Genomic DNA, 115,343 nt, shown 5'->3' on the forward strand with positions numbered 1-115,343 from the left:
TTTCGATACGAAGTCTAACCCTAACTTATGTTGTATTGCCGTAAATGATCCTGTTTATTGTACTGCAAACTATTCTAGTTTTAAAGACCCAACAACTATATTTGGTTCTGATTGTGCTATGACATTAATACCAGATCCAAACTTTGAACAAGCACTAATAGACTTAAACATTGATAGCGATAACACTATAAATGGCAAGGTTTTAACTAGTGATATTGATTGGATATCTATATTAGATGTTAGTAACAAAAATATTTCGGACTTAACTGGTATTGAAGATTTTGCTAGTTTAATATTACTATCATGTGCTAATAACAATTTAACAAGTATAGACGTCAGCAATAATTCTCTCCAGGGTATTTATTGTGATTTCAATTCGCTATCAGTACTAGATTTATCTAATCAAAACGGTATAGAATATATTGATTGTAGTAACAATCAACTAACATCACTTCTTTTAGGGAATTCTGGAGAAGATGTTAGATTACGATGTAATAATAATATGCTTAGTACTTTAAATGTTACAGGTTACTATTTAATGGACGTATTAGAATGTTCTAATAACCAAATTCAAAGTTTAGACCTTTCCAATAATGTTGATATTACAAGAATAATAGCCAACAACAATAATTTATCAGAATTACTACTTTATAATAATAATTTTGATAATATGAGTATTGGCACTGTTGATTTCAATACCACATCTAACCCTAACCTATTTTGTATTGAAGTGGAAAATGCTGCTTGGAGTACAACCAATTGGATCAATGTAGATTCTCAAACTAGTTTTTCTGAGAATTGTACACTTGATGTAATTGCAGATAATGACCCAGATGAAAACATCAACTTAGCACTTTTAGAGGATGCTACTTTATCAGGTTCTGTTTCTAACGGTCGTGGTACACCACAGGCTATACTTTATGATCCATTAATAGAAGATTACAGCACAAGAACCAATTGGAATGAATATGGTGTTGGTTTCGGAGACAATTTAGGGCGTCCAGACGCAGATAATGGTTTTAAATGGCAAGTAGATTGGCCTACAACAAAGGCTATTAATTACGTAACGTTTGGTGGTGTTTATTACAACCAACCACAACCAAATGCCTTATGGAGAATTAGCTATCTTAACAATGACCAATGGATGACATTAGACGAAGGCCAAGGAGGCTGGGTAGATAGTGGTATATATGAATGGGATGGTACAGCTGCTCAAGCAATAACAGCAGATGCATTACGTGTGCAGATTTATAGCGATGGAGAAACCGATTTGGTAAGTATTCATCTTAGAGGTCGTGGTGGCATTTCAAATAGAATAAATGATAGTGGTACCGAAACCAAAGCTACACTTATTCAGTATCTGCCACCAGTTGGATCACCTATTGCAGATTTTAATGCTGTAACTAATGTTCTTAATGTAGATTTTGATGCGAGCAATTCTTCAGATAATAATACTATAGTTGATTACCAATGGAATTTTGGCGATGGTTATGCAACTAATTCTACTTCAGTTGTAACAACACATACATATTTGCAATCTGGAACTTACTTAGTAACATTAAAAATAATTGATAATGATGGATTAACAGATATTGTTTCTAAAACAGTAACTGTAAGTGATGGCACAGCAATTAATGAACCAGACGAAAATATTAATTTAGCACTTCTTGAAGATGCCAATTTATCTGGATCTGTAGGATCAGGTAGAGGAACACTAGAAGCTATTCTATATGATCCATCTATAGATGATTATTTTGTAAGAACAGATTATAATGAATACGGAGTTGGTTTTGGTGAGAATCTAGGTCGCCCAGAGGCAGACAATGGTTTCTTTTGGCAAGTAGATTGGTCAGTACCAAAATCTATTAATTACATTACGTTTGGAGGTACATACAACAACCAACCACAACCAAATGCGATGTGGAGAATAAGTTACCTCAATAATGAGGATTGGATAACGTTAGACGAAGGCCAAGGAGGCTGGATAGATAGTGGTATTTATGAATGGGATGGTACAGCATCACCAGCAATAACAGCAGAGGCATTACGTGTGCAGATCTATAGTGATGGTAACACAGACTTAAAAAGTATTCACCTTAGAGGTCGTGGAGGTCTTTCATATAGAATTAATGATACTAATACAGCAACAAAAGCAACACTTATTCAGTATTTGCCAGCTTCAACTAATGTTACAGTTCTTAGAAATGAGAAACCTGTAGATATTATGAAGTTATCTCCAAATCCTGCAACAAGTAATGTGACACTTAGCTTTACTGTTACAACCGAAGTCGAAGTTATTGAAGTTTCCGATTTAACAGGTCGCTTAGTAAGTCGCTTTAAAGGTGGTAAAATTGATAAAGAAGGAATACAGATTTCTGTTAAAGGCTTACCAATTGGTGTTTATAACGTTAAGGCAACCTCAACTACTGGAGAGATCTACCCAGTGAAATTGATTAAAATATAACATTACGTAAAACTAAGGATAATAAAACCTAATAAATGAGATATATTACTGTCTTATTTGTTAGGTTTTTTTTTATTAAGTTGTATTTTGAAGTTTAAACTTTAGTTCTATCATTTCAGTTTATATTATCTTAAAGCTTAACCTTTAAGATTCTAATTAAGTAAATTTTAATCATGATAAACTGATTTCTAATCTATAATCAAATCTAACAGAAAGCAACCTCAATTCACCAACTCTCTCTTTTGCGTCCCTATTCTATAGCAACGTTCTTCACCAAGATACAACGGATTGCCATGTTTCTCTGACCAAAAGCCATCTAATACATCTTTAGTGATGCATTTATACACCACAACTCCTTTATAAATAATGGCATCATTGCCTTTATAATTAAAATTAATCACCAAGATATTATCTTTAAAAAAACCTGTGCCTAATTGCTCTTGACTATTATTAATCAGCCAGGTTGCTTTAATTCTGTTGTTCTCATCTAGGGCTAATTCTAACATCCCTTTGTAAGCTATACCTTCCTCATCTTGATTGCTTCCTATGATGTTGTAGGTTCCTGGTAGTTGATCTATGGTCATTTTGTATTTTGTGTAGTTTGTTAGGATTTTAACAGATATGCCCTTATGTAGTTTACTGTACTAAAAATAGTATTTACTCTATTTCAGTTATACTAAAATCAGCAAATAACACCTCTTCATCTCTAAGGTCTTGCGCATTTATTAAACTCCTATAGATTCCCCATTTAGGTCTTACAAAACTGGCGTCTGCCCTCCAGTTTACAATTGAAGCATTTGAATAGGTAAATAAAACAGTACCGTCACTTACTTTTTTTATCTCAATGTCATAAGTTCCCGATGTGCCATATTTTATGGTTTCAGTAACTTCTAACCAAGTATCTATAAAATTAGCTAGATTAGCTTCTGCGATGTTAATTTGGGTATCCGTTTCAGCATATCGTAATTGCAATTTATCAGGACTCCCTTTCTTGGCAGATAACGTATACATTGGCATGCTTGCTAATGATCCACCTACTGACTTGAGTTGATGTAAATGTGTGAAATTTGTAGAGGATTGAAATCCTGCTTTTAATTTAAATTTCCATTTGTAAACCACTTTCTCATTCTCTATGCCTAATAAATTATCGGGTGATTGGTCATACGTTTTTATCTCATTTCGTTGTCTATCAAAATTGATACAGCGATCATTGTCTGGTGACGTATGAATGAAAAATCGAAAAACATTTGTATTCAATTCACTATCAAATAACTCATCGATATGATCACCAAATTCGGGATGATTACAGTCTGGCGCTTCTATAGGGTCGTAACCTGGAGCCAACACTGAGGTAATTAAGCCATAAGTATTTCCTGGTCCATCAGCACTTAGAACAACTCCTTGCGGAATTGGATTTTCTATGTTTTTTACAAGCGCAATAGTGACTGAATTATTAGTTGAGTTTGGATCGTTGTATACACTCTGATTTTCTATTTTAAAAGCTATTGTTGCAATCACTTGAGTTGTATCTGTATTGAAACTTAGCTGTTTTTCGGTTTCACTCTCTAAAGCCATTCCGTAATTATAACTTATTGCATTTTCTAATTTTTGCATTAAATCTGCCCCATCACCCCAAGAAATTAAGCTTTCTGATGATAAAATAGAAATGTCTGTTGTCACTGGCTCTATAGTTTCATCATTTTCATTGTCATTGCAACTACTTAAAATGATTACTAACATTAAAAAGCATACTCTTATACTATTTAAAGGGTGTCTTATCATATGCTATTCATTTTTAAAATTACGCGCAACCTGTTTATGCCCAATTAGTCGTGTGGTTGGCTACTAATTTAGCAAATAAATCACAGATGGTATATGTAGTAGTAATGTTTGCAAGTTGGCCAAGACCTAGCAAAATAATTAATATGAGTTTGGCAAATTGTTTTAATCCTTAATTAACGAAAAACTTAATTTGCTATTTATAGTATTAGCTATTTGGCTTTGATTTTTTTTAAAGTAATTCAGTTTTTATTAATTGAAACGTGAATTCTTTTCCTTCTCTCGTGACTGTAATAGAAACTGTGTCTGTTCCATTATCATAACCATCACGATAGAAACCACAATAGTCCTCTTCTGTAATGTTAGCATAACTTGTATCATCTATACGCACTATTTTATCCTCTTGCTTTAAAAATTGAGATGCACTCGACATTTCTACAATTCTATTTACGTAAATACCTTCATTTTCAAAAAGTGTAGAAAACCCATAACTTTTATAAGAATCGTTACCTGCTTTGGTAATTTCTATCAGTCTCAGCTTTTTCTTATTCCAGTTTAAGATGACTCTATAGTTTTTAAAGAATGCTAAACCTAAATTATTACCAGCTCCACTTTTTACCCTTGCATGTATATTATTAACCGTATGATTTCCAATTTTCAATTCATCAATATTTGTTTGGTAAAACGTTTTGTCCTGAGTACGTCCAAAGCCACCAAACGCTTTTTGAGTACCTCTTACATACCTTGTAATTAGATTGGCATCCCTTTGTTTTACAAAATAGTCTCCTCTTAATAGATTAGTTCCACCATTTCCAAAATCTACTGTATTATTTAGCACTTTCTGACCATTAATTTTTACTGTGACAGCTGGTATACCTGCTGTTCCTATATACATTTTAGAATCTATCGTTTCTGAAGGAATATCTAATTTACTTTCGTCATTAGCGATTGTAATTAACTGATTTTGAAAATCGAAATCCCAAACGGCTCTTCTCATTAAATTCGACCCAATAAATCCATCAATTTTAACACAACCTATTTCGGTTATTTTATTGAGATCAACGATACCAGCAATCGTATTTTTAAAATCAACATTTCCTATTTTAATATTACTAAGTCTTGTATATTCAGTTGAATTTGCAGTATCATTAATATCTTCTATGTCCTCTGCACCAAGCACTTTACTATTTAACTCCTCTGCAAATTCTTTTGTGATTAAGTTTGAAGACCCTGTATCTAAAATAAAATTATGAGCTTTACCTTGGATTTCTACTTCTAAAACAATCCAGCCACTAACATATGTAAAAGGAATGGTAGTTTTAAAGTTTTCTTGAAGCACATTACCTTGTTCTAATACTTTGTCAATTTTGGAACCTGCACAACTCATCAGCAATACTAGTAATGTAATAATTGAATAAAATAGTTGGTTTAATTTCATGATTAACGTTTTTTGATTGATCTTTAAATAGCATAAACAGTCGTTCATCCCTTCTTAATAATAGACGTTAATTTTTATGATATGGTTGCCTGAGTTGTTTTTTAATAATTCATATTTTAAAGCGAATTGACATAAAAAAACCTAACAAATAAGACAATAATACGTCTTACTTGTTAGGTTTTAACACTTTAAAGGTGCTTAATAGAATTATATTTTAATCAACTTCTTTTGATATAATTCACCTTTACTTGTACTAGCTTTAACGGTATAAACACCATTTGGTAAGCCTTGCACAGAAATTTGCTTGCCTTTTTTATCTATTTCACCTCCATTGAAACGTTTTACCATGCGTCCGGTTAAATCGTAAATCTCAATAGACTCAATCTCTGTCACCTCCTCAAAACTAAGCCATGCATATCCTGACGTAGGATTAGGCGAGAGCTTCATTAAATCAGACATGTTTTCTGGTCTTAATGGAACTTGTGGTGCCTCTGGTAAATACTGTATTAGTGTGGCTTTAGTTTCGGTACCACTATCATTTCTATAATTAGATATACCTCCACGACCTCTAAGATGAATACTTACCAAATCGGTTTCTCCATCGCTATACACTTGTACTCGTAATGCAGCAGCAGTTATTGTTGACTCATATCTGCCATCCCATTCGTAGATACCACTATCAATCCAGCCTCCTTGGCCTTCTTCTATAGTGATCCATTCGTCATTGTTTAAATAACTCACTCTCCACATCGCATTAGGTTGTGGTTGATTAGCATAAGTACCTCCAAAAGTAACATAGTTAATGGCTTTTGGTACTGTCCAATCTACTTGCCATACAAAACCATTATCTGCCTCTGGACGTCCTAAATTCTGCCCAAATGCTACACCATACTCATTCCAATCTGTTCTTATAAAATAATCATCTATAGACGGATCATATAAAATAGCTTGTGGTCTGCCACGGCCTTCAGATGTTGATCCTGTTACGGTTGCATCTTCCAAGAGTGCTAAGTTGATACTCTCATCTGGTTCATTTACTGCGGTACCATCACTTACCGTGACTTCCTTAGAAATTGTACCTACTAAACCATCGTTATCTGTAACTTGTAACGTTACTACATAAATCCCTGGAGATGCATAATTATGCACTACTATTGGTCCAGAATTAGAAGTATTACCATCACCAAAATTCCATTGGTAATTTACTATACTACCATCTTCTATAGTAGTACTACTATCAAAAGTAACATTAAGTGCATCTGTAGCAGCCGTAAAATTGGCTATTGGTGTACCTACAGGAGCCAAATACTGAATAAGTGTTGCCTTTGTAGCTGTATTACTATCATTTGTTCTATTAGAAATACCTCCACGGCCTCTAAGATGAATACTTACTAAATCGGTTTCTCCATCGCTATATACTTGTACACGTAATGCCTCTGCTGTTATTGCTGGTGATGCTGTACCATCCCATTCATAAATACCACTATCTATCCAGCCGCCTTGGCCTTCGTCTAACGTTATCCATTCCTCATTATTGAGGTAACTTATTCTCCACATCGCATTGGGTTGTGGCTGATTATAATACGCGCCACCAAAAGTAACATAATTAATCGCTTTTGGAGTAGACCAATCTACTTGCCATTTAAAACCATTATCTGCATCTGGACGCCCTAGATTCTCACCAAAACCAACTCCGTATTCATTGTAATCGGTTATTATATGGTAATCATTAATTAAAGGATCATAAAGTATAGCCTGTGGTGTACCACGACCGTTAGAAACAGAACCTGATAAAATAGCTTCATCTAAAAGTGCTAAGTTGCTGTTTTCATCTGGGTCGTTGTCTGTAATTGCACTTGGTGCATTTACATTCACTATTCTAATAACTTCAGTGGCAGCATTACCAGCAGCATCAGAAACATTATAAGTTACGGTATAATTACCTGCAGTGCTTGTATCTATTGCTGAGGCATCTATAATAATAGTATCCGTAAGATCTCCATCTACGTCATCTAGTGCTGTAGCGCCAAACTCTTCGTAAGTATCGCCTACATTGAGTTCTATAGGGTTATCGCCAAGTAAAGTGATTATTGGTGCTGTCTCATCAATTATATCAGGTCCACACTTATAAATTGAAAAAGTGATATCAGCATTAGCGTCGTGGTGATAAAAGGTACCATCATCGTTTAATTGAAAGGAAGCTCCATCAGGGTAAGGGTTTGCCCATGGTGTAGAATTTAATGCATATCCGCCATATCCATGATAATCATCATACGTTTCTGGAGTAAGTATAAAATAATAATTATCTCCTGGTATAAGACTTAAAGTGTTAGCAAATTGAAACTGCACTTCATAACCACTATTTGATTCCTCACTTGAAGCTTGTGCATAAATAGAAGAAGAAGCAATAACTGGATCTAGTCCATCCGTAGTTAATCCTTTATAAAGTTTTAAAGTGAATTTATAATCTGCTCTCAAATCGAAAAATGCTAAAGTAATGCCATCTATTTCGTTAACACCTATAGGTACAACAAAAGATTGACCAAAGCTCATACGTTCCCAAGGAACCGAGGCAATACCACCGGTCCAAACGTTATTTTCAATTTGAGGAATTCTATTTATACAAGGTTCAATAAATACTAATGTATCATTTACATTTACCATTCTAGTCACTTCTGTAGCTGCATTAGCAGCAGCATCAGATACATTATAGGTTACCATGTAATTACCTGCAGTACTTGTATCTACTGCTGAGGCATCTATAACAATAGTATCCGTAAGATCGCCATCTACGTCATCTAGTGCTGTAGCGCCAAACTCTTGGTAAGTATCGCCTACATTGAGTTCTATAGGGTTATCGCCAAGTAAAGTGATTATTGGTGCTGTTTCGTCTATTTCAACCATCAACACCTCAACATTATCGGATGCTGAACCTGTACAACCACTTGCGTTTGTAAAAGTATATGTTAGCGTATGCGTATCAACTCCTGCTACTGCTGGGTCAAAACTATAGGTAAGTCCATTACCATCATCCGTAACACCAGGTCCAGAATATATACCACCTGTTGGCAATCCGCCACCAAGACCTGTCTGTACTCCTGCATCTTCATCTAGGTCTGCTGGTGCTGTAAAAGTTACTGTTGGTGAAGGTGAAATTGCTATAGTTGCAGCTGCACTAGATACCGCAGTACAGTCATCAGATAAATTATCTGGGGTTGTATTGTCTGATTTCACAACTATTCTGTAGAAATAAGCGTCTGGTACGGTTGGTGTCACTGTTACAGTAGAGCCTGTTGCACCTACTATGTCTTGCCATGGCGTACTAAAATCTGATGGTAAGAATTGCCATTGAAAACTTAGGCTACCATTACCTGTAAACTCAGATTCTAATAGAAAACTATCCGTACTGCCTTCACAAACCTGTAAATAAGATTCTCCATTTACTGTAGTGGTTTGTATAGCTACTTCGCATATAGGAGTTTCATCTACATCTGTAACATTAATTGATAAATTCTGGAGGGTCTGTGCACCTTGAGAATCTGTGATTAGAACTCTTATATTATAGCCATTATTTCCACCATAATCCTGTGGGTTTTCAAAATCAGGAGCTACAGTAAAAGTAACCACGCCTGTATTAGCTTCAATATCAAACAAATTACGATCAATTCCATCAATAGTCGATATTGCATATGTTAAATCTAAGCCTGCAAGATCATCTTCCACATCTGTAGCATCAACATTATAAGCAAATGTTTGATTTTCTTCTACAGATACGGTAATATTATTTCCACCTACTGCCACTGGTGGTGTATTACTCGCAACCGCAAACACCTCAACATCATCTGATGCTGAACCTGTGCAGCTACTTGCATTTGTAAAAGTATATGTTAGTGTATGCGTATCAACTCCTGCTGCTGTTGGGTCGAAGCTATAAGTTAGGCCGTTACCATCGTCTGTGACACCAGAGCCACTATAAATACCACCTGTTGGTAATCCGCCACCAAGGTTTGTCTGTACTCCTGCATCTTCATCTAGGTCTGCTGGTGCTGTGAATGTTACCGTGGGATTTGGGTTCTCTACAGTTGTAACAGAACCTGTACCTATACATCCATTTTCATCAGTAACTGTAACTGTAAATGTTTCGGCTGTATTTACAGAAATGGTTTGCGTAGTTTCACCAGTTGACCAAAGGTAATTTGTATATGCTCCAGCGTCTAAAACGGTTGAGCTGCCTGTACAAAAATTAGTTGCACCGCTTATTGTGGGTGTTGGTAATGCATTTACCGTTATTTCCACATATGTTTGGTTACTATATGAGCTTGCACAACCATTATAAACATTTAGACTTGATAAAGCATATGTAGTGTCACTTGTTGGATTTACGTCTATACTCCAAGATCCATTTCCTGAGCTATCCACAAAAATATAATCAAAATTACCGTTAACATCTTCTGACGATATTGTTAGACTCCAACCCTCATCATCACCTGATTGAAGACCGATTAACGTTACAGTACCGCCTATTGTTGTACCGTTTCCGTTGCAAATATTACTACTACCAATAACCTCTAGTGTTGCTATTGAAGGATTAGAAACAGTAAAGGAAGGGGAAAAAGCACTTTCGCTATTGCCGTCGTAGGCTGTTGCTTGCACAACATCTCCTGGTGAAAAACTAGGGTTAAGAGGGGCAAGCCAATAATTTTCATTACTATTGTTAAGATTGTAAACCGTAGCTGTAGAAGCTATACTGCCATTTTTATATATTCTAATAATAGTGCCAACTGGATTAGATGTAAATCCATTTAAATATACACTACTAGCGCATATAGGACTATTAAGAATTGTTGGGACTTCTAGTGTGTTGCTCACAGCCATAATATCCACGTTAATATTATGGAACCCAAAATTATTTAAATCAGAAACTCCTGTTGGAGTAATTTTTACCTGAGAAATATCTAGAGCATTAACCGGATTAGAGGTCACCAAAGTTCCACTACCTACACCATAGGTAGTAGGATTAGAAATAACATCACCATCTTGATTTGTAACTGATATAGTGCCTTGTCCAAGTGTATCATAATCAATACTATTAAGACTGAAGTTTGTAGGGCTTCCATTCTTCGTAATAGATAACGTGTAAGGCGTCAATGGATCTATAGCACTTAAGTAAAATATAAGATCTCCTCCTCCAAGATGATCGAGCTCTTCATTACCGGAATGAAAAACAGTTAATACATAAGTATCGCCTCCACTAACAATCGTTTCTGTAATACTTGTACCATTATCAACAGCTGTATCAATCGTAAAATTCAAGTTTTGAGCATTACTTTGCCAACTAAAGGCAAGCATTACCAACAGTAAAAACTTTGTTATGCCGTTACGAGCGAGATGAATTGCATCTTTATCGAAAATTGAAAAAGAGAATTTCTTGTTTTGAAATTGGAATGTTGTTTTTGTTTTCATACTAAGATAATTGTTTTAGTTCAACAGAAAACACTTCTAAATACTGAAAATGCACAAAAGACCACACCAGTTTATGGTGCAGCCTAAATGCAATTTCTCTATGTAAATTGTGTTGTAATGTTGAGGGTTGATTAATTAATAGCTTGTTAAAATTAAGCATTAAAAATCAGTAAATCAGACCCTTATAATAAAAAATCGACGAATTGTATTAGAAATCGGTTTTGTAGGAATTGTTTTCTGTAAAAAGTAAATAAATGCGTTTAAATAAGGTCCAAAATACTCTTAAAAGCCACCAAAACACCCCTTAAAACACTGAAAACAAATGCTCTATTTTAAAATAAATGCTTAAACTAAAATTTACCGACTAATGCATTAACGCTTTCGATTGCGATTAGTAGGACAACTACGACAACGCGACATGTAGGTAAGCGAAAACTCGTACACTCCATTGGTATTCCCAATTTTTGAAATATTGGCATCATATGACAACCCGAATCTAAAATTGGTGTATTCTAATCCTAGAAATCCATTTAATGAGGTGACCAAATGGCTGTTATTATCATTACGGGCTGGATTTGTAGCTGCTGTAAGACCTAATAAAAATTGATTCACCTGAAACAAAGTACCAACATCTAAACGGTTATACTGACCTTGTTGCATGTAGTTCACTGTCATCATTATATTATAATCTATCATAAACGGAAAACGATAATTACCATGTATAGAATAAAAGATGTCTAAGGGTACATTTTCATCTCTTAGGAACGAAATATTTGGTCGGTTTAAGTGTTTTGCCGAAATCCCAAACCAGTATGTGGTACCGTTGTAGCCCTGTTTCTCGAAAACAAAACCAGAAGACACATCGAAAAAGAATACATTTTCTGTATTACCACTAAATGGATCTACAGAGACAGAAGCAATTTCTCCTGTATTAATATTAATTTGATCGGCAAGCGTTAAACTTTTAAACCCAATATCTTTAAATCCAAAACCAACTTCTATCGCTGGTCTAAAATACCAACCACCATTAAGATTTACACGATGCATATAATTTACATTCGCTTGATAATAATTATAATTGCTAAACGATTCATTTTGCCATAATGCACTAAACCCTATTCCTGAACCTGAGGCATTTTTGTTTTCGTAAGATTTATTGATATAAAAATATTGTGTTCGCACTTTTAAACCTAAGTTAGGCCATTGCGTTCTGCTTAGCAGACCTGCACTAATTCTGTCATTATCCTCAAAACCAGAAAATCCTGGATTTATGGTTTCTTGTATATAGTTAGACTGTGTAAATATTGGGTCTTGAGCATTAGAATTAAAACCTAATAAAACCGCTATAATGATTGTAATTTGTGTTCTTAGTGTCATTCTGGTTTTATTTGATAAATATAAAAGCTCCTTGTTTTTTAATCTCATTTCCGTAGAAGGTCTTAGCTGTAAACGTGTAATAATAATTACCATTTTCGGCTTCTTCATCTTTTACTTTTCCGTCCCAACCTCTAATAGCATCTCCTGTTTCATTATAAATTAGACTTCCCCAAGTATCGTAAACATTCATTTCTAAACTATTAAGTCCAATAAAAACAGGACCGAAGAAATCATTAATGCCATCGTCGTTTGGTGTAAAAGCATCTGGCATTACCAATTTGTAGCCTTCTTCAATGATTAGAGTAATTGTTTTTTGGTACACACAACCATAAGGATAAGTAACCGTTTGTATTACCACATAACTGCCTGGAGTAAAATACGTGTGAACAGGGTTTTCTTCCCCTGAAAAACTACCATCTCCAAAGTCCCAGAGAATGGTTTCGTATTGTCCTGTAGCTGTATTTATAAATTCAATAGGATCTTGAATAGCATAAAGGCCGTAGTTTAAAAAGCCGTAAGACGTGGTATCAAAACCTGCATCTCCTAAGACCGTTAATTCTACATTAAATGTGTAATTAATTGAACAACCGAAACTGTCCGTGACTTCTAAAATGACTAATCCATTTTCGTCTGTAGTCATCAATTCATTATTAGGACCACTAACAGTGCCATCAGACCAATTGTATTGAAATGGAGGTACTCCTCCACTTGCCACAGCTACAAAAGTTTGATCTATAGTTTTGGTATCGCAATTGACCTCAACTTGTTCTTCAACATTTAAAACCAATGGCTCAAAACGTGTGACCTCCCAACTGCCATCTACCATACAACCATTAGCATCCGTAACCGTAGCTGTATATGTATTTGGTGGTACGTCACTTAAATCTTCTGTAATTGCACCATTAGACCAAGCTACATCAAAAGGAGGTGTTCCTCCTTGTATAAGCAAATTAACAGCTCCGCTATTGGTATCTTCACAATCTAAAGCATTAACAATTGTCGCAGAAAGCTCTAATGGTAAAATATTAAATATGGTAAAGCTCTCTTGAATAACACAAGGTATACCATCCGTAATGGTTACCGTATATGTACCAGGACCTAAATTATTACGCTCTGTACCAGCTGTAGCATCATCATCCCAAACCAAATTGATAGGGTCAATGCCACCGACAAAATTCAGCGTTATGCTTGCGTCATTTTCACCAGCACAAGTCATTTGTGTGATTTCAGGATCTATTAAAAAAACAGGTGGTTCATCTAAAACCACAGGAAACTGACGTTCGCAATTTTCCGCATCTGTTATGGTTATTGTATATGTTCCTCCAGATAAATTGGTTTGACTATTTCCGGTGCCTAAATTACTCCAAGCGATTGTGTAAGGAGCTACTCCACCCGAAATAGAATTAATTGTTATAGAACCATCATTATCTCCATAACACACTATTTGTGTGACACTGAGATCTATTTCAATTTGGTCATTTTGAAGAATTTCTACTTCTAAAGTTTCCACACAACCAGAATTATCTGTAACCGTGAGGTTGTAAATTCCTGCAAATAATGTATCTATGTTCTGATTTGTACTCGAAAAACCATCTGGTCCAGACCAGTTATAACTATAATCTGTACGACCACCAATAACGTTTACCGAAATTGCGCCTGTAGCATCACCAAAACATAAGACATCTGTTTTAGCATCTAATGTTACTTCTAATTCATCTGGTTCTTCTACGCTAAAACTAAGTGCTATTGGTCCACAAGAATTAAAATCTGTAACAGAAATAACATAATCTCCTGGCCCAAGATTAGATATATCCTCGTCTGTAGAAAATGGATTTCCATCTAAAGTCCAAGTGTAAGCATAAGGTGGCGTACCGCCTGAAACATCTATTCCTATTTCACCATCATTTGCAGCGAAGCATGAAATGGTTTCTACATCGAAATCTACCGTACTAAAAACCAATTCATCTGGCTCAGTAATTGTTATAATTTCTGTGTACGGACAACCACCATCATCTTGAATATCTAAAGTATATGTACCAGCTTCAAGATTAAAAATATCTTCGTCTGTGCTTGAAAAACCGTTGAGTCCTGTCCAAGTGATGTTATAGGCATTGCCTGTTGTAAAAGGCACACCTCCAACTATGGCAATTTCTATGGCTGCTGTATTAACTTGAAAACATAAATTGTGAGTGACTGTGGATGTTACGGAAATTGAAGGATTAACTGTAACCACGACTTCAAAATCCATACCTGGACAATTTCCTGAAACTGGTGTTACAGTATATGTTACTGTAGCAGGAGTTAATGTTGCGTTTTCTAATAATTGAGATACCGTTGCTATTGGCACCAATTGCTCAGTTGCTCCTGTAATACTTCCTGCAGGACTAACCACTGGAGTCGTCCATGTGTATAATGTATTTAATGGCACAATATCACCCGTATTGGTTGTGTCTGGAATAAATTCAAATGTGTTACCACTACAAATTAATATAGCTGCATCATCTATAATTGGTGTTTCATTGACTATGATTTCTGCCGTGTTAGATATTATCTCTGTACAACCACCAGAACTAAACGTGATTATGGCATAATAATACGTTGTTCCTATTGACGTTACATCAGGATTATATGTCGCTGAATTTGCGCCTGTAATAGCTGTTCCTGTTGTGGTATCATCTACAGGGTTTAAATACCACTGATATGTTGCTGTTCCTGTTCCATTAGTATAAGCTACAGTTAATGCAGACGTGGTTTCACCCAAACATAATTCATCTGAAATAGGTTGAGTACTAAACTGTGCTCCAGCACTAATTTCAACCTCAGCTATAGCACTTGTAACTTCACAGCCTGAAACATCTTGAGTTACTATACAGTAATAATAAAGCGTCCCAACAGCAGTTGTTGGAGCTGTATAAATGCTGGAGGTTGCTCCTGCTATTAATGTCCCAGAAGTCGTATTGTTTACCGTATTTACATACCATTGGTAAGATAAACTTCCTAAGCCTCCAGAAACAATAACTTCTAAATCTTGAACAGGAGAATTTTGACATAAACTTTGAAAACCAAATGGTTCTGTAGTTACCACAGGATCGGTAACCACCTCAATTTCTGAAATATCACTTATGAGCATTGAACAACCATTAGATACAAATGAGACTTCAACATAATAATAAAACGTCCCAACCGTATTGAACACTGGAGGTGTATAATTTGAAGCTGTTGCACCAGAAATTAATGCGCCACCAGTATTACTATTTGTACTATTACTAAACCATTGATAGGTCGCAATACCTGAACCTCCAGAAATAACCACTGACAGTTCTTCTGAAGTACCTCCAACACATATAGACTGAGTTACCAAAGGTTGCGTGTCTATTTGTGGAGCATTAGCGACTTCAATTTCTGCAGTGTCGGAAATAATTTCGTTACAGCCACCAGAAGAAAACGTAATAATAACGTAATAATAAGTAATGCCTACTGTATCTGTTGGCGGAGAAAATGTTGCTGATGTAGCGCCTGCAATAGCAGTACCTGATGTGGTATTATTAGCTGTATTTTCATACCATTGGTAAACAGGAGTGCCTATGCCTTGGTATGCAACGGATAAATCTGCGGTTGTACCATTTTGGCATACTCCATTAGATATCGGCTGCACCGTAACTAATGGTGCAGGTTCTACAGTAATCACAAAATCTAAAGTCGCTCCTTCACAACCATCAATATCTGGTGTCACAGTATATTCTAAGTTAATTGGATTGGTTGTTGTATTGATTATGGTTTGTACCGGAATTGTATTAGACGTTCCACTTGGTATATAACCTGTAAGTCCTGCAGGACTATTAGAAACCCAATTGAATGTTGTACTCGCATCATCTGAGGTTAAATTAATAGCAGCAGTTGATGCACCAGAACATATAGTTTGTAAAGTATCTGTATTAGTAATTGTAGGAGATTCGTTAATAGAGAACATTTCTGTTTCTGTGGTTGTTCCACAACTATTAGTCACACTAAATGTAATGGTATAATCCCCTACCGTTGTATAAGTTATAGTCCCAGGATCTAACTGATCTGAAGTTGCTGGTGTACCTCCTGGAAACAGCCAACTATAGATTATAGTGTCTGATGCTGGTGCACAAGTATCAACAACAGCCACAGGAATAAAAGTCAATGAACCACAGGCATCTTCAATTGGATCTAAGGTTGCAGTTGGTGGTTGTTTGACTTCAATAAATTGAGAGGTTATAAAATCTCCACAAGAATTTGTAGCAGTCATCACTAGCTCATACGTTCCTGCTGTATCAAATTGAAACGATGGATTTTTAGAATTTTCATCTGTGCCATTTGTAAAACTCCAAGATTCTGAAGTGCCACAAAATTCAGAAGTATAAATAACTTCCCATGCATATGTTGGAATAATACAACTCACAGATTCATCAGTAGAATTTGTTACCGTTACAGCTAATGGTGAACAACCTTCATCAACATCTGTAGTAAAAACAGGATTCAATGGAGCTTCAATGCAAATTTCTTGGGTAATAGGCGCTGTTATACCACAATAATTCTCAGCATATAACGAAATCGTAAAAGTGCCAAACGTGGTATAAGAATGCACAGGTTCAAAATCCGTATAGGTTGTACCATCTCCCATATCCCAATACCAATTGGCATTTGTTGTACAATTAATATTGAAACCGCCTATAGACGTATTAGTAATTGGTACATTTACATTAATACAAGCACTCTCTTCTATTTCAAAACTAACTTCAGGTTTTTTATAAACCGTAATAGGACCTGCTGTTAAATTAGATGTTCCACAAGATGTAATAATATCTAAAAGAATTGTATAACTAGAATTTGGACAGTTAGATTCGGTATAAGTATGCGGAATAGGAAAATTGTCAGATGCAGCCGGATTAGCACTGTTGTAATATGTTGAAGCTTCTAAGTCTCCTTGAGTTAGAATAAACGTTGTGCCATCACCAAAATCAATATCATATAATGTATCAGGAGGATTCTCTCCCCAATTACTGATTTTAAACTCTAATGGACTTACAGGTAAGCATAAATCTACAGTGCCTCCAGGTGTTACTATACCACCAGTAGGATTGCTAGAATTACTAACTAGATACGATTTATTTGTAACACAACCGTTAGTACCTGTCGCGCTAATTACCATATTAAATGAGCCCAAAGTTAAATAGGTATGTGCAATAGGAAACGTTATATCACTTTCTGAATTTCCGTCACCCCAATTTATCGAATATGATGTCACACAACTATCTGAAACCGAATCATTCTCAACCGTAATACTATATTCTATTGTAGTAGCATTACAATTTTCAAAAGGAGTTCCAAAATTAGCGTCTGGGTCAATAAAATTAATATTTGGTCTTTGCTTAACCGTTATCGATTGAGAGGTGGTACTAGCCTCTCCATTATCGTCTGTTACTGTAAGGGTAACATTAAAGTTTTGTGTGCCACATCCAAGTGCAATAAAGGAATGATTAGGATTAGCTTGCGTCGAAGTGCCACCATCACCAAAATTCCAAGCATAATCAAAAGGACCGTTACCCGTTACTGTAGAAGTAAAGGATACACTTTGACCAGAACATACATTATTATTGTTAAAAACAAAACTGACAGTTGGAGGAGCTACATCGTAAGCTCCAACTCTCTTATTATCACTAGTGTTATTCAGAGCAATTGCTGAACTAACGATAATAAAAAAAATTAGAAAAAAATTAATATACTTTTTATTCTTCATACCTCAATAATTAATTTATTATCATTTCTGAATGACTACTTTGAAACAGAATAAATTTTAATAACTATTATATTATTGAGCATAGAACTATAGCAAAGACCAATGCTTAAAAGCAAGTAATCTTATTTTCCCCCATAAATATGTAATAGCTAATTACTTAAAGGTTTTCAAAGTAGTTAAATTCATTTTAATCCTAACTTAAAAATTTTAACTTTTCGATAAGATTAAACTTTTAATCTTTGAACAACACAATACAAATAAAAATAGAAGTATAATTCTAAATTACATATTTTCAATTAGTTAATAAAACAATTATAACTTGTTAATTTATGCAATCACAAATAGTTCTAATTCATATTTTAAATTATCTAAAATATATAACCAGAAATTGCTAAAGTTGATGATCTCAAATAGAAGAAAGGCCTCCGTATAAAACCAGCTCATAAAAATATTATAACCTCAAAAGCATACCACAAGTTTTCTATTTATAATTTACGAATTCGAAATTCCTCCATTTATTGATAAAATAAACGTTTGACAATTCAAAAAACAAGTAAACATACCCACCAAAAACAATTGATTTACAGTTTTTTAGACTCAATATTAAAAATTTTTAACATTAAAAAACGCTGTGTTCATCTGAGTTTTAAGACATAAATTCGTGGTAATTCTTATAAAGAATTACATTTCAACGGATTTATTTGCGTTTTAAGGATAAAAAATGTATGTTTGTCGAATAATTTAGTCCCAAACTAAAATTTAACCGCTTATGATCAGTATTAATATTTTACTGAAACGTTTTACACTATGCTCTATACTTATGTATAGTCTTAACGTTATTGCACAGACTACTGCAACAGATAGTTTCAGTTCCGGTTGGAACAACAGGTATGCTATAGATTCTAATTCAATAATTCCGAATCTTAACATTTCTAGTTCTGATAGCAATGGAATTCAAAATGTCCCTGAAACCGAGAATTCCACGTTTAGTTTACCTAGTAGTATAGATGGAAAACTACAACTCTATTTTGACGGCATAGATGATTATGTAGAAGACGCCACTTTAATAAGCGAATGGTCTGAAATTACACTCATGGGATGGATAAAAACTGACTCTTCGGGATCAATGGTCCAAACTATTTGTGGTCAAGATAATTTTTCTTTATTTCTAGTATTTAATCGTTTAGTCGTTAAAGCTAACAACACCACATTAACTTATACTACAGCACTACCAAACAATCAATGGATTCATGTTGGTGCGACATACAGTGATACTGAAAATAGATTAAAACTTTATATCAATGGAAAAGAAGTAGGTCATAAATCTCTTAATGGACCACTTAATACAGATACGACCCCATTTTACATTGGTAGAAGGCATAACGGATCCGATAAATGGTTCTATAATGGTAACGCAGATGAAATTAGACTTTTTAACAAAGCACTTTCAGATGATGAAATTCAAAAACTAGTTTACCAAGAGATTGAAGATAATGGGAAAGTTCGTGGTACGGAAATATCCAGAGATATCAGTAGTCTTTCTTGGTCTAACCTTATAAAATATTATCGTTTTGATAGCTTTAGAGGTAACATTACAGATAATTTAACGACACCTGGTATTGATGTTGGTACAGGTGCTTCGCTTCACAATATTTCTTCCTCTCAAATTCAAGCGCAAACGGCACCAATGCCATTTGTTACTCAGTCTAGTGGAGACCTTGTTTCGTCTTTAACTAACACTTCTGCTGGAATTAACGGCTCTGATGCTATAAATTATGATTGGTCTATTGTTAAGATTGCTCACAATGGAGTAAACTACAATCACAGCCAAAAACATTTGGGCTTAATTGTAAATGAAAATGATGCGAGCTCTAATCCAATAAAATATGATATCACCAACGACTCTGAACTTAACGTGTCTTGGTATTTAAAACTAGACGGAACTATTGACTTAGAAGGAGAATCTCAATTAGTTCAAGGCGATGAAAGTATATTAGAACCAACGAGCAAAGGTAAAATTGAACGCGACCAACAAGGCACTGCAGACATGTATACTTATAATTATTGGTCTTCACCTGTAAAAATCCAAAACTCAGCCTCAAACAATTTTAGGATTTCAGATGTTATGAACGACGGTTCTGATGCTAACAATCCATCGCAAATTAATTTTTCATCATCAGGTTATGATGGTGCGGCAACTAGCCCTATCAAAATAGCAGATTATTGGATTTGGAAATATGCCAACCTACCCACAGGAACATATTCTGCGTGGCAACACGTTAGACGAACTGGTACCATATTTCCTGGAGAAGGATATACTATGAAAGGACCTGGAACAGGTTCTGTTTCAACACCTCAAAACTATGTGTTTTCTGGAAAACCTAATAATGGTGATATTAACCTAACTTTGGCTGCAAATAATGACTACTTAGTAGGTAATCCCTACCCTTCTGCTATAGATGCTAATCTATTTATTTTAGATAATGGTCCCGAGTTAGACTATGATAATATGCCAGTTACAGATGCAACACCTTTAATTAGTGGTACACTTTATTTCTGGGAACATTGGGGAGGAGGCTCACATTACCTGCAAGATTATCAAGGTGGTTATGCTACATACAACTTCTCTGGAGCTGTTGCTGCAGCTTATAAAGGTGATAACTACCCAGAATTAGCTGCTGGAGGTATCCCTACAAAAAAACCAGGACGTTATATTCCGGTTGGACAAGGTTTCTTTGTTACTGGTGAAAACTCCGGAACTATCAACTTTAACAACGCACAACGTGTTTTTAGAAAAGAAAATACCTCTTCTGTATTTATGAGAAGTGCAAATACTCAAACTTCTGAAAATGATGAGGCTACTGAAGAAGAAGATCTTAGAATGAAATTTAGAATTGGCTTTAATTCTATTAACACCATACGTAGACAATTACTATTGACCATTGACGACAACGCCACACCAAATGAAGATTGGGCTTATGATGGTAAATTAAATGAAACTCAAATAGATGATATGTATTGGCTTATTAATGACAATGCTTACATCATACAAGGTAGTAACGAAGCTGAGATTTCTACAGTATATCCATTAGGAATTAAAACAAATACTGATGGATTAAATGCCATAATGATTGACGATTTAGAACATGTGCCTGATGCCATGAATATATATCTACACGACATTGCACTAGATCTTTATCACGATTTAAGAGTCTCTGATTACGAAATTTTCTTGAATGCAGGAGAATATCTTAACCGTTTTGAAATTACATTTAGCACGCCTGAACAACTTTTAGGTATAGACGACCAAGTAGCCAACCAAATTGATGTTGTTTACTCAAATGACATTAAAAAAGTTGTGATTATTAACCCAAGTCAATTAGAAGTAAAATCTATTACGCTTTATAATATGTTAGGGCAATCCGTTTATTATAATGCTAACATAGTGCAAAGTAATTATTCGGAATACAACATTGAGAACTTAAGTGTTGGCACTTACATTATTAAGTTGCAAACCCAAACAGGCTCGCTAGTAACCAAGAAAGTTTTAATAAAATAATGGATTGTTTTTTGTTAGTGATAAGAAAGTCTCAGCCTTAATAAAAGCTGAGGCTTTCTTTATTTTAATACGTTTAGAAGCGCATTAAACTCTAATTTCTGCTGCTCACCAGAAACCATATTTTTTAATGTAAAAACTTCCGATTTTAATTCTTCCTCACCCATTATAACCACAAACGGAATGTTACGACGATTTGCATAATTCATTTGCTTTTTCATCTGTTTGCCAGAAACTGCTGCATCTGGAAACAACTCGGCTTTTACATTAGCTTGTCTTAATTTAGTTACGGCTCCCAAACTAAATAGGGCTTCTTTATCTCCAAAATTAATGAAAAGTACTTTTGTAGATTCTGCAATAGTAGATGGAAATAAATTTAATTCCTCTAAGACCAAGTAAATTCGATCTAAACCAAAGCTAATACCAACACCACTTGTATCTGGTTTTCCAAAAATACTAGTAAGATCATCGTAACGACCACCTCCACCGATAGAGCCCATTTTTACACCTTCAGGTACAGACACTTCAAAAATGGCTCCTGTATAATAATTTAAGCCTCTTGCTAACGTTACATCTAATTGTAGAGTTGCTGTTTTTAGTTTTAAGTTTGAAATGGCTGTGTTTATAAATTCGAGTTCTTCTATGCCTTTTAATCCAATTTCAGAAGTACTTAAAATAGATTTTAAACTTTCAATCTGATCACCAAAATCTCCTTTTAAAGTAAATAAAGGTTGAAGCTTAGTAATACCATCTTCAGAAATGCCTTTACCACGCATTTCTTCTTTTACTTTCTCCTCACCTATTTTATCTAACTTATCTAAAGCCACTGTAAAATCGATGAGCTTATCTTGTGCTCCAATGACTTCTGCAATACCAGATAAGATTTTACGATTGTTGATTTTAATAGTTACGCCTTCTAATTTTAAAGCTGAAAATACCGCATCATACAACTGTACAAATTCTACTTCTTGAAACAAGGATTTAGAACCTACTACATCTGCATCACATTGATAGAATTCTCTAAAACGTCCTTTTTGCGGACGGTCTGCACGCCAAACCGGTTGCATTTGGTAGCGTTTAAATGGGAATTCTATGTCGTTTTGGTGTTGTACGACGTAGCGCGCGAAAGGTACTGTGAGGTCGTAACGAAGGGCTTTTTCTGAAATTAAAGATGATGCCTTCTTAGAATCCAAAATATCTGAATCCATTAAATATGCTGTATAATAAAAAACAAATAGAGTTTCTCTAACTTTATTTTCATTATTCTGTAATATATTTATAATATCATCTTTGTAATCAATAAAAAAACTTAAAATTCTATCACTACTCCTATTGTTATCGATATTAGATTCTAATATGAATTGTTTTATTCTCGTATTATAATTTTCACTATTTATATCAGCAAGTTTATTTATAATTACATCCATTGCTTTGTAAAAATCAACAACAATAACACCTGCTTCACTTAATTTATGTTTGATTTCTTTAAAATAATCACCCGAATTCAAAATCTTAAAAATCAAGCGATCTCCTTCATCTCCATATTTACCCATTAAGGTTTCCGAGTTTTCAAAACTTGGCGTTTCAATAGGTTGAAATCCAAAAATTTGAAACTGTTCTTTTATCGTTTCCATGATATAAGAACGCTTCGCTACTTCTTCTGCGTTAAAATCTCTTGTGCCTTTTGGTATGCTTGGTTTTTGTGCCATAGTACGTCCTGCAAAAACAGGAATCTCTTTTAATGAAACTTATTTTAAAATTGAAATCTAATGCGCTCAATGAAGCATTTCAATTAACTTGATGTTGATTCAATTCGTCACAAAAATATTATAATTTTTAAAGGTCTTACTAAGATAATTGGTTTTTATAGTAACTTTATAGTGTTTAAGTCGTCTTATTGATTAAATAACCCAACAAACGCCACAAAAACTATGTTTTCATTAGCTAGAGAGAATATTAGAATTGCTTTCGATTCTATTAAAAGTCAACTGCTGCGTACCATTTTAACGGTATTAATTATCGCTATTGGAATTATGGCTTTGGTTGGTATATTAAGTGGTGTGTCTGCATTAGAAAATACTATTTCTAGCAATTTCTCTTCCATGGGTTCAAATACCTTTAATTTTCAGCGTTACGAGTTTACAGCAAGACGTCAAAGTAGTAGAGAACGTCAGAAAATAAATCCGGTAATTGACTATAGAAATGTGAAGGATTTTGAAGATAATTACAACTTTCCGTTTACCAAAGTGGCAGTTTCATTCTTTGGCACCTCTACGGCTGAGGTAAAATACGACAATAAAAAAACAGATCCAGAAGTTGGTGTGCTTGGTGCAAATGAATTTTATATTGAAAATGCAGGACTAGAGATTGAAAACGGTAGGTCTTTAAATGTTTTTGATGTAAAAAACAGTAATGCTGTTTGTGTTATTGGAAGTGATATACAAAAGGCTTTATTTCCTGTTGAAAATCCGGTTGGAAAAACCATAAGCATCAGAGGTTCTAAATTTAAAGTGGCTGGTGTACTAAAAGAAAAAGGCTCAACGTTTGGTAACAATCAAGATTTAAGAGTGATTTTACCCATACAAAAAGCACGTTCTATTTTTACCAATGCCAATATCGATTATAGCTTAAGTGTAAAAGTAGATAAAGCCGATATGCTTGATGCTGCACAAGAAGATGCCGTTTTAACCTTTAGAAATATTAGAGGATTGAACCCAATAGAAAAGGATGATTTTGGTATAGTACGTAGTGATGATTTACTAAATCAGGCCACACAAAACATCGATGCACTTTATGTCGCTGCATGGATCATTAGTATTATTACCATTTTTGGTTCTACAATTGCCTTAATGAATATTATGCTCGTTTCAGTAAGTGAACGTACCCGAGAAATTGGAGTAAGAAAAGCGCTTGGTGCTAAGAGTAAAACCATCGCATTTCAGTTTTTTATGGAAACTGTAATTATTGGCCAGTTTGGCGGAATTTTAGGAATTATACTCGGCATTTTAATAGGTATGGCTGTTGCAAAAGGTTTTGAACTTGAATTTTCCACACCTTGGGTTGCCATGATTTGGGCAACAAGTATTGCTTTTATTGTAGCTGTTGTTTCTGGTTTATATCCTGCAACGAAAGCAGCGAAGTTAGATCCTATAGAATCCCTTCGCTACGAATAAGAAACCTATTGGTATTTATGAAAGATTTCTTTATAAAACTCAATACCTTTTTTCGAAATATTCTTTTAGATGATGTTGATAAACCATACGGAAAACCACTACCGTATCACAGAAAATTTAATTCAAAAGAACGACAGAAAAAGGACATTAAGCACAAAAGAGCTAATGAACATAAACAGCAAACAAAAGGTTTTTAAGCTCCCTTAACCAAATTAGCAAAATAGGTAAACAATTCTCCTTTTGTAATATTTGCACCAGACTGAATCATTTTAAAAATATCTAAATGCTTATCTTCTGAATACTCTTTTTTCGCATTAAAAAACTCAACAGAATCAGACAATAAATTATCACGTAACCAATTAAAACCTTCTTTGGTTGTAAAATCTACTGCTTTGTTATCAATTCTTAAAGCAATTAAACGCATGCTCTTTTCATTACATTGAAACAAGTGAATTTGTTGCGGAGAAATATGCTCTAAAAATTCTACTTTACCTAAAACACCAAGCCAAACTAAATCACTAAAAACATCTAGTTCTTGCTCTGCTGTTTCTGGTTTGTTCTTTTTTATATCTTCCCACTCGTCTGCAGTAATAGATTGAGTGGCTAAAAAGTTGATGAATTCTTGGTGTAATTCTTCAAATTGTTCTTTTGTTAATCTTGAATATTTCATGTTCCGAAAATTATTCGTTTTAAAAATTAATTAATCGCATTAAAGGCTTCAAAAGGTCTATCAGTTGCCATAATATCAACTCCATCTTCTTTCCATTTCAAATATAATTTGTCTCCTTTTGCTTCTGCACTTTTATCTAAGTTCCCTAAAGTTCCCAGCATACAAAGGATATTATTATCGTGTAATCTTTTATATAGTGAGACATCTGATAAACGCGTACCTGTGAAGGCTAACATATTTTTAGTCGGAATATTTGCGTCTAACAAACGATCAAACTCTTCATTATTTCTGGCAGAAACAGACAACAATAAATCTGGAGCCAATTTGTAAGCTGATATTGCTTGTTCTACATTGTAAGTGATAATAATGCTGGTATCTTCAGCTTTTGCCTTTCTAATGGCCTTGATAACCGTTTCTTGGCCTACAGATCTTTTAATATCAATTGTTAAAATCACTTTATTCTTTACACACCAAGCTAATACTTCGGAAAATAATGGAATTTTAAAGGTTGTTTCATTGCCGTGATCATCTACTAAATTAAATTGCTTTAATTCATTGTAGGTTAATTCACTTACTTTTCCAGTTCCTGTTGTGGTTCTATCAATTGAATTATCATGTAATAATATAAGCTGGCCATCTTTGGTTTGCGCAACATCTACCTCATAGATGGCATAAATACTATCCTTAAGATAATTAATTGTTTCTAGGCAGTTTTCAGGGTAATTTAATAGCCCTTTTCCTCCACGATGAACACTAATATTTGGATAGTCTGTTTGAGATGCTCTAAATAATTCAATAAGTTTAGAAGACTCAATTTCTGAAGTCTTAGCAGATTCTTTAGCTTGTTTACAGCTAAATAAAGAGACTATTAAAAAGATAAAAAGAATATGTTTCATAAAAATACCTATTTAAGTCCAAAGAGGACTTAGTTTTTAAAGACTCACTGTATCTAAACGTGTAATAATCTGATAAAAAAAGTTATAAAAAAACCGCTTAGAAAACTAAACGGTTTTTTAAAATTGTAATAAAAAGATTATGCGTCAGCAACAACGTCGAAAGTTAAATCAACTGTTACCGCTCTATGTAATCTAATTGCAGCTTCGTACTGACCTAAACGCTTAATGTTACCACCATTGATAGAAATGAATTTCTTATCAACGTCGTGACCAGCGTTTTTGAATGCAGCTGCCAAATCCATATTGGTAATAGAACCAAATAATTTGTCACCAGCAGTAGCACCTGTACCAGCTTTCGCTGTTATTTTTATTTCTAAAGCTTTTATTGCTTCAGCTGTTTTTTCAGCATCTGCAATAATAGTTTTCTCTTTGTAAGCTCTTTGCTTTAAAGTTTCTGCTAATACTTTTTTAGCAGAAGAAGTCGCCATTATAGCTTGTCCTTGAGGAATTAAAAAATTTCTACCATAACCGTTCTTAACAGATACAATATCGTCTTTAAATCCTAAATTTTCAACGTCTTGTTTTAATATAAGTTCCATTGTTATGATATTTTATTTTAATAAATCAGCAACATATGGCATAAGCGCTAAATGTCTAGCTCTTTTTACAGCCACAGATACTTTTCTTTGATACTTTAAAGATGTTCCTGTTAAACGTCTTGGCAATAACTTACCTTGTTCGTTTACAAAACCTAATAACCAATCTGCATCTTTATAATCTACATACTTGATTCCAGATTTTTTGAAACGACAATATTTTTTAGTCTTAGACGTCTCGATATTTAAAGGAGTTAAATATCTAATTTCGCCGTCTTTTTTTCCTTTTGCTTGTTGTTCTATTGATGACATAATTATGCTTTTGCTTTTGCTTTAACTTTCAGTTTCTCTCTTCTTCTCTCAGCCCATGAAATAGCATGTTTGTCTAATTTCACAGTTAAGTAACGCATAAAACGCTCATCACGTCTAAACTCTACCTCTAAAGGTTCAATTGCTTCACCAGCAACAGTAAATTCAAATAAATGGTAAAAACCACTTTTTTTGTTTTGGATTGGGTAAGCCAACTTTTTCAAGCCCCAATCTTCTTTGGCAATCATCTTAGCACCTTTAGAAACGAGCATATCCTCGTATTTCTTTACTGTCTCCTTTATCTGATCGTCAGATAAAACGGGATTTAAGATGAAAACAGTTTCATAATGATTCATAATAAATAATTTTGTTTATTGTTAAAACGGGTGCAAAAATAAGCATTTATTCTATATTTGCCAACGTTTTCTGAAAGTAAAAATTATATTAATTTAATACGCTCAAAATTATGTTAATTTTTACGGTTTGTCGGTAATATTTGTTTTTTAACCGAATTTATCGTACTATTGTCGATATCTTAACCTAAAATTAATAATGTTATGACTTTAAACTGTGTAGTTGTTGATGATTCTGCGATTCAACGCCTCTCTATAGTAAAGTTAATTGAGAACCATTCCTCACTTAACCTTATTGCAGAGTACAGCAGTGCGTTAGAAACAAAAAACGGTCTTAATACCCATAAAGTAGATCTTATCTTCCTAGATATAGAGATGCCTGTATTAAACGGTTTTGAGTTGCTAGATGTGCTCAACAACAAACCCCAAATTATTTTCGTTACTGGTAAAACAGAATATGCTTTTAAAGCATTTAATTATGATGCCACTGATTATCTTCAAAAACCAATTACTAAAGAACGTTTTAATGTTGCCGTAGAAAAAGCTATTGAGCAACATAAATTAAAATTAGACTTTAATGAAACGGATGGCGAACATATCTTTGTAAAAAGCAACCTTAAAAAACGTAAGGTTTATATTAAGGACATTAAATGGATTGAAGCTTTAGGTGATTACGTAAAAGTAGTTACAGAAGAGAACAGTCTTGTTGTTTTATCTACAATGAAAGCTTTTGAAAGCGAATTGCCTGAAGGGAAGTTTTTAAGAATCCACAAATCTTATATTGTGAATCTTGATAAAATTGACCGATTTAACAGTAAAAATGTTGAAGTTGGTGCTTACGAAATTCCTTTGAGTCGAAATAAAAAGACCCAATTAGTTGATGCTTTAAATAATATGTAGATCATTACATTTACATTTTAAGCATTACATTATAATTTTAAAAAATCCTAAGCTACGGCTTAGGATTTTTTATTTCTAATAGTTGTCTACATTAATAATTACACGTACTGGTCTAAAATCTTTTACAGCATTAAAGCTATTATCAATTCTTTTAATTGCTTCTTTAGTTTTTACTAATGATTGTTGCTGAGGGATTTTTACCAAAATATTTTTGTGATATAAATTTCGGATTCTAGAAACTGGTGGGAATTCTGGACCTAAAACATTTGCCTTAAATAGTTGTTTCAAGGATTTTGCATACCAATCTGCTGCTAAATTTACACGATTATAATCTTTGTGTTTAAAGGTTATTTTAATCAACCTAAAAATGGGTGGATATTTAAAATTGTAGCGCTCATTCATCTGCTCTGCAAACATTTCCTTATAAGCATTTGTAGATACTTGTTGCAAAATATTATGATGCGGATTGTAGGTCTGAATTAAAACCTTCCCTCTCAAATCTGTTCGTCCTGCCCTACCCGACACTTGCGCCATTAATTGATAACTACGTTCGTGCGCTCTAAAATCTGGAAAGTTGAGCAAGTTATCTGCATTCATAATCCCAACTAACTTTACGTATCTAAAATCGAGACCTTTGGTTAGCATTTGTGTCCCAACCAAAATATCAACTTCACGCTGTTCAAAGCTGTTAATTATTTTCTCGAAACCGTATTTTCCTCTTGTTGTATCTAAATCCATACGTGCTACTTTCTTTTCAGGAAATAACACTTTTACCTCTTCTTCTATCTGTTCTGTTCCAAAACCTTTAGTATCTAATGTAGAATTTCCGCAAGCTTGACAACTTTTAAGCATGGCAGAATTATAACCACAATAATGACAACGCAATTGATCTCTATATTGATGATAGGTTAAACTGACATCGCAATTAGGACATTGAGGTGATGTTCCGCAAGTGGTACATTCTATAATAGGAGAAAATCCTCGTCTATTCTGAAATAATATAATTTGAAAGCCTTCCTCTAGCGTTTCTGTCATTTCCTCAATTAGTCTATCACTAAAATGACCTTTCATGCGTTTACGCTTGTACTTATCTGCTAAATCTACTAGCTCAATATCTGGCATTAACACATTGTTGTAACGTGTATTTAATTCAACCAAACCATATTTGCCCTGACTCGCATTAAAATAACTTTCTAAACTTGGGGTTGCTGACCCTAAAAGTGTTTTTGCTTTAAATATATTAGCTAATACAATGGCAGCATCTCTTGCATGATAACGTGGAGCAGGATCAAATTGCTTATAAGACGACTCATGCTCTTCATCAACAATAATTAACCCTAAATTTGTAAATGGCAATAGCAATGAGGAACGTGCTCCTATAATTACTTGGGCTTTTTCTGAATTAGCCAACATATTTTGCCAAACTTCTACCCTTTCGTTGCCTGAATATCTAGAATGAAAAACAGCGACTTTCTCTCCAAAATAATCTTGAAGTCTATTTACTAATTGTGTAGTTAGAGCAATTTCTGGCAATAAATACAAAACTTGCTTACCAATTTCTAGTTGCTTTTGAATGAGCTGAACATATATTTCGGTTTTCCCAGAAGAGGTCACACCATGTAATAAAGCTACAGACTTTTCTTTAAAAATAGCTTCAACCTCATTATAAGCATCTTGTTGAGCTTCACTTAATCTTTTAGCATCTTCATCTCCATCACCTTCAAACTGCACGCGATCTACTTGAATGTGGTATTCTTCTAAAATTTGTTTATCTATCAATGTTTTTACAATAGAAGCTGATGCTCCACTCCGCTCAGTTAATTCTGAAACTTTAATGGGTTGCTTTAGTGATGCCTCCATTGTAAATAAAGTTAACACCACTTCGCGTTGTTTTGGCGCTCTACTTAATTCCTCTAATAACTCTTGTAATTTTTCTTGTGTTTTATGGTTGTGATGCAACTTTACATAACGCACTAATTTTGGTGTGTATTTTTCGTAAAGTTCCTCTTGTAGATGTATTACACCTTTTTTTACTAAATCATTGATAATAGGCAATACCCGCTTTTTATCTAAAATAGAAACAACATCATTTATTTTTAATGAAGATTGATGCTGTAATGCCTCATATATTAAATATTCTTCGTCTTTTAATTCTGATTGCTCAACTGTTGCCTTTTCATTTTTTGAAATAATAGTTTCACTCTCTAAAAGAAAAGCATTAGGCATTGCAGCGCGCATCACCTCTCCCAAACTGCACATATAATAATCAGCAATCCACTCCCAATGCTTTAATTGATGAGATGTAATTACTGGCGAATCGTCTAAAATTTGATGAATCGTTTTGGCATCATAAGCCGTTGGAGGGTTTTGATGAATTGTATAAACTAAAGCTGTATAGATTTTACTTTTTCCGAAAGGAACAGCAACTCTCATTCCTGGTTTTAAGAATTGAGATTCTGCTTCAGTGATGTGATAGGTAAAAGCCTTTTGAAGCGGAATTGGTAATATGACATCTATAAAATGTAGCATACTCCAAAAGTAATGCCTTTAAATAAAAAAACCACCTCTTATGAGATGGTTTTATATCAAAATTTAATTTAGTTTGTAAAAAAAGAATCACAGCTTAAAAGTCGAAATAATAATGCACACTCGCACCATAAGAAAGACCTGCAAAACTATCTATTCCATTGCCAAAATCACCGCCTACATAACCTAGTTCACCACTAAAAGTTAGACCTTCAACAAAGTCTGGAATTTCACATTCTACTCCGCCACCCAATCCAAAACCAATAGTATTAAAGGAATCCGAATAGCCATAATAATCATACTTCACAGTAAAATAACTTAATTGAGCATATCCATAAGGCTTAAAGAAAAAAGAATCACCAAGGATATCAAAATTATAAAGGTATCTACCAGAGACTCCAAAAGAAAAACTAGTAGAATCATAACCATACGATGCGCCACCCAAAATCAATTGTGCAGCATGGGTTTCAGTAAAATTGTATTTGGCACTTAACCCATAAGCAGGATAAGAAGAGGCTATTCCTGCTCCTAAAACACCTGGCTCAGCCATGCGTTGAGCATGTGTAGTTGATAAAAAAGCAAAACTAAATACTAGGATAAAAAGAAAATTGGTTTTCATATTGATTACATAGATTGATTAATATTTTTTTAATTTTCACTAGAACGAATTAACACTCACCACAAGACTTAACCGTTTAATTTTAAGACAAATAAATAACCTCAAATTAATACTTAACGGCAAAAAATAACGATAAACAGTAAAAATACTAGCCAAAACAGAGTTCCCTATTGGACGCATATTCTATTACTATCCTACGCGATGTCATTACTCTTAAAATTTAGATTTAAATTTATGTGGCAAATCACAATACTTAATAGCACTTCTGTATTCTTAATTTATATAGAATGGAATATTAGTAAAGCTTCCATTTGAAACTGTATAGGTTGTATTTGTATCCGAATCGATAGTGACAAAACTAAAAGTTCCTGAAATTCTTTCACCTGCGATATCTACAGAAGTAATATTAAGGTTTGCACTAGTAGATTCATCACCATCAATGTTTGTAGAACCATTTTCATCTTCAAAAGTATATGTACCACCTAAAAGGTCATTAGGATAAAAAAACGAGGCACCTGCAACAATAACATCAGGATTATCCATTAATAAAGTAACACCAATAGCTGTAGTTTCTGAGTTATCTGAAATGCCATCAGTAGAAGCTCCCATGCCAAAAGCATAAATAGTATTAGGACCAGAATCGCTACTTGTAATAGCAGCTGCAACAGAATTTTGCCCAAAAGTAAATGTTTTAGTTTCTCCATTAACGTCTGCTCTTACTGTGCCATCTCCAAGTATATTCGCTATTTCCTCTTCTACATCACAACTTACCATAGTAATGGCAAATAAACACACTAGTAATTTCTTCATAAATTTTAAATTTTATTTTGATTAATTAATTGAATTTTATCCATTTCCCATTTTAAATAATTTACGAAGTGACGACGTATCTTTCTTTTTATTCTCTTTTGGTTTTATGGTTCTACTCCTACTCGACTTACTGGGTTCTGCTGTAATGGCTTTAGAAGATTTACTACCTTCGGTTTTGCTGCGTCTCGTTACTGCTTTAATTTCATTTTTTGTTTTGAGATCCTTGGCTTTTGGGATGTTAGCCATTGTACCTCCTGCTTTTTTATCTGCAAGTGCTCTTAACTTTACAACTTCTATATCTAATTCCCCAAAATATATCTTATCATAAAGTAAAACTGCTTCTTTATAGCGTTCTTGTTCTTCGTAAACCCACGCTAATAAAAGCAACTGATGCCTGGTTGACTTTACATTCTCTTTATTAGGATTTAGCTCTAAACTCTTATTTATATCTGCTTCCGTTGCTTTAATATTACCCAACTTAAACTGCACTTGGGCACGCATAAAATAAGCCATGGCATTTGGTGTTAAAGCTACCATTTGATCATACTTTTCTAAATCACTTTCGTTAGCATTTTCTCTCGCTATTAGCTTTTGGCTGGTTCTTTGGTAATCGAGATGTTTGTAATACGCTTCGCAACTATAGATTAATTCAGATTGCATAGACAGTAACAAATCCTTGCGCGCTATTTGCCCTAAATAGTACTTTTTATTAACGTCTGGTTCTACAATTTGAGCATCAATTTGAGTAGCATATTTAGGAAGTGTTTCCCTTAAACAGGCTTTATACGCATTTTCAGTGAGTGTACGTTTTAAACTTTCTTCGGTTAAACAATCGCACATATCAGCTCTAAAATCACTTTTATAAGTTTGTGCTTTAATAGTAAAAGCCCCAACTAAATAGATTAAAATGGATACTATAAGTTTCATATGTAAGACCTTAAAATAATTACAATTAATCTTCATCTTCTTCCGTTCCTATGAAATAAGCTTTTACTGAAAGCATGCAAAATTTTAATGCTTTCTTGGATCGATTTAAATTGAATGTAGCTTTGGCTTGCCTCATAAAAGGGGCATCACTAATATCCTCTGCTATATCTGGTACCTCTTGCCAAAGACTATCCACATCTCTTTCTGCTCTCTCCATTAATTCATCTTCTATTTCTGCTGGCACTTCTACTCCTGCTTTTGTTAAACTATCATAAACAAAAACTTTGTGATACAGCTCAAATGAGTGTTTTACAAACTTATCTACACTAGTAATTTTAGATGCTTTTTTAGGTGGCTTTATTCGAATTTCTTGAGACCAACAATTTGTTGACAACAAAAAAAGAATAGACATTCCTAAAAACATAAAACGGGATAAATTGCTGATTGATTTCATAACATTCTGTTTTAGTTTACTAATTGTTAATTATAATCGATAGTTCCATTCATTATTAAAATAGCACCCGAATCAACATTAATTACGGTTGTGTCATTAAAGACAATTAATTTTGCAATTTTATCTACGCTGTAACCTAAACCACAATCGGTATTATCAGCTGCACTTATTGCAGGAGTACTGCATACATAGCTAAACGAATCACCATCCTTAACAATGGTCATAGAAATTGTTTTTTCAACAGCAGCATTATCATCTGCATCAAACTGTGCTGCAACAATGACAAATCCATTAGAAAAGTCAGTTGAATTTAATTCTCCGTTCTCTATAGTTGTATTCTCATCTAACAAAACCACAGAGCTATTTGTGCCTGTTACACTAAAAGCACTATCATAAATATTAGCTACTGTTAAGGAATTTCCAAGTATAGCTGTATCAGAACCAGATAACTCAATAGTTCCTATTACCATACTATTTTGCGAATTGTCATCATTGCTAGAACAACCAACAATCAACAAAAAAATTGATATCATTTTTAGAATGTATAATTGCGTTTTCATTTAATAGATTATTAATGGATTAATCACATATAAAGGAATAACTATTTACGGTTTAAACTGACCACCAATCTATTATCGTTGATTTTGAATTTATTAACGTTGCAGATGTGGCACGTTTTTAACATTTAATTACTATTTTTAAACCAGCTATTAATAAAATTCAAGAATGAAAAAATCCCTGATGATCATATTTTTAATGACTTCACTATTTTGTTTTTCACAGAACAAAATGTTGGATTCGTTAGAAAACGTTATTAATAATTACAAAACAGAAGACACAACTTACGTGAACTTAAGAATTAAGTACGTGGCAAGAAAAATGTTTTTAACACCCACAGATACAACATGGACAAACTATGTTAATAAAACATTGAACGTTTCTAAACAACTTAATTACCCAAAGGGAATTGGCATATCTTATAATAATCTAGGGATTATTCAACACTACTTTTTATCTGATCCTTTAGGAGGCTTAGATTATTACCAAAAGAGTTATGCCATTTTTGAAAAAGACCCAAAATTCAATAAATATGTAATTGGAGTACTTACAAATATTGGTCTAATAAATTACGAGCAACAAGAGTACGCTACAGCCTTAAAAAGTTTTAAGACTTTATTGAATTATCCAGAAAACACTAGCAAGTTTATCACACATTTTTACATTGCTAATATCTATGGAGACCAGAAAAAATTAGATTCTTCAATCTACTTTTATAAAAAAGCACTGGTTGGAGCAGAACAAAACAAACAACCGCTCTACATTGCAAACATAAAAACGAATCTAGGCCTTATACAAACTAATGCTGGCTATCTGGAAGAAGGCCTAAAAAACACTAATGGCAGCCTTAACTTAATAGAACAACATAATATTGAAAGCTTACGAATGCCAGCATATACAAATGCTGCTGAAGTTTATTTGCAAAACAATAATATTGAAAAAGCAGAATATTTTGCTACCAATAGTTTAGAACTTAACGCGTCTTTAAATAATCTATCTACAGAAAAAAGCGCATTAGCAACACTAGCAAATGTATATGCCAAAAAAGGAGATTATGAGAATGCCTTACTCACATATCAAAAACATATCGTTTTAAGAGACAGTTTGATTAATGCAGATCGAAAATTAGAAATTTCACGAAAAGAAATTCAATACGAAGCAGATAAAGATCGTGCCATTGCACAAATGGAAATTGAACGTCAAAAGTCTATTAAAAATGCTTCTATTGCAGGAGGAACAGGTTTGGTATTGGCTTCAATTATTGGGTTTATATTATACCGAAGAAAACAAGATGCGGTTTCTAAATCTAAAGAAGCGGAATTTAACGCTAAAGTTTCTGATACGGAATTGAAAGCTTTGCGCTCACAAATGAATCCGCATTTTATCTTTAATTCTTTAAATTCTATTGGAGATTATATTATAAAAAACGACACACAATCTGCAAGTGATTACTTGAGTAAATTTGCAAAACTCATGCGACTTACATTAGAAAACTCAGAAAAAAAAGAGATTTTATTGAGTGAAGATATTGCATTACTTAAAACCTATATGGATATTGAACGCAAACGTTTCAATAATAAATTCAATTACACCATTCAAGTAGATTCTAATTTAGATGCCGAAAACATAGTTGTGCCACCAATGATACTTCAACCTTTTATTGAGAATAGTATTGTTCATGGATTGTCTCAAAAAGAAGCACCTGGACTTATTACTATTTCATTTAAAGCCGAAAATAATATGCTAATCTGTAGTGTTGATGATAATGGTATTGGTCGGAAACATTCAGTATTAAATAAAAACAATCCGGATAATAAATCAATGGGAATGGCCATTACCAAAAGTAGAATTGAAATTATAAATAAATTAAAAAACACAAACGGAACAGTTGAAATAATAGACAAAACCGAAGGCACAAGAATAGACGTTTCACTACCAATGCAATTTGCTTTTTAACATGATAAAAACCATAATAATAGACGATGAAAAGCATTGCTCAGACCGTATTTTAAATCTTATTGAGCAGCACCCAAACTCCTTTAATGTATTGGCTGTTATTGATTCCGTAGATGAAGCATTAAAAATTGTACCGCAACTAAATCCTGATTTAATATTCCTAGATATTAAGATCCATGATAAAACAGGATTCGACTTTTTACAAGAGATAGATGCCATTACATTTAAAGTAATTTTCACAACTGCTTTTGACAATTATGCCATTAAAGCTTTCAAATTTAGTGCAATAGACTACTTGTTAAAACCTATTGATAGTGATGATTTCAGTGATGCTATTGTACGTTTAAAAGAAAACTTATCTCACCAAAGTATGGAGCATCAACTTCAAAACTTGTTTAAAAACCTAAAGCCAAATCAGAAAAAAGTGATCACCATTCCTTCTTTAACCGGATTTGAAACACTAAAGGTTGAAGATATTATTCATTTGGAAGCAGATACAAGTTATACGCATATTTTTACCAAAGATGACAAAACAATGGTATCAAAACCCATTAAGTTTTACGAAGATTTATTGGCAGATAATTCATTTTTTAAAACACACAAATCGCATCTCATTAACATTAATCATGTAAAAAAATATTTTAAAGGAAAGCAAAGTTATGTCGTAATGTCTAATAATGCTCAAGTGCCTATTTCAGTAAGACGTAAAGACGAATTTTTAAAACATTTTACTTAACTAACTTCTCAATGTCTTTTTGTTTAATCTCTTTTCTTGCTCTTGGATTTTTTCTTAAAAATTGCAATGAAGCATTAAGCTCATAACCCAATAAAAGAATATTAGAGTTTAACCATAGGTACAATAACAATATTAACAAGGCACCGATGGAACCATAGAGTTCATTATATTTAGAGAAATTCTCAATATAAACACCAAACAAAAAGGATGTTAGCATAATAAGTAACGTTGTTAATAACGCACCAACTGAAAAGAACTTTGAGGCCTTACCTTCCTTAGTTCCAAAATAATATAATGTAGCAGTAGCCAAATACGTCATTATAACAAAGAACAAATATTTGGCAAAAATAATCCACCCCAATCCTTTATCATCACTTGAATATTCATTTCCGCTTAGACCTTCATACATTTTGTACAATGGGCTTAATACATAAATCTGAAAATACCCAAAAACAGCAACCGTTAATAATAAGAGAAAGACAAGAATTAACGCAACACCAAGAGCATAAGCGTATTGTTTAAATACATTTCTATACAATTGTTTATGGTAAGACGTTTCAAAACCAGAAAAAACGGCATTCACGCCATTAGCCATTAAAAACATAGACAATAAAAATACTGAAGATATTAAGCCACCACTACTATTACTGCTCATATCTTGAAATATACTATCTATAAAAAATTCTGATGTTTGAGGTGGTAAAATTGAGTTTAAGAAGTCTAAAAAATCAGCACGAAAACCAACAATTGGAATGTAAGGAATTACAATTATCACAAACAATAGAAAAGGAAAAATAGCAGAAAAAAAACTGAACGCAATAGCACTTGCTCTCGTAGTTAATGCACCATTTACGATACCCATAATGTAAAGCTCTAACAAATCGTAAATTGATAAACCTTCAAATCCAGGTAACTTAATTTGCTTAAAAAAGCGCATTACTAAATTAAGCACTGGAATTTTATTTATTTTATCTTCAATGGGTTTTGACATTGTTCTGGTTTTAGCTTCTAGCCTATAGCCTTTTGCCGTACAATTGTTATTTTATTTCAGCAGCACTTTATACAACTGAATAATCCAAACCGAATTAAACCGCTTTTAAACTCAGATCCATATTATAAACCGAATGTGTTAAAGCACCAGAAGAAATATAATCTACACCACATTCGGCATATTTTCTAAGTGTATTTTCATTAATTCCACCAGAAGACTCTGTTAAACATTGGTCTCCAATAAGTTTAACGGCTTTCCTCGTATCTTCGTAATTAAAGTTATCTATAAGGATTCTGTAAACACCTCCACAGTCTAAAATCTTTTTAATTTCTTCGAGATTTCTGGCTTCAACTATAATTTTTAAATCACGATTAGTATCCTTTAAATATTGCTTAGTTAAATTGATAGCTTTTGCTACTCCACCTGCAAAATCGATGTGATTATCTTTTAACATAATCATATCATACAAAGCGAATCTGTGATTTTCTCCACCTCCAATTTTTACAGCCCATTTTTCTATAGCTCTAATACCTGGAGTTGTTTTACGTGTATCTAAAATTTTTGTTCCTGTACCTTCTAACAAGTCTACAAACTGCCTCGTTTTAGTAGCAATAGCACTCATACGTTGCATGGCATTTAACACTAAACGTTCCGCTTTTAAAATGGATTGAGACGCACCTTCTACATAAAATACGATATCTCCATGCTTCACTTTGCTTCCATCTTCAATTAGGGTTTCAACCTGCATATTAGCATCTACATAAGCAAATACTTGTTTTGCAAATTCAACACCTGCAATAATCCCTTCATCTTTCACTAACAGTTTTGCTTTTCCTAGCGCAGAAGCAGGAATACAAGCTAACGAGCTATGATCTCCATCACCAACATCTTCTCGGATGGCATTAGAGATTATTAATTCTATTTCTTTATCGAATTGTGCTTTTGAAATCATCTTAATACATATTTGTTGTAAAAATAGGAAATAGATTAACGATATCCGATTTTAGAATTATGAATTACAAAACAAGAAAAAATCTATAATGGTCATTTTGAAAATTGTAAATTTGAATCATGCAAATAAAACTCATAGCCATAGGTAAAACTGATAATAAAAATCTTCAAGCTTTAATTACAGATTATAGCAAACGACTTGGTTTTTATATCAAGTTTGAATTTGAAATAATTCCTGATTTAAAAAAAGTTAAGCATTTATCTGAAGCACAACAAAAAGAAAAGGAAGGCGAACTTATTTTAGCCAAAACCCAGACTTCTGATGTCCTTATACTATTAGACGAAAACGGCAAACAACTAGATTCAGTTGCATTTTCTAGCTATTTGCAAAAACACATGAACTCGGGTATTAAAACGCTAATTTTTGTTATTGGTGGTCCTTATGGGTTTTCGGATGCTGTTTATGCCAGAGCCAACGGAAAAATTGGTTTATCTAAAATGACCTTTTCTCATCAAATGGTACGTTTATTCTTTATAGAACAATTGTACAGAGGGTTTACAATTCTTAGAAATGAACCTTATCATCATCGCTAAAAACTATAAACCCTCTGAAATTAAACATCGGTCTTTATTAATGTGTTTTATAAACTTCTTTACGTTTTTTAAGTTGGCGTTCTAAATCTTTAATTGTTTCTCTTACAGCAACCTCGTAGTTTGCTTCATTAGATGTTGCAAATAATCGTGGTCCAGGAAGACTTAATTCTATATCACAAATTTTGCCTTTATCATGAAAATTATCATCGTGCTTAAATTTTATAGATGCACTGATTAAAAATTCATATCTATTAAATAATTTCTCTAATTTTTCTTCTGTGAAAGCTGATAATGTTTCACTTACATCTACATTTACATATTGAAAATTTACCGTCATAATCTATCTTGTTTTAATGAATATTTCTTTTGACTAAGATACAATTATTAAGACGTTTTATGACTGATAAATATCATAAATAATCGCCAAACTTTTTGTGTTTTAAGTATCACGTTATTAGCTACCGACTTCTCTTTCTTTGAAATCTATACCCAATTGCTAGTTTAGCTTTTGTAAGATTTAAATTGTATGAATTATCATAATCAAAACTTGTAGAATACAAACCGTTACTGTAAGTTAAACTCACATAAAACTGTTCGTAATTATACCCTAAACCAAGCAGAAAGTCTAATTTATAAACCATAGGATTAGAAGGTCTAAAACTATCTTCTTGTAACGTAATTTTTTTGTTCATTACACCTATTCCAGGCATAACATTAAGTGTTGCTGTAATGTTTTCGGGCAATTTAAAATAAGATATAAATCCGGCTAAAACACCAGCAGTGAGACCTTGATACCTTTTAATATTCGCTTGCTCATTAAAATAAGGACTTGTAGATTCTGATAAAATAGTTGGCTTTGCAGAAAAATAATCTATACTACTAAAAACACCCAAACCACCAGTTATAAAGATATTTTGGTGTCGCTTATCTGCAAAACCTGCTTTTAAAAGTGAATAAGAAAACTCAATCTCATCTAGCGTGTACAAATAGTTAAAACCGATACTTACAGAGCGGATATCATTTCTAAAAACCGTAGGTTCATCAAAGCTATTTTTGGCTGTAAAACCTCTATAAGTCTGCGCATATATGTTTACGTAATGCTGATCTTTTAAAATAGTAGTACCTTGTAAATCAAACTTTTTAGTTTCCTCTTTATTTTTGTTTTTTATATTAAAAGCAACATCAACTATCACTTTTGTATTTGCAAAACCAACTCCAATACCATACCTATTATTAGGCACAAATTTTACTTTTGAATTGTCATCCTTAATACTAAATTTATTGACTTTATAATTTGAAAATATACGAATGGAATAATTTTCAATATCCCTATCAATAAGTAGAGAATCTAAATCATCCACATCTTGTGCGTGGATAGAAATACATGAGAAACAAAAAGCTACAACTAGAAAAAGTTTTACAATTAAAGACTTTTTAAAAATATTTTGTTTTGACAAATGATATATAATTAGATTCATATTTTTACAAAAGCTAAATTATGCCATTTTAACCATATAATTAAATTGGTATTACATTAATTAAGAATATAATATGCAACTCGTTTTCGCCACAAATAATTTAAATAAGCTAAAAGAAGTTCAAGCAATTTTACCTCAGCACATTAAACTGTTAAGTTTAAAAGAAATTGCCTGTGATGAAGATATTCCTGAAACACAACCAACCATAGAAGGCAATGCTATACAAAAAGCAGAATACCTAAAAAAACATTATGGTTACGATTGTTTTGCAGACGATACAGGTTTAGAAGTTGAGGCTTTAAATGGTGCACCTGGAGTCTTTTCTGCACGTTACGCAGGTCCACAACGTAATGCAGAAGACAACACCAATAAGTTATTAGAAGAACTAAAAGATAAGCCTAACCGAAACGCACAATTTAAAACTGTAATAGCTTTACATCTCAATGGTAAACTTCACACATTCACTGGGATTTGTAAAGGCGAAATCACAACAAAAAAACATGGAGAAGGTGGTTTTGGCTATGACCCAGTTTTTAAGGCTGAAGGCTACAAAAAAACATTTGCCGAAATCTCTTTAGAAGAAAAGAATAAGATTGGACATCGAGGTAAAGCTGTGGCTCAATTGCTTTCATTTTTAAACCATTTGTAACAACCAAAGTATATAACTGAATTACCTATTTATATGAGCTTACTTATTACAAAATTGAGTCGAATATTAATAATTGTCTACCTACAATCAATCTCCTATTAAATCGTAAATCTTCTAATCAAAAAAAATAGATATCGTAAAATCATTTTCAACCAAGTCTAATTTATATGCGTTTTCTACCACACCAAATACGCTAATAAATGTGAGATGTACGATTTTTTTAGTTTTGGTAACTGTTCTTAAACCTTCCTTTTTTGTTCTTAGGTTTTCTGCATAGGTTTTGTTGATTATAAATTCGCTAGCGTAGAATTTCATCTCACATATATTAATAATATCGTCTTTTCTGTCAATTAACATATCTATTTGAAAGCCTTTTGCAAAACTATCATCTTTTCTATGCAAATAACTATTAATATTGGCTTGCACACCAGAAATACCTAATGCCTTTTTAATAGCATCAGAATGCTTAATGCAAACGTTTTCAAACGTATAACCACTCCATATTTTATATTGCTGACTTTCACTAATTCTTAACCAATTTCTAGATTTAGGTTGCCCATCAATAAAGGTTAGATAAAATAAAGAGTATTCATCTGTTAATCTATAAATAGTATCTTTTTTCTTGTTTTCTAATGGGTCAAACGTGGAGATAAAACCAGAAGTTTCTAATTCATTTAATATGTTAGAAAACCAACCTCCCTCAGACATATTTGTCTTTTTTAGAATCTCTTGTCTATTTAGTCCACTTGCTTTACTTGCTAAAGCTTTTACAATTTCAATGTGGCGCTTAGGATTATCAAATAACGCAGGATATAAATTATCGAATTCCGACTTCAAAATGCCATCTTTCTCAAAACACAATTCCTGTATATTTTGTGCCACACTTTTCCCCTTAGCTATATGATCTAAGTAATGAGGAACTCCTCCAATTGTAAGGTAAAGCTGTACAATTTGATAATCTGTAAAGTGAATTGACTTTGCTTCTAAAAAAGCCTTTGTTTCACTTAATGTAAAAGGCATTAGAGTAATCAATTTGGTAATCCTATTATGCAAACCACCTTTAGCATTTACTAAATGTTTAAGCATCCAAGATGCTGCCGAACCACAAACCACAACAATAATATTTTGCTCAGAAGCCCAATTATTCCACCAATGCCCTAAAGCCTCCATAAAATCAGATTTCCGACTTACAATCCATGGTAATTCATCAAAAAACACAACAGTTTTAGTCTTAGTATTTAAAGCTTCTAGCTCTTTTGTTAATAGATGAAATGCTTCCAACCAAGATTTTGGTTGCTTATACATCTCATCATCAGCAAAGTATTTACTCATTTGAAATGTAAAATTTAACAGCTGCTTTTTAATACCTGCATCTTTTAAGCCTGTCATTTCAAATACTCTGTTATCCTTGTAAACCTCTCTAATTAAAAATGTCTTACCAACTCTTCGTCTCCCTATTACTGCCAATAAATGAGCCTTCTTATCTTTTTTGTAAGATTGCATTATTTGTTGCTCTCTGCTTCTACCTATAATTTTCATACATAATAAAATTGGTTTATATCACGCGGAATAACTCAAATATACATAGTTTCCGCTAAACAAATAAACATTACACGCGGAATCTAATAAAAAACACCACTTTCCGCGTCATATAGATTGTTTTGCAGAGAAGCTATTCATAAGCAAGCACAGAAATAATAACAAAAACTCCATCAAAAGACGGACAATAAATACCATTAGTAATATCCAATAAAATAAACTACCTTTGCACCTTGCAAAAAAATCCACGTTAGGATTTTTTATATTCCTCAGAGTGAGGATGTGTTACCTAGAAGTTTAAGTGTTTAGTATGTCGATTCGCTTCTTTTGTAACACCAACAGAACATAATCGAATACATAAAACTCAAGAATGAGCACATTCCAAGAATTAGGTCTTAATGAAGACCTTCTCAAAGCTATTACAGATTTAGGTTTTGAAAAACCAAGTGAAGTACAAGCAAAAGCAATTCCTTTATTATTAGAAGAAGACAAAGACTTAGTGGCTTTGGCGCAAACTGGTACAGGAAAAACAGCAGCCTTCGGTTTCCCGATGTTGCAAAAAATTGATATCGATAGTAGAACCACACAAGGTCTTATCTTATCTCCTACTCGTGAACTTTGTTTACAAATCACCAACGAACTTAAACTTTATGGTAAATACTGTAAAGGCTTAAATGTTGTAGCTATATATGGTGGATCTAGTATTTCTGACCAAGCAAGAGCTGTAAAACGTGGCGCACAAATTATTGTGGCTACACCAGGTCGTATGAAAGATATGATTAGCCGTAGAATGGTTGATATTTCTAAAATACAATATAGCGTTTTAGATGAGGCTGATGAAATGCTAAACATGGGCTTTAAGGAAGATATCACTGATATACTTTCTCATACACCAGAAGATAAAAATACATGGTTATTCTCTGCAACAATGCCTAAAGAAGTGGCAACTATTGCAAAGAAGTTTATGCATAATCCTACAGAAATTACAGTAGGTAATAAAAATGAAAGTACAAGCAACGTTTCTCACGAATACTATTTAGTAAATGCAAGAGACCGTTACCAAGCTTTAAAACGTTTGGCTGATGCTAATCCAGATATTTTTTCTGTGATTTTCTGTCGTACAAAAAGAGACACTCAAAAAGTAGCCGAAAACTTAATTGAAGATGGTTACTCAGCAGGAGCATTACATGGAGATTTAAGTCAGAACCAACGAGATTTAGTCATGAAATCTTTTAGAAACCAACAAATACAAATGTTGGTAGCTACAGATGTTGCGGCTCGTGGTATTGATGTAGATGATATTACACACGTAATTAATTACCAATTACCAGATGAAATAGAAACCTATACACACCGATCTGGTAGAACAGGACGTGCTGGTAAAACTGGTGTTTCTATGGTTATTGTTTCTAAAAGTGAAGTTAGAAAGATAAAAAGTATCGAACGTATTATTAAAAAGGACTTCGATAAAAAAGAAATTCCTTCTGGTGGTGATATTGTTGAAGTACAATTAATGTCTTTAGCTAATAAAATCCATACAACTGAAACTAATCACGAAATTGACAAACATTTAGAAAGTATTAATGAATTATTCGCTGATACTGATAAAGATGAGTTAATCAAAAAATTCTTTTCTGTAGAATTTAACCGTTTCTTCAATTATTACCAAAAATCGAAAGATTTAGGAGTTGTAGAATCTAGAGGTTCTGACAGAGATGGAGGACGTGATTACGGAAAACAATCTAACGATTCGCGTTATTTTATAAACGTTGGTAGTAAAGATGGTTTTGATTGGATGAAGTTGAAAGATTTCTTAAAAGAACAATTAGAATTAGGACGTGATGATGTCTTTAAAGTAGATGTAAAAGAAAGCTTTTCTTTCTTTAATACTGAAAAAGGATTACAAGAGAAAGTATTGGCATTTTTTACCGATTTTAAATACGAAGGTCGTTTTGTAAATGTTGAAGTTAGCGAAGACCGAGGTGGAAGAAGTCGTGGTGGTGGCGGAAGAAGTCGTGGTGGAAATGATAGACGCTCTGGTGGTGGAAGTCGTAGACGTGACGATAAACCTAGAGGAGATAGACGTTCTTCTGGAGGTTCTGGAAACCGAAGCGATAGAAGACGATCTGATGACAATAGAGGTGATAGACGTTCTAGCGACAGAGGAGATAGACGTTCTTCTGAATCTAGCAGTGCAGGTTCAGATAGACCAAGACGTTCTAGACGAAGAGATTAAACTACTTAAGAGATAGTTTAAACAATATATTTAAATCCAAAACTTGAAGTTAAACTTTAGGTTTTGGATTTTTTATTTCAAAATTTCAAAAAACCATAACACAAATCCTTATATACTTGCAGACTTAAATTTTGCAGAATTACTACTCACTACAGACTTAGGACGGAATAGTATAAAAGTTAATATTAAGTCAAAAATAAAGGTGTAATATGTTAAATCCGTTTTGTTTATTACCTTTACCTCGTAACACACATACATGCGATATTTATTAATTCTATTTTTATGTTTAACTACAGCACATAGCTATAGTCAGGTTAGTATTGAAACTCAAGACAGTACCGCAAACAAAACTCCGACAAAAGTAAAAGGAACTCTAGTTAGTTCTACAACAAACTTACCTCTAAGCGAAGCCAATATTGTAAATATCAATCAGGTAGTAGGAACCGCATCAAACGATGAAGGTGTTTTTGAGATTAGAGCAAAAGTTAACGATACCTTACACTTGTCATATATAGGTTATAAATCTATAAAAGTACGTGTGACTAATGACTGGTTAAAATTTGGAGATACAGAAATTCAAATGACAGAGTTAGCATTAGCTCTAGAAGAAGTTACTGTAAAACAATTAGAGTTAACAGGCTATTTGGTTGTTGATATGAAACAAATTCCTGAAACCTCAAATAATCGTTACCGTATTTCTGGCTTACCTGGTCAAGGTTATGAAGCTGGCAAGCCCAATATTGCAACAAAAGTTTTGGGTGCTATTTTTAATCCTGCAGATTTCTTATACAATATGTTTGGTAGAAAGCCAAACGAAATGCATAAGCTAAAGAAAATGAAAGAGGATGATGAAATTAGAAATCAATTAGCTAAGCGTTTTGATAGAGAAATGTTATTAGTTTTACTTCAAGTTACAAAATACGATTTAGATGAAATAGTTAACCAATGTAACTATTCTAAAGACTTTATAAATACCGCTAATGATCTTCAAATATTAGATGCTATAAGCGAATGTTTTGAGGAGTATAAAGTCATTAATCGTAGTAAAGACCGCAACAAAAAGAAAGATTAAGTAAATCGCTTTTAGGTTGAGACTTTTTCTGAATGAAATCGTTCAACAATGGCATCATAATCCTTTACGGTTTTTTTAATCCAATCAAATCGTTTTTCTATTATTTCTTCTTCTGTAAGTTGCCAATTAATATCAGATTTGCGCAATAACGCCGTTACATGCTGTAAAATAATAGCCGCAGAAACAGAAATATTAAGACTTTCGGTAAAACCAACCATGGGTATTTTAAGAAAACAATCTGCTTGGTCTATCACTTGCTGAGATAAACCTTCAGTTTCTCTTCCAAAGAAGAAACACGACTTTTTAGTAATATCAAAATCTATTAATTCGCAATCATTTACATGTGGTGTAGTAGCTACAATCTGATAGCCTTGTGCTTTTAAATCTGTAATGCAATCTGTAGTAGAATGGTAACGGTTAAGGTCTACCCACTTTTGCGCTCCCATAGCGATTTCATTATCTATAGTTTTAGAATTTACTTCCTCCACAATATTTAATTCTTGTATACCAAATACATCGCAAGATCGCATCACCGCACTTGTATTGTGTAATTGAAAAACATCTTCTGTAGCCACAGTAAAATGTTTGGTACGTTTAGGTAGCACTTCTTTAAAACGTTCTTTTCGTTTTTCAGTTAAGAATGTTTCTAAGTATTCTAGAAGCTTTAAGTTGGTCATAAAATCTTATATTTAGTGCTTATTGCAAAACTATGAAATTTAACACTACTATTTTTTTACTGCTTTTTATAATATGTAACTATCAAATAAGCTACTCGCAAGACACAGAACAACCTTGCTCTTGCCTTCTACTAAAGGAATCTGAGGAAAATGATGAAAAAGTGATTGAGTTAGCAGAATATATTGAAACGTCATTCCATAATCTAAGTTCAGATGCTTTTAATGAAAAGTTTGATGTACCATCGTTTTTAAATTCTATAATTGACCATAAACAAATAGATAAAGGAGATGGTTTTACTAGAGGTTACATTGAAGGCATATCGAGCACAGGGAAAAAACTCTCTCAACAAATAACAAGCTCAATAGAAGCTGGTGCTTACTATAACTTAATTAATTACAGATACAATATTGAGGACATGGCTTATTATTTCACCTTTAGATTGTATTCTGATGATATAGGTGTTAATTATCACGATTATAAAGTATGCTCAGATGGAGAACACTTAAAGTTCAATGACATTTATATTTATATCACAGGAGAGCCTTTATCTTCAACATTGCAAAGGATTTTTTTAGTGTCTAAACCACCAGAAGAAAGCCCAAATAGTCCGGCAACAACTGATGCCACAAAGAACATTTTCTATTTTGTAGCATCCAAAAAACTAGCCGAACAAGGGAAACACAAAGAAGCGTATGACAAAATTTCTCAATTAACAGCACCCATGTCTACAGAGAAATTCACACTCTTAATTAAAGCAAATTATGCCAGTTCTTTTGACGACGAATTATATGAAAACACGTTAAAAGAATATGCCGATTTATACCCTCAAGATCCCACCTTATATCTAAAAAAAATCGATTATAATATTATAAAAGGTGATTATAACAAAGCCATACAAAACATAGACAAACTCATTTTTGAAACTGAGGATGATTTTTTAAACCTTATTAAAGCCAACGTATATGTATTAGATAAGGACTACAAAAATGCAGAAATACATTATGATTATATTGTAGAAAATTATCCTGATCTTTTACAAGGCTATATTGGGTATATCATCGCTTTAAATTTTCAAAATAGATTTGAAGAGATTATAGTTGTTATTGAAGACCTCATAGAACAAGGTTATGATAAAGACGCACTTTTAGATTTTTTAGAAGAGAAAGAACCAGATGGCACCAATGAACTTGAAGCATTTGTAAAATCGAAGCTTTATAAAAAGTGGAAACGTAAATCTTAGCATCATTTAACATGAAACATATTGTTGTATTAACAGGAGCTGGTATAAGTGCAGAAAGTGGCATTAAAACATTTAGAGATGCAGATGGACTTTGGGAAGGACATGATGTTATGGAAGTGGCTTCTCCTGAAGGATTTGCACGCAACCCAGAATTAGTCTTAAACTTCTATAACGAAAGACGAAGACAATTAAACGAAGTAGAACCTAACCAAGCACATAAAGACTTGGCAACGCTTGAAAACAATTATAAAGTTACTATAATAACTCAAAACGTAGATGATTTACACGAGCGTGCTGGCAGTACAGAGGTCATTCATTTACATGGCGAACTACGTAAAATAAGAAGTACCCAAAACGAAAATGATATCAAAGTTTGGGAAGAAGATCTTAAGCTCGGTGACACTTGCGAAAAAGGCTATCAACTAAGACCACATATTGTTTGGTTTGGCGAAGCAGTACCTATGATAGAAAAAGCTGTAGAGATTTGTTATACTGCAGATATTCTAGTTATTATTGGTACAAGTATGCAAGTCTATCCTGCAGCAAGTTTAATTGATTATGTGCAACCTAACACTCCCATTTATTACATAGATCCTAAACCTGCAATGAGTAATAATGGAAAAGTAACCGTAATTGCCAAATCGGCTACAGAAGGTATGAAAGAAATGCTAAATTTATTGAGCTAAAGTTATCTATTCTTAGCCTCAATCCACTTACTCATATACTTTGTACTCTGCATTGTTTGGTGTCTTAACAATTGACCAATAAAATTCTTTTCGTGATGTGCTTTTAAATTATGTCTTAGCGAATTTATATGAGCAGAGAATCCTTCTTCAAAATCTAATCGATTAAAACGCTGGTTTAAAGCTTCAAAACCATTCTTTTGTTTTTGTTCCCATATTTCAGAATTAGTAAAAAGTAAAACTGCTTTTTCTGCAAAAGTCTCAGGATCATCTTCAATAAAACCATTCGCATTAAAATCACCAAACATACTTTCAGCTGCAATAGAAGTCATTATAGAAGGTGTACCATTTTGCATGGCATCAATTAATTTGCCTTTAAGTCCTGCTCCATAACGCAAAGATGCTAAGCATACTTTTGCATTTTGTATCACTTCATTTACATCTTCAGCAAAACCTTTTATTAAAAAACCGTCCTTAATATTATTAAGTTGAGTAACTTTTTGTGATTCATAAGCACCATAAATATGTAACTCGGCTTTAGGTAATTGCTTTCTAATTAAAGGCCAAATGGTTTGTTTTAGATATAAAACTGCATCGTAATTTGGCGCATGTAAAAAATTACCAATGGTAATAAAGTGTTGTCTTGCTTCAAAATATGGTAATTGTTTTTTTTCGGTTTCAGAAATTGGTTCTAATAAAAACGGTAAGTAATAAAGTAAGCTTTTATCGATTTTAAATGTTGTTGTTAATAGATCTATTTCAGCTTCAGAGATCATTAAACTTATATCCGAACGATATATGCTTGCTATTTCGCGTTTGGTGATATCGTTTTGCAAATGCGTAATTGAAACCTCTACATTTTGTTTTAAAGCCACTTCCCTAGCCTTTCGTAAACCGTGAAAATCTTCAGTATCTAAAACACGAAGCGCATTTGGGCATTGTTCTGAAACGCGCCAACCATATTGTTCTTCTGACATAAAACGATCAAACAAAACAACATCTGGATTTAAGTTTTTTACAAAGACATCAAAAGAAGAATCATTTAACAGAATGGCTTGTGTATTAATATTAAGACGACTTAAATCAAAGGTATTATTAGACGTATTAGCAGCAGAAGCAAACGTAACGTCATAACCTTGATTCTGAAACTGATCTATCAACTGAAGCATTCTACTGCCAGCCGCAGAACTCTTTGGCTCTGGCCAAACAAAACCAATTACTAATAGTTTTTTATTCAATTATTGAGGCTCTTTTAGAAACACATATTTTAAACGCACTGTTTTTGCCCAAGCCAATACGGCATCTATTTGGTCTTGAGATAGTTTAGCGTCTTCATGCGTCCACGTGTAACTGTCTAAAGGCATTTCTTTTTCTTCAACCATTTCTATCAACTCTTCGAGTTTATGGTCTTTTTTCTTATCCGAGTAATCATTCCATTTAGAGATGTTAAAATGCTTTTTTCCATCATTAACATGCTCATTTAACCAATAATTAACTGGAGTAATATTGTTATACCAAGGATAACGTGTATTATCACTATGGCAATCATTACAAGCCGCTTTTAAAATTAATTTTACATCTTCTGGCGGATTAGTATCTGCATAAAAAGCATCTACAGAAGCCATATCACCTTCATTTTTATCTGGCCCAAAAAATTGAGCAATTATGAACACTACTAAAAGTAGAAGTCCAATTTTTTTGAAAATCTTCATTTTTCACTAATTTAGACCTCTAAATTAATCAATTTCTATTGACTAGAACAGAACTTTATAAGGAATTAAACTACGTAAATCATTCACGAGAGAAGCGATTAAAATATGCTAATCTTGTTATTGACCATCCTGAATTGGTAACACCGTTGCTAGACATTCTTTTTGATGTAGATGATAAAATTTCTTGCAGAGCAGCTTGGGTGTTCGAGTTTATGTGTAAAGAAAAACTAGAAGCTATTATTCCTTTTCTAGATGTATTTACTAAAAACATGTCTAAAGTACACTTAGATCCTGCTGTAAGACCTGTAGCCAAAGTGTGTGAGTATCTTATTAAAGCACATTATTCAAAAACAGACAATGCTATTAAATCACACCTCACCGAAACGCACAAAGAAAGCATTATAGAAGCGTGTTTCGATTGGATGATAAATGACGAAAAAATTGCCCCAAAAGCTTATGCTATGAACAGTTTATTCTTATTAGGCATTGAGTATGATTGGATTCATCCAGAATTGGCAATTATCCTAGAGCGTGATTTTCAGATGCAGAGTTCAGGTTTTAAAGCTAGAGCTCGCCAGATTTTAAAAAAAATTAGAAAATAAAAAAACTAAAGCTATAGGCCAACAGTCAATTACTTTGCCACTCTAAAGCTTCCTGTTTTCTCATCAAAAGCAATTAAATCTTTAGGGAAAAGCGAATTAAAAACACCTTGAGATATTAAATTACAAGGTTGATCGCATACCACTTTATCTTTTTGCATTACAATCATAGTGTCACATAACTGAATGGCTAAATCAATTTCGTGAGACGAAAACAAGATGGTTTTACCAGTTTCTTTAGTTAACTTTTGAAGTAATTTTAAAATGTAGGCTTTGTGATACATATCGAGATGTGTTGTAGGCTCATCTAAAACAATAATTGCGGTATCTTGAGCCAAAGCCCTTGCTATCATTACTTTTTGTAACTGACCATCACTAAGTTCGTAACACTTTTTATCTTTTAAATTTAGAATATTAACGTGTTCTAAAGCATTATTTACCGTAGATACATCTTCTTCAGATAAATTACCAATCCAATTTGTATATGGATGTCTTCCTAACGATACCAACTCAAATACCGACAAGTTTTTAGAAATTAAAGGTTCTGTTAATACAATACTTAATTGTTTGGCTAACTCTATAGTAGAGGTTGAATTTAAATCATTTCCATTAATAGAAATATTTCCATTTAAAGCGGATTGCACTTTAATTAAGGTACGTAATAATGTAGATTTCCCAATACCATTAGCGCCAACTAAACCAATTAGTTGCCCTTTTTCTAATTCGAAATTTATATTTGAAGCCACAACAGTCTCAGCCTTTTTGGTTTTATAACCAATTGAAAGATCCGTTACTTTAACGATGTTGCGCTTATGAGTAGTCACTAATTTATTAATTGATTGGTAATATTATTTTCATTACAGATTGAAATATAATGAATAGCCATTACAATTTGAACATTAGTATTATTTAAATCAAAATCTAAGGTATTATCTGCAATGTAATTTAACATTGATGAATGACTAAAATCTTCAGTCCTTAGAATATTGTTATAGTATTTGTTAACCATTGAGTTATGCTTTGTAGTAAGGCTTAAAAACTCTTTATATTTACCATTAATTTTTGGTGCATAATATTGGTAAGTATCATCGCTATTTCTGCTTCTCTTTTGGGTTTTTGTTTCCCAAATCTCATCGAAGGTAGATTTTGAAACTGAACTAAACAATTTATCTATTTTCTTTGGCTTTACAGACTTAAAACCTTCTGCCTCTAAGTTTACAATTCTATGTCTAAATTCAGTATTAAAATTTTCATCATTAAGACTTAATATATCTTTAATAAAAAAAGTTCTAATGGTTTGTATGTCTTTTATTTCTTGTTTGCTAAAAGTAGATTCAAGTTCTGTAGTCGTTTTGTAAGATTTGCAACCTAATAATAAAAAGGTGCATAGAATAAAAAGATTTTTAACAGTGCTGATCTTCCAGAAATTAAGGGTTTCTAAAGTCATGTTTAAAAAAAATTCAAAACATCATTTTCCGCTGTCTTACTAATAACCAAATCACTACCGGAGCACCAACTAAAGCCGTTATTGCATTAATTGGCAACATATAATCACTCGTTGGGACTTGAGCAATGCTATCGCAAATAAGCATTACAATAGCACCAAATAAAAATACAGCAGGCAATAATATTTTATGATTTGTGGTTTTAAATATTTGCCTAGTTAAATGCGGAATTGCCAAACCGATAAATGCTATAGGGCCAGCAAAAGCGGTTATAGTTCCTGCAATTAAACTTGTGGCGAAGATAATGACGAATCTACTGGATTTCAAAGACAAACCGAGGCTTTTTGCGTAATTATCGCCTAATAATAAGGCATTCAAACCTTTAACCGAAAAAATACTGAGAACAATTCCCACACTATAAATGCAGAAGAAAATCAATAATTCTTCCCAAGATAAATTACTTAAACTACCAAAACCCCAAAAAATATACTGCTGTAATTGTTCTGCAGAACTAAAATAAGACAATACGCTCACAATAGCAGCAGTAATACTTCCAAACATTAAACCTATTATCAGAATTGCCATAGTATCTCTAACTCTACTTGAAACTGCCAAAACAGCCAACAGCACTAAAAAGCTTCCCAAACTTGCAGCAATTACAATACTCCATTTAGATATTAAAACGGTTGCAAATAAACCGCCAAAGAGACCCGAACCTAAAATAACAATGGCAACTCCTAAACTTGCACCAGAGCTAATACCCAAAACAAAAGGGCCTGCTAAAGGATTTCTAAATAACGTTTGCATTAATAGACCAGAAATACCCAAACCCGAACCAACCATAATAGCAGTAATTGCCTTTGGCAATCTTACTTTTGTAATAATAACTTGCCAAGTTTCGTTATCAACAGAACCAAAAAGACTACCCAAAACTTCAGAAAACGGAATACTTACCGAACCCAAACTGATGTTTAGCACAAAACAAAACAGTAAAATTACTGTTAAGATTAGAAAAGGATATGTGTAGTTGGTTTTCAAATTTTATTTAAATATTTTGAAGAACTAAGCATTTTAATTCGTCATCATAGCATCAAAAACATAATCATGTTTCGTCTTTCTAAATACCTTAAATTTATTTTAGTTTCTTAAAAAAATAAGGCTCATAATCACCTAATAATTCTGGATGTGTAATTTTTATTAAATCTTTTAGCACCAAATCTGGTCTTGCTGTTCCTAATTCGTAATACAACACACCTCCTGAGGCACCTGTTGTATTTGCAAATGTATAGATGTTTTTGGTCTTGAACGCTTTAAAATTAGAGTAAAGCGCATTCGCTTTTTCTAATTGTTCCATACTACCATAATACGAAGGACTCAACCAAAATTCGGCATCTTTGGCCTTATCTAAAACCACTTCAAAACTTAACGCTAAACTACCATTTCCGGTGGTTTCACTCCATAAATAATTTACATTAGCATCTTTTAAAAATTGCGCTTCTGCACTAGATCCATTTGGTAAATACCAAACATCTTTATGCATGGCTCCACTTAAAACTGTTGGATTGATTTTAGCTTTTTTTGCAAGGTCTTTAGCTGTTAAATATTCCTTTTCAATGTTATTAAATATAGAATCGGCTTCTTTTTCTTTATTAAAAAGTACACCAAAAAACTTAATCCATTCTGCTTTTGCTAAAGCAGAACCTTCTACCCAATCACCATTATAAATTACAGGAATACCTGCTTTTTTAATGACTTCGAAAGTTTTATTTACACCATCTACACCAAAACCAACAACAACATCTGGATTTAACTCTAAGAGGACTTCGGTATTAATGCCTTCATTTTTTCCTAGTTCTCTTATTTTACCATTATCTATAAGCTGTCTTGTTTTTTCTGAAGACACATAATCGGTTCCTGGAAATCCTATTAAGGATGTTTCTACATTTAATAATTCTAAAGCAGGAATATGTGTTGTAGATGTCACTACTGCTTTTGTGACAGGCGTAATTATTACTCCATCATAATCTGCAGCATTATAAGTGATTTTAGAAGCCTGTTCTTTTGTTAGTAATAAATAAGTATATTTTTTCTCAGCTTTTGGCCAAGCTTTTGTAATCTCTAAAGTTTTGCGATCATTGAATGTGGAAATTTTAAAACCCTCCGCATACTTTAATGTATTATTATGTTCTTCAACTTCTGGAAGTGATCTCACAATACCTTTATCGTCTTTACAACTGATAAAGGATACGGCTAATAATAGTAAGATATAAGTAAATTTCATCTGTAACTTTTGTAACTTTTAAATTGATGATTTATCATTAATTTTGATAAAAATATGACCATGAGAGGCGATTCAAATTTAACATTATATATTGTTGCAGGAATTATTATTGCCCATTTTTTAATCGGCTTTATTTATCTTATCTACAAAATGAATAAGAAAAAGTAACAATTTATCTTATACACGTTGCTTTAAAAGCTTACTTTTACATCGAAATTAGGTTTCATTCTTAAATGAATGGATTAAAAGGGAATCTGGTGAGATAATTATATATCAATTCCAGAACTGTTCCCGCAACTGTAAGTTTTATGCTGTACTTATTTCAGCATCTCTTAAGAGTTGTTACATACTTCAAACCACTGAGAATTAGTGATTGTTGAGCACATCAACATCACATTAATAATCTTGGGAAGGTTATGTAACAAAAAACGAGTCAGGAGACCTGCCAATTTCAAAACAATAAAGTCAAACTTTCGGGATAAAAGTGATTTAAAAATGATACGTGTAATACTCTCTTTTTTATTGCTATTTTTTTATAGCGTTACTAAAGCGCAAATAGCCAATGATTCTATTCAGCGATTAGACGAAGTTGTGCTTAGCGATGTAAAACTAAAGCGCTATGCTAGTGGCTTTAAACTAAAGGTTCTAAATGATTCTTTACTTAAAAAAAACAACAGTTCATTTACAGATATACTTCGATTTAACTCAAATCTATACTTTAAAGAAAATGGTTATGGTATGGTCTCCTCACCTTCATTTAGAGGGACAAATGCTTCTCAAACTGCTGTTATTTGGAATGGCATAAACATTAATTCTCAACTTACAGGTCAAACTGATTTTAACACTATAAACACTACTAATTTTAAAAGTATTGTTATCCGATCTGGTGGAGGATCTGTACAATATGGTAGTGGAGCCGTTGGTGGTAGTATTCATTTAAATAATACTTTAAGTTTTACATCTCACTTTGATAATACAGCAACACTGTCTTATGGAAGCTATGACACTAAAAATGTGAGCTATTTATCCTCTTTTGGTAATGAAAAGCTTTCCCTTAATATAGGATTAAACTATATAGATTCTGAAAACGATTACAAATATCTAAATACAGATGAACGTAATGATAATGGTGCATTTACAAATGGAAGTATCAATGCTAATTTAGGCTATATTCTATCTGAGAAGAATGTACTAAAACTCTATCATCAATCCTTTATTGGTGAGCGTGAGTTTTCTGGCACAGCTTCTACTCGATCTTTAGCTAAATATGAAGACCAAAATTTTAGAACCATGTTAGAGTGGTCTCATTTAGGAAAAAAAGCAAATTCAAAATTAAAAGTAGCACACTTACAAGAGCATTTTAAATATTTTGGAAACCAAAACACCGATAATTATACGTTTGGAAAAGTAAATACTTACCTCATTAATTATACTGCAGATATAGATTTAATAAAGCATTTAAAATTTAAACCCATAGTATCTTATAATTATTACCAAGGCAGCGGAAGTAGTTTTGACGATCCTAACCGAAAAGAATTTTCTACAACAGCTTTATTACTGTATACTCCATCACCTAAATGGTATTATGGTTTCAACTTACGGCAAGATGTAAATTCTAGTTTTGATAGTCCGTTGTTATTTTCTTTTGATGTGGCTTATAACGTTTCAGACGCTTATAAACTAAAATTAAATGGTTCTAAAAATTACCGTGTCCCAACATTTAACGATTTGTATTGGCAACAAGGAGGTAATTTAGATTTAGTTCCAGAAACCTCTTATCAAGTGGATTTAGGCCAAGAATTAACCTATAAAAATGCTAAATTTAATCTTAATGCCTTTTATATAAAAACCACATCTCTTATACAATGGCAACCTAACGGTTCTGACTGGAGTCCTGATAACGTTGATAAAACACAGAATTATGGTATTGAAGCCAGCTTAGATATTACAAAACGCGTCAATGCGCATCAGTTTTCATTACAATCTAATTACGCCTATACAGTTTCAGAAGATTTAGAAACGAATAAGCAACTCATATATGTGCCTTACCATAAAGCAAATATCAATTTGGCTTATGCCTATAAACGTATATCAGTATTTGTTCAGCATTTATATACAGGAGAAGTTTATATAACTCCAGATAACTTATCAGGACCTTTTGACAGTGTAGATGCTTATCAGTTAACCAATTTTGGATGTAATTATCAACTATTAAAAACAAAATCACAACAAATAGATGTAAGCCTAAAAGTTAATAATCTATTTAATACAGCATACGAGAACGTGGCATTTAGACCGATGCCAGATCGTAATTTTAATTTTCAAATTCAATATAAATTTTAAACCAATTACAATGAAAAAAATCATTTTATCAATTTTTGCAATGTCATTATTAATCGTTTCATGTTCTAGCGATGATGATGGAACAACATCAGAGCCTTTGGGTGCTTATGAAGATGGAATTATAGTAAGTGGAGAAGGGTCGTTTTCGTTACCAAGCTCAGTATCATTTATTTCTGAGGATTTAATGACATCAGAAAATCAAATTTATTTTAATGCAAATAATGAAACTACAGGTGGGTATTTGCAATCTATAGGTTTTAATGATGATAAAGCGTATATCGTAGTCCAAGATGGCACAATTAAAGTAGTTAATCGTTATACTTTTGAAAAATTAACTACTATTTCAACAGGCTTATCATTACCTAGATATATTGCTTTTGAGGATAATACCGCTTATGTATCTGATTGGGGAGATCCAAATGATACAACAGATGATTATATTGCTGTTATTGATTTAACTTCTAATACAGTAATCTCTACAATTCCTGTATCTGAAGGTCCTGAACAAATTTTAGAGGAGTCAGATAAGCTTTATGTATCTCATAAAGGTGGTTATAATGTGAATAATGTAATTTCTGTAATTGACACATCAGATAACTCACTAGAAACCATAACAGTTAATGATGTGCCAGATGAAATGTTTATAGATGAATCTGGAGATTTATTAGTTTTAAGTTCTGGTGCAAACCAATATTGGTTAACACCAGCTGTTATAACAGATGCTGCAATAACAAGAATTAATTTAAGTGACAATTCTATAATTTCTAATTTAGAATTTCCATCGGGTGAGCACCCAAGCCTAATGACTTATGAAGATGGTATAGCTTATTATATTTTAAACAATGAAGTATATAGTTTAGTAGATAATGCTACGAGTTTACCAACAACGTCGTTATTTAATATTACTGCAAGCAATGCTTATGGTTTATCTGTTAACGATAATCAATTATTTGTTACAGATGCTGGAGGCTTTGCAGCAAATAGTACTTTATTAGTTTATGATATATCTTCAGGGATAGAAACTAATACGTTTAGTGTTGGTGTAGGTGCTTCAAAAATATATTTCAATTAATAGAATTTTAAATACATATAAAAAGCCGCTTTTTTCAACTTGAAAAAAGCGGCTTTTTTAATTCTAATAATACGTATACAATTAGTCGATATACATATCTTGCTCTAAAGGTGAAATATAATGTTTTACATCTCTTAGCTTATCCCCTTCGTTTACCGCATTAAATGAGCGATCTGCAAAATTCATATTTGCAATAGCAGCTGATAACAAAGGTTCGTTAATATCACCTAAAATTCCAAATGTACTTGGAGATTCTGAAATTTCAATATCAGGAATTAAACCTGTTCCTGGAACTAACTGATCATTTACGTTAGTAGAATTTGCTATCAAAGGTTGCATAGCGTACTTATGGCTAAGGTTTACATTTTCATCAGTAAATAAACTTGGTGAATCGTATACCGTTTGCGAAGCTTGTGTTTTTCCAACGGTGTTTTCACCAATAACAACAACATCAATATATGGTTTTAGACTGTTTATAACCAATTCACTGGCTGAAGCTGTTCTTCTATTGGTAGTTAACACATAAACTCTAGATAAGTTGAGACTATTGATAGTACCACCACCATTAATAGAATTGGTAAAGAGATAATTGGTATCTAAACTCTGTAAGTTTTCATTATGAAAAGTTTTTGAATACACCTCACCTGTAAACTGACCTGTTACCATACTTCCTAAATATGCAGCGGTTTGTACTGAACCTCCTCCATTATATCTTAAATCAATCACCAATTCAGTAACACCAGCAGCACTAAATTCTCCAAAAGCATTATTGAGTTCGTCATTAAAATTAAATGTAAAACCATTATACATTAAATAGCCAATTTTAGTTCCGCTTACATTTAACACCTCAGTTTTATGCACTGGGTTTTCAGTATATGTCATTTTACTTAAACTTGCGCTTTCACCATTTAAAACTACAGTGTCATCTTCAGGCTCTGTAGTACCATTGTTATCATAGTCTGCAAAATTTAAAGTAAAAGAATCTTGGTAAATTGCATCACCTAAGTCATCAATACTACCTAATGTTAATGGTTCACCATTGACTCCTCTAAATATTTGTCCACGCTCTAAACCTAAGTTATCTGCAACGCTATTATTTAAAACCAACGTTATAGCACCAAAAATTTCAGAACTACTGCCTGGTACATAATAAAAATTAAATTCTACTCCTGTACTTAAGGATGTACCACCTAAAGAATTCTGTAATTCATAATAATTATCAGTTATTCTACTAAACCTATCAACATTTTCAGCATCATATTTTAGAGATTCAAATAATACTTCTGGACTTTCAAATCCGTTTAAATACTCTTGGTACTCTGTATTGGAAGCAAAATTATCATCTGCTAAAGCAATAACTTCAGGTTTGTATAGATAAACATAATTCATTCCTTTCCAAACAAAATCATTAATTTCTAATGTGGAAGCAGGAATTATATTATCATCCAAATCATCAAAACAGCTTGTAAATGAAAAACCTACAAGGCATGTAAGTAGTAAAATCTTTATTTTTCTCATGGTAATAGTGTTCTTTTTTAGATAGCAATGTTTCACTTTCAGTAGTAAAACTATAAATTTACTTACAATATTGTAAAAAACACAGAAATCTTTGTAACAAAAGATAAAGTGACTCGTCGTAATAATGAAGGCGAATAATAATCAACTTCACCAACCAACCAAAAAAGTAATGAAGCAGGCAGATTTTGTAAATATCGTTATGCCTTTTAAGGATAAAGTGTTTCGTTTAGCAAAACGACTACTCGTTTCTAGAGAAGAAGCGGAAGATGCTACACAAGAAATACTGTTGAAATTATGGAAGAATAATAAAAAAATTGAAGACTATAAAAATGTAGAAGCGTTTTCAATGACCATGACAAAGAATTTTTGTTTAGATCGATTAAAATCGAAACAAGCACAGAATTTAAAAATTGTTCACAGTAATTATACGGATAGTAATTCATCATTACAAAAACAAGTTGAAGCAAAAGATAGTGTGGATTGGGTTTCTAAAATAATGGAAGACCTACCAGAGCAACAAAAAATAATAGTGCAATTAAGAGATATTGAAGAATATGATTTCGCAGAAATAGCAAAAATGCTAGACATGAATGAAACAGCGATTAGAGTCAATTTATCTAGAGCACGAAAAACAATAAGAGAAAAATTAACTAATACACATGGATATGGTATTAAATAATATAGAAAAACTAATAGAAAAGTATAACAATGCCGAGACCACGCTTAAAGAAGAAGCGCAATTAAAAGCATACTTCTTAAGTGATGATGTGGCAGCACATTTAGAGCATTACAAACCAATGTTTCAATACTTTTCAGAATCAAAAAAAGAGCAGTACACCAAAGACGTTCCATTAAACACTAAAAAAACAAAACTGTATCAATGGATTTCTGTCGCAGCTGTGGCTGTTTTAATGCTAGGTATCTTTATTCCTAATTGGGATAGAGGACCAAAAACTCTAGCGGATTATTCGCCAGAGGAACAGGAAATGTATTTGGAAGCAAAACAAGCTTTAGCTATGCTTTCAAGTAATTTAAATGATGGAGTATCAAGTTTTAAAGTCATGGAATTAGCATCAGATAGTTTTAGTGCCGGACTTGAAAAAGCCAATCACATTACAGAATTTAGTAAATCAACAAACAAATTATTAAAGAATTAAAAAAAGAAAAATTTAAAACGAAAATTAAAACAAGAAATTATGAAAAAAATAATAGTAATAGTAGCAGTAATGTTAATGTCGGTAAACGGATTTAGTCAAAGTGTATTTGATAAATTTGAAGACCAAGAAGGTGTAGCATCGGTTATTCTTAATGGCAAAATGTTTAAAATGTTAGCCACAATGGGAATTGACATGGACGACCCTGAAACTAAAGAATATGCTGAAATGGCTAGTAAAATTACGGGCTTTAAAGTATTTACAACTGATGATGCAAAAATATCTGCTGATATGACTGCTACAGTAGCTAAATATTTAAAAACTTCGGCTTTAGAAGAGTTAATGCGTATGAAAGATGGTAACCAAACCGTTAAGTTTTACGTAAAAGAAGGTAAAGACGAAAATCACGTTAAAGAATTATTAATGTTTATTACTGGTCTAAAAGAAATGACAAAAGACCAAAACATAGAAATTAATGGCAAAAAACGTGAGTTTGAAACCGTAGTAATGACTTTAACTGGTGATATAGACCTAAGACAAGTGTCTAAAATTACAAATCAAATGGATATTCCAGGTGGTGAGCAGTTAAAGAAAGCTGGAGACAAGAAAAACTAAAACCATGATACAATCAATCAAAAAATCAGTAGTAGTGTTGTTTTTGGTTGCCGCTTTTACAAGCTGCAACCAAGGACCAACATTGCAAACCTATTATGTAGATAACGAATTAAAGCCTGGCTTTGCTTCGTTTGATGTACCAACGAGTTTTGTTAATGTTGAAAACATAAACATGACCGAGGAACAGAAAGAAGCTTATAATTCTGTAGATAAATTAAATGTACTCACATTTATGAAAGCAGATACAGATGCAGAAGATTATAAACTAGAATTAGAAAAGGTAAAAACCATATTAAAAGACCCTAAATACGAAGAACTTATACGTGGAGGAAACTCTACAGACGGAAAATTTGTTGTAAAGTTTTTAGGAGATATTGAAAACATTGATGAACTCATCATTTTTGGAAGTGCCAATAACAAAGGCTTCATGATTGCCAGAATTCTAGGTGATGATATGAATGCTTCTAAGTTAATGTCTTTAAGTTCTGTTTTAGAAAATGCCAAATTTGAAGATACTGATCTTAATGGTCTAACTGACTTTTTTAAGTAATCAAAACAAATAACAGGCTTAGTAAAGCTTAAATCTCAATTATTGAGTAAAGAAATTTAAATAAACTGATCGTTATTTAAATGTTAATGTAAATCGTCTTGAAGCTCGTCTTCAGGACGATTTTTTTTAGATTCATTTTTAAATGCAAAAATTAAAGCAGCAACAAATAATGCACTAAAACCTAAAAACAACATTGCTTTTACTATAACATAATCAAGAACGTCAAACAAACCTGAAATAAACAAACCCAATGCCAATACAGTCACACAAATTAATGCAATAGCGTCTTTGGTCGTTGGTATTAGTTTCACAATTATAATATTTTAAATGCCAGTGTAATTACTTGGTGTTATCACTTTTAGTTCAGACTTAATTGCGTCGGAAACCTCTAAGGTATCAATAAAATTTGAAATAGAACTTTGAGTAATCGCCTCGTTTGTTCTCGTTAATCCTTTTAAAGCTTCATAAGGATTAGGGTAGCTTTCACGTCTTAAAATGGTCTGAATGGCTTCTGCCACTACAGCCCAATTGTTTTCAAGGTCTTGTGCAAACTTAGGCTCATTCAATAATAATTTACCTAAACCTTTCATGGTTGATTTAAAACCAATAATGGTATGTCCAAATGGCACACCTACATTTCTTAAAACGGTACTGTCTGTTAAATCACGTTGTAATCTTGAAAGCGGTAATTTGGCAGACAGATGCTCAAAAATAGCATTTGCTATACCTAAGTTTCCTTCACTATTTTCAAAATCAATAGGATTTACCTTATGTGGCATTGCAGAACTACCTACTTCACCCTTTTTAATTTTCTGCTTAAAGTAATCCATAGACACATAAGTCCAAATGTCTCTATCCAAATCAATAATAATGGTATTAATACGTTTTAGTCCATCAAACAAAGCAGCTACGTGATCGTAATGTTCTATTTGAGTGGTTGGAAAAGAATGATGTAAGCCTAATCTTTCTTGCACAAATTTAGTTCCAAAAGCCTTCCAGTCTATATTTGGATAAGCTACTTTATGCGCATTAAAATTACCAGTTGCGCCACCAAATTTTGCTGCACTTGGCACATCATTTAGTAAATTAAATTGTTCTTTTAGTCTTACCGCAAACACGTCTATTTCTTTTCCTAAACGGGTTGGAGATGCTGGCTGACCATGTGTTCTAGCTAACATTGGGATATGTGCCCAATCTTTTGCTAAACTTTCTATTTTTTCTAATAATGATGTATATTCAGGAACATAAACATCATTCATAGCATCCTTAATACTTAAAGGAATTGCTGTATTATTAATATCTTGTGAGGTCAACCCAAAGTGGATAAACTCTTTGTAAGCCGAAAGCCCTAAAGCATCAAATTTTTCTTTAATAAAATATTCAACCGCTTTTACATCGTGATTGGTCACTTTCTCAATGTCCTTAATCGCAGTAGCATCTTCAGCATTAAAGTTTTTATAAATCGCTCTTAAGTCTTCAAAAACAGAACTCGAAACCGACTTTAATTGTGGTAATGGTATTTCACATAACGCAATAAAATATTCAATCTCTACCAAAACACGATATTTTATCAGTGCTTCTTCCGAAAAATAATCTTTTAATTTTTCTACTTTAGATCGGTATCTACCATCAATTGGTGAAATTGCATTAAGAGGTGAAAGTGCCATTTTGTTTGATTTTTTTGAAGCATCAAATATAGCAAAGTAAGTTAAGAGTTAATAGTTATAGGTTAAGAGATTTTTAAAGTTTTTACGGTTACATCGCTATTAATTATTGACTGTTGCTCATAGGTTTTTAAATTTAGGGACTCAGCATATTTTATCAATTTTAAATTTAATAACTAACATCAAGATGTAACTTTTCGCTACAATCTTCAAGTGAAAAATGTATCTTTGATAAATTTCTATTTTAAACATGAACGACACCATAATTCTCATCCTTGTTATTTTCATTTCCGCAGGAATTGGAGCTTTTATTGGACTTAAATTTTCGCAATTAAAAAGTAAAAGTGACAAAAGCACCTTAGAAGAGCGCAACGCTAATCTGCAACAACAGTTTAATGAATTCAAACAATTTTCTGAAGCTGAAAATCAAAAACAAGATCAGTATTTTAATCAGTCGTTAAATGAATTAAAAGAAAGTATTTCTAAAATTGAAATTGAACGAGAAAATATCAGGAAAGAAAAGGATTTTTTAAGCACTGAATTATCTCGAAGAAATACAGAATTTGAAAATCTTCAGCAGCAAAATCTCAAAAGAGATGAAGCAATGGCGGAGCAACAAATTCAGCTACGAAAAGATTTTGAATTGATGGCTTCTAAAATATTAGATGAAAAGTCTGAAAAATTTACACTTCAAAATAAAGAGAATATAAAAAACATCTTAAATCCGTTGCAGGAAAAAATTCAACTCTTTGAGAAAAAAGTTGATGATACCCAAAAGGAAAGTATTAGCATGCACTCTGCTTTAAAAGAGCAATTATTAGGCCTTAAAGACCTTAACTTGCAAATGAGTAAAGAAGCTACAAATCTAACTAGAGCTTTAAAAGGTGATAGTAAAATGCAAGGTAATTGGGGCGAATTAGTTCTAGAGCGTGTGTTAGAAAAATCTGGACTAGAAAAAGATAGAGAGTATTTTGTACAGCAAAATTTTCAGCGTGAGGATGGCTCTCGTGTTATGCCAGATGTGGTATTACACCTTCCAGATTCTAAAAAAATGATTATAGATTCTAAAGTGTCACTAACAGATTATGAACGTATGGTTAATGCGGACGATGATGATAGAGCATTGTATTTAAAGGCGCATGTTAATTCCATAAAAAGACATGTCGATCAATTATCTGCAAAGAATTATCAAGATTTATATGATATTGAATCACCAGATTTTGTGCTAATGTTTATTCCAATTGAACCTGCTTTTGCTGTTGCCATCAATGAAGATAATTCATTATATAATAAAGCTTTTGAACAGAATATTGTTATTGTAACACCTTCTACCCTTTTAGCAACATTGCGTACAATAGATAGTATGTGGAACAATGAAAAGCAACAACAAAATGCCTTAGAAATTGCAAAACAAGCTGGTGCACTTTACGATAAGTTTGAAGGTTTGGTTACCGATTTAACTGGTGTTGGTAAAAAAATTGATGCCGCAAAAGGTGATTATTCTGCCGCAATGAATAAATTAGTGAGTGGAAATGGTAATCTTATTTCTCGAGTTGAAAGAATAAAAAAATTGGGTGCCAAAGCAAAAAAAGCATTACCAGAAAGCTTTATTAAGCGCGCAATGGACGATGAATTAGAGTAATCTATTCATTATCGTAGTATCATCTAAATAACTAACTCGCTATACTTAAACTCTAATAATTATGTTTAAAACCACTGAAGATTCTAGAATACAGATTTCAGAATTAATGAAACCATCTCATGCTAATTTTGGAGGCAAAATTCATGGTGGTTATATTTTGAGTTTAATGGATAACGTGGCATTTGCTTGTGCGTCTAAACATTCTCGTAGTTATTGTGTTACAGCATCTGTTAATAAGGTAAACTTCTTAAATCCAATAGAAGTTGGAGAGTTAGTGACGATGAAAGCTTCTGTAAACTATGTCGGCAAATCGTCTATGGTAGTTGGTATAAGAGTAGAATCTGAGAATATTAGAACAGGTGAAACAAAACATTGCAATTCGTCTTACTTCATTATGGTTGCTGTTGATGAAGAAGGAAATAAAGTAACTGTACCTGGTTTAATACTAACCAATAAATTGTCTGCAAAGCGCTTTATTAAATCTATAATAAGACGCGATAGCGATATTAAAAGAAGTAAGGATTTACATCAACTTTATAAAAACGTAGAGGATCACTTAGAGCAACTCAAAGATTATCGCGTTAAAATTGATTTTAAATAAAAAAAGCTGCTTCATTTCTGAAACAGCTTTCTCACTTTTTTTTAAACACTTATTGCTTAATAAATCGTTTGGTCTGAGATTCATTTTCATTTGACACCTTTACAAGATATACTCCTGTTTTCCAATTAGAGACATCTACTGATGCTGATAATTGGGAAATGGTACTTTTATGAATGCGTTTCCCAAGGACATCAAACACCTCAAGCGTCATATTTTCTGATGCTTTTGGTAATTTAATATTTAGCTTGTTTTTTGAAGGATTTGGCGAAATCTTAAAAGTATCGTCTTGAAATCTATTCAAATTTGTATCTAAATCATAGATAGAAACAACATCGTCACCCAAGCTTGCATCATCAAACAGATGTGCTGAACCATGCGCAAACACAGTGCTAAAAGTGAATATGGTTATAAGTCCGAGTAATATTTTTTTCATATAATTTGGGTATTCTTAAAACTAAGTTAGTAAATATTAATTAATTCTACTTACCGTTCATCGAAAACTATGCCAATTACTTACTCAAATACATTTTTCTTCTCGCATATAGATCATAAAACTGATCGTCCTTTAAACTATCAATAAATAAAATACTTTCACCTGTACTTTTCATTTCCGGTCCTAATTGTTTATTTACATTAGGAAACTTATTGAACGAGAACACAGGTTGCTTAATAGCATAACCTTCTAATTGTGGATTAAAGTTAAAATCAGTTACTTTTTTCTCACCTAACATTACTTTAGTAGCATAGTTTACATAAGGTTCCTTGTAAGCTTTTGCAATAAATGGCACTGTACGAGATGCTCTTGGATTGGCTTCAATAATGTATACTAATTCATCTTTAATAGCGAACTGAATATTAATTAATCCAACCGTATTTAATGCTCTTGCAATAGTATGTGTATGATCTTTTATTTGCTGCATTACCAATTCACCTAAGTTAAATGGTGGCAACGTTGCATTACTATCGCCTGAGTGAATACCACATGGTTCTATGTGCTCCATAATACCAATAATATAAACATTACCATCTGCATCACAAATTGCATCTGCTTCGGCTTCAATAGCACCATCTAAATAATGATCTAATAATAATTTATTTCCTGGAATGGATTTTAATAAATCAATAACATGAGATTCTAACTCCTGCTTATTAATTACAATTTTCATCCCTTGGCCACCAAGTACGTAAGAAGGTCTTACTAAAATAGGAAAATCTAAAACATCTGCAATCGCTAATGCTTCATCTGCAGATTCTGCAACATCAAACTCAGGATAAGGAATATTGTGCTCCTTTAAAATGTTTGAAAAACTTCCTCTATCTTCTGCTAAATCGAGAGATTTAAAGCTAGTTCCCATTATCTTAACTCCCCATTTTTCTAACTTCTCGGCAAGTTTCAATGCTGTTTGTCCACCTAATTGAACAATAACACCTTCTGGTTTTTCATGCTGAATAATATCATAGATATGTTCCCAGAAAACAGGTTCAAAATAAAGCTTATCTGCAATATCAAAATCGGTAGAAACCGTTTCTGGATTACAGTTAATCATAATGGTTTCGTAACCACATTCTGCTGCTGCTAAAACACCATGCACACAACAGTAATCAAACTCAATACCTTGACCAATTCGGTTTGGCCCAGAACCTAAAACGATGATTTTCTTTTTGTCACTTACAACACTCTCGTTTTGCACGTATACTTCACCTTCTGCTGTTTCTACTTCACTTTCAAAAGTTGAATAATAGTATGGTGTTTGTGCTTTAAATTCTGCAGCACAAGTATCTACTAATTTAAAAACACGGTTGATGTTAAGTTCCTTTCTCTTATTATAAACTTGGCTTTCTAAACAACCCAACATGTGAGCAATTTGTCTGTCACCATAGCCTTTTTGTTTCGCTTCGAGTAATAATTCGCGATCAATGTTACTAATATTGAAGGTAGAAATCTCTTTCTGAAGTTGAAATAACTCTTCATATTGCTTTAAAAACCACATGTCAATTTTTGTGATTTCGTGAATTCGACTTAACGGAATTCCGATAGCAACTGCATCATATATTACAAAAACTCTATCCCAACTTGCGTAAGTTAATTTCTCTATAATGGTATCATAATCTGTGTAACCTTTACCGTCTGCACCTAATCCGTTTCTCTTTATTTCTAAGGATTGAGTTGCTTTATGCAATGCTTCTTGGAACGAACGACCTATTGACATTACTTCACCTACAGCTTTCATCTGTAAACCTAAAGTTCTGTCTGAGCCTTCAAACTTATCAAAGTTCCAACGTGGAATCTTAACCACAACGTAATCTAAAGTTGGCTCAAATAATGCTGAAGTTGATTTTGTAATCTGATTATCTAATTCATCTAAATTATAACCAATCGCTAATTTCGCCGCAATTTTAGCAATAGGATAACCTGTTGCTTTACTTGCTAATGCTGAAGAACGTGATACTCTTGGATTAATTTCAATAGCAATAATTTCCTCTTCATCATCCGGACTTACAGCAAACTGCACATTACAACCACCTGCAAAATCACCAATACTACGCATCATATGGATAGCCATATCTCGCATTTTCTGAAACGTCTTGTCAGATAAAGTCATTGCTGGTGCTAGTGTAATGGAATCACCAGTATGAATTCCCATAGGATCCATATTCTCTATTGTACAAATAATAACAACGTTATCATTTTTGTCTCTTAATAACTCTAACTCGTATTCTTTCCAGCCGATTAAAGCTTTATCTATCATAACTTCATGAATTGGAGACACCTCCAAACCATGCGTTAATTTCTTATCGAATTCGTCTTCTTTAAAAACAAAAGATGCACCTTCACCACCTAAAGTATAAGATGCTCTAATTACTAATGGAAAACCAAACTCTTGCGCAATTTCTTTTCCTTTTAAGTAAGATGTTGCTGTTGCTTGAGGTGCCATGCCAACACCAATTTTCAACATTAATTCTCTAAATTTCTCTCTGTCTTCTGTAATATTTATGGCATCAATATCTACACCAATAATATCTACATTAAAATCTTCCCAAATACCTTTTTCGTCTGCTTCAATACACAAATTTAAAGCCGTTTGGCCTCCCATTGTTGGCAGTACAGCATCAATTTGCGGATGCTCTTTTAGAATCTGAATTAAAGATTTAGTTGTCAATGGCAACAAATAAACATGATCTGCCATTGTTGGATCTGTCATGATTGTTGCAGGATTAGAATTGATCAAAATCGTTTCAATTCCGTCTTCTCTTAGTGAGCGTAAAGCTTGAGAACCTGAATAATCAAATTCGCAGGCTTGCCCAATGACAATAGGACCTGAACCAATAAGTAAAATAGATTTTATGCTGTTATTTTTTGGCATGAGAATAATATATTTAGTGTTTTGATAAAAATCTTTATTTATTTCGCTGTGCAAAAATAGTTAACAATAGGATATAAAAAAAGGCGTTACACCTAAGTAACGCCTTTAATATATTAACAATTGTTAATCATTATTTTTTATGTCTAGATTCAGTTGAAACAGACAATTTTTTTCTTCCTTTAGCTCTTCTACGTGCTAAAACTTTTCTTCCGTTAACAGAAGCCATTCTTTCTCTGAAACCGTGTTTGTTTCTTCTCTTTCTTTTTGACGGTTGAAACGTTCTTTTTGGCATGTCTTATATTTTTAAAAACTAATATTCGTGTTAATGTCGATATGAGTTGAGAGCTATCTCAAAACTGCGTGCAAATATACAACAAGTTTTTACTTTAGCAAATAGCAAAAGATTTTTTTTCGAATGATTTCATGTATTTTTCAATTTCTTACAAAATGACTGTAAATTCAGCTCAATTTAGTCCTTTACCTTTTCTATAATATATCGTCCAAACCTTGAAAACACCTTAAACTCTAACGGTTTTTATTTAAATTATAGATAAAAATGTAAGTCAATAACAAATCATAGATTTTAAACGCGTTGTTTTTATTATCTTTGCGCTCTCAAAAAATACACATTAACATGTTTAACAAAAATATAAAATTAGTCATTTTCGCATTAATTATTGCTTATGCAATATATCAATTCACTGAAGGTTATATAGGTAATGGTATTATGTACATCTTACTTTCTACTATTTTCATATTCCTTTACTTTAAAAATGAAATGATTTTACTCGCTTTTTTAAAATTAAGAAAGCAAGATTTTGTAGGAGCAAAGAAATGGTTAGACAAAATTAAAAATCCTGAAGGTGCTTTAGTAAAAAAACAACAAGGCTATTTAAACTATTTAAATGGTATTATGGTTTCTCAAACTAATATGAATGAAGCCGAAGGTTACTTTAAAAAAGCCATTAGCTTAGGATTATCTATGGACCATGATTTGGCGATGGCTAAATTAAACTTAGCAGGAATTGCATTTTCTAAACGTAGAAAACCAGAAGCTCAAAAATTATTAGCAGAAGCTGAAAAATTAGATAAAAGAGATATGCTTGCGGATCAAATTAAAATGATGAAGCAGCAAATGAAAAAAGCAATAGTACCTAAGCAACAATATGGCCAGCCTACTTCGGCTCGTCAGAATCGTCGTAGTAGAAGGTAAAACTTAAAATACAGTTTATAACACATAAAAAAAGGCCTAAACATTAATATGTTTAAGCCTTTTTTAATTTACTACGTAATTATATATCATTTTAGTCTCGTTTATTTTTAGACCTCAATTCAACTTTTTTATCGATATTTATTTTCCATTCTTCGCCTTTTAATATCAACTCAGTGGAAAATGCCCGTCTAGCAATCATTATCTTTATAGACTTACCATTATGAAATAAGAATTCTTTCTATAACATGCATGCCTTAATGACTTCAAACTTATAATAAAGGTGCCATTAAACGAGCAACAGATTCTATAAGTTTTGTTTGTTTAGAGCGCTGTTGCCATGATTTTAAATCTAGTTGTTCACAATCTTTTAAATCATCATTAAAGAACTCAGTGAGTTGATTGCTAATGTCTTTATTATAGATTAAAGCATTGACTTCAAAATTAATATTGAAACTTCTATAATCCATATTGGTGGTTCCAACGGTACTAAATACTCCATCAACTACCATAGTTTTTGCATGTATAAAGCCTTTAGTATAGCGATACACCTCTACTCCTGCCTCTAAAAGCGACTCTAAATAAGAATTGGTTGCATATTCTGCTATCCAAGAATCGGAGGTTTTAGGCACAATGATTTTAACTTTTATATTGCTTCTGGCGGTTACTTGAAGCGCTGTAACAATTTCGCTATTAGGAATAAAATAAGGCGTTGTAATGTACACATGATCTTCTGCATTGGTAATAGCCACAAAAATAGCTTCCATAATATTAGACCAATCTGTATCTGGCCCACTAGCTGCTATTTGAAGTGGTACATTTTCTTTACAATTATGTTCTGGGAAATAGGTTTTTGAAATCTCTAATGCTTCTTGACTTACAAAATCCCAAGTTGTAAAAAACAATATCTGTAATGGTTTAACCGCCTCACCAATAATACGGATATGTGTATCTCGCCAATAACGCTTATTATTAGCATTTACATAATTATCTGAAATATTTATTCCGCCAACATAGCCAATTTTACCATCTATAACTATAATTTTTCGGTGATCGCGATAATTCATTTGCCCTGTAAATTTTGAAAAAAGCACAGGCATAAACGGATTCATTTCAATACCAGAATCCTTTATTTTGCTTTTCATTTTAGATGAAATCGAACTTCCCACATCATCTATAACGATTCTAACTTCTAAACCTTCATTAGCTTTTTCACATAATAGATTAAGAACTTCTGTTCCTATTTTATCATCTTTAATTACAAAATATTCGAGATGAATATGATGCTGAGCTTCTTTTAAATCTTTTAAAAGTAGTTTAAACTTATTATCACCATTTTTAATGAGCTTAACATCATTATTAATAGTTAACTTAGATTTTTCACTATTATATAATAATGGAATGAGTTTCGATTTTTGATCAAGTAAATCATCTACGACATTAATCTCTTTTGTATCGAGTTCTAACTGTTCTTGAATCTTTTTTACTATAGATTGATTTAAAACATGCTTTCTGCTAAAGATTTTTGTTTTACGGTATTCTTGTCCAAAAAGATAGTACACAATTAAACCTAAAAACGGTAAAGCCAGCAAACCAATAATATAACTTAATGCTTTGGTTGGGTTCAGTTTTTTATGCAGAATGGTGACCACAGCAGATAATGCTATGGCATAATTGAGTACAATTAAAATTTGCCAGATATGATTTCTAACAAATTCCAATAATTAAGATTTAGTATTATAATAGCCTTCTTTTGGAATTTCAATCTGGTAAGATTTTCTAGACTTGTTATTTAAATGAGGCTCTCTTAACCATGGGTTATGGAGTTTTAAAATCTTATAATTAATACCAAATTGCTTAGCAAACTTAGCAAAATCCGTAACTGCTGTATCCACTTCAACTTTATAAGTTGGAACTTCTTTATATAAATGCGATTTATTAAAATTGAATCCGTATTTGCTTGGGTTAGATAATATTTCTTTCAATGCCACGATTCTAAACACGTAACGTCCTGTTTCTTCACCTAACAATAGATCGTAATACCCATCAACATCTTGTTCTTTTAAACGTCTAGAAACACCATAATTCCCAGCATTATATGCTGCTGCTGCTTTGGTCCAAGATCCTAAACTTTCTTTCGCTTTCTTTAAATAATCACATGCGACTTCAGTTGCTTTTTCTAAGTTATAACGTTCGTCTACATTGTCGTTTACTTCTAAACCATTTTCACGTCCTGTAGCTTTCATAATTTGCCAAACACCACTTGCACCTGCTGGTGATTTTGCTGTTTGCACCAATCCACTTTCTATAACTGCGAGATACTTAAAATCATCTGGAACACCATTGCGTTTCAAAATTGGCTCTATAATTGGAAAGTATTTTTGTGCGCGCTTAAACATTAAAAGCCCATTAGATTGCCAATAGGTATTTACCAATAATTCTTTATCCATTCTTTCATAGATATCTGGATCTTGAATAGGCACCATTTCACCTGCAAAATTTAAATTCTCAGGCATTTCTAATGCGTACACATTATAGTTGTTTACAATTGGATCTTCTTTACCTAATAAAAAATCTGATGGTGCTTTTTCATCTGGAGCTTTTTGCATGGCGAATATAAATAAGCCAGATATACAAATTACACCTATTAATGCTAAGCTATTCTTTATGTATTTCATAGTATTTCTTTTTATGGATTATAGAATCTTACATGCTATGCGTTGTTAATCATTTCTTTAAATGTTTAAGCAATTTGCATGACAGATTCAGAATTTTGTTTTTTAGTAATATATAAATGTAATCAATCTACGATGAAGATTCAAATTCAGCCTTCAATAAGTTTTGGTAAATTTTCGTTAAACCATTTAAACTTATTAATAATCATTATATGAGTTCCGCCTTTAATAACAATACAATTTCCTCCACAAGAGTGTGGAAAAACAGCGTCCTTATCTCCATGAATATAAATTGCATTAGGAATTGCTTCTTCTTGTTCCCAGCAAACGACATGCTTAATGGCCCAATCGAGATAGGTTTTATTATTTACAGAAAGGTATTTTTTATATAAATCGACGCGTTTTTTTATTGTTTCTCCTAAAGCATATTTTGCTAATAAATCTATATTACTAACTAATTGTGTTGGTAGTATTTTATATGCTTTGGTTACTTTTAATAGTTTTAATCGTTTAGGCAACTCATGATGCGACTTTACACTAGAAACAACAAACAATTTTTTCACCGTTAAGTACTTGCTCATTTCTTGTACCAACATGCCTCCAAAAGATACGCCAAGCAATACTATATTATCATGCTTTATAAATGTACACATACGCTTGGCATAAGCCTGAAACGTTTCTGTTTTAGTTGGTATCTGCCATTCTAGCCAATGCACCTCATAAGAGGTCTCTGGAAGTTTTATATATTCAAAAATAGAAGGATTTGCTGCCATGCCTGGCATTAAATATACATGTGTTAATTTAGTGTTCATTTGGTAAAATTGGAGCGTCCTAATTAATTACAATTTAAGGTTTTAACAACAATAACCTAATTCTTAAGTTGATTTTTTGTACCTTTGCACAGCAAAACTATATAAAATATAGTATCTACGCTACCAACCGCTGAATTTAATATAAAGAAATTATGACAGAAACTGCTGAACTAATTGACAATGATTTCCTTCGTCAATTTGAATTAAAGGTTGAAAACGAAATGGCTATTATTGAATATTCTTTACAAGAACGAAAGATATTCTTAACAAAAATGATTATTCCAGATAGCATTAGAACAGATGAATTTGAACTAGATTTTATTGACCTAGTATTCTCAAATATTAAAGAGCGAAACATTAGTGTGGTACCAACAAGTCCTGAAATTGCTAAGTTTGTAAGACGTAATAGAAAGTATAAGCGAATGTTACCAGTGGGTATTCGTATATAATTTGAAGAACATACATCATAAAAAAATCCGAAACTTTAAAAGTTTCGGATTTTTTTATTGTAATTAATATTAACTATTAGTAATTCACATCAATTATTCCATTCTCCAACATTATTGACTCTTCCCCTTCAGCAGTAAAAGCAGTCAGTGTTCCTGTAAAAGTTGCTGTCAATCTAGAGCCATTATTAACGCTTACAACAGAATTAAACGCTCCGCTATCATAAAAATACTCACCATTAATAAGGTATTCAAAAGCATACAATGAAAAGGTTCCTAAATCACCCACTTCCGTTTCAAAATTAATAGTTCTAGAAGCGTCGGTTCCTACTGTAGCTGTTACATTCAATATTGTAAATTGTTCACCATCAAAAATGAATGTATCTCTCTCAACAATAACTGTGTCAAATGTAACTACCTGACCTTCAATTGTCACGGTAAGTTCGTTAGAAGCTCCATTATTATCACTTCCATCATCATCTTTATTACAAGAGGTAGATAATATTAAACCGACTACAACACATAAGTTAAAAAATGTTTTTTTCATAATATACTAGTTTTGTTAAGATTGTAAATCTAACTTAAGAAATAACCTACGCAAACTCTTTAATAAAATTAAACCGAACCAATCCATCTTCATCAATCTCTGTAAGTTTAACGTCATGTATAGTATTCACCAGTTCTGGATTCCAAGGTGCTTTTACTTTCACATAGTTTTCCGTAAAACCATGAATATAACCTTCTTTATTTTCTCCTTCAAACAATACGGTACGGCTAGTCTGTAATTGATTTTCGTAAAAAGCTCTTCGTTTTTTAGCAGACAAACCTCTTAACATTTTACTGCGTTTAGATCGCTTAGCTTTAGATACCACGTTAGGCATATTTGCCGCTTCTGTATTATCACGTTCTGAATATTGAAACACATGCAAATAAGAGATATCTAATGCATTCAAAAAGTTATACGTTTCTAAAAACAATTCATCGGTTTCACCAGGAAAACCAACAATAACGTCTACTCCAATACATGCATGAGGCATTACTTCTTTTATTTTTGATACTCTATCTACATACAACTCTTTCATGTAACGACGTTTCATCTTTTTTAAGATGTCATTACTTCCACTTTGTAATGGTATATGAAAATGAGGTACAAATGCTCTAGATTTAGATACTAAATCTATGGTTTCATTTTTTAATAAATTGGGTTCAATAGAAGATATTCTTAAACGCTCAATGCCTTTAACCTTATCGAGTTCAGTTACGAGATCTAAAAAGGTATGTTCGTGCTTTTTATTCCCAAACTCTCCTTTGCCATAGTCACCAATATTAACACCTGTAAGTACAATTTCTTTAATCCCTTGCTCAGAAATTTCCTTTGCATTTTTTAGAACATTGCTTATAGTATCACTACGAGAAATCCCTCTAGCTAGCGGAATTGTGCAATAAGTACATTTATAATCGCAACCATCTTGTACTTTTAAAAAAGCTCTTGTTCTGTCTCCAATAGAATAACTACCAACATAAAAATCGGCTTCTTCAATTTCGCAAGAATGAACTTCACCAAAATCGTTTTTAGTTAAATCATTTAAGTAATCTGTAATTTTGAATTTCTCTGTTGCTCCCAGAACCAAATCCACACCATTTACATCTGCTAATTCCTCTGGTTTTAATTGCGCGTAGCAACCAATGGCAGCAACAAAAGCTTCAGGATTATTCTTTTGTGCTTGCTTTACAATAGTTTTAAAACGCTTATCTGCATTTTCAGTAACCGAACAAGTGTTTATGACGTATACATCAGCAGATTCTTTAAAATCTACACGATCAAAACCTTCGTCATTAAAACCTCTAGCTATAGTAGATGTTTCTGAGAAATTAAGTTTACAACCTAATGTATAAAATGCGACTTTTTTTGTTGGATTCATTCTTGTACTTTTACCAAGTTGGCAAATTTACAACATATAAATTATATGCTAAAACTCACACCATTCTTATTCAACAGATTGCTATATGCTTCATTAATTATGATGATATTTTCATGTAGCTCAAAAGAAAATAATGAACTAGACCATCTAGTTTTTAGATACAATGAACACAAAAATATAGGTTCATTAGATCCTGCATTCTCAAAGGATTTAGCAGATATTTGGGCAACACATCAGTTATTTAATGGTTTGGTGCAGATGGATGACCAACTAAATGTAAAACCATGTATTGCCAAAAAGTGGACCATTACTGATAGTGCAAAAACGTATACATTTACCTTACGTAAGGATGTCTATTTTCATAAACATAATTTGTTTGGAAAAGATTCAACGAGAACTACAACAGCTTCAGATTTTGAATATAGCTTTAACCGATTAAGAGATAATACCATTGCCTCACCTGGAAGTTGGGTTTTAAATAAAGTTGAAGATTTTTCTGCAATCAACGATTCTACTTTTCAAATTAGATTAAAACAACCTTTTCCTGCGTTTCTAGGCTTACTCACCATGAAATATTGCTCAGTGGTTCCCAAAGAAATTGTAGAACATTATGGCAATGATTTTAGGTCAAATCCCATAGGAACTGGTCCTTTTAAGTTTAAACGCTGGGAAGAAAATTTAAAATTAGTCTTTAGACGAAACAACCATTATTTTGAAACAGATGATAAAGGACAGCAACTACCCTATCTAGAAGCTATTGCTATTACTTTTTTACCAGATAAACAGAGTGAATTTCTGCAGTTTGCGCAAGGTAATATTGATTTTGTTTCTGGTTTAGACGGCTCTTATAAAGACGAAATTTTAACAGCAGAAGGTAAATTAAGAACAAATTACGCTGAAGATGTAAAAATGATACGAGGTCCATATCTTAACACAGAATACTTAGCGTTTTTTATGGAAACGGATGTTAATACTATTAAATCTTTAAAATTAAGAAAAGCGATTAATGTTGGTTTTGACCGGAGTAAAATGATGACTTATTTAAGAAATGGCATCGGAATTCCTGCAAATGGTGGCTTTATTCCAAAAGGCTTACCAGGTTTTGATGCTTCAATAGGCTATACATATCAACCCGATTTAGCAAAACAATTAGTATCAGAATTTAAAGCAGAAACAGGCATAAACCAACCAGAAATAACACTAACCACAACGAGTAATTATTTAAGTTTTTGTGAATTCATTCAACGTGAGCTGCAAAAAACAGGGCTGTTAGTAAATGTAGATGTAATACCACCTTCAAGCTTAAAAGACTCCAAAGCAAATGGACAACTCGATTTTTTTAGAGCGAGTTGGATTGCTGATTATCCTGATGCAGAAAATTACTTATCCTTATATTACAGTAAGAATTTTGCACCAAATGGACCTAACTACACGCATTTTAAAAATGAAGTATTCGACAGAATGTATGAAGCTGCATATTTAGAAACGGATCCAGATTTAAGAGCGCAACTGTACACAAAAATGGATGCATTGATTATGGATTCTGCTCCTATTGTACCTCTTTTTTATGATGAAGTGGTTAGATTTACTAGAAAACACGTGAATGGCTTAGGTATTAACGCTACTAATTTACTGGAATTAAAATCGGTAAGAAAGTCTAACTAATTAGAGAAACAAAATAGGTCTCAAAATGCCAAAGTTGATCTGGATATCTAAAAATACTCGAAGTGTTTTTATTTAGATTTAATTGCCACCAATAGATTCACCGTCTTTAGCATTTAATTTCACCTCACTTAAATAACTCAAAATATTACCATGAGAATCAACGTTACCAACAAAACCATGAGTTGCTGAATAGTGAAGAAAAAACTCTTTACCCTTTCCTTTATCCCTATCTGTTAGCTGCTGACAATGAACTTTTACACAATCCTTGTATTTCTTTTTAGGTGTTTTAAATTTTTGATCTACCGCAATAACTTCGTAACTCCAACTTTTATCATTTTCTAGCCAATTATCACCAAGAACTGGTTTTACAGGTAATACAATTGATTCTTTTAATGATTTCTTATCGTTGTTGTATATGGTTTGTTGCGTGTTTTAAGCACCTAATTTAGCAAATACAAACCGAATAGAAAATCCGCAAGGATTTTCGTAAGTAGGCTAGAACTAGCAATAAATTATATACGGTGTTAGGTGCTGTACTTTTTATGTTCATGAATTTCTATGCTATTAATTTCGCCTTCCATTTCAGAAATGATTTTTAGAATATTTCCTGATTTATCTCTTGTATAGATTCGAGTCATGTATTCTGAACCAAATTTTCTTGTAATCAAAAGTCTTTCTTTATATCTCAAATTATTTTCGTCGAAAAAAACTTCGGTTTGAAGGACTTCAGGGTTCTTTTTTATATTCCAAACTTTGATTTTATTGCCGTTTTCGTCGTATTCATATCTAAATATTCCACTTTTACTTTTTTCAACAAGTGGTTCTTTTTCTCCCGATAAGTCAAATTCTTGCTGAACTCTCTTTGTCTCATTGCCACGTTTATCCAAGTAAATTAAAATCCGAGTTTTTTTAGTTGGATATTCGAACTTGAAATGAGTTTTTAGTTTACCATTTTCTAGGAACCTTTTACTTTCAATTAGTTTACCCTCTTTGTCGTAAGAACTCCAATCCCAGATTCTCTTTTCGCTTTCATTGTCAAGGTTCTGAAGGTAGATTGTCGTTTCCTTAATTCCGTTCCGTTTCTTTAAGTCAGCACCTTTTTTCCAGATACTTTGCGAAAAACTTGAATAAGTGATTATCAAAGTTAGAAGTATTATTACTTTCCTCATAGTTGTTTTTCAGTATTGCACCTAACAATGTGATAATAATAGGTTTTACCTTTTCGATAATACGTTGTATCAACATCTCCCCAACTATACCTGCGATATTTCACATAATACTGCTGATTATTGATAAGCTCTTTATCCTTTGCGAAAAACTCAAAATAATGTGATTTTCCATATTTAAAATATTTCCCACTATTTGCGTTTTCAAATAAAGTTATGTAGCCATCTAATTCGTTATAAGTAAACGACAAGAGACTAAAAGAGCAAACTAAAATTATGATTATTTTTTTCATAAGAGAGTTGTTAGAAACAGCAATATACTAACATTTAGTATTTAACAACTAATGGCTCTCATCTTTATCAAACCCAGTAAAATAATACAAATCATCTCCTCCTTCTCCTTTTAAACGTCTAGAGGATAAATAACCAGTTGACAAATCATCATTTAAAAAAAATGAAAAATCATCACCTTTACTATTTATTGGTTTATCTAATGATACCGGAGATTTTATAATATTGGTAGAGTTTAAATCAAACATATAGATATCTATTCCGCCTTTACCACCTCGTCTATCAGAAGAAAAATAAAGTCTATTATCCGCACTAACAAAGGGAAATGTCTCTGTACGAGAAGAATTTATATGCTCTCCTAATTTTATGACTTTACCATACGTTTTATGGTCTGTTACAGACACTTTATAAATATCAGATTTTCCTTTTGTTCCTTTAATATCAGCGATAAAATAGAGTGTAGATCCATCTGGACTCAAAGCAGGATGAGCAAAATTATGATCGGGATCACAGAAAGGTAACGTTGTAAAATTAACCCAACCTTTTCCTTCTTCATATTCCGCACGTTGAATTAAGAGATTGAATGTACTCATATCCTTTAGCTTATTCTCGCCCTTGGTAGTATGATTAGTAGTAAAATACATGTACTTGCCATCTTTAGAATAGGTAGCAACAGACATATTAGACATACCAACTTCTTTCTTTTCAATAAGTTTTGGATCCTCTATTTCTCCTTCTTCACCTAATTTATATTCATAAATACCGTAAAGATTCTGAGCATAATTGTCTAAAATAGCTCTGCCACTTCTAGATGTAAGGTTTGAACTTACAAAGACCTTATCCTTAACCACACGAGCTGCAAAGTGATCTAATTTATTATTAATTTCAAGTTTTTTAACTTCTACCTCTTGTGAAAAACCTAGGCTTATAAAAAATAAAAAAAGTAGGTTGAATTTGGGTGTTTTTAATTTCATGGTAAAATATTATTCTCTTCTATATTGTTTTGTTTCTTCAAAAATATGCTCTAAAATGGCTTTATCTAAATCTGTGAATTCTTCTTTTCGTCTTCCCATAACCACTTCAGCAACTTCAAATGCTTTATTCGTTTTATACGTTACAAACCCACTATGTCCACCCCAAGAAAAACTAGGAACAAAATTTCTAGGAAAACCACTTCCAAAGATATTAGCACTTACACCAACAACTGTACCAGTATTAAACATGGTGTTAATTCCGCATTTACTATGATCTCCCATCATTAAGCCACAAAATTGTAATCCGGTTTTAGCAAAACCTTCTGTGTTATAATCCCAAAGTCTTACTTCGGCATAATTATTCTTTAGATTACTATTATTAGTATCTGCACCTAGGTTACACCATTCTCCTAAAACTGAATTCCCTAAAAAGCCATCGTGTCCTTTATTTGAAAATCCAAAGATTACAGAATTACTCACTTCACCTCCAATTTTACTGTGAGGACCAACTGTTGTTGGGCCATAAACTTTAGCACCTAATTTTAAAGTTGAATTATTACACAATGCCAAAGGTCCTCTAACTAATGCACCTTCCATAACTTCTGAGTCTCTACCTATATAAATAGGACCAGTACTCGCATTTAAAGTCGCAAAATTTAAAGTTGCCCCTTTTTCTATAAAAATGTTTTCAGGGTTTACCGTATTTACTGTTGAAGGAATTGGTTCTGACTTTCTACCATTGGTAATAAGACTAAAATCTTCTGCAATAGCCTCTCCATTCTTAGAAAAAATATCCCAAGTATGTTCTATTTTTAAAATTTCACCTTCAAATTCAATAGCTTCAAAAGTTGAAAAATCACTAACCTCTTCTCCTTCTTTTGCAAAAAACGCAATTACGTCTTCACCTTTAAATAAAGCTTGATTATAATTTAAGTTTTTTACCACTTCTACAACTTCCATATTAGGTAAAAAAGAAGCATTAATCATAATGTTCTCTTCCATTTCTACCATGGGAAATTTATCTGCTAGATAGTCTTCTGTTACTGTTGTTGTGGTATATTCTAAATACGATTCCCATTTTTGGCGAATTGTTAAAATACCAACTCTAATATCTGCAACTGGTCTAGTAAAGGTAAATGGCAACAAGTTGTTGCGATAAGGACCATCAAAAAGTATGTAGTTCATTCTGATTTTATAGTTTAAAGTTTCTAATAAAAACTTTGATTAACAATTCAAAAATAACCTAATTGTATAAAACGCAAAAGCCTTTCTGTCATAGAAAGGCTTTTAACGATTATCGGTAAGCTGAGTTTATTTTTTAAACTTAGCGTATTTGTTTTTGAATTTATCAATACGACCAGCTGTATCTACTAATTTAGATTTACCAGTGTAAAATGGGTGAGATGTTCTAGAGATCTCTAACTTAACTAATGGATATTCTGTTCCATCAACGTCAATAGTCTCACTTGTATCTGCCGTAGACTTCGTTAAATATACCTCTTCATTAGACATATCTTTAAATGCTACTACTCTATAATTTTCTGGATGTATTCCTGCTTTCATCACTAAATGCTTTAAATGTATTCGATTTTTCGAGGTGCAAATTTAACCATTTTTTATAAATCCACAATCTTTTTTGATAAATTTTATTCTACGAATGTATGTAACATTTATGTAACTTTGTCTACTAACTAATAAATTAACCTAAAACTTAAGTTTATTATGACTAAATCTTTAAAATCTTCAGCACTAAATTATGGTCTATATTTAGGACTTATTTTATCATCATTTACAATAATTGGATATGCAGTCTACCTTGACTTATTTACTCAATGGTGGTTTGGAATAGGCCAAATGTTTTTAGTTATCGTTGTTGGCATTGTATCTGCTATGAAAGCTAAAAAAATATTAGGAGGCTTTATTAGTTTTAAAGAGGCATTTACCGCATTTTTTATAACAATTCTTGTTGGTGTTACAATACCAGCTCTAGTTGGTTTTATTATTTTTAATGTAGTAGATGTAGAGGCTGCGAATATATTGCAAGAAAAAATAGTGAACTCTCAATTAGCCATGATGGAAAAATTTGGTGCACCTCAAGAATCTATTGATATGGCAATGGAGCAAATGCAAAAAGAAGGTAGTTTTTTCTCTTTAGGAAATACAATTAAATCAATTGCCTACCAACTTGTTGGCTTTAGTATTATAGGTCTTATTGTTGCAGCAGTTACAAAAAAGAATGATCCACACGCAGCTTAAATAATTTCTTTATTTTTGAAGTTCAGAAATTAGACCAAACTCTATGGATATATCAGTAGTAATACCACTACTTAACGAAGAAGAATCTTTAAAAGAATTACACGATTGGATAGCGTCAGTGATGCTATCCAATCAGTTTTCTTACGAAATCTTATTTATAGATGATGGCAGCACAGATAAATCTTGGCAAATCATTTCTGAACTAGGTCACATTAATCCTAATGTAAAAGGGATTAGATTTCTCAAAAATTTCGGAAAATCTCAAGCCTTACATGCTGGTTTCGCAAAAGCGACAGGAGATGTTGTTGTCACCATGGATGCTGATTTACAAGATAATCCTGAAGAAATTCCCGAACTCTTCAAAATGATTAAAACAGACAAGTTTGATCTTGTTTCTGGTTGGAAAAAGAAACGGTATGATTCTTATTTCTCTAAAAATTTACCTTCAAAATTATTTAATTGGGCAGCAAGACGCACTTCTGGTGTAACCTTAAATGATTTTAATTGTGGTTTAAAAGCCTACAGTAATACTGTTGTAAAACATATTGATGTTTATGGAGAAATGCATCGTTACATTCCGGTATTGGCAAAAAATGCAGGATTCATAAATATTGGTGAAAAAGTTGTACAACACCAAGCGCGTAAATACGGAACCACAAAATTTGGAATGAATCGTTTTATTAACGGTTTCTTAGATCTCATAACAATATGGTTTCTTTCTCGTTTTGGCAAAAGACCTATGCATTTATTTGGCGCAATTGGAGTGCTAATGTTTATAATAGGTTTTGGATTTTCATTCTACTTAGGTTTAGATAAACTATTTTTTAATCCTTTAGGAAGACTTATTACAGAACGACCACAGTTTTACATCGCACTTTCTACTATGATTATTGGCTCGCAATTCTTCATTGCAGGCTTTTTAGGCGAACTTATTTTGCGCTCTAACCGTCAGCAACAACGCTATTTTATTAAAGAGCATTTGAATCTGAAATAAGCTTCAGAATAAATAGTCTTGATAATCGGTTTAAAATTGTGAATTGTTTATTTTTGTTTAACATTTTATATCATTAATAAATACATTTTTCCATGATACATATTAAGCCAGAAATTCTAGAGCGCGTAAACGCTTGGTTAACTCCAACTTTTGACGAAGAATCTCAAAATCAAATTAAAAATATGATTGCGTCTAATCCGAAAGAATTAGAAGAAAGCTTTTATAAGAATCTTGAATTTGGAACTGGCGGAATGCGAGGTATTATGGGATTAGGTACCAACCGAATTAACAAATATACTTTAGGCAAAAACACACAAGGATTAAGCAACTATTTAAAAGAGTCATTCCCTGGTGAAGAAGTAAAAGTAGCTATTGCTTACGATTGTAGACATAATAGTAACACGTTTGGAAAATTAGTTGCAGATGTATTTTCTGCAAATGGGATTAAAGTATTTTTATTTGAAGACTTAAGACCTACACCAGAATTATCTTTTGCGTTAAAACATTTAAACTGCCATTGTGGTATTGTATTAACAGCATCTCACAATCCACCAGAATATAATGGTTACAAAGTGTATTGGCAAGATGGTGGGCAATTAGTGCCACCACAAGATGCTGCTGTAATTGCAGAAATTAATCGTTTAGATTATTCTGAAATTAAATTTAAAGCAAATGAAAGCTTAATTCAATATATAGGAAAAGATATCGATGATGTTTTTATTAATGCATCTATAAAAAATGGAAGTTTTGACACTTCAAAAGAAGCTAAAGAAAATCTAAACATTGTATTTACCTCTCTACATGGCACTTCCATTACAGCCATTCCAGAAACTTTAAAACGCGCAGGTTATACTAATGTAAATATTGTTGAAGAACAACGTGTACCAAATGGAGATTTCCCAACGGTAGTATCCCCAAATCCTGAAGAACCAGAAGCCTTAAAAATGGCTATAGCACTTGCGGAAAAAGTTGATGGAGATATAGTTATTGGTACAGATCCTGATTGTGACCGTTTAGGAGTTGTAGTGCGTAATTTAGAAAATGAATTGGTAATTCTTAATGGAAACCAAACTATGGTCTTAATGACTAACTTTCTATTGAAGCAATGGAAAAATGAAAATAAAATAAATGGAAATCAATTTATAGCCTCTACTATTGTTTCTACTCCAATGATGTCTGTTTTGGGTGATGCCTATAACGTAGAATGTAAAATTGGATTAACAGGTTTTAAATGGATTGCCAAAATGATAAAAGACTTCCCTACTATGGATTTTATTGGTGGTGGAGAAGAAAGTTTTGGTTTTATGGTTGGTGATTTTGTCCGTGATAAAGATGCGGTGACCTCTACCCTATTAGCTTGCGAAATTGCAGCACAAGCAAAATCAAAAGGCAAAACCATGTATCAAGAATTAATTGATTTATATATAGAGCATGGTTTTTATAAAGAACGCTTAGTTTCTATAGTAAAAAAAGGAAGAGAAGGTGCGCAAGAAATCAAACAAATGATGGTGGATGCTAGAAAAAATCCTTTAAAAGAAATTAACGGTGAAAAAGTGGTTTTAATTGAAGATTATCAATTATCAGTTTCTAAAAATCTTCAAACATTAGAAGAAACTACTATTGACATCCCTAAATCTAATGTATTAATATATTATACTGAAGACGGAAGTAAAATAGCATTAAGACCAAGTGGAACTGAGCCAAAAATAAAATTCTATATCAGCGTAAATGCAGATCTTGACAATACGGCAGACTTTGAAAAAACGGAGCAGTTGTTGGATAATAGGATTAATGCAATTTTAGCAGACATGAATTTATAATAGATGAATTATATAAAAAAGCTCATACCTTTTGCTTTACCGTACAAGAAGTATGCGTACTTAAACATTTTCTTCAACATTTTATATGCGCTTTTTAGCACGCTCTCTTTTGTTGCTTTAATCCCTGTGTTTAAAGTTATTTTTAGTGATCAACGTGTTATAACCCAAAAACCAATTTGGCAAGGTTGGATGCAATTGCAGAAATACGGAGAAGATTACCTCAATTTCTTTATAGTCGATAATATTGAAAAATATGGAGATTTTAAAGTATTAATGATGATGGTTGGTGTTATAATAGCGATGTTTTTACTTAAAAACATTTCAAATTATCTCGCCATGTATTTCATTACATTTTTAAGGAATGGAGTGTTAAAGGATATTAGAAATAAACTGTACGATAAAATAATAACCTTACCTCTTGCCTTTTATTCAGAAAAATCAAAAGGAGATACCATCTCTAGAGTAAGTGCAGATGTTAACGAGGTAAGAAATTCATTTCTTGCTATACTTGAAATGATTGTAAGAGAACCGCTTACCATATTGTTTTCATTGATTACAATGCTAGTTCTTAGTCCTAAACTCACACTATTCGTTCTCGTTTTTATTCCTATATCTGGTTTTATAATTTCAAAAATTGGTAAATCATTAAAAAAGGGATCATTAAAAGTTCAAAAAGAACAAGGCATCTTTTTATCGGTTTTAGAAGAAACTATGGGAGGCTTAAGAATTATTAAAGCTTTCAATGTTGAAAAGATGTTTGCTGGTAAATTTGAAGACAGTAACGAAAGATATTACAAGTATTCTAACAAATTATTAAATCGACAAAATTTAGCATCACCCTTAAGTGAATTATTAGGTATTATTGTTATTGGTGTTTTGCTAGTTTACGGAGGCTATCTCGTTTTTGTAGATAAAACCATGGATGCGAGTTTCTTTGTGGGCTATATAACCTTAGCATACAACATCTTAACTCCAGCAAAATCAATTGCTAAAGCTAGTTATAGTGTAAAACGTGGAGATGGAGCTGCTAATAGAATTTTAGAATTTTTAGAGACTGAGAATGACATAACGGAAATTGAAAACCCTATTGAAAAAGAAACTTTCGAGAAGGAAATTACAATTGAAAATATTTCCTTTAAATATGAAGATCATTACGTTTTAAAGAATTTTAGCTTAACAATTCCAAAAGGAAAAACGATAGCTCTTGTTGGCCAATCTGGAAGTGGCAAAAGTACAATCGCCAATCTTGTTACGCGTTTTTATGACGTAAATGAAGGAACTATTAGCATTGATGGAGAAAATATAAAAAATCTTACTAAAAAATCTTTAAGAGGTTTCTTGGGCTTAGTTAATCAGGATTCTATATTATTTAATGATACCGTTGCAAATAATTTAAAAGTTGGTAAAGAAAATGCTACTGATGATGAAATTATAGACGCTCTAAAAATTGCCAATGCTTGGGAGTTTGTTAAAGATTTACCTCAAGGTATACATACTAATATTGGCGATTCTGGTGGTAAAATTTCGGGTGGACAAAAGCAACGTATGAACATTGCTAGAGCTGTGCTTAAAAATCCACCTATTATGATTTTAGATGAAGCTACCTCAGCTTTAGATACAGAAAGCGAACGTTTAGTACAAGATGCATTAGAAAAGATGATGATGAACCGAACCTCTATTGTTATTGCTCACAGGCTTTCTACAATACAAAATGCAGATCTAATTGTTGTAATGCAAAAAGGTGAAATAGCAGAACAAGGCACACACACCGAATTGATTGCTAAAAATGGTGTTTATAGAAAACTTGTTGACATGCAAAGTTTTGAATAATCTCTATATCATTGATTATTTTAAATTTTATTTCGTTGAAATTTGAATTATCATTTTTATTGTTAATTCTGAATATTCTAAAATAAATACAACTCATCCACAAGAATTTACAATTCAGGAATTGATATTATTTTTATTTAAAGGTTTATTAGATATTTGAATCATCAATAAAAACGAACAGTATTTCACACTAACCATTAAAACAATTTAACCATGAAAACTTTATTCTTAACATTCGCACTCGTATTAACTTCACTATTTAGCTTTTCTCAAGACTCTGGTGTTACACTTACATTAACAATAGATAATGTAATAAGCGACAAAGGCAATGTGAAAATGGCATTACACACGGTTGATACATTTATGAAAGGAAAAGGTCTAGAAAATGGTCAATCTGAAATAAAAGATGGAAAAGTTACCATCACTTTTGAAAACGTTAAACCAGGTGACTACGCTGTAATCGCTTTCCATGACGAAAATGAAAACAATAAAATGGATTTTAGAGATAATGGGATGCCATTAGAATCTTACGGAATGTCTAATAACGTTATGTCTTTTGGACCACCTCAATACGAAGATGCTAAGTTTACTATTGCAGATAAAGACTTAGAATTAAACATTCGTTTCTAAAAAGAATCAGCATCAATCAAATTATAAAATCAGAACGCCATTAAGAAATTAATGGCTTTTTTTATACCAATCTATTATTACCAATACACCCGAAACATTAAATTAGGCGTAATACCTAAAGCATACTTCTCAATTAATTTTATAGGATCATTTAAGCTATTGTTTCCAGTATACTCGCGACTAATTAAGTTTTTCCTATTATAAATATTTCTGACTGAAAATCCTACTTTACCTTTTAGCTTATTTTGCTCGGAGAATTTAAAGCTATAAGTTGAAGAAAAATCTAAACGATGGTAATTTGGCAATTCACCAGTATTTATACCTTCATTAAAGACCAACCCATCACCATCTTGTTGTGATATGGTATAAGGTTTTCCTGTTTGCCATTTCCAACCTAATGCCAATTGAAACCCGTTAAGTTTATAACTAACTGCAGAAGATACAGCATGTGTAACATTAGATTTTGAAGTAAAATCCCTGTCATCATTTAAATTATCAAAGTTACTTTTAGAACGATTAAACGAATAGCTTAACCAAGAAGTAAACCCATTAAATCGTTTTTTCACAAAAGCATCAACACCAAAAACACGTTGTTTCCCAATATTAAAATTATTACTTTCTGGGTTTAAGAATCCTAATGATAATGCTGTAATATTTTTAAGTTTTTTAAAATAAGCATCAACATCAATACTAAAACCTTGCTTATTATATATAAAGCCTGATGAAACTTGCTGACTGTTAATAATAGGAAACGCACTACCATCTGCGAGTCTCCAAACTCTGTTTTCTAAAGATAAATCACTAAGAATAGTTTCATCTATTTCGCTAATAATCTGATTTTTGATTTCTACTGTAGCTTGAAACTTTAAGTTTTTAACTATTGATTTAAACACTTGTAATCTGGGCTCTAACCTTACAGCATCTAATTCCTCAAAGTAACTCGCACGCAAACCAACAGACACATCAATAAGCTCTAGATTACTGTAATCATAACTACCAAATGAACTATGCGTTTGTACTATGTTATCTTCAGTATCTAAAACAAATACCAAATTTGTAGTATTTAAAAACGCATAAGCAACATCTTTTAATGTGTACTGATAACCAAAGGTGACATTGCTATTCTCTGAAACATTAATACGTAATTCAGAGGAAATACCCGAGTCATAAATTGTATTTCGTTTTTCAAAATCTGAAGTTTGTTCGTTGTTTTCTTTAGTGATGAAATTATAATTCAATTTATAATCTGAAAAAAATGCTGTTGTCGTTTGCGATATTTTCTTGCTCCAATCAATACTCCAACCCAAACCATAACCCGTATTTGTCGTCATTAACCTATCAGTATAAGACGTATTATTTTCTGAATCGTTTACGCTGTAATCTAATTGATTTTCAATTGAAATTACGCTCGCATATAACCGATTCTTTTTATTAGGCTTGTAATTTAGTTTGACGTTATAATCTGAAAATAAAAAATCATTATTACCGTTTTCAATATCTTTAATTTTAGTGCTTTCAAAAACCTTATCCGCTAATTGATTGAAAGTAACTGTTTCAAAAACATCCATATAACTTCTTCTATAAGACGCTTGAATATTTAATTTATCTTTTATAATTGGAATATCTAAAAGTGCATCTGCAGAAATACCATTAAAGCCTAATTCAGCTGTTGTTTCATTAGAAATATCAGTACGTGATGAGACATCAATCACACTAGATAAACGCTCTCCATAACGCGCATGAGCACCTTTATTAATAAATTTAATTTCTGAAGTAACATTTGGATTTAAAGGTGAAATCATACCAAAAAGATGACCTTTATGGTAAATAGTAATTCCATCCCAAATTAATCTATTTTGGTCGGAAGCACCACCACGAACAAAAAAACTCGTGGCTGTTTCATTAGGACTTAAAACACCTGGCAATAATTGTATACTTTCTAAAACATCTGGTTCTGTAAGACCTGGTAAAATACCAAGTTTTACGGGTTGTATATTATAAGAACCATCGCTGTTTTTTTTAATTCCTTTGGTTAAATAACTACGAATTACCACTTTATCTAAAGCATTAAAATCAACGTCTTTTTCTGAATTTTGGTTAATAATAACGTAGCGATTATTCAACACTTTATAATTTAAATATGTAACATCTTTAATAGCTGCTAACACCTCTAAAAGAGTTCTTTTTTCTCGCTTAATAGTAATACGGTTTTTACTTAAATCCTCATCTTTATATGAAAACAAGACATTGTATTTATCTTCAATTTTAGTGAATGCATCTCTAATATCTTCGTCTGTAAATTGAATGTAAAAAGCCTCTTCTTGAGAAAAGGCTAGTAATGGGAGTAACATTAAAACAAAGAAATAGATTAACCTCATCTTTAGTATCTAAGTTTAATGTTACGTTTCTCTTTTTCAGAAAATTTTATGTCCATAGTTTCAAAAACCGTTTTTAAAGCGACATTTAAATTATTATGAGGAAAGCTACCTGAAAACAATACTGATCCATCGATAGACTCTGTATTAAAGGTAATATTGTACTGCTCTTCTAGTGCGGAAATAACATACTTAATAGGTACACTTTTAAAAGTACTTTCTCCAGTTATCCAAGTTGGTTGTATAAGTTGTGTTACAGAATTCTCCGAAGGAAAACCATTAATTTTTCTAACACTATTAGTTGGTAATAAGAGGTGCTCTGAAGCATTAGTCTTAACGCTAACTTTCCCCTCATAACAAACCACATCAAAAAAATCACTTGTAGAGTTTACATTAAATTGTGTTCCTAAAACAGATACTGAACCATTGGCTGTTTTAACCGTAAATGTATTTCCTTTTTGCACTTTAAAATAAGCCTCACCTTCTAAGATTAATTCTCTATTCGTTGTCCAGTCACTCTTATCATAAGTTATTTTAGATTTAGAATTAAGAATTACTTCCGAACCATCTAAAAGTGCAATAGTTTTGTTTTCACCAAAACCAGTTTCAATTATTACATTATCATTTCCAAATAAAGAAAACAATCCAAAGAGCAAAATAAGAGAAGCAGCAATACCAATGGTCCAAGTTTTATATAATGATCGGACTTTTGGTTGCTTAGTAGAAATACGTTTTTGAATCTTATCATAACTCAAATTAATTGGAGCATCCAATTGTTCAGCTACTTCAATTCCTTTTTTTAGTTTTTTATAAGCATTAAAGTCGTCATCACTTACTAAGTTTTTCAACTCCATATCTGAGCGCTCACCTTCTAGCCATTGTGCTAAAAACGTATCTTTATCTATATTTGATTTTTGACTTTCCATTTTCTTCTATTACTAAGACAACATACATTTTAAAAACCCTACTTAGATTTAAAATTAAACTTTTCCTATTTCTGTTCGCATTACAACTAAAGCCTGATGCATTCGCTTTTCAACAGCTTTTACGGAGATATTCAGCATGTCTGCGATGTCTTTATATTTTTTCTTTTCAATTCTATTTAATAAGAATACTTCACGCTGTTTCTCTGGTAATGATGCAATGGTTTTTTCGAGTTTTTCCATAAACTCTTTTTCGAGCATAATAAATTCTGGAGATTCATTGGTATCATGCTTTTTATGATTCTCGTTATATTTATGCACTACTTTCTGATGTTTCTTTTCGTTTATAAACATGTTGTTTGCTATGCTATAGAGATAGCTTTTTACTTTATCATAATCTACATTACTGCAATTATCCCAAAGCTTAACAAAAACATCTTGCAATATATCTTCTGCAGCTTCAACATCTTGTGTTTTAAAAAACAAAAAACGTCTAATTGCCTTTGCGTAAGTATTGTATATAAACTCAAAGGTTTTAGAATGACAAATATTACGGCTATTTTTAGACATTGAATAAATTTATTTTCGCATTCAAAACTATGAAAAAAATAGTTTGAGAAAAAAGTAGGGTTTTTAAAACGTGTGTTGTCTTAAAGTAGATTAACCTCGATAATTTAATTTTAACCTTTTTAATTTCAACAAAATGAAAACATTAAAACTAACCTTATTTAGTCTCATGATGGCACTTATGGTGATAACCTCATGTACTAACAACGAATCGGTAATTGAGGAACAACAACACACAGAAGAAAGTGGATCTATCACCAATGCACTCTTACAACTAAGAACTCAATTTGATGATAGCGGAAATGTAACACAACCCAACAATCCAGCAGGAAACATTGTTTTAGATTTTTGTTTCGATTTTGTGTACCCATTAAACTTAGCTTATAACAACGGAACAACGGTTACAGTTGCAGACTTAGAAGGTTTAATAGACATCATGTTAAATTCTACTGAAGATTTATTTATTAATGGCATTGCTTTTCCGTTTAATGTTGAAACCTATAGTGATAGTACAAATGCTATTGAAATTGTTACAATTAATAACGAAAATGAATTTATTGCATTATTAGAAAGTTGCGACTTTAATGTGGCTGAACCTTGCGAATGCTACGAAGTGTACGATCCTGTATGTGTAGAAATATCTGATCCTAGTGGTGCTATATTTACAGTAACTTATCCTAATGCATGTTATGCTGCTTGTGATGGATTTACAGAAGAGGACTTCTTAGATACCTGTGAAGAAGATTATAATCCAATTGGTAGTGACTGTTTTACTTTAAACTATCCTATATCAATTGTTTTAGATAACAATACAACTGTTGTTGTTAATTCTGATGAAGAATTAGGAACAGCGCTTTACGATATGTATCATTTTGAATTTGTGTATCCACTTACTGTAACATTAGAAAATGGAGATACAGTAGAAGTTAATAACTCAGATGACATGGATGCATTAATTACTAGCTGTTATGGCTGTCCTTGTCCTGCAAATGTTGATCCTGTTTGTGTGGAAATTGAACAACCAGATGGTAGTATCATAACATTTGTATATAATAATGCTTGTCTCGCATTCTGCGATGGTTATACAGAATTTGACCTTGTATATTGTAATTCTAGTAATGATCTTTGTTTACCAACAGCCATATCTGATGCCTTAGAAGGTTTTACAGAATGGACAATTAACAGTTACAATGGTTCTCAAGATTTAAACATTTATGAAATCACGTTTAATTCTAATGGAACTTTACAATGGATGTCTAGTGGATCTACTTTTTCTGGAACATGGTCTGTGGAAGAGAATCCAACATCTGGCAACATGCTTTCAATGAGCTTCTCTGGCCCAGATTTACAACAAGCAACTGGAGTATGGAGAATAGCAGACTGTGACCTTCCTTGCTCAATAACTCTTCAGTCTAATAATGGAGACGAAATGATTGTGAGTCGTGAATGTGATTAATAGCTATTTTTGTTAAAAAAAATCCCCTCAGTAATATTACTGAGGGGATTTTGCTTTTATTCTATCTTGATTATACAGTTTCACCCAACCACGCTTTCATCATCCAAACCGTTTTTTCTTGTTCAGTAATAAAATCGCTCATCATAGAATTTGTTCCTTCATCATTTGCATCACCTGCAGTTTCTAAAATAGAACGTTCCATTTTTAATAATTCACCTATAGATTCTACAATAAGCTCTACAGCTTTTTCATCTTTAGAAATGTTTTTACCTACTGGTACTTTCGCTGCTTTGGTATAATCTTCAAATGTATGTAATGGTGTAGCACCAAGTGTTAAAATACGTTCAGCTATCTCATCTACTTTTAAATTGGCATCTGTATATAATTCTTCAAACTTAACATGTAAATTAAAGAAGGCATGTCCTTTAATGTTCCAATGTATTCCTCTTAAATTCTGATAATACAATTGAAAATTTGCCAATAATACGTTTAAATCATCTGCTAACTCTTTTGTTTTCTTGGTATCTAAACCTATGCTATTTAATGTCATGATATATTGTTTTTTGTTTAATCAAATTTACGACTGAAATAAGTATAATTTAGCATAGTTTTTATGAATAGTTTTAATACTTTTATAGCCAAAATTAATAGTTATGACCATTACACAACTTAAATATGCTTTAGCCATAGCAGAACATAAAAATTTTACAAAAGCCGCAGAAAAATGCTTTGTAACACAACCAACACTGAGTACTCAAATTCAGAAATTAGAAGACGAATTAGATATAATTATATTTGATAGAAGTAAAAAACCTATTGAATTAACCGACGTTGGACGAAAAATTGTTTTTCAGGCTAGAAATATTGTAAATGAAGCTGATCGTATTCAAGATATTGTAGATCAGCAAAAAGGTTTTATAGGAGGTGAGTTTAGATTAGGTATTATTCCAACTGTGATGCCTACACTTTTACCAATGTTTCTAAAGAATTTTATTAAAAAATACCCAAAGGTTAAACTAAAGATTGAAGAATTAACTACTGAAGAAATATTAGCTCGCCTTAGTGATGGTCATTTAGATGCAGCTATTGCAGCCACTCCTTTAGAAAGTGACAACATAAAAGAACGTGTATTGTACTATGAGCCTTTTGTCGCTTATATTCCACCAAACCACCGTTTAAAAGACAAAAAAATCATTGAAGTTTCTGATTTAAATATTGATGATATGTTGCTTCTAGAAGATGGTCATTGTTTTAGAGATGGTGTTATCAATCTTTGTAAAACATTTAAAGACCAAATAGATGAAAATTTTCAATTAGAAAGTGGTAGCATTGAAACCTTAATAAAATTATCTAATGAAGGTTTGGGTATGACACTCCTACCTTATCTGCACACTTTAGATGTAAAAGACAATTTAAGCTCAAATTTAAGACACTTTAAAGAACCCTCTCCTGCAAGGGAAGTGAGTATTATATATCATAAGAGTGAATTAAAAATGCAAATTATTAATGCTTTACATGATGTTATTTCAGGTATCATTCGTGGAGCAATTGCATTTCAAAATGTAGAAATTATTAGTCCTAAGGCTAAGTAATAAAATATTAAAACTAAAAAAGCGTCCCAAGGATATTGGGACGCTTTTTTTATGCTTTTAAATAAATTAAGCACTGATTCAATTCTGGGTTTTGATTGATTAGGGACTGAATATATATTCTGAGTTCTTCAAGTTCGTGAGGCAGTAATCGTCTTACTGCTTTTTGTACTTCCTTACAGAATAATGTCGCATCAAAACTCACTTTGTTGAGGACAGTTTTAGTGTACTCGTACATTGCTCGCGCCATAGGTTTTTTTGGTTTTAGGTTTAAAAAAAGTAGATTTTCTCTATAGGCTATTGTTTCAATTCAGTTTAAAGGTAATAAAAAAATTGAATTCAAATTTATTAAATACAAAGTTTAACAGCTTATTATGTTAAAAATTTGAGATTATTTGATAAAAACAATAGATTTTTTAAGAAAAATACGTCTGTCTAATTTTATCATTTTAAAACCGATTATCACCATCTAATAAATCACCAATACCTCCTAAAATACTACCTTCACCTCTATCTTTCCCGCCACTTCTTGGTGCAGATGCCAATACACGACCAGCTAATCTACTAAACGGTAAAGATTGAATATAAACTTTACCTGGACCTTGTAGTCTTGCAAAAAATAATCCTTCACCCCCAAAAATAGAATTCTTAATACCCTTTACAAATTCAATATCATAATCAATGCCTTGTGTAAAACCAACAATACAACCTGTATCTACACGCAAAATTTCTCCTGCTGCTAATGTTTTTTCTGCCATGGTACCACCTGCATGTACAAATGCCATTCCGTCTCCTTCTAATTTTTGCATTATAAAACCTTCACCACCAAATAATCCACGACCTAATTTCTTAGAAAACTCAATACCTATACTCACGCCTTTTGCGGCACAAAGAAAAGCATCTTTTTGGCAAATAAACTTTCCTCCAAACTCAGTTAAGTCAATAGGAATAATTTTTCCTGGATAAGGTGATGCAAAAGAAACATTACGCTTACCTGTATAATCATTGTAAAAAGCGGTCATAAATAAGCTTTCTCCGGTAAGTATTCGTTTTCCTGCTCCAAGAATTTTACCTAAAAAGCCTGTGTCTTTTTGAGAACCATCGCCAAAAATGGTATCCATTTTAATACCATCATCCATCATCATAAAACTTCCAGATTCTGCAATTACACCTTCTTGTGGATCGAGTTCTACCTCTACATATTGCATTTCCTCTCCGTATATACGGTAATCTATTTCGTGCGCTTCTCTGTTACTGTAATTAGGTAATTGTTCCATGATATTATTATTTATGTTTTAAGATTGATTCTTATATATGTTGCAATTTTTCGAGCTTTGTTACAATAAATATTAAATTCAATTAAAGCCAATGCTTCATAATAACAATAAACACACTACGCTTTAACTTTTAATGTCCATTCAAAATTAAAAGACGACACTTCCACACCATCAGCATTAACTCCATTGGCATTTAACCAAACTGTTTGTCCTTCTCCTGTTTCAATAGTTTGTTTTATGGCCTCATCTATTTTATTGCCTTCTTTGCAAGTAAATGTTATTCTACCAGTTGCCTTTTTAGTAAACGAAGCATTATTGGATGCCACTAACATCGATATTTTTTTTCCGCTTTCCTTAATCTTTTTCATCACTAAAGCTCCTGTTGTTAACTCAGCTGCCATACCTTGTACTGCCCAGAACATAGATTTAAAAGGATTTTGATTTACCCAACGATGTTTTACAGAAACAACACATGTTGTATCGTCTAAGTGTTTAGTTCTTACCCCTGTAAAATAGGCTGCAGGTAGCTTAAACATTAGGTATGTATTGAGTTTTGATGGCGAAATATTCATATTATAATTTAAAATTTTCACTAAAATAATTCAAAAAAACCAACTTCACTAATGTTAAGAAAATGTTAATTTTTAGTACTATGCGTAACATAATACCTTTTTAAAGACATATATTTGTATAAGCAACTATTATATACTTTTAATTATGTTAGATAATCATCATAGAAATTTAGCCACATTTATTCATCTATCTACCTTTTCGAGGTTTGTTATTCCTTTTGGTAATTTTATTGGACCTATAGTATTATGGGCAGCTAATAAAAATAAATCAGAATTTATAGATCAGCATGGTAAACAAGCTATCAATTTTCAGATTAGTGTTTTACTATATGCCATTATTATAGGCACTATTAGTGTACCGTTTTTCATTTTTAAAGTGTTTAGCAATATGAATGTCTTAGATTTTAATGGGTTTAATAGTTTTCATATTAACATTGGCGAACCTTCTCCCCTACTATATATTGGTGGCGGTTTAGGCGCATTAGCCATTATTGCCTTTATAATAGAATTAGCACTTATTGTTAAAGCGAGTTTATCTGCTAGAGATGGACACGTATATAAATACCCTTTTACAATTAACTTTTTAAAATAATAACACGCGATTTAATCACTCGCTATTTTAATAACTATAAATCATCAATCAAAAAATGAACAGTTTAATCGAATTAAAGACGCACAATACATGAAAATAGAAAACACAAAAGCACAAATGCGTAAAGGTGTTCTAGAATATTGCATTTTATCCGTTTTAAAGGATGAAGATGCCTACGTAGCAGAAATTCTGGGCACATTAAAAGACGCAAAAATGCTTGTTGTAGAAGGAACAATATATCCACTATTAACAAGATTAAAAAATGCAGGTTTGCTCAACTATCGTTGGGAAGAATCAACCTCTGGACCACCAAGAAAATATTATGGACTCACAGAAACAGGAAAATTGTTTCTTAATGAATTAAATACCACTTGGAGTGAATTACAAAATGCCGTTAACCTAGTAACCAATACAAAAACACCAAAAAAATGAATAAAACAGTCAATATAAATTTAGCAGGTATATTCTTCCATATAGATGAAGATGCATACCTAAAATTATCGCGCTATCTTGAGGCTATAAAACGTTCATTTACAGATTCTCAAGGTCAATCAGAAATCATTTCAGACATTGAAGCACGCATTGCCGAACTGTTTTCTGAACGTATACAGAACGAAAAACAAGTTGTTGGTATTAGATTAGTGGACGAAGTGATTGCTATAATGGGACAACCAGAAGATTATCTTGTAGATGATGAAATCTTTGAGGATGAACCAAAACAACAGTACAGGCAAAGATCCACCTCCTCGAGACGTTTATACAGAGATACTGATAACTCTTACATTGGTGGTGTAGCTGCTGGTTTGGGTCATTATTTTGGCATTGACGCTTTATGGATAAGACTTATTTGGGTGATACTTTTCTTTAGTGCTGGTACAGGTGTATTATTATACATTTTACTTTGGGCATTAATACCTGAAGCAAAAACTACAGCTGAAAAAATAACTATGACTGGTGATCCTGTAAACATCAGTAACATTGAAAAAAAAATTAAAGACGGCATTGATACGGTTTCCGAAACTGTAAAAAATGTAGATTTAAAAAAACATGGTGAGAAATTAAAAGAAGGTTTTGATCATGTTTCAGATAATATCTCTGAAACGGTTAAAAGTGTCGATTTTCAAAAGCAAAGTAGTAAGCTAAAATCGAGTTCACAGTCCTTTTTTGAAACCATTGGTAGTATTATAATGTTCTTTTTAAAAATAGTATCAAAATTTATTGGTATTCTTTTAATCATTATTGGTATCAGTACAATCATAGGATTAATTGTAGCCTTTTTTACCGTTGGAGTTACTAATGCCATTCATTTCCCTGGTATGGATTTTATCAATGCATCTAATGCTGCTAATATTCCTATCTGGTTAATGTCGTTATTATTATTCTTCGCTATCGGAATTCCATTTTTCTTTGTCTTTTATTTAGGCTTAAAGATTTTAGTAAACAACTTAAAGTCTATAGGAAATATTGCAAAATTTGCATTACTAGGTCTTTGGATTGTTTCAATTATTGGACTTATTATTACAGGAATTAGACAAGCTACAGAACAAGCATATGATGCCAATTTCACTAAAGTTGAAGAAACTTTAAATATTGCTTCAGGTGATACTCTGAAAATTAAAATGGTCGGTCACGATGAATATAACAAACATTTATATAGTGACAATAATGGCTATAGAATTAGCACAACTGATGATGGCAACAATATTATATCAACAACAGATATAAGACTTACAGTAAAATCTACTACAGATTCTTTAGCCAGCATAAAAATTATTGCTTTAGCAAGAGGCAGTAGTTATGAATTAGCTAGAGAACGTGCTCATGAGATTAAATACAATTATTCTAAAGTAAATAACGAACTAAAATTAGATTCATATTTAATTACACATGCTTCAAATAAATTTAGCGATCAACATATTGAGGTCGTATTGTATCTACCTGAAGGCACCATTTTTATTGCCAACAGCAATACACAAAATTTTCGTCGCTATTACAACTCTTCAAATGAAATTCTTAAACGAGGAATGGAAGACCATTTTCTAAAAGTAATAGAAGATGATGTTGAGTGTTTAGATTGTGAGCCAGAACCAGAACCAGAAACTAAAGTTGAAGCTTCTGTTTTTGAATCTGAAGAATCAAAAATTCAAGAATCAATTATTAAAGAGTCAGATTTAAAAGAGTCAGAAATTAATTATGAAATTACAGAAGAAGATGGTGTGAATATTGACAATTGACACTTTAAATATTACAACTCATCCTATTATAATTTATAACTAAGCCTAATCAACTTAAATTTAAAAAAAACATTTCATCAATCAAAAAACCAACAGAAATCATGAGCACATTATCAAGAATTATCGTCGTGAGTATTATTAGCTTACTAATGCTATCCTGTAATTTTTCTATGAATTTAGGAAAAGGCATTGATGGTAACGGAGAAGTCATAAGTGTAGATAGAACTATTTCTAAAGACTTCAATGAAATTAAGGTTAGCCAAGGTCTGGACCTTTACATTACACAATCTAATGAGGTATCATTATCCATTGAAGCAGATGCAAATCTTCATGATATAATAATGACTGAAGTAGAAAATGGTATATTAAGAATTTATGCTACTGAAAACATTAGACGTGCTTCTTCAAAAAAAATCATGCTAAGTTTTGAAACTATTTCATCAATAAAAGCAACAAGCGGAAGCGATGTGTATTCAACAAACACTATTGAAGTAGCAGATTTAGAGCTAAAATGTACAAGTGGAGCAGACATAAAATTAGATGTAAAAACAGAAACTATTAGCTGTAGTTCTACAAGTGGTAGCGATATTAAGTTAATTGGATCCACTAAGTATTTTAAGGCAGCTGCCACCAGCGGAAGTGATATTAATGCCGCAGAATTACAATCGGAAACCGCTGAAGTAAATGCCACAAGCGGAGCAGATGTTTCTATAAACACCTCTAAATCATTAAATGCCAAAGCCACAAGTGGTGGAGATATTAGATATTCTGGTAACCCTGAAAAAATTAATAAATCAGACAATTCCTCAGGAAACGTGCGACAACAATAATGGTATTACAAAAAAAATAAATCGTATATTTTAAAAATAAAACATTAACAACCAACCAATTGTAAACCATCTTAAATTCTATTTAGAGTTTGGGATGGTTTTTGTATATGTTAGTTTAATAGCTTTTAATTGACCAATATTTAAATAGAAATCACTAATATTGACAATCGAAACACGTTACATAAGTATAAAACATTACAAAATAACTTATTTAATACGTTTTGAGTCCCTTAAAAGATAGTAAACCTAAGAACATGAAAAAATTATTACTAATTCTGCTTTTAATGATTATAGCTACTCCAATCATTTCAGCACAATCAGATGAAAAAATCAAAGGAGATAGAAACGTCACCATTAAACAAACTTTTATAGATAACTTCCACTCTATTATTATTGATGGCGATTTTTCAATTGAAGCTGTTTACAATAGTAAACCTTCGGTTAGCATAGAAGCTGACAGCAATTTGCACGACGTTATTCAATTCAAAGTTGTAGATGGTGTACTTACATTTGTAGAAACAGTTAAAATTTCTTCTAAAAAGAAGTTAAATATTACCGTTAATTATGGAGAAGGACTACATACTATAGAAACTAGAGGTGATAGTGAAATTAGATCGTTAACCTCAATGGAATTAGTTGATGTTACATTAATTACTGCCGATAACTCTAGAGCATATTTAAATATTAATGCTAAAAAGTTTGATTATAAAAGCTCAGGGAAATCTAAAACCAGATTAAACCTTAATGCAGAAAACACCAAAATTGAACTAAGTGATAACAGCAAGCTAGATGCTTTAATTAATAGTAAAATTGCAAATTTCGATTTATATCTTCGCTCCGATGCTGTAATAGAAGGTTCCGCAAATAGTTCGGTATTTAGATTAGATAATTCAACGAATTTTAATGGAGCTAAATTTGACGTTAAAACAGTTGATGCAACTCTTGAAGACACAAGCGATTTAACTATTTCAGCTACAGAAAGTATTACCATAGCAGCTTCTGGTGATAGTGAAATTTACCTTTTTGGAAATCCAGCAATAACGATTACGAAGTTTGAAGATACTGCCAAATTACAGAAGAAAAAGCGTTAATAAAGTTTACGCTTAATTTATACGTAATAAAAAGCCGAAGTAATTATACTTCGGCTTTTTTTAATAATCAAATATTTATCGACTAGTTATATGTTGAAGTCGCTACTTCAAAATCAGAATCTTTAGCGGCTAAATAACGCTCTGCATCTAACGCTGCCATACAACCTGTACCTGCAGCTGTAATAGCCTGTCTATATACATGGTCTGCCGCATCACCACTCACAAATACACCTTCTACATTGGTTTTACTTGTTCCTGGTACTGCGTTAATGATGTAACCTGTTTCGTCTAAATCTAAAATACCTTTAAAAATATCCGTATTTGGTTTATGACCAATGGCAACAAAGAAACCTGTTGCTTCAATATCATGCTTTTCTTTAGTTTTGTTGTTAAAAACTCTAACTCCATTAACTACTTGTCCATCACCTAAAACCTCATCAGTTTCTGTGTTGAATAAGATTTCAATATTCTCGGTGTTTTTTACACGATTGACCATGATTTTAGAAGCTCTAAACTCATCACGTCTTACCAACATCGTCACTTTTTTACAAAGTTTAGATAAGTAATGTGCCTCTTCGCAAGCTGAATCACCTGCACCAACAATTACAACTTCTTGATTTCTATAAAAGAAACCATCACATACTGCACATGCCGAAACTCCACCTCCTAATTTCAAATATTTTTGTTCAGATGGCAAGTTTAAGTACTTCGCAGAAGCACCTGTAGAAATAATAACAGTATCTGCATGAATCTCTTTTTCTTCATTAATCCAAGCTTTATGGATATCACCAGAAAAATCAACCTTACTAACCCAACCATGACGCACATCTGTTCCAAAACGTTCTGCTTGTTTTTGTAACTGCATCATCATTTCCGGACCTGTTATTCCTTCAGGATAACCAGGAAAATTCTCAACTTCATTTGTTGTAGTTAACTGACCACCTGGCTGCTCTCCTTGATATAAAACAGGTGCCATATTAGCTCTAGCCGCGTAAACTGCAGCTGTGTAACCTGCTGGACCAGAACCTATAATTAAACACTTTACTTTTTCAATTTTATCAGACATAATTTGTGTTTTAATTCTTAAAAATTCATCTACACTTCTTCACTAAAAAAAGTATAAATAGTATCTAACAAAAGTAGGTTTTTTGAGCAAAACCTTACATAGAAGTTATTAACAGTAACTATTACAGCATAAATGTTTTAAATAGTGACACATTCTACATATAATTTCGTAATTTAAAGCAGTTTAATCGCTAAATCCTAGAAATTATGTCATTCAGAATCCTAATTTTAACACTTACGTTTGTGTTCATATCTTCATGCAAAGATCAACCTAACGAGATTACAGAAATTATTGAAGTTGAAGAAATTCCGAACGTTAATTCAAAAAGCCTTAACGGTACTTGGGAATTAGTTAGTTTTTATAATTACAAAGATAATGTGGTGGTTGATTCCTTTGACACATCTTCAAACTCTAGACAATTAAAAATGTATACGGACTCTAAAGTGATGTGGTGCAAACATAAGCCAGCAGATTCTTCAGAATGGTTTGGTTATGGCACATACAATTTCAAAGACAATACACTTACTGAAGTCTTAGATTTTGGTTCTGCCGTTATGGATAATGTTATTTCTGAAAAAAAACAATTTAAATTTGAATTACAATTACAACCAAACCAGTTTCAACAAATTGAATTAGATGACGATGGTAACCGCATTTACTCTGAAAACTATAAACGCATAGAATAGGAATAAAAACAGCCTCAAGAAAGTAATTCCTTGAGGCTATTTTTATTTAATTATTTTAACTTATTATTTCTTCACTAATCCTTTTAATAAAGACAGTAAAAAGAGTACTATAAATATAAAGAAAATGATTTTAGCGATTCCTGCTGCAGCACCTGCAATTCCTCCGAATCCAAGTATGGCTGCTATGATTGCTATTATAACGAATGTGATTGTCCAACGTAACATAATGTTTAAATTTTAATGTGATTAATAGAAAAAAGCTCGTCTTATTTCCTATTATAAAGATAGTTAGGATATACATACTAGCTTAACACAAACCATTTGATTACTAACTCATTTGTTGTTTAATCTCCTAAAAAAAAGGGTGTTATACTTTCATATAACACCCTTCAACTTATCTACAAAAAAATTATATTAATGTAAATCCTCTAAAGTATTAATTTTAGCCAACCCATTATTGATTGTCGTTTTTTGTGACTGCAGAATTGATTTTGTACTTATAGGAAGACTTGTATCATTTAAGACTTCTTCATATTCTTCAATTGCTGCTTTTTCTCCTCTAATAGCCTCATTTAACATAGACTCTTCATCATTAGCGGAAAATAAACTTTTAACATCCATCCAAGCTCTGTGTGCTGTTCCTGTAACACTTCCCCCTTTATCAACGTCTTGATTAAAACTTCTAATCTCCTGTTTTAATTCACGTCCAAAATTTAAGCGTTCTTGCGCTTTTTTTCTGAAATAAGATTTTAACGGTGCATGTTCAATGTTTTCTGCAGCTTTATTAAACCCTTTTTCCGCGTCGTATGTTTTTTCTAATAAATTATTTAATTTTTTTCCAACTTCTTCTGTGTAAGTACTCATAACTTTTTCTTTTTTTTTTTGTTTTATGGTACATTATTTTTAAGATGTGTACCATTTTACATCTTGTCAGTAAAATTAGCCTATACGTAAAACACTAATTAATTCAATAGAATTCAATTTTAACTTAATCGCTTAGCGATTACTATCCATATAAGCATTGTACTTTGTTGCTAATTCTTCTTTCTGCTTATCGGTTAATATTTTTCCGGATAACTGGAAAAAAGTATGCTCCTCGTCTTCTAAATGATGCTCTACCTTATGCTTAAGATCTTTGGCTATTTTCAACCAAGCTGAAGAATCCATTTCTGTATCTTCTAATTGCTCAATTAGCTCATCAATCTCGTGATGCTCAGCAATACCATGCCTGGCGTGCTCTTGCATCATATCAGAAGGAATCAATGGCTTATAAAAGTGCCTTTCCTCTGCATTGGCATGTAAAACCAATTCTTTTTTTAATTTTTTAAAAATTTCTTTTCTTTCGTCAGAATCGCCAGTTGTTTCCGTTAATTTACCCAAAAGATCTCTTTGAATATTATGGTCAATTCTTATGGCTTCGTATATCTTCATTTTTAAATTATTTTAGTTAATTAAAGATAACATCAATAAAATCAACCGCTTTGCTCTATAGATTTAAAAATTAACTGTAATAATAATAATAATAATGATGTACCTTTAGATTATAATGATCTCAACAGTAAACATCATAATAGTATTTAAAAGCGTTTGAATAGCTAAAAAAATGGCTTACACTCAAATGAATAAGCCTAGATTTTTGTTTGGTAATTATTGCTATGTCCTAAATGAAGTGAGTACTACTAATGATACAAAATAGCTTAAAATTATTAGTACGAGATATAACTTGAATTTTGGTAGGAAAACCTAAAGTAGATTTATATTTCTGATTATTTTTTAAACAACCATTTTCTTATCAATGCGATAAAGCTATATTTTCCAGTGAGTTTCAGAGCTGTACTTAGCCAATTTAAAGGCTGTAAATCTTCTTTAAATTCACTCTTTGTCAACTTGAATTCTTCCCAAGCAATATCGCGTTCTAACTTATAACGCTTTAAGTCGTTATCAACTTCTTCGAATGTTGTGTATGTCTTCATATTAATTGAAAAATTTAGGTCCAACCTTTTTTAATATATAAGAATTGAATTTTGATCTTAACATATAAATCATAATACAAAGTATTACATAAATAAGTCCCACTAATAAAAACCCAAGCGAATAACTATTTAATGAATTACCTATCTCTAAAGCCGCTGCAATAGATAAAAAGACTAATGCTGCAAATAAAAAACTACCTACCGCCAAAACTTTCGCTACTAAACTTAATGAAAGTGTTAACTGCTGAAATATCTTCAGTCTAAAATATTGGTGAGACGCCCTAATGTAGCGCTCACCAATATGCGAAACTTTACTTGCTGTATGATTTACATCTTCAAAAACACTCATTGGTTATGCTTTTTTCTGTAAATTCTTGTTTTTAGCTTTTAGATCTTTTAATTTGGCCTCTAGTGTTGTAATGACATCTTCTGCCTTGTAACTTGCATTAGAAACAATAGATTCTACTTGATGATCTAAATTTTCTTTTTGAGAAGAAATGGTGTTTCCTAAGGAATCTCTTAACTCCGAAGCCTTCTCAGCCACAATATCTCTTTTAGTTGCTGCCTCATCCGCAATGCGTTGTCTTGTTACACTTCCTTTATCTGGTGCAAAAAGAATTCCTAAAATTGCACCTACTGCTGTTCCTGCTAAAATTCCTAAAACTGTATTTCCGTTATTGCTCATGTTAATATCTTTTTTTTATTATTAATTTTAATATTCAGCACTTTGCTGTTCATCAAAAATAATGCTAATAGACGCAAGACCTTAACTCGTTACATGGCAATTTTAGCTGTAATGCTTTTTTACTATTTGAGCTAAATATTTTAGCTAAAGCACTAACTTCTAATATTTAATAAATTTAAATTTGAACAACACTTAAAATTATGAAAACAAGTATAAAAACATCAAATCCATATAATGGAAATCAATTAGAGTCATACAAACTAGACTCTAAAAGTATTTTAAATGAAAAATTAAAATTAGCAGACACTACTTTCAAAACTTGGAAAGAGTTTGAAATTGAAGAACGCGTCGATTTACTTCAAAATTTAGCTGATGAGTTATTCAAACAAAAGATCGAATTAAGCGAACTTATAACCGAAGAAATGGGAAAACCAATCCTTGAAAGTACAGCTGAAATTGAAAAATGTATATATCTTATCGATTTCTACATTAAAAATGCAGAACAGTTTTTACAAGACGATATTATTGAGACTGAAGCTCACGAAAGTTTTATCAGTTACAATCCTTTGGGATGCATTTTAGCAATAATGCCTTGGAATTATCCATTCTGGCAAGTCTTTAGATTTGCCGTACCTACCTTATCAGCAGGCAATGTGGCGCTTTTAAAACACGCTTCAAATGTTACAGGATGCGCTGTTGCTATTGAAAAACTTTTTTTAAATGCAGGATTTCCAAAAGGATGTTTCCAAACACTTATCACGGATCATAAATCTGTAGAAAAACTCATGGAAAGTGAAACCATAAAAGCCGTTTCTTTAACAGGAAGCGAAAAAGCTGGTCGTAAAATTGCAGAGTTAGCTGGCAAAAATCTTAAACATTCATTATTAGAATTAGGCGGAAACAATGCCTGCATTATTTTAAAAGATGCAGATTTAGATCAATATATCGATACCATGGTGAAAGCTCGAATGCAAAACTCTGGACAAAGTTGTATTGCAGCCAAAAGGTTTATTGTTGTTGAAAGTATTTATGATGAATTCATTAAAAAATTCACATCTAAAGTTGAGGCATTAAAATATGGTAATCCCAAAGATACTGATACCACAATATCATGCTTAGCACGAGAAGATTTAGCAGATATTTTAGAAGAACAAGTTAAAGCGTCCATTGACTTAGGTGCTAAAGTACTATTTGGAAACAAACGTGAAGGAGCATATTACCAACCCACCATTCTAACTCATGTAACAGCTAAAATGCCTGTTTTTAAAGAAGAAACTTTCGGACCAGTAGCAGCTATTATAAAAGTAAAATCCGAAGATGAAGCTTATGAAACAGCAATGAATTCTAAGTTTGGGTTAGGGACTATGGTATTTACATCAAATTACAAAGCTGCCTCAAAACGCATTTTAGAGATTGAAGATGGTGCCTTTTTTATTAATGAAATGGTAAAATCCGATCCTAGATTGCCTTTCGGAGGGACTAAAAGTTCAGGATTTGGTCGCGAATTATCTAAAGAAGGCATGCTCGCCTTTGTAAATAGAAAAACAGTTTATATTAATAAATAAAAACAAAAAAAAATGAAGTTTGTAAAAGAAGAAGACGAAGAAAGAAGAGATTATATCCTTCAAAAAGACACAAAAACGAAGCTTGGAGCTCGAATTATAATTTTTACACTTATAGTTTTAGTAGGAGCTGTAGTAGCCTCAGGGATTCACTTTAAGTGGTTCTAAATTATTACAAAATAAAAAAGCTCAGCGTTTGCTGAGCTTTTTTTAGTAAAAAGTCGGGGTGGCAGGATTCGAACCTGCGGCCTCCACGTCCCAAACGTGGCGCGATAACCGGGCTACGCTACACCCCGAATTCTAGTTTCCTAATTTCGGACTGCAAATATATAGTTTTTCTTTAAAATACAACTACATTTATATAACTTTAAAATCTTATTTTTTTACTGTTTTTAAACTTATAAACAAACAGGTCAAATTTCACAGCCATCACATTGAATAGCAATGCATAGCGTGTATCAATACATAAAAACACATGAAACTAAAAAGCATTATCATAGGTTTAATTCTTACTAGCACTTTAGCTTGTGCTCAAGATAAGAACCCAGTAAATACCAAAAATAGTTACGAAGTTATAGTATCAGACCTTAATATTCCATGGGGTTTTACATTTCTTCCAGATAGCTCAATGCTAATTACCGAAAAATCCGGACAGCTCATTCATTTCAAAGATGGTAAAAAAACTAATATTTCAGGTTTACCAGAAATCTATGTACGTGGTCAAGGCGGTTTATTAGATATTATTTTGCATCCCAATTACAAAACTAACGGTTGGTTATACTTTTCATATGCATCACCAGACGGTAAAGAAGATGGTGGCAATACGGCTATAGCAAGAGCAAAATTAAAAGACAACAGCCTTACTGACCTCGAAATTTTATATAAAGCCACACCTAATACCACCAAAGGTCAGCATTTTGGATCTCGATTAATTTTTGATAACAATGGCTACTTGTTTTTCACTATAGGTGAACGTGGCAATAGAGACGAGAATCCACAAGACATCACAAGAGATGGTGGTAAAGTATACCGAATTAATGATGATGGCTCAATACCAGAAGACAATCCATTTGTTAATGAATCTAATGCTAAGATAGCGATATATTCTTACGGTCACAGAAATCCTCAAGGCATGATACTTCATCCTAAAACAAAGGAAATTTGGACACATGAGCATGGTCCAAAAGGAGGTGATGAAATTAATATTATTAAAGCTGGTAAAAATTACGGCTGGCCAATAATTAGCTACGGAGTTAATTACAGCGGTACATCATTTACTGATATAACAGAAAAAGAAGGAATGGAGCAACCGATTCATTATTGGGATCCATCCATAGCACCTAGCGGAATGGCATTTATAAATAGTGAAAAATATGGAGATTGGAAAGGCAACCTTCTCGTTGGCTCTTTAAAATTTCAATATTTAGACTTATGCACTTTTAAAGACAATAAAGTTATAAAAGAAGAACGTTTACTAGATAATTTAGGACGTGTAAGAAGTGTAAACCAAGGACCAGATGGCTTCATTTATGTTGGAATTGAAAATTTGGGTATTGTAAAATTAATTAGAAAATGAAGACATTAATTATCATAGGCATTTCTGTTTTGACATTTATATCTAGTCGTTCTAATCCAAACACGCACAATCTCACAGATCAAAATCAAGAAGTATCCAAGCTACAAGAAAGTATCAAACGCGGTCTTGTTGTATACGAAGACATGTGTATTAACTGCCATTTAACTAATGGTTTGGGCGTAGAAAAAGTATATCCTCCTTTGGCAAATTCGGATTATTTAATAGAAAAACAAATTGAAAGTATAAAAGCGATAAAGTATGGACTATCTGGAGAAATCATGGTAAATGGCATTTCTTATAATGGCACAATGACACCTTTAGGACTATCAGACCAGGAAGTCGCAGATATAATGAATTATATCAACAACAGTTGGGGGAATTCCATTGAAAACTTTGTAACCGTTAAGAAAGTTTCCGAGTTATAGACTTTTATACTACTTAAATAATTAAATTTGTCGCACTAAGACAAATCAAATTTAAATATGCTTATTATAGGAATCGCAGGTGGTACAGGCTGCGGAAAAACAACAGTAGTTAATACAATTTTAAAAGAATTACCAGAAGGGCAAGTTGGTGTAATTTCCCAAGATTCATATTATAAAGACACGTCTCATCTAAGTTTTGAAGAACGCGTAAAAATTAATTTCGACCACCCAAGATCCATTGATTTTGAATTACTAGAACAACACTTAATAGAATTAAGAGAAGGTAAATCCATTAATCAACCTGTTTATTCTTTTGTTAAACATAATCGTACTGGAGACATAATTGTAACCAAACCAAGAAAAGTAATGATAGTTGAAGGGATCTTAATTCTCTCTCATCCTGAAATTCGCGAACTTTTTGATATCAAAATATTTGTACATGCTGATTCTGACGAGCGCTTAATTCGTCGTTTAAAGCGAGATATCACAGAACGCGGAAGAGATATAGACGAAGTTCTATTACGTTACCAAAACACTCTTAAACCTATGCATCAGCAATTTATTGAACCGATGAAAGAGTATGCAGATATCATAATTCCTAACAATAAATACAACACAGTTGCTGTAGATATCGTTAAAACTATAATCAACGAACGTTTGTAATGACACTATTCAACTCTAAATATATAAAACCGTTTAAGAACATTTACACCATTGTTCTAATCGTTTTTGTGGTTTGGATGATGTTTTTTGATGCGCATTCATGGTTATTTCATCACGAATTAAATACTGATATTGAAGAGTTAGAATACCAAAAAGAACATTACAAAAATGAAATGGCCAAAGATAATAAGGCCATAAAAGAGTTAAGTACAGAAGAAGGCATTGAGCGTACTGCACGTGAAAACTATTACATGAAAAAGTCAAATGAAGACATATATATCATTGAATACGAAGATAGTATAGCGAAACAAAAACAAAATGAGTAAATCATTATTTAAAGATTTTGAATACGTATCCTCAAAAGCTTGGAAACAAAAAATTCAGTTTGATCTAAGAGGCGCAGATTATAACGAAACACTAATCTGGAAAACCAATGAAGGCATCAATGTAAAGCCATTTTATCATTCAGATGTGTTTAGTGAATTACCAGAAGTTTCAAAAAGCAAAGCAACAGAATGGAAAATAAGCCAATCTTTTGCAGTTACTAATGCTAAAACTTCGAATTTAAAAGCAATTGACGCAATACATCGTGGAGCTGAAAACATAGTATTCAACATAGAATCAGAAAACATCTCAATTGAAGATTTATTCAAAAACATAGATTTAAACGCTATTAGCATTGATATAACATGTGATTTTCTTTCTGCATCTTTTATCAAAAACTTAAGTAGCGTTATTTCAAGCAAAACTAATCATCCCCAAACATACATTCATTCTGATATTATTGGGAATTTAGCAAAGACAGGTAACTGGTACAATAACCTTAAAGACGACTTCAACAATTTTAAATCAATTACCAACTCAACCAATCATATTGGTATTAATTTAGGATTGTATCAAAACGCTGGAGCAACTATTATTCAGCAATTAGGCTATGGCTTGGCTCACGTAAATGAATACCTAAATCATTTAGACAAAATTATTGAGGAGGAATCGAAACCATCTCTTCAAGTGACTTTTAGCATTGCAGTTGGTTCAAATTATTTCTTCGAAATTGCCAAAATTAGAGCCCTTCGTCTATTGTGGGCAACATTAGCTTCAGAATACAATATAAACACCAATTGCAGGATCATAGCCACACCAAGCAAGCGTAACAAAACAATTTATGATTACAACGTAAACATGTTGCGAACCACTACGGAATCCATGAGTGCTATTCTGGGAGGAGCCAATGTCATTTGCAATTTATCATACGATGCTTTATTTCATAACTCAAATGAATTTGGAGAACGCATAGCACGCAACCAACTCTTAATATTAAAGAACGAAAGCTATTTCGATAAAGTAAATAACCCTTCAGACGGAGCATATTATATTGAAAGTTTAACCAATCAATTATCAGAAAAGGCACTATCTCTGTTTAAAGATATCGAAGTCAATGGTGGTTTTTTAAGTCAACTAAAAGAAGGCACAATTCAACGAAAAATTAAAGAGTCTGCAGCTAAAGAACAAGCCGATTTTGATACTGAAAAATTAGTATTACTAGGAACAAATAAGCACCCTAATTTAACTGATAAAATGGCAAATGATTTAGAATTAAGCCCTTTTGTTAAAATCAAAAAAAGAAAAACTCTAATTGAACCAATTATTGAGAAAAGACTATCTGAAAATTTGGAAATCAAAAGATTAAAAGAAGAAAAAAACTAACCATAGACAAAACCTATAGTGCCTTTTTTCTACTAAAAACCCTTTTCAATGTCAAGAAAAAATCTTCAACATATAAAGTTAAAAAACAAAGCCCAACAACCAAATGCTGAAGTTAAAAACAACTTTACAACTGCAGAAAATATTGCCATAAAACCAACATATTCAAAAGATGATATTGGCAACATTGAACACCTAAACTTCGTAGCAGGAACCTCACCTTTTCTTCGTGGACCATATTCTACAATGTATGTTCGTAGACCTTGGACGATTAGACAATATGCTGGTTTCTCAACAGCAGAAGAAAGCAATGCATTTTACAGACGAAATTTAGCTGCAGGACAAAAAGGATTATCCGTAGCCTTTGATTTAGCAACACATAGAGGGTACGACTCTGATCACGAACGCGTTGTTGGAGATGTTGGTAAAGCTGGTGTTGCTATAGATTCTGTTGAAGACATGAAAATACTCTTCAATCAGATTCCACTTGATAAAATGTCGGTTTCCATGACAATGAACGGAGCAGTTTTACCAATTATGGCATTTTATATTGTTGCGGCAGAAGAACAAGGCGTTTCACCAGAGCAATTAGCTGGCACTATTCAAAATGACATTTTAAAGGAATTTATGGTGAGAAACACCTATATCTATCCACCAACACCATCCATGAAAATTATATCTGATATTTTTGAATACACAAGCAAGAACATGCCCAAATTCAATAGTATTAGTATATCTGGCTATCATATGCAAGAAGCTGGTGCCACTTGCGATATTGAACTAGCCTATACCTTAGCTGACGGATTAGAATACATTAGAAAAGGTTTAGACGCAGGTATGGATATTGACACCTTTGCTCCTCGCCTATCGTTCTTTTGGGCCATTGGCATGAATCATTTTATGGAAATCGCTAAAATGCGTGCAGCACGTATGCTTTGGGCGAAATTAGTAAAACAATTCAATCCAAAAAATCAGAAATCATTAGCATTGAGAACACATTGCCAAACAAGTGGCTGGAGTTTAACCGAACAAGACCCGTTTAACAATGTAGCCAGAACATGTATTGAAGCCTCTGCTGCTGCTTTTGGCGGCACTCAAAGCTTACACACAAACGCCTTAGACGAAGCTATTGCGTTACCAACAGACTTTTCTGCACGCATTGCCAGAAACACACAAATTTATCTACAAGAAGAAACCCATATCACCAAAACAGTAGACCCTTGGGCTGGGAGCTATTATGTTGAAAAACTAACACATGATATCACCCAAAAAGCATGGGAATTAATTGAAGAGATTGAGGCATTAGGAGGAATGACCAAAGCCATTGAAGCCGGAATTCCAAAACTACGTATTGAAGAAGCAGCTGCACGAAAACAAGCACGCATAGATTCTACCCAAGATATTATTGTCGGAGTCAATAAGTATAGATTAGAACAAGAAGATCCTATTTCTACGCTAGAAGTAGATAACCAAAGCGTTCGCTTACAACAAATTGAACGTTTAAACCACATAAGAGCAAGTAGAGATACTGATGCCGTTAATAACACTTTATCAAAACTAACCGAAGCCGCTAAGTCTAGTAATGAAAATTTATTAGCTTTAGCAGTAGATGCAGCAAGAAAACGTGCCACATTAGGCGAAATAAGTGATGCTTTAGAAGCTGAATTTGGTAGACACAAAGCACAAATAAAATCTTTTTCAGGAGTGTATAGTAAAGAAATAAAAGACGATAAAAGTTTTCAAAAAGCCAAAGAATTAGCAGATCTATTTGCAGAGCAAGATGGTCGTAGACCTCGAATTATGATTGCCAAAATGGGACAAGATGGTCATGATAGAGGAGCAAAAGTCATTGCAACTGGCTATGCAGATGTTGGTTTCGATGTAGATATTGGACCACTTTTTCAAACTCCAATAGAAGCCGCTAAACAAGCGATTGAAAATGATGTTCATATTCTAGGCGTATCCTCATTAGCTGCAGGACACAAAACACTTGTCCCTCAAGTTATAGAAGAACTTAAAAAATACGGTAGAGAGGACATTATGGTCATCGTTGGAGGTGTAATTCCAAAGCAAGATTACCAATTTTTATTCGACGCTGGAGCCGTTGCCGTTTTTGGTCCTGGAACAAAAATTAGCGAAGCTGCTATTCAGATTTTAGAGATTTTGATTGATTAACTTAAAAAAAAAGTATTAAAACTTAATAAAGAAAGCCAATTTGCAAATAACAAATTGGCTTTCTTTTAAATTTAAAAATAAACTTAGTCGTCTACTTTTTTATTGCTTTTTTTAATTTCTGGCACCTTAAAATCACCAGCATTAGAAACCGTCCATTTATCAAATGTTTTAAAGTATTTTTTTATAGCCGTATTTACGTCAGCTACAGTTAAGCCTTTTAATTGCTCTTCAATACTTTTTTGAAAAGACATATCACGATCATAATATAAATTACTACTAATTAATCCTGCCAACTCATTGTCTTTAGCACGCGCAACGCTTTGCGCTTCTACCCAACCATTCACAGTAGTTTTTAATTCTTCTTCTGTAATTCCATCAGCAATAAAGCGTGCTATCTCTTCTTTAAATCCTTGCTGAACTTTAGCAGCATTCTCTGGTGCATAAATTGCATAAACATATGCCATTGAGTTACTATCTTTACTATCATTATCTACACTTACAGCTCCACCTGCTCCATAACTCACACCATCTTGTTGACGTAATCTATTCGCTATTCTAGAAGACAAAAAGCCACCGCCTAATATCTCACCAGCAACTTGCAATGCGGCATAATCCTTATCTTCCTTACTCACCTT

At 32.4% G+C, this 115,343-nt stretch carries 107 protein-coding genes, 1 tRNA gene and 1 riboswitch (1 of these 109 cut by a window edge); of the genes, 46 read left to right on the forward strand and 62 right to left on the reverse strand.

Annotation, left to right across the window (positions count from 1 at the left end):
- The coding region (locus DFQ10_RS14280; RefSeq protein ID WP_115818119.1) for a PKD domain-containing protein at nt 1-2,464 on the forward strand (2,464 nt) is incomplete at its 5' end.
- Nucleotides 2,465-2,685: 221 nt separating this feature from the next.
- On the opposite strand, the gene DFQ10_RS14285 is transcribed toward DFQ10_RS14280, so the two are convergent.
- The 6 genes from DFQ10_RS14285 to DFQ10_RS14310 form a co-directional block, all read right to left on the reverse strand.
- Nucleotides 2,686-3,048: a hypothetical protein gene (locus tag DFQ10_RS14285; protein WP_115818120.1), complete on the reverse strand. Its 363-nt coding sequence runs from the start codon at nt 3,046-3,048 to the stop codon at nt 2,686-2,688.
- A 73-nt stretch (nt 3,049-3,121) separates the two neighbouring features.
- Nucleotides 3,122-4,246, reverse strand: a complete 1,125-nt coding sequence (locus DFQ10_RS14290; RefSeq protein WP_181897646.1) for a hypothetical protein — start codon at nt 4,244-4,246, stop codon at nt 3,122-3,124.
- Between the two features lie 229 nt (nt 4,247-4,475).
- Nucleotides 4,476-5,681 carry an aspartyl protease family protein gene (locus DFQ10_RS14295; protein WP_181897647.1) on the reverse strand — a complete coding sequence of 402 codons (1,206 nt, stop codon included), beginning with the start codon at nt 5,679-5,681 and terminating at the stop codon, nt 4,476-4,478.
- 207 nt (nt 5,682-5,888) lie between these two features.
- Complete coding sequence (locus tag DFQ10_RS14300) at nt 5,889-11,144, reverse strand: immunoglobulin-like domain-containing protein (protein ID WP_115818122.1); 5,256 nt, start codon at nt 11,142-11,144, stop codon at nt 5,889-5,891.
- Nucleotides 11,145-11,516: 372 nt separating this feature from the next.
- On the reverse strand, nt 11,517-12,521 hold the full coding sequence (locus DFQ10_RS14305; protein WP_115818239.1) for a PorP/SprF family type IX secretion system membrane protein: 1,005 nt from the start codon (nt 12,519-12,521) through the stop codon (nt 11,517-11,519).
- A gap of 7 nt (nt 12,522-12,528) precedes the next feature.
- Nucleotides 12,529-18,285, reverse strand: a complete 5,757-nt coding sequence (locus DFQ10_RS14310; RefSeq protein ID WP_115818123.1) for a PKD domain-containing protein — start codon at nt 18,283-18,285, stop codon at nt 12,529-12,531.
- Nucleotides 18,286-19,054: 769 nt separating this feature from the next.
- Between DFQ10_RS14310 and DFQ10_RS14315 the strand changes: the two genes are divergently transcribed.
- Nucleotides 19,055-21,844 (forward strand): LamG-like jellyroll fold domain-containing protein, encoded by a 2,790-nt coding sequence (locus tag DFQ10_RS14315; protein WP_115818124.1) that lies wholly within the window; start codon nt 19,055-19,057, stop codon nt 21,842-21,844.
- A gap of 59 nt (nt 21,845-21,903) precedes the next feature.
- On the opposite strand, the gene hisS is transcribed toward DFQ10_RS14315, so the two are convergent.
- Complete coding sequence (hisS, locus tag DFQ10_RS14320) at nt 21,904-23,550, reverse strand: histidine--tRNA ligase (protein ID WP_115818125.1); 1,647 nt, start codon at nt 23,548-23,550, stop codon at nt 21,904-21,906.
- A gap of 222 nt (nt 23,551-23,772) precedes the next feature.
- Between hisS and DFQ10_RS14325 the strand changes: the two genes are divergently transcribed.
- Nucleotides 23,773-25,014, forward strand: coding sequence for an ABC transporter permease (locus DFQ10_RS14325; RefSeq protein WP_115818126.1), 1,242 nt, complete (start codon nt 23,773-23,775; stop codon nt 25,012-25,014).
- 17 nt (nt 25,015-25,031) lie between these two features.
- Nucleotides 25,032-25,211: a hypothetical protein gene (locus DFQ10_RS14330; protein WP_115818127.1), complete on the forward strand. Its 180-nt coding sequence runs from the start codon at nt 25,032-25,034 to the stop codon at nt 25,209-25,211.
- Here DFQ10_RS14330 and DFQ10_RS14335 read toward each other — a convergent pair.
- From DFQ10_RS14335 to rpsF, 5 genes are all read right to left on the reverse strand, one after another.
- Nucleotides 25,208-25,684: a DUF6495 family protein gene (locus DFQ10_RS14335; protein ID WP_115818128.1), complete on the reverse strand. Its 477-nt coding sequence runs from the start codon at nt 25,682-25,684 to the stop codon at nt 25,208-25,210. The genes DFQ10_RS14330 and DFQ10_RS14335 overlap by 4 nt on opposite strands.
- Nucleotides 25,685-25,710: 26 nt before the next feature.
- Entirely contained in the window at nt 25,711-26,580 is an 870-nt protein-coding gene (locus DFQ10_RS14340; protein WP_115818129.1) for a glycerophosphodiester phosphodiesterase family protein, read from the reverse strand.
- Nucleotides 26,581-26,717: 137 nt separating this feature from the next.
- The gene (gene rplI, locus DFQ10_RS14345) at nt 26,718-27,179 is read right to left on the reverse strand and encodes a 50S ribosomal protein L9 (protein WP_115818130.1); all 462 of its coding nucleotides are present in this window, start codon (nt 27,177-27,179) and stop codon (nt 26,718-26,720) included.
- A 12-nt stretch (nt 27,180-27,191) separates the two neighbouring features.
- Nucleotides 27,192-27,491 carry a 30S ribosomal protein S18 gene (gene rpsR / locus DFQ10_RS14350; RefSeq protein ID WP_172837628.1) on the reverse strand — a complete coding sequence of 100 codons (300 nt, stop codon included), beginning with the start codon at nt 27,489-27,491 and terminating at the stop codon, nt 27,192-27,194.
- Nucleotides 27,491-27,841 (reverse strand): 30S ribosomal protein S6, encoded by a 351-nt coding sequence (rpsF, locus tag DFQ10_RS14355; RefSeq protein ID WP_115818131.1) that lies wholly within the window; start codon nt 27,839-27,841, stop codon nt 27,491-27,493. The genes rpsR and rpsF overlap by 1 nt, the downstream gene beginning before the upstream one ends.
- A gap of 201 nt (nt 27,842-28,042) precedes the next feature.
- Here rpsF and DFQ10_RS14360 point away from each other — a divergent pair, with 201 nt between their 5' ends.
- Nucleotides 28,043-28,738: a LytR/AlgR family response regulator transcription factor gene (locus tag DFQ10_RS14360; RefSeq protein ID WP_020894444.1), complete on the forward strand. Its 696-nt coding sequence runs from the start codon at nt 28,043-28,045 to the stop codon at nt 28,736-28,738.
- Nucleotides 28,739-28,813: 75 nt separating this feature from the next.
- Here the strand turns inward: DFQ10_RS14360 and priA are convergent, their stop codons facing one another.
- The 6 genes from priA to DFQ10_RS14390 form a co-directional block, all read right to left on the reverse strand.
- Nucleotides 28,814-31,267 (reverse strand): replication restart helicase PriA, encoded by a 2,454-nt coding sequence (gene priA, locus DFQ10_RS14365; protein ID WP_115818132.1) that lies wholly within the window; start codon nt 31,265-31,267, stop codon nt 28,814-28,816.
- Between the two features lie 94 nt (nt 31,268-31,361).
- A complete protein-coding gene (locus tag DFQ10_RS14370; RefSeq protein ID WP_147299230.1) occupies nt 31,362-31,883 on the reverse strand; it encodes an outer membrane beta-barrel protein in 522 nt (173 codons plus the stop codon).
- Between the two features lie 273 nt (nt 31,884-32,156).
- Nucleotides 32,157-32,693: a hypothetical protein gene (locus DFQ10_RS14375; protein WP_147299231.1), complete on the reverse strand. Its 537-nt coding sequence runs from the start codon at nt 32,691-32,693 to the stop codon at nt 32,157-32,159.
- Between the two features lie 36 nt (nt 32,694-32,729).
- Entirely contained in the window at nt 32,730-33,620 is an 891-nt protein-coding gene (locus DFQ10_RS14380; protein WP_181897648.1) for a tetratricopeptide repeat protein, read from the reverse strand.
- 25 nt (nt 33,621-33,645) lie between these two features.
- Nucleotides 33,646-34,074 carry a hypothetical protein gene (locus tag DFQ10_RS14385; RefSeq protein ID WP_147299232.1) on the reverse strand — a complete coding sequence of 143 codons (429 nt, stop codon included), beginning with the start codon at nt 34,072-34,074 and terminating at the stop codon, nt 33,646-33,648.
- A 26-nt stretch (nt 34,075-34,100) separates the two neighbouring features.
- Nucleotides 34,101-34,607, reverse strand: coding sequence for a hypothetical protein (locus DFQ10_RS14390; RefSeq protein WP_147299233.1), 507 nt, complete (start codon nt 34,605-34,607; stop codon nt 34,101-34,103).
- A gap of 256 nt (nt 34,608-34,863) precedes the next feature.
- On the opposite strand from DFQ10_RS14390, the gene DFQ10_RS14395 reads away from it, so the two are divergent.
- Nucleotides 34,864-36,588, forward strand: coding sequence for a tetratricopeptide repeat-containing sensor histidine kinase (locus DFQ10_RS14395; RefSeq protein ID WP_181897649.1), 1,725 nt, complete (start codon nt 34,864-34,866; stop codon nt 36,586-36,588).
- Between the two features lies 1 nt (nt 36,589).
- Entirely contained in the window at nt 36,590-37,324 is a 735-nt protein-coding gene (locus DFQ10_RS14400) for a LytR/AlgR family response regulator transcription factor (protein ID WP_115818139.1), read from the forward strand.
- Here the strand turns inward: DFQ10_RS14400 and DFQ10_RS14405 are convergent.
- Nucleotides 37,317-38,315 carry a YihY/virulence factor BrkB family protein gene (locus DFQ10_RS14405; protein ID WP_115818140.1) on the reverse strand — a complete coding sequence of 333 codons (999 nt, stop codon included), beginning with the start codon at nt 38,313-38,315 and terminating at the stop codon, nt 37,317-37,319. The genes DFQ10_RS14400 and DFQ10_RS14405 overlap by 8 nt on opposite strands.
- 94 nt (nt 38,316-38,409) lie before the next feature.
- Entirely contained in the window at nt 38,410-39,267 is an 858-nt protein-coding gene (gene nadC, locus DFQ10_RS14410; protein ID WP_115818141.1) for a carboxylating nicotinate-nucleotide diphosphorylase, read from the reverse strand.
- 119 nt (nt 39,268-39,386) lie between these two features.
- Between nadC and rlmH the strand changes: the two genes are divergently transcribed.
- Nucleotides 39,387-39,860, forward strand: a complete 474-nt coding sequence (rlmH, locus tag DFQ10_RS14415; protein ID WP_115818142.1) for a 23S rRNA (pseudouridine(1915)-N(3))-methyltransferase RlmH — start codon at nt 39,387-39,389, stop codon at nt 39,858-39,860.
- 37 nt (nt 39,861-39,897) lie between these two features.
- On the opposite strand, the gene hpf is transcribed toward rlmH, so the two are convergent.
- Both hpf and DFQ10_RS14425 read right to left on the reverse strand, forming a co-directional pair.
- Entirely contained in the window at nt 39,898-40,197 is a 300-nt protein-coding gene (hpf, locus tag DFQ10_RS14420) for a ribosome hibernation-promoting factor, HPF/YfiA family (protein ID WP_115818143.1), read from the reverse strand.
- A 121-nt stretch (nt 40,198-40,318) separates the two neighbouring features.
- On the reverse strand, nt 40,319-41,338 hold the full coding sequence (locus DFQ10_RS14425) for a DUF4421 family protein (protein ID WP_115818144.1): 1,020 nt from the start codon (nt 41,336-41,338) through the stop codon (nt 40,319-40,321).
- Nucleotides 41,339-41,411: 73 nt separating this feature from the next.
- On the opposite strand from DFQ10_RS14425, the gene DFQ10_RS14430 reads away from it, so the two are divergent.
- Nucleotides 41,412-41,987 carry a non-canonical purine NTP diphosphatase gene (locus tag DFQ10_RS14430; RefSeq protein WP_115818145.1) on the forward strand — a complete coding sequence of 192 codons (576 nt, stop codon included), beginning with the start codon at nt 41,412-41,414 and terminating at the stop codon, nt 41,985-41,987.
- A gap of 114 nt (nt 41,988-42,101) precedes the next feature.
- On the opposite strand, the gene DFQ10_RS14435 is transcribed toward DFQ10_RS14430, so the two are convergent.
- On the reverse strand, nt 42,102-43,526 hold the full coding sequence (locus DFQ10_RS14435) for an AAA family ATPase (RefSeq protein ID WP_115818146.1): 1,425 nt from the start codon (nt 43,524-43,526) through the stop codon (nt 42,102-42,104).
- Nucleotides 43,527-43,896: 370 nt separating this feature from the next.
- On the opposite strand from DFQ10_RS14435, the gene DFQ10_RS14440 reads away from it, so the two are divergent.
- Both DFQ10_RS14440 and DFQ10_RS14445 read left to right on the forward strand, forming a co-directional pair.
- On the forward strand, nt 43,897-45,762 hold the full coding sequence (locus tag DFQ10_RS14440) for a DEAD/DEAH box helicase (RefSeq protein ID WP_115818147.1): 1,866 nt from the start codon (nt 43,897-43,899) through the stop codon (nt 45,760-45,762).
- A gap of 256 nt (nt 45,763-46,018) precedes the next feature.
- Complete coding sequence (locus DFQ10_RS14445) at nt 46,019-46,834, forward strand: carboxypeptidase-like regulatory domain-containing protein (RefSeq protein ID WP_115818148.1); 816 nt, start codon at nt 46,019-46,021, stop codon at nt 46,832-46,834.
- An 11-nt stretch (nt 46,835-46,845) separates the two neighbouring features.
- Here DFQ10_RS14445 and DFQ10_RS14450 read toward each other — a convergent pair whose 3' ends face one another.
- Nucleotides 46,846-47,511 (reverse strand): TrmH family RNA methyltransferase, encoded by a 666-nt coding sequence (locus DFQ10_RS14450; protein ID WP_115818149.1) that lies wholly within the window; start codon nt 47,509-47,511, stop codon nt 46,846-46,848.
- Between the two features lie 32 nt (nt 47,512-47,543).
- Here DFQ10_RS14450 and DFQ10_RS14455 point away from each other — a divergent pair, with 32 nt between their 5' ends.
- Together DFQ10_RS14455 and DFQ10_RS14460 are read left to right on the forward strand one after the other, a co-directional pair.
- Nucleotides 47,544-48,752 (forward strand): tetratricopeptide repeat protein, encoded by a 1,209-nt coding sequence (locus tag DFQ10_RS14455; RefSeq protein ID WP_115818150.1) that lies wholly within the window; start codon nt 47,544-47,546, stop codon nt 48,750-48,752.
- 11 nt (nt 48,753-48,763) lie between these two features.
- Nucleotides 48,764-49,438 (forward strand): SIR2 family NAD-dependent protein deacylase, encoded by a 675-nt coding sequence (locus tag DFQ10_RS14460; RefSeq protein ID WP_115818151.1) that lies wholly within the window; start codon nt 48,764-48,766, stop codon nt 49,436-49,438.
- Nucleotides 49,439-49,440: 2 nt separating this feature from the next.
- On the opposite strand, the gene DFQ10_RS14465 is transcribed toward DFQ10_RS14460, so the two are convergent.
- On the reverse strand, nt 49,441-50,673 hold the full coding sequence (locus DFQ10_RS14465; RefSeq protein ID WP_245940723.1) for a glycosyltransferase: 1,233 nt from the start codon (nt 50,671-50,673) through the stop codon (nt 49,441-49,443).
- A complete protein-coding gene (locus DFQ10_RS14470) occupies nt 50,674-51,147 on the reverse strand; it encodes a heme-binding domain-containing protein (RefSeq protein WP_115818152.1) in 474 nt (157 codons plus the stop codon). It abuts the gene before it with no gap.
- 38 nt (nt 51,148-51,185) lie between these two features.
- On the opposite strand from DFQ10_RS14470, the gene DFQ10_RS14475 reads away from it, so the two are divergent.
- Nucleotides 51,186-51,749 (forward strand): adenylosuccinate lyase, encoded by a 564-nt coding sequence (locus DFQ10_RS14475; RefSeq protein WP_115818153.1) that lies wholly within the window; start codon nt 51,186-51,188, stop codon nt 51,747-51,749.
- A gap of 29 nt (nt 51,750-51,778) precedes the next feature.
- Here the strand turns inward: DFQ10_RS14475 and DFQ10_RS14480 are convergent, their stop codons facing one another.
- The 4 genes from DFQ10_RS14480 to DFQ10_RS14495 form a co-directional block, all read right to left on the reverse strand.
- The gene (locus DFQ10_RS14480) at nt 51,779-52,570 is read right to left on the reverse strand and encodes an ABC transporter ATP-binding protein (protein WP_245940725.1); all 792 of its coding nucleotides are present in this window, start codon (nt 52,568-52,570) and stop codon (nt 51,779-51,781) included.
- Nucleotides 52,570-53,193, reverse strand: coding sequence for a hypothetical protein (locus DFQ10_RS14485; protein ID WP_115818154.1), 624 nt, complete (start codon nt 53,191-53,193; stop codon nt 52,570-52,572). Before DFQ10_RS14485 ends, DFQ10_RS14480 begins: the two co-directional genes overlap by 1 nt.
- Before the next feature lie 13 nt (nt 53,194-53,206).
- The gene (locus DFQ10_RS14490) at nt 53,207-54,229 is read right to left on the reverse strand and encodes a FecCD family ABC transporter permease (protein WP_115818155.1); all 1,023 of its coding nucleotides are present in this window, start codon (nt 54,227-54,229) and stop codon (nt 53,207-53,209) included.
- Between the two features lie 94 nt (nt 54,230-54,323).
- Nucleotides 54,324-55,472 (reverse strand): ABC transporter substrate-binding protein, encoded by a 1,149-nt coding sequence (locus DFQ10_RS14495; RefSeq protein ID WP_115818156.1) that lies wholly within the window; start codon nt 55,470-55,472, stop codon nt 54,324-54,326.
- 201 nt (nt 55,473-55,673) lie between these two features.
- A riboswitch (cobalamin riboswitch) is annotated at nt 55,674-55,936 on the forward strand.
- Nucleotides 55,937-55,967: 31 nt separating this feature from the next.
- On the opposite strand from DFQ10_RS14495, the gene DFQ10_RS14500 reads away from it, so the two are divergent.
- The gene (locus DFQ10_RS14500) at nt 55,968-57,815 is read left to right on the forward strand and encodes a TonB-dependent receptor plug domain-containing protein (RefSeq protein ID WP_115818157.1); all 1,848 of its coding nucleotides are present in this window, start codon (nt 55,968-55,970) and stop codon (nt 57,813-57,815) included.
- Nucleotides 57,816-57,825: 10 nt separating this feature from the next.
- The gene (locus DFQ10_RS14505) at nt 57,826-58,887 is read left to right on the forward strand and encodes a YncE family protein (protein WP_115818158.1); all 1,062 of its coding nucleotides are present in this window, start codon (nt 57,826-57,828) and stop codon (nt 58,885-58,887) included.
- 81 nt (nt 58,888-58,968) lie between these two features.
- Here DFQ10_RS14505 and DFQ10_RS14510 read toward each other — a convergent pair whose 3' ends face one another.
- Entirely contained in the window at nt 58,969-60,405 is a 1,437-nt protein-coding gene (locus tag DFQ10_RS14510; protein WP_245940727.1) for a S41 family peptidase, read from the reverse strand.
- Between the two features lie 169 nt (nt 60,406-60,574).
- Here DFQ10_RS14510 and DFQ10_RS14515 point away from each other — a divergent pair, with 169 nt between their 5' ends.
- From DFQ10_RS14515 to DFQ10_RS14530, 4 genes are read left to right on the forward strand one after another with little or no spacing between them, the layout of a single operon-like run.
- The gene (locus tag DFQ10_RS14515; RefSeq protein ID WP_115818243.1) at nt 60,575-61,084 is read left to right on the forward strand and encodes an RNA polymerase sigma factor; all 510 of its coding nucleotides are present in this window, start codon (nt 60,575-60,577) and stop codon (nt 61,082-61,084) included.
- Complete coding sequence (locus DFQ10_RS14520) at nt 61,065-61,562, forward strand: hypothetical protein (RefSeq protein WP_245940728.1); 498 nt, start codon at nt 61,065-61,067, stop codon at nt 61,560-61,562. The genes DFQ10_RS14515 and DFQ10_RS14520 overlap by 20 nt, the downstream gene beginning before the upstream one ends.
- 39 nt (nt 61,563-61,601) lie before the next feature.
- A complete protein-coding gene (locus tag DFQ10_RS14525) occupies nt 61,602-62,174 on the forward strand; it encodes a DUF4252 domain-containing protein (protein ID WP_115818159.1) in 573 nt (190 codons plus the stop codon).
- 4 nt (nt 62,175-62,178) lie between these two features.
- A complete protein-coding gene (locus tag DFQ10_RS14530; RefSeq protein ID WP_115818160.1) occupies nt 62,179-62,724 on the forward strand; it encodes a DUF4252 domain-containing protein in 546 nt (181 codons plus the stop codon).
- 83 nt (nt 62,725-62,807) lie between these two features.
- On the opposite strand, the gene DFQ10_RS14535 is transcribed toward DFQ10_RS14530, so the two are convergent.
- Nucleotides 62,808-63,035: a hypothetical protein gene (locus DFQ10_RS14535; protein ID WP_115818161.1), complete on the reverse strand. Its 228-nt coding sequence runs from the start codon at nt 63,033-63,035 to the stop codon at nt 62,808-62,810.
- A 12-nt stretch (nt 63,036-63,047) separates the two neighbouring features.
- Nucleotides 63,048-64,391, reverse strand: a complete 1,344-nt coding sequence (purB, locus tag DFQ10_RS14540; protein WP_115818162.1) for an adenylosuccinate lyase — start codon at nt 64,389-64,391, stop codon at nt 63,048-63,050.
- Nucleotides 64,392-64,638: 247 nt separating this feature from the next.
- On the opposite strand from purB, the gene rmuC reads away from it, so the two are divergent.
- Both rmuC and DFQ10_RS14550 read left to right on the forward strand, forming a co-directional pair.
- Nucleotides 64,639-66,030, forward strand: a complete 1,392-nt coding sequence (rmuC, locus tag DFQ10_RS14545) for a DNA recombination protein RmuC (RefSeq protein ID WP_115818163.1) — start codon at nt 64,639-64,641, stop codon at nt 66,028-66,030.
- A 61-nt stretch (nt 66,031-66,091) separates the two neighbouring features.
- Complete coding sequence (locus tag DFQ10_RS14550; protein ID WP_115818164.1) at nt 66,092-66,631, forward strand: acyl-CoA thioesterase; 540 nt, start codon at nt 66,092-66,094, stop codon at nt 66,629-66,631.
- 49 nt (nt 66,632-66,680) lie between these two features.
- Here DFQ10_RS14550 and DFQ10_RS14555 read toward each other — a convergent pair whose 3' ends face one another.
- From DFQ10_RS14555 to rpmH, 3 genes are all read right to left on the reverse strand, one after another.
- A complete protein-coding gene (locus DFQ10_RS14555; protein WP_115818165.1) occupies nt 66,681-67,064 on the reverse strand; it encodes a T9SS type A sorting domain-containing protein in 384 nt (127 codons plus the stop codon).
- Nucleotides 67,065-67,140: 76 nt separating this feature from the next.
- Entirely contained in the window at nt 67,141-69,996 is a 2,856-nt protein-coding gene (gene carB / locus DFQ10_RS14560; protein ID WP_115818166.1) for a carbamoyl-phosphate synthase large subunit, read from the reverse strand.
- A 130-nt stretch (nt 69,997-70,126) separates the two neighbouring features.
- Nucleotides 70,127-70,288, reverse strand: a complete 162-nt coding sequence (gene rpmH, locus DFQ10_RS14565) for a 50S ribosomal protein L34 (protein WP_115818167.1) — start codon at nt 70,286-70,288, stop codon at nt 70,127-70,129.
- A gap of 342 nt (nt 70,289-70,630) precedes the next feature.
- On the opposite strand from rpmH, the gene DFQ10_RS14570 reads away from it, so the two are divergent.
- The gene (locus DFQ10_RS14570) at nt 70,631-71,209 is read left to right on the forward strand and encodes a DUF2892 domain-containing protein (protein WP_115818168.1); all 579 of its coding nucleotides are present in this window, start codon (nt 70,631-70,633) and stop codon (nt 71,207-71,209) included.
- Nucleotides 71,210-71,478: 269 nt separating this feature from the next.
- Here DFQ10_RS14570 and cls read toward each other — a convergent pair whose 3' ends face one another.
- The 3 genes from cls to DFQ10_RS14585 all read right to left on the reverse strand — a co-directional run bounded on the left by cls (nt 71,479) and on the right by DFQ10_RS14585 (nt 74,693).
- Nucleotides 71,479-72,927, reverse strand: a complete 1,449-nt coding sequence (gene cls, locus DFQ10_RS14575) for a cardiolipin synthase (RefSeq protein WP_115818169.1) — start codon at nt 72,925-72,927, stop codon at nt 71,479-71,481.
- A 3-nt stretch (nt 72,928-72,930) separates the two neighbouring features.
- Nucleotides 72,931-73,884: a lytic transglycosylase domain-containing protein gene (locus tag DFQ10_RS14580; RefSeq protein WP_115818170.1), complete on the reverse strand. Its 954-nt coding sequence runs from the start codon at nt 73,882-73,884 to the stop codon at nt 72,931-72,933.
- Between the two features lie 146 nt (nt 73,885-74,030).
- The gene (locus tag DFQ10_RS14585; protein ID WP_115818171.1) at nt 74,031-74,693 is read right to left on the reverse strand and encodes an alpha/beta hydrolase family protein; all 663 of its coding nucleotides are present in this window, start codon (nt 74,691-74,693) and stop codon (nt 74,031-74,033) included.
- 152 nt (nt 74,694-74,845) lie between these two features.
- On the opposite strand from DFQ10_RS14585, the gene DFQ10_RS14590 reads away from it, so the two are divergent.
- Nucleotides 74,846-75,142 (forward strand): N-acetyltransferase, encoded by a 297-nt coding sequence (locus tag DFQ10_RS14590; RefSeq protein ID WP_115818172.1) that lies wholly within the window; start codon nt 74,846-74,848, stop codon nt 75,140-75,142.
- Nucleotides 75,143-75,218: 76 nt separating this feature from the next.
- On the opposite strand, the gene DFQ10_RS14595 is transcribed toward DFQ10_RS14590, so the two are convergent.
- Both DFQ10_RS14595 and mtaB read right to left on the reverse strand, forming a co-directional pair.
- On the reverse strand, nt 75,219-75,686 hold the full coding sequence (locus DFQ10_RS14595; protein WP_115818173.1) for a hypothetical protein: 468 nt from the start codon (nt 75,684-75,686) through the stop codon (nt 75,219-75,221).
- Nucleotides 75,687-75,732: 46 nt separating this feature from the next.
- Complete coding sequence (gene mtaB, locus DFQ10_RS14600) at nt 75,733-77,061, reverse strand: tRNA (N(6)-L-threonylcarbamoyladenosine(37)-C(2))-methylthiotransferase MtaB (protein ID WP_115818174.1); 1,329 nt, start codon at nt 77,059-77,061, stop codon at nt 75,733-75,735.
- A gap of 45 nt (nt 77,062-77,106) precedes the next feature.
- Between mtaB and DFQ10_RS14605 the strand changes: the two genes are divergently transcribed.
- The gene (locus tag DFQ10_RS14605; protein WP_115818175.1) at nt 77,107-78,726 is read left to right on the forward strand and encodes an ABC transporter substrate-binding protein; all 1,620 of its coding nucleotides are present in this window, start codon (nt 77,107-77,109) and stop codon (nt 78,724-78,726) included.
- Nucleotides 78,727-79,250: 524 nt separating this feature from the next.
- On the opposite strand, the gene DFQ10_RS14610 is transcribed toward DFQ10_RS14605, so the two are convergent.
- The 5 genes from DFQ10_RS14610 to DFQ10_RS14630 all read right to left on the reverse strand — a co-directional run bounded on the left by DFQ10_RS14610 (nt 79,251) and on the right by DFQ10_RS14630 (nt 82,720).
- Nucleotides 79,251-79,895, reverse strand: a complete 645-nt coding sequence (locus DFQ10_RS14610; protein WP_115818176.1) for a hypothetical protein — start codon at nt 79,893-79,895, stop codon at nt 79,251-79,253.
- Nucleotides 79,892-80,185 (reverse strand): hypothetical protein, encoded by a 294-nt coding sequence (locus DFQ10_RS14615; protein ID WP_115818177.1) that lies wholly within the window; start codon nt 80,183-80,185, stop codon nt 79,892-79,894. Before DFQ10_RS14615 ends, DFQ10_RS14610 begins: the two co-directional genes overlap by 4 nt.
- Before the next feature lie 48 nt (nt 80,186-80,233).
- Nucleotides 80,234-81,157: a TolB family protein gene (locus tag DFQ10_RS14620; protein ID WP_115818178.1), complete on the reverse strand. Its 924-nt coding sequence runs from the start codon at nt 81,155-81,157 to the stop codon at nt 80,234-80,236.
- 9 nt (nt 81,158-81,166) lie between these two features.
- Complete coding sequence (locus DFQ10_RS14625) at nt 81,167-82,342, reverse strand: GlmU family protein (RefSeq protein ID WP_115818179.1); 1,176 nt, start codon at nt 82,340-82,342, stop codon at nt 81,167-81,169.
- Between the two features lie 126 nt (nt 82,343-82,468).
- A complete protein-coding gene (locus tag DFQ10_RS14630; RefSeq protein ID WP_092467308.1) occupies nt 82,469-82,720 on the reverse strand; it encodes a type B 50S ribosomal protein L31 in 252 nt (83 codons plus the stop codon).
- Nucleotides 82,721-82,879: 159 nt separating this feature from the next.
- Between DFQ10_RS14630 and DFQ10_RS14635 the strand changes: the two genes are divergently transcribed.
- The 5 genes from DFQ10_RS14635 (at nt 82,880) to DFQ10_RS14655 (ending at nt 88,687) form a co-directional block, all read left to right on the forward strand.
- A complete protein-coding gene (locus tag DFQ10_RS14635; protein ID WP_115818180.1) occupies nt 82,880-83,413 on the forward strand; it encodes a DUF4199 domain-containing protein in 534 nt (177 codons plus the stop codon).
- Between the two features lie 43 nt (nt 83,414-83,456).
- Entirely contained in the window at nt 83,457-84,407 is a 951-nt protein-coding gene (locus tag DFQ10_RS14640) for a glycosyltransferase family 2 protein (protein ID WP_115818181.1), read from the forward strand.
- A gap of 92 nt (nt 84,408-84,499) precedes the next feature.
- On the forward strand, nt 84,500-86,227 hold the full coding sequence (locus DFQ10_RS14645) for a phospho-sugar mutase (protein WP_181897650.1): 1,728 nt from the start codon (nt 84,500-84,502) through the stop codon (nt 86,225-86,227).
- Nucleotides 86,228-86,230: 3 nt separating this feature from the next.
- Nucleotides 86,231-88,057: an ABC transporter ATP-binding protein gene (locus DFQ10_RS14650; RefSeq protein ID WP_115818182.1), complete on the forward strand. Its 1,827-nt coding sequence runs from the start codon at nt 86,231-86,233 to the stop codon at nt 88,055-88,057.
- 213 nt (nt 88,058-88,270) lie between these two features.
- Nucleotides 88,271-88,687, forward strand: a complete 417-nt coding sequence (locus tag DFQ10_RS14655) for a DUF2141 domain-containing protein (protein WP_115818183.1) — start codon at nt 88,271-88,273, stop codon at nt 88,685-88,687.
- A gap of 77 nt (nt 88,688-88,764) precedes the next feature.
- On the opposite strand, the gene DFQ10_RS14660 is transcribed toward DFQ10_RS14655, so the two are convergent.
- The 3 genes from DFQ10_RS14660 to DFQ10_RS14670 are packed head-to-tail and all read right to left on the reverse strand — an operon-like array spanning nt 88,765 to nt 92,555.
- Nucleotides 88,765-91,065 (reverse strand): TonB-dependent receptor domain-containing protein, encoded by a 2,301-nt coding sequence (locus tag DFQ10_RS14660; protein WP_115818184.1) that lies wholly within the window; start codon nt 91,063-91,065, stop codon nt 88,765-88,767.
- 2 nt (nt 91,066-91,067) lie between these two features.
- Nucleotides 91,068-91,988, reverse strand: a complete 921-nt coding sequence (locus DFQ10_RS14665; protein ID WP_115818185.1) for a FecR family protein — start codon at nt 91,986-91,988, stop codon at nt 91,068-91,070.
- Nucleotides 91,989-92,042: 54 nt separating this feature from the next.
- Nucleotides 92,043-92,555 (reverse strand): RNA polymerase sigma factor, encoded by a 513-nt coding sequence (locus DFQ10_RS14670; RefSeq protein ID WP_115818186.1) that lies wholly within the window; start codon nt 92,553-92,555, stop codon nt 92,043-92,045.
- Between the two features lie 133 nt (nt 92,556-92,688).
- Between DFQ10_RS14670 and DFQ10_RS14675 the strand changes: the two genes are divergently transcribed.
- Nucleotides 92,689-94,008, forward strand: a complete 1,320-nt coding sequence (locus DFQ10_RS14675; RefSeq protein WP_115818187.1) for a hypothetical protein — start codon at nt 92,689-92,691, stop codon at nt 94,006-94,008.
- 70 nt (nt 94,009-94,078) lie between these two features.
- Here the strand turns inward: DFQ10_RS14675 and DFQ10_RS14680 are convergent, their stop codons facing one another.
- Complete coding sequence (locus DFQ10_RS14680; RefSeq protein WP_115818188.1) at nt 94,079-94,558, reverse strand: Dps family protein; 480 nt, start codon at nt 94,556-94,558, stop codon at nt 94,079-94,081.
- 103 nt (nt 94,559-94,661) lie between these two features.
- Between DFQ10_RS14680 and DFQ10_RS14685 the strand changes: the two genes are divergently transcribed.
- On the forward strand, nt 94,662-95,600 hold the full coding sequence (locus DFQ10_RS14685) for a LysR substrate-binding domain-containing protein (RefSeq protein WP_115818189.1): 939 nt from the start codon (nt 94,662-94,664) through the stop codon (nt 95,598-95,600).
- Between the two features lie 49 nt (nt 95,601-95,649).
- Here the strand turns inward: DFQ10_RS14685 and DFQ10_RS14690 are convergent, their stop codons facing one another.
- The 3 genes from DFQ10_RS14690 to DFQ10_RS14700 all read right to left on the reverse strand — a co-directional run bounded on the left by DFQ10_RS14690 (nt 95,650) and on the right by DFQ10_RS14700 (nt 97,446).
- On the reverse strand, nt 95,650-95,847 hold the full coding sequence (locus tag DFQ10_RS14690) for a hypothetical protein (RefSeq protein ID WP_115818190.1): 198 nt from the start codon (nt 95,845-95,847) through the stop codon (nt 95,650-95,652).
- Nucleotides 95,848-96,046: 199 nt separating this feature from the next.
- Nucleotides 96,047-96,874, reverse strand: coding sequence for a TIGR00266 family protein (locus tag DFQ10_RS14695; protein ID WP_115818191.1), 828 nt, complete (start codon nt 96,872-96,874; stop codon nt 96,047-96,049).
- 116 nt (nt 96,875-96,990) lie between these two features.
- Complete coding sequence (locus DFQ10_RS14700) at nt 96,991-97,446, reverse strand: DUF4442 domain-containing protein (RefSeq protein ID WP_115818192.1); 456 nt, start codon at nt 97,444-97,446, stop codon at nt 96,991-96,993.
- Nucleotides 97,447-97,591: 145 nt separating this feature from the next.
- Here DFQ10_RS14700 and DFQ10_RS14705 point away from each other — a divergent pair, with 145 nt between their 5' ends.
- The 5 genes from DFQ10_RS14705 to DFQ10_RS14725 all read left to right on the forward strand — a co-directional run bounded on the left by DFQ10_RS14705 (nt 97,592) and on the right by DFQ10_RS14725 (nt 102,193).
- Nucleotides 97,592-98,038 (forward strand): DUF4870 domain-containing protein, encoded by a 447-nt coding sequence (locus DFQ10_RS14705; protein ID WP_115818193.1) that lies wholly within the window; start codon nt 97,592-97,594, stop codon nt 98,036-98,038.
- A 90-nt stretch (nt 98,039-98,128) separates the two neighbouring features.
- Complete coding sequence (locus DFQ10_RS14710; RefSeq protein WP_115818194.1) at nt 98,129-98,470, forward strand: PadR family transcriptional regulator; 342 nt, start codon at nt 98,129-98,131, stop codon at nt 98,468-98,470.
- Nucleotides 98,467-100,272: a PspC domain-containing protein gene (locus DFQ10_RS14715; protein ID WP_115818195.1), complete on the forward strand. Its 1,806-nt coding sequence runs from the start codon at nt 98,467-98,469 to the stop codon at nt 100,270-100,272. Before DFQ10_RS14710 ends, DFQ10_RS14715 begins: the two co-directional genes overlap by 4 nt.
- 101 nt (nt 100,273-100,373) lie before the next feature.
- The gene (locus tag DFQ10_RS14720; protein ID WP_115818196.1) at nt 100,374-101,102 is read left to right on the forward strand and encodes a head GIN domain-containing protein; all 729 of its coding nucleotides are present in this window, start codon (nt 100,374-100,376) and stop codon (nt 101,100-101,102) included.
- A gap of 254 nt (nt 101,103-101,356) precedes the next feature.
- Nucleotides 101,357-102,193 (forward strand): GIN domain-containing protein, encoded by an 837-nt coding sequence (locus DFQ10_RS14725; RefSeq protein ID WP_245940729.1) that lies wholly within the window; start codon nt 101,357-101,359, stop codon nt 102,191-102,193.
- 82 nt (nt 102,194-102,275) lie between these two features.
- Here DFQ10_RS14725 and trxB read toward each other — a convergent pair whose 3' ends face one another.
- Entirely contained in the window at nt 102,276-103,259 is a 984-nt protein-coding gene (trxB, locus tag DFQ10_RS14730; RefSeq protein WP_115818197.1) for a thioredoxin-disulfide reductase, read from the reverse strand.
- A gap of 206 nt (nt 103,260-103,465) precedes the next feature.
- Here trxB and DFQ10_RS14735 point away from each other — a divergent pair, with 206 nt between their 5' ends.
- Nucleotides 103,466-103,945: a hypothetical protein gene (locus DFQ10_RS14735; protein WP_115818198.1), complete on the forward strand. Its 480-nt coding sequence runs from the start codon at nt 103,466-103,468 to the stop codon at nt 103,943-103,945.
- Nucleotides 103,946-104,008: 63 nt separating this feature from the next.
- Here the strand turns inward: DFQ10_RS14735 and DFQ10_RS14740 are convergent, their stop codons facing one another.
- The 6 genes from DFQ10_RS14740 to DFQ10_RS14765 form a co-directional block, all read right to left on the reverse strand.
- Nucleotides 104,009-104,170, reverse strand: a complete 162-nt coding sequence (locus tag DFQ10_RS14740; RefSeq protein WP_115818199.1) for a DUF1328 family protein — start codon at nt 104,168-104,170, stop codon at nt 104,009-104,011.
- A gap of 189 nt (nt 104,171-104,359) precedes the next feature.
- The gene (locus DFQ10_RS14745) at nt 104,360-104,809 is read right to left on the reverse strand and encodes a ferritin-like domain-containing protein (protein ID WP_115818200.1); all 450 of its coding nucleotides are present in this window, start codon (nt 104,807-104,809) and stop codon (nt 104,360-104,362) included.
- Between the two features lie 132 nt (nt 104,810-104,941).
- Complete coding sequence (locus DFQ10_RS14750) at nt 104,942-105,376, reverse strand: hemerythrin domain-containing protein (protein WP_115818201.1); 435 nt, start codon at nt 105,374-105,376, stop codon at nt 104,942-104,944.
- Nucleotides 105,377-105,711: 335 nt separating this feature from the next.
- Entirely contained in the window at nt 105,712-105,918 is a 207-nt protein-coding gene (locus DFQ10_RS14755) for a DUF6327 family protein (RefSeq protein WP_115818202.1), read from the reverse strand.
- Nucleotide 105,919: 1 nt separating this feature from the next.
- Nucleotides 105,920-106,267: a hypothetical protein gene (locus tag DFQ10_RS14760; protein ID WP_115818203.1), complete on the reverse strand. Its 348-nt coding sequence runs from the start codon at nt 106,265-106,267 to the stop codon at nt 105,920-105,922.
- Between the two features lie 3 nt (nt 106,268-106,270).
- Entirely contained in the window at nt 106,271-106,603 is a 333-nt protein-coding gene (locus tag DFQ10_RS14765; protein WP_115818204.1) for a YtxH domain-containing protein, read from the reverse strand.
- Nucleotides 106,604-106,803: 200 nt separating this feature from the next.
- On the opposite strand from DFQ10_RS14765, the gene DFQ10_RS14770 reads away from it, so the two are divergent.
- Both DFQ10_RS14770 and DFQ10_RS18620 read left to right on the forward strand, forming a co-directional pair.
- The gene (locus DFQ10_RS14770) at nt 106,804-108,168 is read left to right on the forward strand and encodes an NAD-dependent succinate-semialdehyde dehydrogenase (protein WP_115818205.1); all 1,365 of its coding nucleotides are present in this window, start codon (nt 106,804-106,806) and stop codon (nt 108,166-108,168) included.
- Nucleotides 108,169-108,180: 12 nt separating this feature from the next.
- Entirely contained in the window at nt 108,181-108,333 is a 153-nt protein-coding gene (locus DFQ10_RS18620; RefSeq protein WP_181897651.1) for a hypothetical protein, read from the forward strand.
- A 53-nt stretch (nt 108,334-108,386) separates the two neighbouring features.
- Here the strand turns inward: DFQ10_RS18620 and DFQ10_RS14775 are convergent.
- Nucleotides 108,387-108,461, reverse strand: a tRNA-Pro gene (locus DFQ10_RS14775).
- A gap of 179 nt (nt 108,462-108,640) precedes the next feature.
- On the opposite strand from DFQ10_RS14775, the gene DFQ10_RS14780 reads away from it, so the two are divergent.
- Genes DFQ10_RS14780 through scpA form a run of 6 tightly spaced genes read left to right on the forward strand, consistent with a single transcriptional unit; the run spans nt 108,641 to nt 114,708 of the window.
- Entirely contained in the window at nt 108,641-109,741 is a 1,101-nt protein-coding gene (locus DFQ10_RS14780; protein ID WP_115818206.1) for a PQQ-dependent sugar dehydrogenase, read from the forward strand.
- Nucleotides 109,738-110,166: a c-type cytochrome gene (locus tag DFQ10_RS14785; RefSeq protein WP_115818207.1), complete on the forward strand. Its 429-nt coding sequence runs from the start codon at nt 109,738-109,740 to the stop codon at nt 110,164-110,166. Before DFQ10_RS14780 ends, DFQ10_RS14785 begins: the two co-directional genes overlap by 4 nt.
- A 57-nt stretch (nt 110,167-110,223) precedes the next feature.
- Entirely contained in the window at nt 110,224-110,829 is a 606-nt protein-coding gene (udk, locus tag DFQ10_RS14790) for a uridine kinase (protein WP_115818208.1), read from the forward strand.
- Nucleotides 110,829-111,155: an FtsB family cell division protein gene (locus DFQ10_RS14795; protein ID WP_115818209.1), complete on the forward strand. Its 327-nt coding sequence runs from the start codon at nt 110,829-110,831 to the stop codon at nt 111,153-111,155. The genes udk and DFQ10_RS14795 overlap by 1 nt, the downstream gene beginning before the upstream one ends.
- The gene (locus DFQ10_RS14800) at nt 111,148-112,536 is read left to right on the forward strand and encodes a methylmalonyl-CoA mutase subunit beta (RefSeq protein ID WP_115818210.1); all 1,389 of its coding nucleotides are present in this window, start codon (nt 111,148-111,150) and stop codon (nt 112,534-112,536) included. Before DFQ10_RS14795 ends, DFQ10_RS14800 begins: the two co-directional genes overlap by 8 nt.
- A gap of 48 nt (nt 112,537-112,584) precedes the next feature.
- Nucleotides 112,585-114,708 (forward strand): methylmalonyl-CoA mutase, encoded by a 2,124-nt coding sequence (gene scpA / locus DFQ10_RS14805; protein ID WP_115818211.1) that lies wholly within the window; start codon nt 112,585-112,587, stop codon nt 114,706-114,708.
- An 83-nt stretch (nt 114,709-114,791) separates the two neighbouring features.
- Here the strand turns inward: scpA and DFQ10_RS14810 are convergent, their stop codons facing one another.
- Nucleotides 114,792-115,343: the final stretch of a M16 family metallopeptidase gene (locus tag DFQ10_RS14810; protein ID WP_115818212.1), read on the reverse strand. The gene runs 2,220 nt beyond the window's last position; 552 of the gene's 2,772 nt are visible here — the last part of the coding sequence; the start codon falls outside the window, past its right edge; its stop codon occupies nt 114,792-114,794.

It is taken from the genome of Winogradskyella eximia (genome assembly GCF_003386165.1).
GTDB lineage: Bacteria > Bacteroidota > Bacteroidia > Flavobacteriales > Flavobacteriaceae > Winogradskyella > Winogradskyella eximia.

Bases quoted from the DNA above. Each gene is read 5' to 3' on its own strand.
- DFQ10_RS14720 (WP_115818196.1), top strand. From the start codon at position 100,374: ATGAGCACATTATCAAGAATTATCGTCGTGAGTATTATTAGCTTACTA.
- DFQ10_RS14625 (WP_115818179.1), bottom strand. From the start codon at position 82,342: ATGAACTACATACTTTTTGATGGTCCTTATCGCAACAACTTGTTGCCA.
- hisS (WP_115818125.1), bottom strand. From the start codon at position 23,550: ATGGCACAAAAACCAAGCATACCAAAAGGCACAAGAGATTTTAACGCA.
- DFQ10_RS14375 (WP_147299231.1), bottom strand. From the start codon at position 32,693: ATGAAGAAATTACTAGTGTGTTTATTTGCCATTACTATGGTAAGTTGT.
- DFQ10_RS14330 (WP_115818127.1), top strand. From the start codon at position 25,032: ATGAAAGATTTCTTTATAAAACTCAATACCTTTTTTCGAAATATTCTT.
- DFQ10_RS14655 (WP_115818183.1), top strand. From the start codon at position 88,271: ATGAAAACTTTATTCTTAACATTCGCACTCGTATTAACTTCACTATTT.
- DFQ10_RS14690 (WP_115818190.1), bottom strand. From the start codon at position 95,847: ATGGCGCGAGCAATGTACGAGTACACTAAAACTGTCCTCAACAAAGTG.
- DFQ10_RS14750 (WP_115818201.1), bottom strand. From the start codon at position 105,376: ATGAAGATATACGAAGCCATAAGAATTGACCATAATATTCAAAGAGAT.
- DFQ10_RS14445 (WP_115818148.1), top strand. From the start codon at position 46,019: ATGCGATATTTATTAATTCTATTTTTATGTTTAACTACAGCACATAGC.
- DFQ10_RS14340 (WP_115818129.1), bottom strand. From the start codon at position 26,580: ATGAAACATATTCTTTTTATCTTTTTAATAGTCTCTTTATTTAGCTGT.
- DFQ10_RS14425 (WP_115818144.1), bottom strand. From the start codon at position 41,338: ATGAATCTAATTATATATCATTTGTCAAAACAAAATATTTTTAAAAAG.
- DFQ10_RS14715 (WP_115818195.1), top strand. From the start codon at position 98,467: ATGAATAAAACAGTCAATATAAATTTAGCAGGTATATTCTTCCATATA.
- DFQ10_RS14440 (WP_115818147.1), top strand. From the start codon at position 43,897: ATGAGCACATTCCAAGAATTAGGTCTTAATGAAGACCTTCTCAAAGCT.
- DFQ10_RS14515 (WP_115818243.1), top strand. From the start codon at position 60,575: ATGAAGCAGGCAGATTTTGTAAATATCGTTATGCCTTTTAAGGATAAA.
- DFQ10_RS14740 (WP_115818199.1), bottom strand. From the start codon at position 104,170: ATGTTACGTTGGACAATCACATTCGTTATAATAGCAATCATAGCAGCC.
- DFQ10_RS14460 (WP_115818151.1), top strand. From the start codon at position 48,764: ATGAAACATATTGTTGTATTAACAGGAGCTGGTATAAGTGCAGAAAGT.
- hpf (WP_115818143.1), bottom strand. From the start codon at position 40,197: ATGACGGTAAATTTTCAATATGTAAATGTAGATGTAAGTGAAACATTA.
- DFQ10_RS14680 (WP_115818188.1), bottom strand. From the start codon at position 94,558: ATGACATTAAATAGCATAGGTTTAGATACCAAGAAAACAAAAGAGTTA.
- DFQ10_RS14500 (WP_115818157.1), top strand. From the start codon at position 55,968: ATGATACGTGTAATACTCTCTTTTTTATTGCTATTTTTTTATAGCGTT.
- DFQ10_RS14665 (WP_115818185.1), bottom strand. From the start codon at position 91,988: ATGGAAAGTCAAAAATCAAATATAGATAAAGATACGTTTTTAGCACAA.
- DFQ10_RS14395 (WP_181897649.1), top strand. From the start codon at position 34,864: ATGTTGGATTCGTTAGAAAACGTTATTAATAATTACAAAACAGAAGAC.
- DFQ10_RS14435 (WP_115818146.1), bottom strand. From the start codon at position 43,526: ATGAAAATTATAGGTAGAAGCAGAGAGCAACAAATAATGCAATCTTAC.
- DFQ10_RS14590 (WP_115818172.1), top strand. From the start codon at position 74,846: ATGACAGAAACTGCTGAACTAATTGACAATGATTTCCTTCGTCAATTT.
- DFQ10_RS14645 (WP_181897650.1), top strand. From the start codon at position 84,500: ATGATACATATTAAGCCAGAAATTCTAGAGCGCGTAAACGCTTGGTTA.
- nadC (WP_115818141.1), bottom strand. From the start codon at position 39,267: ATGATTTCAAAAGCACAATTCGATAAAGAAATAGAATTAATAATCTCT.
- DFQ10_RS14800 (WP_115818210.1), top strand. From the start codon at position 111,148: ATGAGTAAATCATTATTTAAAGATTTTGAATACGTATCCTCAAAAGCT.
- DFQ10_RS14780 (WP_115818206.1), top strand. From the start codon at position 108,641: ATGAAACTAAAAAGCATTATCATAGGTTTAATTCTTACTAGCACTTTA.
- trxB (WP_115818197.1), bottom strand. From the start codon at position 103,259: ATGTCTGATAAAATTGAAAAAGTAAAGTGTTTAATTATAGGTTCTGGT.
- DFQ10_RS14795 (WP_115818209.1), top strand. From the start codon at position 110,829: ATGACACTATTCAACTCTAAATATATAAAACCGTTTAAGAACATTTAC.
- DFQ10_RS14295 (WP_181897647.1), bottom strand. From the start codon at position 5,681: ATGAAATTAAACCAACTATTTTATTCAATTATTACATTACTAGTATTG.
- DFQ10_RS14360 (WP_020894444.1), top strand. From the start codon at position 28,043: ATGACTTTAAACTGTGTAGTTGTTGATGATTCTGCGATTCAACGCCTC.
- DFQ10_RS14290 (WP_181897646.1), bottom strand. From the start codon at position 4,246: ATGATAAGACACCCTTTAAATAGTATAAGAGTATGCTTTTTAATGTTA.
- DFQ10_RS14760 (WP_115818203.1), bottom strand. From the start codon at position 106,267: ATGAGTGTTTTTGAAGATGTAAATCATACAGCAAGTAAAGTTTCGCAT.
- DFQ10_RS14735 (WP_115818198.1), top strand. From the start codon at position 103,466: ATGTCATTCAGAATCCTAATTTTAACACTTACGTTTGTGTTCATATCT.
- DFQ10_RS14400 (WP_115818139.1), top strand. From the start codon at position 36,590: ATGATAAAAACCATAATAATAGACGATGAAAAGCATTGCTCAGACCGT.
- DFQ10_RS14605 (WP_115818175.1), top strand. From the start codon at position 77,107: ATGCTAAAACTCACACCATTCTTATTCAACAGATTGCTATATGCTTCA.
- DFQ10_RS14380 (WP_181897648.1), bottom strand. From the start codon at position 33,620: ATGAAACTTATAGTATCCATTTTAATCTATTTAGTTGGGGCTTTTACT.
- DFQ10_RS14530 (WP_115818160.1), top strand. From the start codon at position 62,179: ATGATACAATCAATCAAAAAATCAGTAGTAGTGTTGTTTTTGGTTGCC.
- DFQ10_RS14285 (WP_115818120.1), bottom strand. From the start codon at position 3,048: ATGACCATAGATCAACTACCAGGAACCTACAACATCATAGGAAGCAAT.
- DFQ10_RS14555 (WP_115818165.1), bottom strand. From the start codon at position 67,064: ATGAAAAAAATATTACTCGGACTTATAACCATATTCACTTTTAGCACT.
- DFQ10_RS14310 (WP_115818123.1), bottom strand. From the start codon at position 18,285: ATGAAGAATAAAAAGTATATTAATTTTTTTCTAATTTTTTTTATTATC.
- DFQ10_RS14615 (WP_115818177.1), bottom strand. From the start codon at position 80,185: ATGAAAAAAATAATCATAATTTTAGTTTGCTCTTTTAGTCTCTTGTCG.
- DFQ10_RS14700 (WP_115818192.1), bottom strand. From the start codon at position 97,446: ATGAATATTTCGCCATCAAAACTCAATACATACCTAATGTTTAAGCTA.
- DFQ10_RS14525 (WP_115818159.1), top strand. From the start codon at position 61,602: ATGAAAAAAATAATAGTAATAGTAGCAGTAATGTTAATGTCGGTAAAC.
- DFQ10_RS14620 (WP_115818178.1), bottom strand. From the start codon at position 81,157: ATGAAATTAAAAACACCCAAATTCAACCTACTTTTTTTATTTTTTATA.
- DFQ10_RS14595 (WP_115818173.1), bottom strand. From the start codon at position 75,686: ATGAAAAAAACATTTTTTAACTTATGTGTTGTAGTCGGTTTAATATTA.
- DFQ10_RS14520 (WP_245940728.1), top strand. From the start codon at position 61,065: ATGGATATGGTATTAAATAATATAGAAAAACTAATAGAAAAGTATAAC.
- DFQ10_RS14405 (WP_115818140.1), bottom strand. From the start codon at position 38,315: ATGTCAAAACCCATTGAAGATAAAATAAATAAAATTCCAGTGCTTAAT.
- DFQ10_RS14725 (WP_245940729.1), top strand. From the start codon at position 101,357: ATGAAAAAATTATTACTAATTCTGCTTTTAATGATTATAGCTACTCCA.
- DFQ10_RS14710 (WP_115818194.1), top strand. From the start codon at position 98,129: ATGAAAATAGAAAACACAAAAGCACAAATGCGTAAAGGTGTTCTAGAA.
- priA (WP_115818132.1), bottom strand. From the start codon at position 31,267: ATGCTACATTTTATAGATGTCATATTACCAATTCCGCTTCAAAAGGCT.
- DFQ10_RS14585 (WP_115818171.1), bottom strand. From the start codon at position 74,693: ATGAACACTAAATTAACACATGTATATTTAATGCCAGGCATGGCAGCA.
- DFQ10_RS14335 (WP_115818128.1), bottom strand. From the start codon at position 25,684: ATGAAATATTCAAGATTAACAAAAGAACAATTTGAAGAATTACACCAA.
- DFQ10_RS14390 (WP_147299233.1), bottom strand. From the start codon at position 34,607: ATGATATCAATTTTTTTGTTGATTGTTGGTTGTTCTAGCAATGATGAC.
- DFQ10_RS14630 (WP_092467308.1), bottom strand. From the start codon at position 82,720: ATGAAAGCAGGAATACATCCAGAAAATTATAGAGTAGTAGCATTTAAA.
- DFQ10_RS14685 (WP_115818189.1), top strand. From the start codon at position 94,662: ATGACCATTACACAACTTAAATATGCTTTAGCCATAGCAGAACATAAA.
- scpA (WP_115818211.1), top strand. From the start codon at position 112,585: ATGTCAAGAAAAAATCTTCAACATATAAAGTTAAAAAACAAAGCCCAA.
- rpsF (WP_115818131.1), bottom strand. From the start codon at position 27,841: ATGAATCATTATGAAACTGTTTTCATCTTAAATCCCGTTTTATCTGAC.
- DFQ10_RS18620 (WP_181897651.1), top strand. From the start codon at position 108,181: ATGAAGTTTGTAAAAGAAGAAGACGAAGAAAGAAGAGATTATATCCTT.
- DFQ10_RS14660 (WP_115818184.1), bottom strand. From the start codon at position 91,065: ATGAGGTTAATCTATTTCTTTGTTTTAATGTTACTCCCATTACTAGCC.
- DFQ10_RS14430 (WP_115818145.1), top strand. From the start codon at position 41,412: ATGCAACTCGTTTTCGCCACAAATAATTTAAATAAGCTAAAAGAAGTT.
- purB (WP_115818162.1), bottom strand. From the start codon at position 64,391: ATGGCACTTTCACCTCTTAATGCAATTTCACCAATTGATGGTAGATAC.
- rmuC (WP_115818163.1), top strand. From the start codon at position 64,639: ATGAACGACACCATAATTCTCATCCTTGTTATTTTCATTTCCGCAGGA.
- DFQ10_RS14325 (WP_115818126.1), top strand. From the start codon at position 23,773: ATGTTTTCATTAGCTAGAGAGAATATTAGAATTGCTTTCGATTCTATT.
- DFQ10_RS14305 (WP_115818239.1), bottom strand. From the start codon at position 12,521: ATGACACTAAGAACACAAATTACAATCATTATAGCGGTTTTATTAGGT.
- DFQ10_RS14635 (WP_115818180.1), top strand. From the start codon at position 82,880: ATGACTAAATCTTTAAAATCTTCAGCACTAAATTATGGTCTATATTTA.
- DFQ10_RS14505 (WP_115818158.1), top strand. From the start codon at position 57,826: ATGAAAAAAATCATTTTATCAATTTTTGCAATGTCATTATTAATCGTT.
- DFQ10_RS14485 (WP_115818154.1), bottom strand. From the start codon at position 53,193: ATGACTTTAGAAACCCTTAATTTCTGGAAGATCAGCACTGTTAAAAAT.
- rplI (WP_115818130.1), bottom strand. From the start codon at position 27,179: ATGGAACTTATATTAAAACAAGACGTTGAAAATTTAGGATTTAAAGAC.
- DFQ10_RS14510 (WP_245940727.1), bottom strand. From the start codon at position 60,405: ATGAGAAAAATAAAGATTTTACTACTTACATGCCTTGTAGGTTTTTCA.
- DFQ10_RS14610 (WP_115818176.1), bottom strand. From the start codon at position 79,895: ATGAGGAAAGTAATAATACTTCTAACTTTGATAATCACTTATTCAAGT.
- DFQ10_RS14675 (WP_115818187.1), top strand. From the start codon at position 92,689: ATGAAAACATTAAAACTAACCTTATTTAGTCTCATGATGGCACTTATG.
- DFQ10_RS14765 (WP_115818204.1), bottom strand. From the start codon at position 106,603: ATGAGCAATAACGGAAATACAGTTTTAGGAATTTTAGCAGGAACAGCA.
- DFQ10_RS14495 (WP_115818156.1), bottom strand. From the start codon at position 55,472: ATGAAATTTACTTATATCTTACTATTATTAGCCGTATCCTTTATCAGT.
- DFQ10_RS14580 (WP_115818170.1), bottom strand. From the start codon at position 73,884: ATGAAATACATAAAGAATAGCTTAGCATTAATAGGTGTAATTTGTATA.
- DFQ10_RS14300 (WP_115818122.1), bottom strand. From the start codon at position 11,144: ATGAAAACAAAAACAACATTCCAATTTCAAAACAAGAAATTCTCTTTT.
- DFQ10_RS14315 (WP_115818124.1), top strand. From the start codon at position 19,055: ATGATCAGTATTAATATTTTACTGAAACGTTTTACACTATGCTCTATA.
- DFQ10_RS14785 (WP_115818207.1), top strand. From the start codon at position 109,738: ATGAAGACATTAATTATCATAGGCATTTCTGTTTTGACATTTATATCT.
- DFQ10_RS14745 (WP_115818200.1), bottom strand. From the start codon at position 104,809: ATGAGTACTTACACAGAAGAAGTTGGAAAAAAATTAAATAATTTATTA.
- DFQ10_RS14550 (WP_115818164.1), top strand. From the start codon at position 66,092: ATGTTTAAAACCACTGAAGATTCTAGAATACAGATTTCAGAATTAATG.
- DFQ10_RS14650 (WP_115818182.1), top strand. From the start codon at position 86,231: ATGAATTATATAAAAAAGCTCATACCTTTTGCTTTACCGTACAAGAAG.
- DFQ10_RS14470 (WP_115818152.1), bottom strand. From the start codon at position 51,147: ATGAAGATTTTCAAAAAAATTGGACTTCTACTTTTAGTAGTGTTCATA.
- DFQ10_RS14640 (WP_115818181.1), top strand. From the start codon at position 83,457: ATGGATATATCAGTAGTAATACCACTACTTAACGAAGAAGAATCTTTA.
- DFQ10_RS14450 (WP_115818149.1), bottom strand. From the start codon at position 47,511: ATGACCAACTTAAAGCTTCTAGAATACTTAGAAACATTCTTAACTGAA.
- udk (WP_115818208.1), top strand. From the start codon at position 110,224: ATGCTTATTATAGGAATCGCAGGTGGTACAGGCTGCGGAAAAACAACA.
- DFQ10_RS14755 (WP_115818202.1), bottom strand. From the start codon at position 105,918: ATGAAGACATACACAACATTCGAAGAAGTTGATAACGACTTAAAGCGT.
- mtaB (WP_115818174.1), bottom strand. From the start codon at position 77,061: ATGAATCCAACAAAAAAAGTCGCATTTTATACATTAGGTTGTAAACTT.
- DFQ10_RS14385 (WP_147299232.1), bottom strand. From the start codon at position 34,074: ATGAAATCAATCAGCAATTTATCCCGTTTTATGTTTTTAGGAATGTCT.
- DFQ10_RS14455 (WP_115818150.1), top strand. From the start codon at position 47,544: ATGAAATTTAACACTACTATTTTTTTACTGCTTTTTATAATATGTAAC.
- DFQ10_RS14670 (WP_115818186.1), bottom strand. From the start codon at position 92,555: ATGTCTAAAAATAGCCGTAATATTTGTCATTCTAAAACCTTTGAGTTT.
- DFQ10_RS14370 (WP_147299230.1), bottom strand. From the start codon at position 31,883: ATGAAAACCAATTTTCTTTTTATCCTAGTATTTAGTTTTGCTTTTTTA.
- rlmH (WP_115818142.1), top strand. From the start codon at position 39,387: ATGCAAATAAAACTCATAGCCATAGGTAAAACTGATAATAAAAATCTT.
- carB (WP_115818166.1), bottom strand. From the start codon at position 69,996: ATGCCAAAAAATAACAGCATAAAATCTATTTTACTTATTGGTTCAGGT.
- DFQ10_RS14570 (WP_115818168.1), top strand. From the start codon at position 70,631: ATGTTTAACAAAAATATAAAATTAGTCATTTTCGCATTAATTATTGCT.
- DFQ10_RS14695 (WP_115818191.1), bottom strand. From the start codon at position 96,874: ATGGAACAATTACCTAATTACAGTAACAGAGAAGCGCACGAAATAGAT.
- rpmH (WP_115818167.1), bottom strand. From the start codon at position 70,288: ATGCCAAAAAGAACGTTTCAACCGTCAAAAAGAAAGAGAAGAAACAAA.
- DFQ10_RS14770 (WP_115818205.1), top strand. From the start codon at position 106,804: ATGAAAACAAGTATAAAAACATCAAATCCATATAATGGAAATCAATTA.
- DFQ10_RS14705 (WP_115818193.1), top strand. From the start codon at position 97,592: ATGTTAGATAATCATCATAGAAATTTAGCCACATTTATTCATCTATCT.